This window comes from Streptomyces sp. NK08204 (assembly GCF_020400585.1).
Lineage (GTDB): Bacteria > Actinomycetota > Actinomycetes > Streptomycetales > Streptomycetaceae > Streptomyces.
Genome location: NZ_JAINVF010000001.1, coordinates 576,716 through 692,058, shown reverse-complemented (window position 1 = coordinate 692,058; position 115,343 = coordinate 576,716). Strand labels below are relative to the sequence as shown.

The window sequence follows — 115,343 nt, the reverse complement described above, 5'->3', positions numbered from 1 at the left end:
AAGAAATCGTTGTAGATCCAGATGGACAGCAGCGTGGCCAGGGCCGCCATGGCCGGTTTGCACAGTGGCAGCGTGATCTGCCAGTACAGCCGCCACACCGAGGCGCCGTCGACGAGCGCGGCCTCCGTCAGCTCGTGGGGCAGCGAGCGCATGTAGTTGCTCAGCACGAACGCGCAGAAGCCGGACTGGAACGCCACATGGATCAGGACCAGGCCGAGCGCGGAGTCGTACAGCTTCCCGCTCGTCGTGATGCCCGGGAGGTCGGTGAGCAGGTACATCCGGTACAGCGGGGTGATGATGACCTGCTGCGGCAGCAGGTTGCCCGCCGTGAAGACCAGCAGCAGCGCGAGGTTGAGGCGGAAGTCGAAACGGCTGACGTGGAAGGCGACCATCGACGACAGGAACAGCGTCAGCAGCACGGCCGGCACCGCGATCAGCAGCGTGTTGCCGAAGTAGTGCGTCATGTCCGACTGCGTGAACGCGTTCCGGAAGTTGTCCAGGCTCAGCTTGTCCGGCCAGGAGACGTACCCCTTGGTGCTGGTCTCGCTGTACGGCCGCAGCGCGGAGAAGACCGCCCACAGCAGCGGGGCCAGCCAGGCCAGGGCGGTGCCGGTGAGGAAGACGTGCAGCACGATCCGGGCGGGGCGGACCGGGGCGCGCCGTTTCAGCGGGACAGCGGAGCCGCTCATGCGCGCCGCTCCTTCCGGAAGGTGGCCACCAGGTACGGGATGATCACCGCGAGGGAGATCACCAGCAGGACGACGGCGATGGCGGAGCCGTAACCGATGCGGCTGGACTCGCCGATGATGTTGTTCGTCACCAGGATCGACAGCAACTCGGTGCCCTGGGCGCCCTTGTTGAAGACGAAGACCAGGTCGAAGGCGCGCAGCGCCTCGATGACGGTGACGACCAGGACGACCGTGTTGGTCGGACGCAGGGTCGGGAAGATGACGTTCCTGAACGTCTGCCACTCGTTCGCGCCGTCCAGCGCGGACGCCTCCCGCAGGGACGGGTCGACGCTCTTGAGGCCGGCCAGGTAGAGGATCATCATGTAACCGGTGTGCCGCCAGGACGCGGCGACGAGGACGGCCCACAGGTTGAGCTTCGGGTCGCCGATCCAGTCGATGTAGTGCCCCGGCTTGTTGGCGCCGGTGATGCTGTTGAGCAGGCCCGTGTCCGGGTTGTAGACGAGCTGCCAGACGAAACCGATGCACGCCATCGAGATGACGACCGGCAGGAAGAACGCCGTCTGGTAGACCCGGCTGAACCGGATCCGCTTGTCCAGATGGACGGCGAGGAACAGGCCGAACGGGGTCGGGACGAGGATCAGGACGACGAACCATATGACGTTGTGCTGGACGGCGGGCCAGAATTGCGGGTTGTCGCTGAACAGTTGCCGGAAGTTGTCCAGGCCCACCCATCTGATCGAGTCGAACCCGATGCCGTCCCAGGTGGTGAAGGCGAGGAGGACCGAGGCCAGGGCGGTGACCCAGACGAGGGTCACGTGCAGGACCGTCGGCACGCCCACCATCAGGGCGAGCGTGACGCGGTCGCGGCGGGTCAGCAGGCGCCGATGGCCCTGCGTGGCCCGCTTCTTCGAGGGTGTGGGGCCCGCAGGCGGCACCTCGGCCTCCTCCCGGGTCGTGTGCGTCGGCAGGTCGGTGGTCATGGCACCCGCTCACGAGGATGCGAAGATCGTCTTTTTCTGCCGCTCGATCGACGACAGCAGCCCGTCCACGCCCTTGGGGTTCTGGACGAACTTCTGCAGTGCCGGCTGCATCACCGTGGAGGTGAAGTCGGGGCGGCTGTCGCGGTCCATGAACTGGGTGAGGCTCTTGGCGCCGCCGATCATCGTGAACGCCTTCTTCTGCAGCGCGGAGTACGGGGAGGTGTCGGCCTTGTCGGAGGCGGCCACCACGCTCGGATCGGTCTTGAGGTAGAGCTGTTCGGCCTGCGGCGAGCCCAGGTACTCCAGCAGCTTCAGGACGCCGGCGTGGTTCTTCGGGGCCTTGCTGACCATGAAACCGTCGGTCGGTGCCTCCACGGTGTCCTGCCCGTAGGCGGAGTTGATCTCCGGGAAGGCGAAGAAGTCGAGGTCGTCGAGGTCGGCCTTGTTCGTGAACTGCTGGGCCACGAAGCTTCCCAGCAGATACATGCCGGCCTTCTTCGCCACCAGCGCCTGGGCGGCGTCCTCCCAGGTGCGGCCCATGGCGCCGTCCTGGTGGTAGGGCAGGATCTCGGACCAGTGGTCGAAGACGGCCTTCACCCTGGCGTCCGTCCAGGCGGCCCTGCCCGCCATCAGCTGCACGTGGAAGTCGTAGCCGTTGAGGCGGAAGTTGATCTGGTCGAAGGTGCCCATCGCGGGCCAGGCGTCCTTGTCGCCGAAGGCGAGCGGGACCAGGCCGTCCTTCTTCATCTGCCGGCACAGGGCGGTGAACTGGTCCCAGGTGGTGGGGATCTGATAGCCGTGCTGCCGGAAGACGCTCCTGCGGTAGAAGATCGCCCAGGGGTAGGTGGTGAGCGGCACGAAGTAGTACTTGCCGTCCTCGCCCTTGCTGAGTTTCTTCATCGCCTCGGGGAAGTTGTCCCCGATCTTCTGCCATACGTCGTCGATCGGCGTGGCCAGCCTCTTCGCCGCGAAGAACTGCATGCGGTACCCGGCGAACCAGTTGAACACGTCGTCGGGTGTGCCCTGGAGGTAGGAGTTGATCTGTTCCTGGAAGGTGTTGTGGTCCTTCGTGTTCACGTCGACGGTGATGCCGGACTTCTGCTTGAAAGCCGCGTAGACGCTTGCGAAGGCTTTCTTCGGCACCGCGTCCGAGGCGTTGGAGCCGAGCGTGACGGTCTTCGGGTCTGAGGAGGATCCGCTGCCGCCGCAGGCGGCCAGCAGGGGGATTCCGGCACCGGCGAGCAGGGCGGCGCCGCCGGCTCCGCGCAGCAGGGAGCGGCGGCTGGGACGCGGGACGGAGAGACCGGACGGGGACAGGCGCATGACGGCTCCCAACGAAGGTTTTCGAAACCGATCAGAAACCAACTCGACCGAACAGCGTGGGCGTAATAACAGCCCCGCGTGGGCTCCCCGTCAATAGGTGCGGTCGTTTCGGTGTGCACGGCGGATGGGAAGCGTACGAGCGGCAGCCGCGTCTATGGGTAATTTGTCCTTACATTCGGATCTCATGGTGAAATAATGTCTTGACAAAGCATTGACAGCAGGCCCCGCAGGGACTTGGATCCGGTCCCAACGCAACAGGTCCCGCTCCGCCCCGTCGCACAGTGAGGTGCAGGAAAAGATGGACTGCTCTTCCCACTCCCGCTCCCGCAGACTGGCCCCTGTCGTGGCCGTGGCCGCTGCGGCGGCCCTCGCCCTCGCCGGCTGCTCCAGCAGCTCCGGCGGCAAGAAGGCCGAGGAGGGAGCGGCGAACGCCTCCGCGGGCAAGGCCGACACCCCCCGGATGACAATCGCGCTGGTCACCCATCAGTCGCCCGGCGACACCTTCTGGGACACCGTCCGCAAGGGTGCGCAGGCGGCGGCGGCCAAGGACAACATCAAGCTCCTCTATTCCGCCGACCCGAGCGCCGGCATCCAGGCCAACCTGGTGCAGAACGCCATCGACCAGAAGGTCGACGGCATCGCGGTCACCCTCGCCAAGCCCGACGCCATGCGGAGCGTGATCGGCAAGGCGGAGCAGGCGGGCATACCGGTGGTCGGCCTGAACTCGGGACTGAGCGACTGGAAGAAGATGGGGCTGCTGGAGTTCTTCGGGCAGGACGAGAGCGTGGCGGGCGAGGCGTTCGGCGACAAGCTGAACTCCACCGGCGCCAAGAACGTCGTCTGTGTGATCCACGAGCAGGGCAACGTCGGCCTCACCCAGCGCTGCGACGGCGTCAAGAAGACGTTCAAGGGCACGACCGAGACGCTGTACGTGAACGGCGCCGACATGCCGTCGGTGAAGTCGACCATCACCGCGAAGCTGAAGCAGAACCGCTCCGTCGACACCGTCGTCACCCTCGGCGCCCCGTTCGCGCTGACCGCGGTGCAGTCGGTGGGCGACGCGGGCAGCAAGGCCGAGGTGGCCACGTTCGACCTCAACAAGGACCTGGTCAAGGCCGTGCAGAACGGCTCCATCGAGTTCGCCGTCGACCAGCAGCCCTATCTGCAGGGCTATCTGGCGGTCGACTCCCTGTGGCTCTACAAGAACAACGGCAACTACAGCGGCGGCGGCGTCCAGCCGGTGCTCACCGGCCCGGCCTTCGTCGACAAGTCCAACGTCGACAGGGTCGCCCGGTTCGCCGCGAAGGGCACCCGGTGATGAGCATGGCCCAGCACGCCGGTCCGGCGGTGGGCACACCGCCGGGCTCCGGCCCCGGCCAGCGGGACGGCCGCACCGCCCGGCGCCCGCTGGTGCTGCGGCTGCTGGCCCGGCCCGAGGTGGGCGTCTTCCTCGGCGCCGTCGCCGTACTGGTCTTCTTCCTGATCGCCGCGCCCACGGTCCGTCAGGGCAGCTCGATGGCGACGGTCCTGTACCAGTCCTCGACCATCGGCATCATGGCCCTCCCGGTGGCCCTGCTCATGATCGGCGGCGAGTTCGACCTGTCCTCCGGCGTCGCCGTGATCACCTCCGCTCTCACCGCGAGCATGCTCAGCTACCAGCTGACCGTGAACGTGTGGACCGGTGTGATCGCCGCCCTCGTCGTCTCGCTCGCCATCGGCGCCTTCAACGGCTGGATGGTGGTCAGAACCGGGCTGCCGAGCTTCCTGGTCACCCTCGGCACCTTCCTGATCCTCCAGGGCGTCAACCTCGCCGTGACCAAGCTGGTCACCGGCAACGTCGCCACCGACGACATCAGTGACATGGACGGCTTCGACCAGGCGAGGAAAGTATTCGCCTCCTCCTTCGACGTCGGGGGCGTCCAGGTGAAGATCACCGTGGTCTGGTGGCTGGTCTTCGCCGCCCTCGCCACCTGGGTGCTGCTGCGCACCAAGTACGGCAACTGGGTCTTCGCGGTCGGTGGCGACAAGGAGAGCGCCCGCGCCGTCGGTGTGCCCGTGACCTTCACCAAGATCACGCTGTTCATGCTGGTCGGCTTCGGCGCCTGGTTCCTCGGCATGCACAACCTGTTCTCCTTCAACACCGTGCAGTCCGGCGAGGGCGTCGGCCAGGAGCTGATCTACATCGCCGCGGCCGTCATCGGCGGCTGTCTGCTCACCGGCGGCTACGGCTCCGCGATCGGTCCCGTCTTCGGCGCGTTCATGTTCGGCATGGTCAACCAGGGGATCGTGTACGCCGGCTGGAACCCCGACTGGTTCAAGGCGTTCCTCGGCGTGATGCTGCTCGGCGCCGTTCTGATCAATCTGTGGGTCCAGCGCACGGCGACCCGGAGGTGACCCCATGACCAGTAAGGGAACCGGCATCCACGGCGCCGTCCTCGAGGACACCGTGCCCCCGGGCGAGGACCCGCTCGTGGAACTGCGCGGCGCAGGCAAGTCCTACGGCAACCTCCGCGCCCTGCACGGCGTCGACCTCACCGTCCACGCAGGCCGGGTGACGTGCGTCCTGGGCGACAACGGTGCCGGCAAGTCCACCCTCATCAAGATCATCTCAGGGCTGCACCGGCACACCGAGGGAGACTTCCTCGTCGACGGGCGGCCGGTGCGCTTCAGCACCCCGCGCGAGGCCCTCGACCAGGGCATCGCCACGGTCTACCAGGACCTCGCCACCATCCCCCTGATGCCGGTGTGGCGCAACTTCTTCCTCGGCTCGGAGATGACCAAGGGCACCTGGCCGCTGCGCCGCCTGGACATCGCCCGGATGAAGGAGACGGCCGACCGGGAACTGCGCCGCATGGGCATCGTCCTGGACGACCTGGAACAGCCCATCGGCACCCTCTCCGGCGGCCAGCGCCAGTGCGTGGCGATCGCCCGCGCGGTCCACTTCGGCGCCCGCGTCCTCATCCTGGACGAACCCACCGCCGCCCTCGGTGTCAAGCAGTCCGGAGTCGTCCTGAAGTACATCGCCGCCGCCCGCGACCGCGGCCTCGGCGTCATCTTCATCACCCACAACCCGCACCACGCCTACATGGTCGGCGACCACTTCACCGTGCTGCGTCTGGGCACCCTCGAACTCAGCGCCGGCCGCGGCGACATCACCCTGGAGGAGCTGACCGACCACATGGCGGGCGGCGCCGAACTCGCCGCGCTCAAGCACGAACTGGCCCAGGTCCGCGGGGCCGACGTGGAAGAACTCCCCGAGGAGAACGACCTCACCGCACCTGTGGCCCATCCTCCCGAAGGGACGTCCTGACCATGCCCCACGCCCTCGACCGCATCCGGGTCGGCTCGGCCCCCGACTCCTGGGGCGTCTGGTTCCCCGACGACCCGCGGCAGGTGCCCTGGCCACGCTTCCTGGACGAGGTCGCCGAGGCCGGCTACGACTGGATCGAACTCGGCCCCTACGGCTACCTGCCCACCGACCCGGCCCGGCTGACGGACGAGCTGGGCCGGCGGAACCTGAAGGTCTCGGCGGGCACGGTCTTCACCGGGCTGCACCGCGGTCCCTCCGTGTGGGAGGCCACCTGGGAACACGTCGGCCAGGTCGCCGCGCTCACCCAGGCCATGGGCGCCCGGCACCTCGTCGTCATCCCCTCCTTCTGGCGGGACGACAGGACCGCCGAGATCCTGGAACCGCCGGAGCTGACCGCAGAACAGTGGACCCACCTCACCGAGGGCATGGAGCGGCTCGGCCACGAGGTCAGGGAGACCTACGGCCTCGACATCGTCGTCCACCCGCACGCCGACACCCACATCGACACCGAGGAGCACGTCGAACGGTTCCTCGACTCCACCGACTCCGAGCTGGTCAACCTCTGCCTGGACACCGGGCACTACGCCTACTGCGGCGGGGACAGCGTCAAACTGATCGAGACCTACGGCGAGCGGATCGGCTACCTGCACCTCAAGCAGGTCGACCCCCAGATCCTGGCGGAGGTGCGGGCCAAGGGCACCCCGTTCGGCCCGGCCGTCGCGCAGGGCGTGATGTGCGAACCGCCGTCCGGGGTCCCGGAACTGGGGCCGGTGCTGGAGGCCGCGCAGCGGCTCGGGGCGCAGCTGTTCGCGATCGTCGAGCAGGACATGTACCCGTGCGAGCAGGACAGGCCGCTGCCGATCGCGGTGCGCACCCGCCGGTTCCTGCGCTCGTGCGGGGCCTGAGCAGGGGATCCGCCGGCCCGGGAACCATCGGTGGCTCCCGGGCGTTCTGCACGGTGCAGGAGGGTGTCCACGAAGAGGGGGAGGACGGCATGACGCACAGCGAGCAGGACGGGCAGACCACGGAAGCTGCCCACCGTCGGGCCCGCTTCGGGACGCTGCCCGAGCGCATACACCCGCAGGACACCGTGGAGACGAGGCCGGCGACGCTGCCGGACCCCGCGCGTGACACCTACGACGCGGACGAGTGGCTGGTGCGTTACTGCGGCTGAGGCGCACGGCGCCGGCGCCGGACAGCGGTCCGGCGCCGCAGCGGACTCACCCCTGCCGTACCTCCGCGATGGTCACCGGGCGGTGCTCGTGCAGGGACAGGGTGCAGGCCTGCGCGATCCAGCCGGCCTCCAGCGCGTCCTCGATCGTGCAGGGCGAGGGCCGGGTGCCGGCCACCACCTCCGTGAAGGCGGTGAGTTCGGCCCGGTAGGCATCGGCGAAGCGGTCCATGAAGAAGTCGTGCGGGGCGCCCGCGGGGAAGGCCGTCCCGGGCTCGACCGAGCGCAGCGGCAGCTTGTCGTCCAGGCCGACGGCAACGGCGTCGGCGAAGCCGTGCAGCTCCATGCGGACGTCGTACCCCCGCGCGTTGTGACGGGAGTTGGAGACCATCGCGATCGTGCCGTCGTCCAGCGTGAGGATCGCGCCGGTGGTGTCGGCGTCGCCCGCCTCCGCGATGTAGTCGGCGCCCCGGTTGCCGCCGACCGCGTACACCTCGGTGACCTCGCGGCCGGTGACCCAGCGGATGATGTCGAAGTCGTGCACGGAACAGTCCCGGAAGATGCCACCGGAGGCGGCGATGTACGCGGCCGGCGGCGGCGCCGGGTCCAAAGTGGTGCAGCGGACCGTGTGCAGCCTGCCCAGCTCGCCGCCGCGCACGGCGGCCCGCGCGGCCATGAAACCCGCGTCGAAACGGCGGTTGTAGCCGATCTGGACCGGCACGTCACTGCCCTGGACGGCCCCGAGCACCTCGATGCCCTCCACCATGGTGCGGGCGACGGGCTTCTCGCAGAACACCGGCACGCCCGCCTCGACACCGGCCCGGATCAGCGCCGGATGGGCGTCGGTGGCCGCCGCGATCACCAGCCCGTCGATCCCGGCGGCCAGCACCGCCTCCGGGGAGTCGGCGACCTCGGCCCCGAACCGCTCGGCGGCGGCCTTGGCCGCGTCCGCGAACGGGTCCGCGACGACGAGGGACTCGACGACGCCGAGTCCGAAGAGGGTCCCGGCGTGGAAGGCGCCGATACGGCCGAGGCCGAGGATTCCGATGCGCATGTGCTCCACTGCTCCTGGTGCGTGGTTCCGTCTTCACTGCGGGGCCGCGGCCCGTGGGGCGAGGTCGTGGTGCCATTCTTGTCCGTACAAACCCCTCGAACAATCAGCAACAAGCCATCAAAAACCCCTCATGAACCCGAGGAGGCCGTCCCCGTGGGCCATCCCTTCCCGATCCGGGAGATCGCACGTCAGGCGGGCCTGAGCGAGGCCACCGTGGACCGTGTGCTCAACCGCAGGGGAGGGGTGCGGGAGAGCACCGCCCAGGAGGTGCGCCGGGCCATCGCCGACCTGGACCGGCAGCGCACCCAGGTCCGGCTGGCCGGCCGTACCTTCATGGTCGACATCGTGGTGCAGGCACCCGAACGGTTCACCACCGCCGTCCGCGCCGCCCTGGAAGCCGAACTGCCCGCACTGCGCCCGGCCGTGGTCCGCTCCCGCTTCCACTTCCGCGAGACCGGTCCGACAGCCGAGCAGGTCGCCACCCTGGACCGGATCGCCCGGCGCGGCTCACAGGGGGTGATCCTCAAGGCGCCCGACGTCCCCGAGGTGACCGCCGCGGTGGGCCGCCTCACCGCTGCCGGCATCCCGGTCGTCACCCTCGTCACCGACCTGCCCGCCAGCGGCCGGCTCGGCTACGTCGGCATCGACAACCGGGCCGCGGGCGCCACCGCCGCCTACCTGCTCGGCCAGTGGCTCGGCGACCGGCCCGGCAACGTCCTGACCAGCCTCAGCAGTGGCTTCTTCCGCAATGAGGAGGAGCGCGAGATGGGCTTCCGCGCGGTGCTGCGGGCCGGACACCCCCGGCGCGCGCTGGTGGAGGTCACCGAGGGGCACGGCCTGGACGCCACGCAGTACGACCTCGTCCGCGCCGCCCTGGAACGGGACCCGCAGATCCGGGCCGTCTACTCCATCGGCGGCGGCAACAACGCCACCCTGCGGGCCTTCGCCGACCTCGGCCGCGACTGCGCGGTGTTCATCGCCCACGACCTCGACCACGACAACATCCGGCTGCTGCGCGAGCACCGCCTCTCCGCCGTCCTCCACCACGATCTGCGCCACGACCTGCGCGAGGCCTGCCACGAGATGATGCGGTTCCACGGCGCCCTGCCACCGGCCGGGCCACTGCTGCCGTCGCCGATCCAGGTCGTCACGCCGTACAACACGCCTACGCCACCGGCAGGTTGACCCATGCTCCGCTCTCGGCCGAGACCGCCATCGCCTCCAGTACGGCGGCACTGCGCACCGCATCCGCGAGCGTGGCGCCGTACGGTGTGCCCTCCGCGACGGAGCGCAGGAACCGGTACGCCTCGATGACCTTCAGGTCGTCGTAGCCCATGGCGTTGGCCGCGCCCGGCTGGAACGCGGCGAACTCGCCCGCGCCCGGACCGACGTACACCGTGCACACCGGCTGGTCCTGGTACCGCGTGCCGCGGCTGACGCCGAGTTCGTTCATCCGCCGGAAGTCCCAGAACACCGCACCCTTGGTGCCGTGCACCTCGAAGCCGTAGTTGTTCTGCTCGCCGACCGAGACCCGGCAGGCCTCCAGCACCCCACGGGCGCCGGAGGCAAAACGCAGCAGACAGTTGACGTAGTCCTCGTTCTCGACCGGTCCCGGCTCGCCGCCGGAGGCGAGCGTGTGGCCCGCGGTGGCGCCGGCCGGCCGGGCCCGCTCGGGGACGAAGACGGCGGTGTCCGCGGTCAGGGCGGCGATGTCGCCGAGCAGGAAGCGGGCCAGGTCGGCGCCGTGCGAGGCCAGGTCGCCGAGGACTCCGCTGCCGCCGCGCTTGCGCTCGTACCGCCAGGTCAGCGCGCCGTCCGGGTGGGCGGCGTAGTCGCTGAACAGGCGGATGCGGACATGGGTGACGGTGCCGATCTCACCGGTGGCGATCAACTCGCGGGCGGCCTCCACGGCGGGCGCGTTGCGGTAGTTGAAGCCGACCGTGCCCTGTACGCCCGCCTTCGTGACCGCGGCGGCCACCGCGCGGGCGTCCTCGGCGGTCAGCCCCACCGGCTTCTCGACCCAGATGTGCTTGCCGGCCTCGGCCATCGCGACCCCGATCTCCCGGTGGAGGAAGTTCGGGGCGGTGATGCTGACGGCCTGCACGCGCGGATCGGCGGCCACCTCGCGCCAGTCACGGGTCGCCGAGGCGAAACCGAACTGCTCGGCGGCCTCCTCCGCCCGGCCGGGCACCTCCTCGGCCACCGTGACCAGCCGGGGCCGCAGCAGAAGTCGCGGATAGTGGTGCGGGAGGCGGGCGTACGCCTGGGTGTGCACCCGGCCCATCCAGCCGAATCCGACGACGGCGACACCCAGCGCATCCACCATGACAGCCCTTCTTCGGACCGGTCGACCTCCTGTCCGGATCACCATGTCCGGACATGAACTCGACTGTCAAGAAGCGGCGGGCCGTGGTGTCAGAGGTTGATCGCGTAGGCCTTTCGCAGCGTCTCGTGCACGGTCCACGTCGTACGGTCACCCGCGCGCAGCACGGCCAGGTCGCCCGGCCCGACCCGCAGTGTCGGACCCCCCTCGACCTCGATCGTCGCCGAGCCGCTGATCACGACGAACAGCTCGTCCGCCTCGGTGTCGGTGACCACTCCGGGCGTGATCTGCCAGATCCCTCGGATCTGCCTGCCGTCCGCCGACTCCCAGACCACCTTGCCGGTCACCTCGGGGGTCCCGGAGACGATCTGATCCGGGTCGAGGGGCTCGGGCTCGAGGTCGGCGTCGGGGATGTGGAGAGCGAAACTCTGCGTCATGGGATCGACGCTAGCGAGCGGCCGCCCCGTGCCGCCGCCGACAGTGTGTGGGGCATCCGGCCTGGTGAGAGGACACTTCGTCGGGCGTCGGAGCCGACAGCGAACGAACGGCGGACGGACAGCGGCGGGACGGCGGACGGCCCGGCGGCGGGATGGCTCACGGCCCGGTCGGCGGCGGGACGGCTGGGGGCGGCGGACTGGCGGCCGTGCCGGGCCCGGGTGATCGTGGAGACATGGCTGATCGCACGGCGGCCCCCGGTGAACCGCACCGGGGGCACGACACGCGCGAGGCCGTCCTGTTCGGCGGGGTCTACGGTGCCGTCCTCGCCAGCTCGATGGTCGCCGCGCTCTCCCGGTACGGCCGTACCGACGCCGCCGGGCGCCGGTACGACGCCATCTGGCTGCTGGTGACCGCGTGCGCCTCCGCCCTCGCCCACGGCTACGCCCACTACATCGCCGAGCGCACCCCGCACAGCCGCTGGGACGCCCTGCGGGCCCTGCGGGACGAGTGGCCGTTGGTCACGGTCGTCCTCCCCACGGTGTTCCTGCTGGCCGGCGCGGGCTGGGGCTGGTGGCCGGCGAACGGCATCCAGTACCCGGCGTTCGGCCTCAACATCGCGCTCCTGTTCGGCCTGGGCGTGATCACCGCCCGCTGGTCGGAGCGGAGTTGGCCGGTCGCCGTCGTCATGGGCATGGGGGACGCGCTGCTCGGCGTGGGCGTGGTGGTGGCCAACGCGCTCATCAAATAGGTTCCGGCGTGCCGCTGGAGCATGGAGCCGGTGAGACCACCGAAGACATGCCCCGGTCCGGCGTCTGCACCTCTTCCCCCGCCAGACCACAACTCGTGCTGCAGCCCCGCGCAGCGGAGGTGACACGGGCACCCGCGTGGGTGCGGTAGGGTTGACCTGTGTGATCACGCGGACCGCTTCCGTGTGGAGCACATCGGGACGTGGCGCAGCTTGGTAGCGCACTTGACTGGGGGTCAAGGGGTCGCAGGTTCAAATCCTGTCGTCCCGACTTGTGAGAGTCGCAGGTCAGGGCCAGTTTCGGAGGATTCCGAAACCGGCCCTGACCGTTTTCGGGGACCAGTGGGGGACCAGCTACCTTGACCGGCCCTGGCGAGTGACGGCGATCGGGCTCGACAGGGCGTACGGGGCACGCAGCACACTCGGGTGCGCCGAGAGGGCCGCGTCGGCGGCTGTGATCTTGTGCACGTCCGCGTGCAGACAACGCCGGCTGGTGGTCGGCGATCCGTGGCCGGTGGTCCTTCGCAAGATGTGGACCGGGACTCCGGCGTCGGCGAACCAAGTCGGGCCGGTGTGCCGTCGGTCGTGACGCCGCAGGTGCTCGTACAGCCGCGCGCAACAGGGCCTCCCCGTGTGCCGCTCCGGCCGGCGGCCGACGAGACCGTGCCACCACACGTCGCGGCCCTCGGTCCATGCCGCCTCCTGGCCGGTGCGGCGGACCACCAGGACGCTGCGGTCCTGCTCGCTGCCGGGACGGCCGAGGGCCTCGCCCGACCATGGCTTCATCGCCGAGGGCTGCCACGGCTATGGCTGCCGTCCGCTGTGATGTCCGCCATTGCTTCACGGCGGCGTCACGGGTCGATGCCGATCCTGCAATCGTAGGTTCCCGGCTCCAAGCCGAGGACCTCCAGTTTGGCTGGATCGTGAGCGGGACCGCTGCGGTCCACTTTGCGGTGGTCCCCTTTGAAACAGACGATGGTGGACCGGGTCTCGTTGGGCTCCTGACTTCTTGCCTCCAGGGAAATGTCGGTGAGCGGCGGGAACCTGAACGTGACCACGCTGCTGCCTCTGGGCTGCGGCCCCTTCGTGCATTTCGTCCCGGAGACGACCACCACATCCTGTGTCCGCGGCAACGGGTCACCGTAGTTGTCAGGAGGTGTGACTTCGCGGATGCGGTACCTGCCGGGCTTGATGTCCTCCACGCACACCACGCCCGTGATCCCGTTCGTGTCGTTCGACCCGTTGTCGGACGCGACCTTCACGAAGCGTTTGTTCCTGATCACGAACGCCGCGCTGTCGTCCTTGACGAGGTGATCGCGGTGGCCCTTGGTGCTGTACAGCAGCATCTTGATCGCACCGGGCGCCGTTTCGCCGAGGCAGAACGAGATGCGGCTGAGGTCGTGGTACTTGTCGGTCTGATCGTCGACCGGCGCGTGGAGGTCCGGATCGGCGACCTCGCCGGTGGGCGAGTAGTCGTAGAAGTTGGCGGTCGGTCCGCCTTTGGCCACGACGCCGACGACGACGAAGTCACCGGTCACCGAGAAGTCGAACGCCTGCCCCTGGGTGGTGTCGTGGACATCGAGGTCGAGTTTCCCGGTCCGCCCGTCGAAAGCCAGCCCGAAGTTGTCCAGGTCCTTCGGTGAGGTGAGCTTGCTCTCGAACAGGAAGGAGTCCGAAGGCAGGAGGTCGCTGCAGGTCGGGTCGCCTCCGACGACCGTCGGCTGCACGTGTGTGGCTCTGGGGCGCGGGAGGGCCGGGAGCGACGCGGTGCCCGTGAAGGGGTCGGCCAACGCCGTCGCCAGGACGAGGCTGATGAGCGATTCCGTGAACCTCGCCGGTCTCGCCTTTACTGCTGCTCCAATTGCTCGAGCGGTTGCGCTCATGAAACTTGCTCCACCTTGTCTTCGATGGACTGGGCCTCAACCCTCGCAGACTCTCGTTCCCGCCTTTCCGCCGGAAAGGAGAGCTGTGATCCTCTGTCTCGGCCTGCACGAATCGGGTTTCCATCCGACATCCACTATCCCCGGACCGCATGACCGAGCCTGTGTCACCCTGCTTCCCGGGTGTCTTTGAATACCGGAAAAGCGCAGTGCCGACGGCTTGTTGATAATGTCGAACAAAATGATCTACTGGATGGTCGGGCGTCCTGGGGCTCATCCGGGAAATGAGTGCAGCGCCGCGGAGCGCGACCTGGGGTCCGACCATGGCGACGAAGGGGAGCACCCGTACCGGTACGGCGTTCAGGGCGCGTGAACAGAACTCCGGCAGGCCTGGGCGGCGTCGTTCTCGACCGCCTGGCCGTCAGCAGGGCGAGCGGCCACGGCGGGGAGGGTGCGAAGGAACACACGCAGAGCTTCCTGTGTGCGAACACCGCTCCCCCCGGTCCCGACTATCCTCCGGATCACGGGACATGGCACGGTGCCGGGCGTGGACGCCCGACGCCGCCGACAGGGAGGGGACGACATGCCGGGGGACGACATGCAGCGTGACGCAAGGCCGCGAACGCACTGCGAGGTGCACGTCCAAGCACCCCTGCAACGCATCTGGGAGCTCGTGACCGACATCCGCCTCCCGGCCCGGTTCAGCCCGGAGTTGCAGCGGGTGGCGTGGCTGGACGGTGTGCAGGGACCTGCCGTGGGTGCGCGCTTCGAGGGCCACAACCAGCATCCTCGGATCGGGGAGTGGCGGACCGTCAGCCACGTGGTGGAGCTGGACGAGCGAAGGGTGTTCGCCTGGGCCGTCACGGACGCCGACGGCCGGTACGGCAAGGTTGCCTCCGATGCCGACCGGCCCCTGGCAACCTGGCGGTATGAACTCCACAGCGAGGAGGAAGGCGTCCGGCTCCGTCAGGCGGTCGTCGTCGGGCCGGGGCGCAGCGGCCTGACCAAGGCGGTGGAACTCCAGCCGGACCGGGCGGAACAGATCGTCGCCTTCCGGCTGGAGGAGTTGCGGTCAGGCATGGAGACCACCCTCCGCGAGATCAAGAAGCTCGCGGAACAGCCGGCCTGACGAACGCCCCTCACGCCGCTCCGAACGCCGAGAACGCCCACCCCGTCGCCTGGTGGAGCGCGTCCCCGGGCAGCGCGGCGCGGGCGTCGCGCAGGGCCTCGGCCAGGGACAGGCCCGCACCGAGGCCCTTGTGCAGGGCGAGCATCAGCGGCACCACCGCCGCATCGTTGACCGGCGCGCTGCACGCCACCACGCCCGCCGTGCCCAGCGGCAGCAGCGCCGTGACCAGGCCGAGGAGTTCGTCGGCGCCGACCGAGGCGAGCCGGGCGGTGTCACAGCTGCCCAGGATGATCCGGTACGGACTGCGCGCGAGCCGTTCGAAGTCGTGCACGATCAGCGGGCCGTCGGCCATCCGCAACGCGGAGAACAGCGGACTGTCCGCGCGGAAGGTGCCATGGGCCGCGAGGTGGGCGAGCCCCGCGCCGTCGAGTTCCGCCAGCACCCGCGGCACCTGCGCGTCGTCGCCCTCCAGAACGGTCGCCGTGCCGTAGCGGGCCGCCAGCTCCGGCACTTCCGCGCCGCCCGTCGCCAGACCAGGGCCGCGCACCAGCACCGGCCGGCCGCCGGGCGGCGGCTCCGTCTCCCGGGCGCGCAGCCAGCTGCTCGCCGACGGCGACACGCTCAGCACCCGCTCGCGCAGCGCGGGCAGCAGCGCCCACGGCACCCGGTGCAGCGCGCCCGGCGGCACGACCACCGCCGCCCCGGATCCGAGATGCGCCGCGGCGGCGCCCAGCAGCAGCTCCTGCAACCGCCGGCCCGCCGCCTCCACCAGCGCCAGCCGCGCCTCGGCGCCCGGGTGCGCGAGCCGTCGTAGCCCGGCCTGTATGTACTCGGCCTCCGCGACCGCCTCCGTCAGCGCCCCGCCCGTGAACCGGCGCACCCTCCCCTGCCCGCACAGCAGGACGTGCACCTGACCGTCCACCACGGCCAGTTCGACCAGCCGCCCGTCACCGAGCCGTTCCAGCAGCCGGGACGTGTCGAAGCGGTCCCCGTCACCGGCGGCGGCACCCCGCATGTGACGGGTCCGGGAGCGGATCTCCCTCTCCAGGCGCCGCTGTTCGCGCTCCAGCGCCGGTACCGGGCGGCCCTCCATCCGGGCCTCCTCAGCGCGGGCGGCGATCTCCCGGTAGGCGGTCAGCCCCTGCAGCAGCGCCGGATCGGCGGGCGGTCGGGCGGGCGGCGCGGACAGTACCGTCGCCCGCCAGCGCTCGCTCCACTCCAGCAGCCGCCGCGGACTGCGCTGGTCGAGGCTCATCTCCTGGGCGAGAGCGGCCAGTTCGGCGCCCTGCGCGGTCACGTGGGCGCGCAGTTCCGAGGCGCCGAGCGTCATCCGGTGGTCGTCGAGCACAGCCAGGCCTCGCCGGCAGGCCTCCAGCACCCCCCGCCGCGAACCGGCCGCCCGCGCCCGCAGCGCCTGCGCCGCCCAGCCCGTCAGCCGGGCCGTCGGCGGCCCGCAGTGCCGGCTGCGCGCGGCCACCGCCAGGTGCCGTTCCGCGTCGGCGGTCGAGCCCAGCGCGAGCGCGATGCGGCCCGCGAGCAGCGACGCCTCGGGTGCCGCCGGTGAGCCGAAGCAGGCCAGCCGCTCGGCCACCGCCGCCGCGTCCGCGACCAGCCGCCCCGAGCGGCGCCCGGCCGCCACCCGCGCCTCGATCAGCACCAGCCGGGCGTGCGTCTCCCACCAGGGCCGCCGCTGCGCCGCGAACAGCCGTACGGCGACGGCGGCGCGCGCGATCGCGGTGTGCGGGTCCCCGGCCGACCGGGCGGCCCGCGCCGCGGCGAGCAGCAGCTCGGCCTTGCGGGTCGACTGCCCGCCGATCCGGTCCAGCAGCGCGATCGCCACATCCGCCTCGGCCAGCGCCTCCGGCGCGAGCCCCGCCGCCATCAGCACCTCGCAGCGGCGGATGGACAGCATGAAGGTCGGGGTGCCGAGCTTGGCGTACCGCTCCTCGGCCTCGTCCAGCAGCCGCAGCGCCGCCGGGATGTCCCCGGAGCGGAACGCGGCCAGCCCCCGGCTCTCGACGGCGTCCGCCTTGTCGTGCTCCTGGCCGGTGGTCTCCCACAGCCGTTCGGCCGCCGTGAAGTCGGCGACCGCCCGGTCCACCGCGCCCAGCGCCAGATGCACCGTGGCCCGCAGGGTCAGCGCCCGCGCGGTCCAGATGCCGTCACCGGCCTGCCGCAGCACCGGCAGCGCCCGCCGAACGTCCTCCAGCGCCTCCCGGTGCCGGCCCAGCACCCACCACACGTAGGCGCGCCGGAACAGCACGCGGGCCCGGGTGTGTCCGCCGCCCCGCGCGACACCCCGCTCGAACGACGCCAGCCCGTGCCGCGTACGCCCCGCGTGCACCAGTGCGACTCCCAGCGTCGCGAGCACGTCCGCCTCACGGTCGGCCGAACCGGCGCGCGCAGCCAGGTCCCTGGCCCGCCGCAGATGCCGCAGCGCGACCGCCAGGTCGCCGAAGTCCCGCTGCCAGATGCCGAGCACCTGGTGGGCGACGCTGCCGTGCAACGGCGACGCATCGGTCCGCAGCACCCGTTCGGCGCGGGCCCGCGCCTCGCCGGGATCGGCGAACACCATCGGCAGCAGTTCGAGAATCGACTCGCTTCCCGCTGTCACTCCACGCATGGTAGTGGCCTGCTGTATCAATCGGAGTCCCGCCGGCTCTCACTGTGGAACACCGTCTCCAGGGGGAGGACACACCATGGCACCACGGCGATTCCACGAACAGTTCGACCACATCCAGCGCGCCCTGCCGGACGTGCCGCTGGCCATGGGGCCGGACGACGACGCCCACTTCCTCTACGAGAAGGGTGTCGTCCTCGCCCGTGACGGTGCCGAGGCCCACCTGGTCGAGAACACCGTGCGTGACCACTTCACCGCCACCGAGGGACTGGTCCCCGACCATGTGCGCCGCGCCGGCCCGGCCCTCAGCCGCACCGGTGTCACCCGCATCCAGGTCGGCGACCCCACCCGGGGCGACGACGGCGTGCACCACGCGCTGCGCGCGCTGCGCGAGGCCGAGGACCGCGGGGGCCGCAGACTGGCCGGCCGCAACCACGTCGTGCACATCGCGGTGAACGCCTGCCCAGGCGACGAACCCGTGCCCGTCGCGCGCACCGGCGCGCCCAACCCGGCGCCCGCCCAGGGGACCCATGACCCGGGCAGCGCCGTCGGCGTCCTCGTCGTCGACACCGGCCTGGTGCACGACCACGGCTCCTACCCGCTGCTCGCCCACACCACCGGAGACCTCGAGGCGGCCGAGACCGACGGCTTCGGCGTGCTGCGGCAGTACGTCGGCCACGGCACGTTCATCGCCGGGGTGCTCGCGGCGGTCGCCCCCGACACCGACATCACCGTGCGGGGCACGCTGACCGACGCGGGTGCCGTCCTGGAGTCCGAGTTCGGCGCCAGGCTCTTCGAGGCCGTCGACCGGGGCGGCTGGCCCGACATCATCAGCCTGTCCGCCGGCACCACGAGCGACAGCACCGACGGACTGATCGGCCTCGACGCGTTCATGGACGAACTCCGCGAGCAGCGCACCCTGTTGGTGGCCGCCGCCGGCAACAACGCTAGCGACACGCCTTTCTGGCCCGCCGCCTACGCCGCCCTGCCCGAGTACGCGGACAGCGTGCTCTCGGTCGGCGCCCTGCGCGCGGACGGCGACGGCGGCGCGTGCTTCAGCAACCACGGCCCCTGGGTGCGGGTCTACGCCCCCGGCGAGCGCCTCACCAGCGCCCTCACCGGCTTCGCCACCCCCGTGCCGTACGTGTACCAGCACTCCACCTATGACACCTGCCGGTACGGCGCCGACTACGCCTGCACGTGCCAGTTCCCGCGCCACACCGGCGTGTTGAGCGAGGCGCGGGAGAGCACCGCGGCCAAGCCCGACCAGGTGGTGTTCGACGGGCTCGCGCAGTGGAGCGGCACCTCGTTCGCCACGCCGGTCGCCGCCGGGCTCGTCGCGGCGCACATGACGGTGCACAGGGAGCGCGACCCGCGTGCGGCCCGCGCGCACCTGCTGGCCGCCGTCGCCGAGCGGGTGGACGTGCGCGGGGCGCACGTACCGGTGCTGCTGCCTCCGACGTGGCGCCCGGTGCCCGTCGCGATCCCCGCCGCGTCGGCATGAGGTGCGGAACGGCCCCCTCGACGGCGTACGATGACGTGCCGTACACGAGGGGTGGAGCCGTGGACCGAACAGAGGTCGGCGCGCTGGTCCGGTCCGCCGTCGACGGCGACGCCGCGGCCTGGAAAGCGCTGGTGGAAGGGATGAGCCCGCTGGTGTGGTCGGTGGTGCGCGCACACCGGCTCTCCGACGCCGACGGACACGAGGTCTACCAGACCGTGTGGTTCCGCTTCGCCCAGCACCTCGGCCGCATCCGCGAACCCGACAAGGCGGGCTCCTGGCTGGCCAGTACGGCACGCCACGAGTGCCTGAAGGTGCTCAAGGAGCTGGCGCGGCTGACACTGACCGACGACCCCCAGGTCCTGGACCGGGCCAGCGAGGACCGGACGCCGGAACAGACGCTGATCGACTCGGAGGAGGCGGCGGCCCAGGCCGAGCGGGTCCGCCGGCTGTGGCAGGAACTGGACGCGCTCGGGGACCGCTGCCGGCAGTTACTGCGCGTGCTGATGGCCTCGCCACCGCCCAGCTATGTGGAGATCTCCGCCGCGCTCGGCATCGCGGTCGGCAGCATCGGCCCCCTGCGCCAGCGCTGCCTGCGCCGCCTGCGGGCCCGGATGACCACACGGGGGGCGGTGTGAACGCCGACGAGGGGAACGCCGAGATGGGCGAGAACGCCGGGATGGGCGAGGACGCCGAGATGCAGGACGAGGTGCACGACGCGCTGCTGGAGGAGGAACTGCGCCAGGCCGCCGCCGTCCTGGACCCCGTACCGGCCGAGCTGCGCCAACTGGCCGTCGAGGCCTATGCGTTGCACGATCTCGAGGCCCGGGTCGCCGAGCTGACCTTCGACTCGCTGGTGGACGCGCTGCCGGTCAGGGGAGTCACCGCACCGCCGCGGATGCTGACCTTCTGCGCGGGCGAGCTGTCCGTCGACGTCGAGGTCACCGAGGAGGGCCTGATCGGGCAGGTGCTGCCGCCGGGTTCGGCGAGCATCGAGGTGCTCGGCGGCCCGCGGACCGCCAGGCCGGTCCCGGTCGACACCCTGGGCCGCTTCTCCAGCGACACCCCGCCCGCCGGCCCGTTCGCGCTCAGGCTGCGCACGGGCGGGCAGGTGATCGTCACCCAGTGGCTGCGGGCGTGACCCCGCTCACCAGGTGACCGGCAGGGTCCGCGGCCCCCGGATCATCGTCCTGTGCCGCCAGCGCACCTGCTCGGCCGGCACCGCGAGCCGCAGGGCGGGCAGCCGGTCCAGCAGGGTGTCGACCAGCAGCTCGGCCTGCAGCCGGGCGAGGACGGCACCGGTGCAGTAGTGGGCGCCGTTGCCGAAGGCCAGGTGGGGGTTGGGGTCGCGGTCGGGGTGGATGGCGTCAGGGTCGGGGAAGACGTCCGGATCACGGTTGGCGGCCAGGTACGACACGTACACCGGGTCGCCCGCGGCGATCCGGTGGCCGGCCACCTCCACGTCCTCCAGCGCGATCCGGGCCAGCCCGACCGTGCTGCGGTGCGGGATGTAGCGCAGCAGTTCGTCCAGGACCGGACCGCGCGCCTCGGGGCGGGCGCGCATCCGCTCCATCAGCTCCGGCCGGGTCAGCAGCAGGAACAGCATCTGCCCGCAGTTGTGGGTGACGGCCTCGCCGCCGATCTGCAGCGGACCGGCGAGGCCCACGGCCTCCTCCTCGCTGATCTCCCCGCGCGTGACGGCCGTCGCGAGGAGTGAGTACACATCCTCGCCGGTACGGTCCGCCCGGGTCCGGACGGCCTCGGTGATCCAGCCGTACAGGCCGTTCTTGGCCTGGCCGGCGGCCTCGGCGCCGGAGGTGGAGATGATCTCCCGGGTCCAGGCGTGCACCCGCTGCCGGTCGGCGGGCGGCACCCCCATCACCTCGCTGACGACCAGGATCGGGAACGGTTCCAGCACCCGCTCGACCAGGTCCGCGGGCGGCCCGTCCCGTACGACAGCGTCCACCAGCTCGTCCAGGATCTCCTGCGCGCGGGGCCGCAGCCGCTTCATCGCGCTCACCGTGAAGGCGCCGGCGACCGCCTTGCGCAGCCGGTTGTGCTCGGGCTGGTCGGCCCAGGCCAGCGAACCGGGGCGGGGAGCGAAGTTGGGGGCGAGCCGGGTCACCTGACGCCGGATGACCTCGGCGCGGCTGAACCGGGGATCGTTGGTGACCAGCTTGACGTCCTCGTACCGGGTGGCCAGCCAGGCCCACCCGGTACCGAACGGCAGCCGGATCCGGGACAGCGGGCCCTCGCGCATCAGCTCGGTGAGGGTCGGGTCCAGGTCCGTCCCGTCCATGTCCAGCGGCGGCCAGTCCCGCAAGGGCGGCAGCGCCTGGCCGGTCGGTGAACCGCCGGCCTCCTCGGTGATCCCTGTCATGCTCCTACGCTCGTACGCATCCGGTCAGATGTCCTGCGGGAATGCTCCGGCCGGAGGGCGGTACGGAGTTCAGCCGCGCGGCATCGGCCCGTGCGGCCGGACGCCGTCCACGAGTGCGGCCAGCGCGGCGGCGAGCCGCTCGAGGCCGGGCCCGGCCGGCCCGCCCGGCTCGGTCATGTACGTGTCCCGGCGGATCTCCACCATCAGCGCGCTCACCCTCCTGTCCCGCCCGTAGTACTCCAGCGGCACGTAGGTCCCGCTGAACGGGCTGTCCAGCCCGGTCTCCCCGCACCCGGCGAACGCCGACCGGGCCGCCTCGCTCAGCTCCGGCGGCGTGTGGAAGGGGTCCGTGCCCACACACACCGGCGGGCGCGGGCCCGTCCCGTGCAGCTCGTAGGGCAGCGCCTGGCTGGGGTAGGAGTGGACGTCGATGACGACCGCCCGCCCGGTGGCGGCGAGCCGCCCGGCCACCGCCTCGGTCATCGCCCGCGCGTACGGCCGGAAATACCGCTCGACCAGCGGCCCGGGGTCCGCGTCCGCGGGCCGCAGCTCCTCCCGGTGCGTGGTCCGCGTGTACACGGCTCCCATCCCCACGGCGAGCATCTCCTCCCGCTCGTCCGGAAACCGCTCCGGATCCACCACCAGCCGCGACAGCCGGTTGACGAACCGCCAGGGAGTGATCGAGGCCAGACCGGCGGCCCGCTCCGCGATCCGTGCGGTGTGCGCGTCGGTGATGTGGTCCAGCTCCAGCCGGAGTGCCGCGTCGTCCAGCAGGATCCCCGCGCGTACGTCGTCCGGAATCGCCCGCGCGGAGTGCGGCACGTGCAGCAGTACGGGGGACTCGGCGGCGCCGGGCAGGAGGTCGAACGAGGGGGCGGGCTGGGGCACGGGCTGCTCCGGAGTGCGAGGGGGGCAGGGGCGCAGGGATACAGGGGGAGGGGCGCAGGGATACAGGGGTGCGCCCCGGCCGGGCAGTGCCGACCGGGGCGCAGTCAGGTACGCAGACGGCTCGGGAGCCGCTTGGCTCACCTCAGCGAGGCGAGCACCTCGTTCCAGGTGGCCGACGGGCGCATGACCGCGTCCGCCTTCGCCTTCTCGGGCTTGTAGTACCCGCCGATGTCGGCCGGGGAGCCCTGGACGGCGATCAGCTCGTCGACGATCTTCTGCTCGTTGGCGGTGAGCGTCTCGGCGAGCGGCGCGAAGACCTTCGACAGGTCGGCGTCCTCGGTCTGCGCCGCCAGCTCCTGCGCCCAGTACAGGGACAGGTAGAAGTGGCTGCCGCGGTTGTCGATGCCGCCGACGCGACGGGTCGGGGACTTGTCCTCGTTGAGGAAGGTCGCCGTGGCGCGGTCGAGGGTGTCGGCGAGGACCTTGGCGCGCGCGTTGCCGGTGGCCGCGGCGTACTGCTCGAAGGCCGGCACCAGGGCGAAGAACTCACCCAGCGAGTCCCAGCGCAGGTAGTTCTCCTTGACCAGCTGCTGGACGTGCTTCGGCGCGGAGCCGCCGGCGCCCGTCTCGAACAGGCCGCCGCCCGCCATCAGCGGGACGACCGACAGCATCTTGGCGCTGGTGCCCAGCTCCAGGATCGGGAAGAGGTCGGTCAGGTAGTCACGCAGCACGTTGCCGGTCACCGAGATGGTGTTCTCGCCGCGGCGGATGCGCTCCACCGACAGCTTGGTGGCCTCGACCGGGGACAGGATCCTGATGTCCAGGCCCTCGGTGTCGTGCTCCGGCAGGTACTGCTCGACCTTGGCGATCAGGTTGGCGTCGTGGGCGCGGCCCTCGTCCAGCCAGAAGACGGCCGGGTCGCCGGTGGCGCGGGCGCGGGTGACGGCCAGCTTGACCCAGTCGCGGATCGGGGCGTCCTTGGTCTGGCAGGCGCGGAAGATGTCGCCCTTGGCGACCGGCTGCTCGACGAGCACGTTGCCGGCCTGGTCGACCAGACGGACCGTGCCGGCGGCCTGGATCTCGAAGGTCTTGTCGTGGGAGCCGTACTCCTCGGCCTTCTGCGCCATCAGGCCGACGTTCGGCACCGAACCCATGGTGGACGGGTCGTAGGCGCCGTTGGCGCGGCAGTCCTCGATGACGGTCTGGTAGACACCGGCGTAGGAGGAGTCCGGGATGACGGCGAGGGTGTCGTGCTCCTGGCCGTCCGGGCCCCACATGTGGCCCGAGGTGCGGATCATCGCCGGCATGGAGGCGTCGACGATGACGTCCGAGGGGACGTGCAGGTTGGTGATGCCCTTGTCGGAGTCGACCATCGCGAGAGTGGGGCCCTCGGCCAGCTCGGCGTCGAAGGAGGCCTTGATCTCGGCGCCCTCGGGCAGGTTCTCCAGGCCCTTGAGGATGCCGCCGAGGCCGTCGTTCGGGGACAGGCCGGCCGCCTTGAGCGTCTCGCCGTACTTCGCGAACGTCTTCGGGAAGAAGGTGCGCACCACGTGACCGAAGATGATCGGGTCGGAGACCTTCATCATCGTGGCCTTCAGGTGCACGGAGAACAGGACGCCCTCCTGCTTGGCGCGGGCGACCTGGGCGCCGAGGAACGTCTCCAGCTCGGCGACGCGCATGACGGAGGCGTCGACGACCTCGTCCTTGAGGACCGGTACGGACTCGCGCAGCACGGTGGTGGTGCCGTCCTCGGCGACCAGCTCGATGCGCAGCGCGCCGTCCTCGGCGATGACGACGGACTTCTCGGTGGAGCGGAAGTCGTTCTCGCCCATGGTCGCCACGTTGGTCTTGGACTCGGCGGTCCAGGCGCCCATGCGGTGCGGGTGGGTCTTGGCGTAGTTCTTCACCGAGGCGGGGGCGCGGCGGTCGGAGTTGCCCTCACGCAGCACCGGGTTGACGGCGGAGCCCTTGACCTTGTCGTAGCGGGCGCGGATCTCGCGCTCCTCGTCGGTCTTCGGGTCGTCCGGGTAGTCCGGCAGCGCGTAGCCCTTGCCCTGCAGCTCGGCGACGGCGGCCTTCAGCTGCGGGATGGACGCCGAGATGTTCGGCAGCTTGACGATGTTGGCCTCGGGCGTCTTCGCCAGCTCGCCCAGCTCGTGCAGGGCGTCCGGGATGCGCTGGTCCTCGTCCAGGTACTCCGGGAAGACGGCGATGATGCGCCCGGCCAGCGAGATGTCACGGGTCTGCACCGACACACCGGCCTGCGTGGCGTACGCCTGGACCACCGGCAGGAACGAATGCGTCGCGAGGGCCGGGGCCTCGTCTGTGTAGGTGTAGAAGATGGTCGAGTCAGTCACCGGGTGCTCCGCTCCACGTCTGCAACATTGCTCGACATCAAGATATCTCGTGATCGCCCCCGGCTCGACAGGGGTCCGCGACTCGCCCACACGGCGAGGGGCAACGCACCGGCCGGAACCGCCGGGGCGTCGCACCCCGGCGCGGCTCCCGTCCGCTCAGCATCTCGGTGAGCATTCCGTGCCGGCGGCCGGTTCGGTGCGCCGTGTGCGCCGTAAGCGCCGGTGGGCGACGGGAACGTCGACCCGGAGGACCAGCACGGCTGTGTCGTGTCTGCGTCACGCTGTGGCAACCTCCGACGAGACGGCGTCACCCTCGCGCCGGCCGGGGCGGCGCCTGGTGTGTCGTGGCAGGCCGGGGCGGCATGGGAATGTTCGCCGCCCTGCTGCATGTGGCCGTGGTCGTGGCCGTGGCGTCCGGGCCCAGGTTCCTGTCGCTTTCCGACGACCGGCACGCGCCGGCCCGCTCCGACGCACCCGGGCTCTTCGCCCTGGCGCGACACCCTGCGGCCGCTGCCCGAGCCGTTCGCTGCCGAGATGGTCGTCCCTCCGCGCGACGCGGTGCCCGGCTGCTGGTCCAGGGCCTGCTCGTCCGGCTGACGTCACGGGCCGGCCTGCGGGCCGGGTATCTCGCCGACCGCCTGGCCGCCCGCGCCGCGTCCACACCGGCTGCGGGGGCTCATGGACCGGTTGCTGATCGCCGACCCGCTCCGGGTGCCCCTGCTCAGCGAGGCCGACAAGGGCACCCCTGGGCGCAGGCCTCGACGATTACGAGCGGCAGCGGCGCGCCGGAGCCCGGCGTGGGCACCGGGTCGACGCGACCCACCCGCCGACCCGTCCGAGGCGTGCCTGCCTGCTCGTCGGCGCGCCGCCAAAGGCGGCTGTGGTGCCGATGCGACCGGGAGCGTGCGGACCGTCGCGGAACCCGCAGCCGCACCGCACCGAGGCGGCTCGGCGGATCCTGCGCGTCCTGCGCGACGGTTTCGGTGCCTGGGTGGAGGTGGTTGACGCCTCCGCGTGGCCGCCCGGCGTGTCTACTCGGCCGGGTGGGAGCCCGGTACCGAGTCGCGGGCGGCGCGCTGCTGCGGGATCGTCACCGCTCCCGCTCCCTGTTCCAGCGCCACCGTCCGCGCGGGCACGGGAACGCGGATGCCCTCCGCGCGGTAGCGCCGGTGCAGGCGCTTGATGAACTCGTGCTTGATGCGGTACTGGTCGCTGAACTCGCCGACGCCGAGGACCACCGTGAACCCGATCCGGGTGTCGCCGAAGGTGTGGAAGCGGATGGCGGGCTCGTGGTCGGGGACGGCGCCGGCGATCTCGGTCATGGTCTCGCGGACCACCTCGGCGGTCACGCGCTCGACGTGGTCGAGGTCGGCGTCGTAGCCCACCCCGACCTGGACCAGCACGGTCAACTGCTGCTCGGGACGCGTGTAGTTGGTCATGTTGCTCTTGGCGAGCTGGCCGTTGGGGACGACCACCAGGTTGTTGGACAGCTGGCGGACGGTCGTCTGACGCCAGTTGATGTCCACGACGTAGCCCTCCTCGCCGCTGCTCAGCCGGATGTAGTCGCCCGGCTGCACGGTCTTGGAGGCGAGGATGTGGAGGCCGGCGAAGAGGTTGGCGAGCGTGTCCTGAAGAGCGAGCGCGACGGCCAGACCGCCCACGCCCAGGGCGGTCAGCAGGGGCGCTATGGAGATGCCCAGAGTCTGCAGGACCACCAGGAAGCCGATCGCCAGGACGAGGATCCGGGTGATGTTGACGAAGATCGTGGCGGAACCGGCGACACCGGAGCGGGACTGGGTGAGGGTCTGCACCAGACCGGCGATCACCCGGGCCGCCGACACGGTCACGGCGAGGATCACCAGCACCTGGAGACATTGGTTGACATGGTGCTGGACCGCCCGGGTCAGCGGCAGCACCACGCCCGCCGCCGCCGCGCCGGCCGCGATCGCCGACCAGGGGACGACGGTGCGCAGCGCGTCCACGATGACGTCGTCGCCACTCCAGCGGGTGCGCTTGGCGTGCTTGGCGAGCCAGCGCAGCACGCCCCGGGACAGGAAGGCCAGCAGCAGGCCGGCCGCGACGGCGATACCGGCGATGACGAGGTCGTCCAGGGTCGGCGTGCGGTTCACCGGTCACCTCCGGGGCACAAAGCTGCGGCGGAGAGCCTGGAGTGAAGTCTCGTCACGTTGTCACCTGCTCGAAGTGCTGGATGTGCGACCGCTCATCCTGCCGTATCCGGAACACCGGCTCGCACCCGGACCGGGCGCTCGCAGCCGTGCGCCGGGACGATGCCCTGCGCGAGTCCGGCCGGGGCCGTCGACGCGTGATTCATCGTGTCCACGGTAGCGGTGAGGACGCGGGGCAGGGCGGCCCGTCACCACGGCACTGGCCGGAAGCGGTCGCCGGCGCGCGGTCGCGGGCAGGGGGCACCGGGGAGGCGTACTCCCGGCGGTCGCGTGGTCTCCAGCGGTGCGGTACGAGGTGATGCGCCGAGGAGGCCCGGGAGTTGCCAGGCCCGACTCGCCCCGTGCCCCGCCGCGCCCAGGGCGGCCAGGATCCGGCGCCGTCCGACCCCAGGGCGTCGGCACCACCGGCTGACCCCCGAGGGCGTCACCACCGGCGACGCCGGCTCGTCCACCGGCTCACCGCGACTTCGTCCCGGAGCGCGAACTCGCCCGCCGCGGCGGCCCGACCCTGGAGCCGGGCACACACCGGCCCCGCCGTCGACGGCTGCCTGCACGCCTGACGTGCGGGCGTCCCCGCCGCCGGCCGCGTCCTGCACACGGCGGAACGGGGGTGTGCGCACGGCGGCCGACGAGGGCAGGCCGGGCGACGGCCTGCTGTTGCCGGGTGGCCCTGACGGGTGGCTGTGCTCTCGTGCGGACCCCGGCCACCCCGGCACGCCAGGGAGACCTCACCCGACCCCTCACAGATCCGCGAAGGACCCGTGCCGCCCGGCCCCCGCCGCGAAACGCGCCGCGCCCTCGGTACTCTGTGCCAACACGCCTGTTCCATAGCGGAGTTCACTGCGGATCGCGGTGTCCTCGGGCAGGCCCTCCTGGTCCAGCACCGACGCCCGGTCGGAGCGGAGGCAGGCCTGCGGGAAGCGGGCGATCTGCGCGGCCAGGGCCTCGGCCTCGGCGCGTGAGCGTCCGGTGGGGACGACGCGGTTGGCGAGTCCCATCTCGTACGCCTCGCGGGCCGGTACCGGGCGGCCGGTCAGGATCATGTCCATCGCCCGGCTCGTGCCGATCAGCCGGGGCAGCCGTACCGTGCCGCCGTCGACGAGCGGCACCCCCCAGCGGCGGCAGAACACGCCGAACACGGCGTCCTCCTCGGCGACCCGGAGGTCGCACCACAGCGCCAGTTCGAGGCCGCCCGCGACCGCGTGGCCCGCGACGGCCGCGATGACCGGCTTGGACAGCCGCATCCGGGTCGGGCCCATCGGCCCGTCCCCGTCCTCGGCGACCCGGTTGCCCCGCTCGGTGCCGATCGCCTTCAGGTCCGCCCCCGCGCAGAACGTGCCGCCCTCGCCCCACAGCACGGCCACCCGGGCGTCGTCGTCGGCCTCGAACCCGCGGAAGGCCGCCGCGAGTCCGGCGGCGGTGGGGCCGTCCACGGCGTTGCGGGCCCCGGGGCGGGAGAGGACGACCGTGGTGACGTGTTCCCTGCGTTCCACGCGGACCGGCACGGCGGGTCCCTCCCTCTCGGAGTGATCAGGTCTCTCAGGCTTCTCAGGTCCTCTTGGGCCTCCGGGCCTCTCCGGCTTCCCGAGCCGCGGCCCGCAGGGCCACTCTGCCTCAGACGACCTTCATCGGCACCAGTGCGCCCAGCGTCGGCCCCCGCACCAGCGGCACCCACACGGCGGGCACGGGGCGACGGACGGCTGTCGTATCGGCCTTCGGCTGCCCTGTCGGCCTGCGGGTGGCACATCGGCCGTCGGGTGCACATCGGCCGTCGGGTGCACATCGACCTCCGGTGTCACATCGGCCTTCGGCCGGCGGCGGGGGAGGGGTGCCGGTGGGGCCGGAGCGGCACGGACATTGACCTCAACGTTGCTTGAGGTCTTACGTTCTCTTCCATGAGCATGGAGACCACCGCATGGATGCAGCTGCACAGCGTGATGAACGCACAGCAGGAACGCCGCCCCTTCGCCCGCGCCACGCTGCGCCGTATCGCAGCCTTCGCCCGTCCGCACCGCGCGGGCATCGCCCGCTTCGTCCTGCTAGGGGTGGTGACCGCCCTGCTGGCCGTGGCGACCCCCGTGCTGGCCGGCCGCGTCGTGGACGCGATCGTGGCGGGGCACGACTCCGCCGAGGTCGTCCGGCTCTCCCTGCTCATCGCCCTCGTCGCGCTCGCGGAGGCCGGGCTCGGCATCCTCGGCCGGCGCCTGTCGTCGACGCTCGGGGAGGGGCTCATCCTCGACCTCAGAACGGCTGTGTTCGATCATGTGCAGCGCATGCCCGTCGCGTTCTTCACACGGACCCGTACGGGAGCGCTCGTCAGCCGTCTCAACAACGACGTGATCGGCGCCCAGCGGGCCTTCGCCAACACCCTCTCCGGTGTCGTGAGCAACCTGGTCACGCTGCTGCTCACCCTCGCCGTGATGCTCACCCTGTCCTGGCAGATAACGCTGCTCGCGCTGGTGCTGCTGCCGGTGTTCGTGCTGCCCGCCCGGCGCATGGGCAGTCGGATGGCCCGGATGCAGCGGGAGGCGGCGGCGCTGAACGCGGCCATGGGCACCCGGATGACGGAGCGTTTCTCCGCGCCCGGCGCCACCCTGGTCAAGCTGTTCGGACGCCCCGAGGAGGAGTCCGCGGAGTTCGCGGCCCGCGCCCGCCGGGTCCGTGACATCGGCGTGCGCACCGCGACCGCCCAGTCGGTGTTCATCACCTCCCTCACCCTGGTCTCCTCGCTCGCACTGGCCCTCGTCTACGGCCTCGGCGGCTGGTTCGCGCTGCACGGCACGCTGGAGCCGGGCGCCGTCGTGGCCCTCGCCCTGCTGCTGACCCGGCTGTACGCCCCGCTCACCTCGCTCGCCGGCGCCCGGGTCGAGGTCATGTCCGCGCTGGTCAGCTTCGAGCGGGTCTTCGAGGTGCTGGACCTCAAGCCGCTCATCGAGGACAAGCCGGACGCCCGTGAGGTCCCCGAGGGTCCGGTGTCCGTCGAGTTCGAGGACGTCCGCTTCTCCTACCCCGCCGCCGACCAGGTCTCCCTCGCCTCCCTGGAGGAGGTCGCCGCCCTCGACACGCGCGGCGGCAGCGAGGTCCTGCACGGCATCTCGTTCCGCGCCGAACCCGGCCGGACCGTCGCCCTCGTCGGCTCCTCGGGCGCCGGAAAATCCACGATCGCCCAGCTGCTGCCGCGCCTGTACGACGTGGACGCCGGCGCCGTCCGGATCGGCGGGGCCGACGTACGCGACCTCACCTCCGCCTCCCTGCGGGCCACGCTGGGCATGGTCACCCAGGACGGCCACCTCTTCCACGACACGGTCCGCGCCAACCTGCTGCTGGCCCGCCCGGACGCCACGGACGACGAACTGTGGGACGCCCTCGGCCGCGCCCGACTCGCCGAGGTCGTACGCACCCTTCCCGACGGCCTGGACACGGTGGTCGGGGAGCGCGGCTACCGGCTCTCCGGCGGCGAGCGCCAGCGGATGACGATCGCCCGGCTGCTGCTGGCCCGCCAGCGCGTGGTCATCCTGGACGAGGCCACCGCCCACCTGGACAACACCGCGGAGGCGGCCGTTCAGGAGGCCCTCGCCGAGGCCCTGGAGGGCCGCACGGCCGTGGTGATCGCCCACCGCCTGTCCACCGTCCGCGCCGCCGACCAGATCCTGGTGGTGGAGGCCGGCCGGATCGTGGAACGGGGCACGCACGAGGAACTGCTGGCGGTGGGCGGACGGTACGCGGAGCTGTACCGCACCCAGTTCGCCGAGCGGGACGGCGAGGTGACGGCCGTCTGAGACAGGCCGGGAAAGGGCGGGTGGTGCGGAGGGACACGAAGATGCGCGACGGGCACGCCTTGCTGCGGGTGCTGGCGGTGGACGACGAGGAGCCCGCGCTCGCGGAGCTGGTGTACCTCCTGGAGGAGGACGAGAGGGTCGGCAGCGTGGTCCCCGCCCCGACGTCCACCGAGGCGTTGCGCCTGCTGGGCCGGGCCAGTCAAGAGGGCCCGCACGGCGCGGCGGCCGTCGACGTCGTCTTCCTCGACATCAGCATGCCCGGCCTGAACGGCCTCGAACTGGCCGCCCTGCTGGGCAGGTTCGCGGCCCCGCCGCTCATCGTCTTCGTCACCGCCCACGAGGACCACGCGGTGCGCGCCTTCGACCTCAAGGCCGTGGACTACCTGCTCAAACCCCTGCGCAAGGAGCGGTTCGCGGAGGCCGTACGACGCGTCGCCGAAACGGTCCGGGCGCGGGTGCCGCAGCCCCCGGGCCGGCAGCCGGCGCCCGCGTTCGGTGACCAAGTGCCGGTCGAACTGGGCGGGGTGACCCGCTTCCTGCCCATCGCCGACATCGCCTACGTCGAGGCGCACGGCGACTACGCCCGCCTGCACACCGGGCACGGCAGCCACCTGGTGCGCATAGCGCTGTCCACGCTGGAGGAACACTGGCGCTCACGCGGGTTCGTCCGGATCCACCGCAGCCACCTCGTGGCCCTCGGCCGCATCGAGGAACTGCGCCTGGACGGAGGCAACCTGAGCGTGCGGATCGGTGACCGCGTCCTCGCCGTGAGCCGCCGCAACGCCCGGGAGCTGCGGGATCTGCTGGCCCGGCAGGCCAAGGGCGCGGCCGGCCGGACACCTTGACCGCCCCGGGGGCATCCGGGCGTGACATACCGGTGCCGATCCGCGTCCGGCGTCTATCTCAGGGATGCCCCGCTGCGTACACTCGCCGCAACAAGGCGATCACCGCGGCCTCGGGGGAGTGCGTCATGGGTGCGGAATCCGTCCCTCGCAGAGAAGTGGTCACCGGGCAGCCGCGCACCGCACCGGCCGGCCCTGCGGCGGTGATCAGCGCCACCGCCACGGGCGACGACACCGCCGTACGGAGGCTGATGCGCCGTCAAATGCGGGCCGCCCTGACCACGACCGCCCTGCTCACGGCCCTGCTGGGCCTGCTGCCCCTCGCCTTCCGCGCCCTGCCCCGGCCCGGTGTGCCGCTCGCCGTCTGGCTCGTGCTGGGAGTGGTGCCGTACCCGGCGCTGTGGTGCATGGGGGTCTGGTACGTCCGCCGTGCCGAGCGCAACGAGGGTGACGTGACCGTCCGTTGAACCAGACGTACGGAATCGCCGGCGCGTCGGCCGTGGTCCTCGCCACGGTGCTCGTCGGAGCGCTCGGCCTGCGCATCTCCCGTACCACCTCCGACTTCTACGTCGCCTCGCGCAGCGTCCCGCCCCGGCTCAACGCCTGCGCGGTCAGCGGCGAGTACCTGTCCGCCGCCTCCTTCCTCGGCGTCGCCGGACTCGTCCTCGCCCAGGGCGTGGACATGCTGTGGTTCCCCATCGGCTACACCGCCGGATTCCTCGTCCTGCTGGCCTTCGTCGCCGCCCCGCTGCGCCGCTCCGGCGCCTACACCCTGCCCGACTTCGCCGAGGCCCGGCTGGAGTCCCGGGCCGTGCGGCGGATCGCGAGCGTGCTGGTCGTCGGGATCGGCTGGCTGTACCTGCTGCCCCAACTGCGCGGTGCCGGGCTGACATTGCGGCTGCTCACCGGAGCGCCCGGCTGGCTCGGCGGCCTCCTCGTCGCCGCCGTCGTGACCGGCGCGGTCGCCGCGGGCGGCATGCGCAGCATCACCTTCGTCCAGGCCTTCCAGTACTGGCTGAAACTCACCGCACTGCTGGTGCCGGCGGTCTTCCTGCTGCTCGCCTGGCGCGCCGACCACGCCCCGGCGCCCTCCTGGGACGAACGGCCCGTCTTCCAGCGCTCCACCGTGATGCGCGCCGACCGGCCGCTGACCCTCAGCGTCCGCGAACCGCTCCCGGTCACCGCGACCGGCACCGTCGACGGCCGCCCCCTCGCGGGCGATGCCCTCACCCTCGCCGAGGGCACCCACCGCATCGGCGCCGGCACCACCGTGCGCTTCCCGCCCGGCGCCCGCGTGCCACTGCCCGCCGACGCCGAAGAGCACGCGTCGAGCTGGGCCAGACCGCTGTCGGCGAGCCGCGAACAGCACAGTCTGTACGCCACCTACGGGCTGATCCTCGCCACCTTCCTCGGCACCATGGGCCTGCCGCACGTCGTCGTCCGCTTCTACACCAACCCCGACGGCCGCGCCGCCCGCCGCACCACCGTCAGCGTGCTGGGCCTGCTCGGCGTGTTCTACCTGCTGGTCCCCGTCTACGGCGTCCTCGGCCGGCTCTACGCCCCCGACCTGCTGCTCACCGGCGACACCGACGCCGCCGTCCTCGTCCTGCCGCAGCGGCTGCTCGGCGGGACGGCCGGCAACCTGCTGGGCGCGCTGGTCGCGGGCGGGGCGTTCGCGGCGTTCCTGTCCACCGTCTCCGGACTCACCATGTCCGTCGCGGGCGTCCTCGCCCAGGACGTGCTGCCGACCCTCGGCATCCGGCACTTCCGGCTCGCCACCCTGCCGGCGATCGCGGTGCCCACCGCCGCCAACACCGTCGTCAGCGACCTGCCGGTGGCCGACGCCGTCGGCCTCGCCTTCGCGGTGTCCGCCTCCTCGTTCTGCCCGCTGCTCGTCCTCGGCATCTGGTGGCGCCGCCTGACCCCACCGGGCGCGATCGCCGGGCTGCTCCTCGGCGGCGGCTCGGCGCTCACCGCGGTGACCGTCACCATCGCCGGCGGCGTCCGCTCCGGCTGGCTGCACACCCTGCTGGCCTGGCCCGCGGTCTGGTCGGTGCCCGTCGGCTTCACGGCCATGGTGCTGACCTCCCTGGCCACCCGCCGCCGCGTCCCACCCGGCACGGGCGTGACGATGGCCCGCCTGCACCTGCCCGAACCGACCCTGACGGCCCGCCCCGGCCCGGGGCGACCCGCCGGACGGCTCCACCCGTGAGCGCCCTCGGTGCCGTCGTCCTCGCCCTGGCCGGGCTCGCCCTGTTCGCGCTGGGCGCCGCCCTCGGGCACACCGCCGCCCGCCGACAGCACGAGAACGCGGCCGGACCCGGCACCTGCGTCGAACGCGCCACCTTCCACACCCTGCACACGGCCTCGCTCGCCGCCCCCGCGCTGCGCGCCGGCCTCACCCCGGACACGGCCCGCAAGGCCGCACGCCGGCTGCGCCCCCTGCTCGGCACCCTCGCCCTCGCCCTCGCCGACCAGGACGGTGTCCTGGCCTGGGACGGCACCGGCGACCACCACCGGGAGCAGCTGGCGGCGCCTCTCGCCGTCGCCGTGCGCACGGGCCGTACCCAGATCTTCGCGCTGCCGTGCGCGCAGGACACCTGTCCCGTCCGCTGGGCCGTCCTGGTCCCGCTGCCGGTCGACGGCCGGGTCACCGGCGCGCTGGCCGCCTTCGGCGAGCGCGAGTCCGCCGTCCTCGTGCGGGCCGCCGAGGAGGTGGCCCGCTGGGTCCTGGTGCAGCTCGAACTGGCCGGCCTCGACCGGGCCCGCGCCGACGCGATCGAGGCTGAGGTCCGGGCCCTGCGCGCCCAGATCTCCCCGCACTTCATCTACAACTCGCTCGCGAGCATCGCCTCGTACGTCCGCACCGATCCCGAGCGTGCCCGCGAACTCCTCCTGGAGTTCGCCGACTTCACCCGCTACTCGTTCCGCCGCGACGGCGACTTCACCACCCTCGCGGAGGAACTGCGCTCCATCGAGCAGTACCTGGAACTCGCCCGTGCCCGGTTCGGCAGTCGCCTGGAGGTGACGCTTCGGATCGCCCCGGAAGTCCTGGCCGTCACACTGCCGTTCCTGTGCCTGCAGCCCCTCGTGGAGAACGCGCTCAAGCACGGCCTGGAGGAGTCCGTCGACCGTGGCCGCATCACGATCGTCGCCGAGGACGAGGGCACGCAGGCGCGGGTCGTCGTCGAGGACAACGGCGTCGGCATGGATCCGGAACGCCTGCGCGCGATCCTGCGCGGCACGGCCGACCCCACCACCGGCATCGGCCTGAGCAACGTCGACCGCAGGCTGCGCCAGGTCTACGGCGACGAGCACGGCCTCGTCATCGAGACGGGCGTCGGAGCCGGTACGAAGATCACGGTCAGCATCCCGAAGTTCCGCCCCGGCGTTCACAGAGCCGGGGACGGCTGAGGGGGATGTGGATACGCGAGGGGGCCGGCCGTGTCGTGGCGTGACGGCGCCCTGGTCGCCTCTCCGCCGCTCTCCTCCCCGGGGTCACCCTCCGTCAGCGCCGCCGCGGCGGGCCACGCCCGCACGGCGGCTTCCAGCACGGTGCCGGCCGCCTCGGCGCTCACCCCCGACAGGCCGCCGAAGAGGCCGCTCGTCCGCAGGGCGATGACGCCGACCAGGCAGGCCACCAGCAGTTCGGCACCGGCCTGCGGGTCGCCGGCACCCTCGGCCGTCAGCCGGGCCGCGAGCGGTGACACCAGGTGGGTGCGGATCTCGTCCGCCGCCCAGGCGCGTACCTGCGCGTCGCCCTGGGAGAGAAGGGCCTGCACGAGGGGGCCCGGGGCTCCTCGCAGGTCAGCCCGGCGCAGCGCGTCCACGGTGCAGGCCCGAAGGCCGAGTCCTTCTCTGGGCACAGCGGTCTCACGGCCGTCCTCGGCGACCGCCGACCGGTACAACGCGGCCTTGTTGCCGAAGTAGCGGGCGACGAGGGAGCCGTCCACGCCGGCTCGTTCGCCGATGTCCCGGAGCGTCACCGCCTCATAGCCGTGGCGGCCGAACAGCACCCGGGCGGCGTCGAGCAGCGCGGCCCGCGTGGCGTTCGAGTCGCGCTTCCTGCCACAAGCGCGTTCCTTGCGCTGTTCGCTGGGCGACCCCATGTATGGCCCCTTCCGGCCGGTCGGTGTTCAGCCCCCGGCCGCTGCCGCGGGGGCCGGGCTCCGCGGCACGACGGCGGACTCGGCGGCCGGGGAGGTGGCCCGGCGCGGGGGGAGCGCGACGGCGACGACGCCGAGGAAGCCGGCCACCGAAGTGACGGTGGCGGGCGGCACGGCGGTGAGGCCGTGTCGCGCCGACCGTACGCGGCACCCGGTGGGAGCTGCCGCTGCCGGTCCCGGACGCCGGGGCGTGACGGAAGACGAGCAGTGGCACGACCGCGTACGCCGCGCCCACGCCGGCTCCGAGCAGGAAGGCGCCGAGCACGAGGAGCGCCGCGTGCCGCGCCGACCCGCCGTTCGGCGCTGGGCGGCACGTGCTGGTCGCGCGTTGGCCGGCACCAGGACTGCGCCGAGGAGACGGTCAAGGAGGAGGTGTGCTCGAGGCCGGGCGACACGACGTGGTGCCCTCGCCGGCCTCACCGCTTCTGCCTGCCTCGCCTGCCTCGGCCGCCTGGCCACTCGGCCCGCCGGCGTTCGTCACGCCGCAGTCTCCGCCTCGGCCCGGGATGCCGGCAGGGCGCGGGTGATCTCCGAGATGATCGTGCGTGTCGCGGTGTGGAGGAAGAAGTGGCCGCCGGGCAGCATCCGCAGCTGGGACCCCCCGGAGGACTGCCGGCGCCATCCATGGAGCCGGGCCGGGGAGACCAGGGCGTCGGCATCGCCGCCGAACACCGTCAGGGGCACCGGCAGCGGGGGGCCGTCCAGGTACTCGTAGTTCTCCAGCACCGAGAAGTCGGCGCGCAGTGTGGGCAGCATCAGCTCCATCAGCTCGTCGTCCTCCAGCACCTCCTGGGGGGTGCCGCCGAGGGTGCGCAGCTCCTCCATCACCTGTGCGTCCGGCGCGTCGTGGATCCGCGGCCGGTCGCTGGGCGCATCGGGCGCGCCCCGGCCGGACACGAACAGGTGGGCGGGCAGCGGCAGGCCCCGCCGGCGCAGGGTCCGGGTCAGTTCGAAGGCGAGCAGCCCGCCCATGCTGTGGCCGAAGATCGCGAACGGCCGGTCGAGGTACGGCCCGACCGCACCGGCCAGCCCGTCCACCAGGGGCCGCAGTCTGCTGATCGGGAGTTCGCCGAAGCGGCCACCGCGCCCGGGCAGCTCCAGCGGGCATATCTGGATGTGCTCGGGCGCGAGCGCGTGCCACTCGCGGTACGCCGCGGCACTGCCGCCGGCGTACGGGAGGCAGAACAGCCGGTAGGCCGCATGCTCTTGGGGCACCCAGCGGCCGAACCACGGGTTGTCCACGTCTGCTTCTCCTTCACGGCTCGGCACCGGTGGCCGGCATGTCGGTCGGGTCGGTTCGCCGGCGGTGCGGTGAGTGCGGTCGGCCGGCGGTGCGGTGAGTGCGGTCAGCGGGCGGTGGTGGCGGTGTCCACGAGCTTCAGGGCGCGGGAGGGGCAGCGCCCCACGGCACCCCGGACGGCCGCGAGACGTTCGGCCGGCGGGGCGGGCCGCAGCACCACCACGGTGCCGTCGTCGTCGGACTGGTCGAACAGGTCGGGCGCGGTCAGCGCGCACATGCCCGAACCGATGCATACCTCGGGGTCGGCCTCGATACGCATGCTCGTCGTCGCTCCAGGATGTCGGAAGGGGCCGGCGGGCGACCGGCAGCCGGCGTCGCAGGCATTGGAAAAGGCCGCGCAGTAATGACCGGCAAGCTTTTTATTGCTTGCTTTGTTGCGCGTGCGCATGACCCCACCCTCCAAGAATGGAGCGGGAACAGTCAAGAGATCCAGGAGGTCGATTATCAATGGAAAACCGCTATCAAACGGCTCGACTCGCTCTCGGGTCGTCCGCGTCACAGGCGGAGCCGGAAGTGGAATATGTGAATCCCTTTCATGTTCGTGTTCCGTGAGGTCAAAGCCCGGGTCAAGTGGAATGACGTGTTGTTGGACCGGCCGCCGCTATCGATCCACTCGAGGATGGCTGACTCGCAACCTGTTCCGGAGACGGTGATCTGCACGTCGCTGTCCGAGTAGAACGCGCGTAGATCAAGGTTCTGCCGGCGGCCTTCCGGTTCTTGACACTGTGTCGGAAGCGGCCGATATTACGCCCCAAGGACGTTCCATGGTTGCCGGTCTTCAAGGGGGACTCCATGCGTGAGAGCGGACGGCCCGAACAGCCCGGTGACCGCCGGGGCAGCCGTTTGAGCCTGGTGTCGGTGTCCCCCGCCGGGGCTGTCGGGTGCCGACCAGCCCTCCCCCTGTGCCGTGTGCCGGGCACAGGGCACCCGCCGGTGAACTGATCATGGGCGAGTGCCGGTTGCACCACACCGTCACGGAAAACCGGAGCGTTCCCCCACCTTCGTCTCTCCGCCGCTGCGCGTTTGCGTCTGCCATTGCCTTTGGTATGCGCACAAGCCCGGTCTGAACCAGCGCCAAAGGAGTCTTGCCGGAAACCAGCGAGATGCTCGCCATGACGCCGTTCACTGAAACGCTACGGAGGAAGTGCCACGTGTCCGATTCAGCAGCCGGTGAAGAGCCGCAGCCGCTCGTCGACGAACCTGTCATTAGCCGGCAGACGCAGTTAATCCCCGTCAACTCCCTCCTGGCGGCCGACTCGCCGCGACTGGCGGGAGAGGTCGAAGAGCACGCGCGGACACTGGCCGAGTCGGAAGCAGCGCTGCCGCCCATCGTCGTCCACCGGCCCACCATGCGGGTCGTCGACGGCATGCACCGGCTGCGGGCGGCTGTGCTGCGCGGCGACGACCTCATCGAGGTCCGGTTCGTGGACGGCACCGCGGAGGACGCCTTCGTCCTCGCCGTCAGACTCAACGCCGACCACGGGATGCCGCTGTCCCGGCAGGACCGCGTGGCTGCGGCGATACGTATCGTGGAGAGTCACCCCGCCTGGTCCGACCGGAGGATCGCCGCGGTCACCGGCCTGTCCCCCGGGATGGTGGGATCGCTGCGCGCCAGGGCCGGCGGCACCGCGCAACTGGCCCTGCGCACCGGCAGGGACGGCCGCAGGCGCCCGGTCAACGGAGCCGCCGGGCGCCTCGCCGCCAGCAGGGTCATCGCCGAGACCCCGGACGCCTCGCTGCGGGAGATCGCGAGCAGGGCGGGAATCGCCGTGGCCACCGCGCGGGACGTGCGTCAGCGGATGCGGCTGGGACAGGACCCGGTGACGCCGAGACTCCGGCTGGCCGTCGGCGCGGACGACCCCGGCGAGGGAGCCGAGGAGCGGTTCGACGCGTCCGCGGCATCGGTCTCTCCGCTGGTCTGGGAGAGCATGCTGTCCAGCATCTCCAGGGATCCCTCGCTGCGGATGTCGCAGATCGGCCGTAGGCTGCTGCAACTGCTGCGCACGCACATGCTCACCGCCGAGCAGCGCAAGGACCTCATCGACGGCATTCCGGCCCACCGCACCGCCGACGTGGCGCAGATGGCCCGGATGTGCGCCTCCCGGTGGCTGCAGTTCGCCCGCGACGTCGAGGGCAGAAGCCCCGATGACGTGGGTGAGGCCGGGGAGCGGCAGGCAGAGCAACTCTCCTCCTCCGGGGCCCGAGTGGGCGGCGCCGCCTCGCGGCCCTCCGCGGGTCGGCCCACCCGCACCACCCGAGAGACCACCCACGACCATGACGCACGGCCGGTGACTTCAGCGGCACCGGCCCGGAAAGGACCCGAGATGACCAACCCGTTCGACGACCAGCAGGCTCGTTGTCTCGTGCTCGTCAACGCCGAGAACCAGCACTCGCTCTGGCCCGCCTCCGCCGCGGTGCCCGCCGGCTGGAGCGTGGCGCACGGCGAGGCGGGGCGCCAGGAGTGTTTGGAGTACATCGAGCGCACCTGGACCGACACGCGGCCCAGACCCCTGGCCGCCGCACCCGGCCAGGGCTGACCGCCACGAGCGGCGGGGGCGCCCGTCAGGCACCGAACGCCCGTTACCCGGCCGCGGTCACGGGACCGGTACGGAACCGGTTGATCGCGGCCTCGTGCCTCGCCCGCAGCTCCGGGTCACGCACCCCGAGGCCCTCGTGAGGCGCGAGGCACAGCACACCGACCTTGCCCTGGTGCCGGTTGTGGTGCACGTCGTACACGGCCTGGGCGGTCTGCTCCAGCGGAACCACCTGCGAGAGCGTGGGATGGATGCGCCCCTTGGCGATGAGCCGGTTCGCCTCCCACGCCTCCCGGTAGTTCGCGAAGTGGGTGCCGATGATCCGCTTGAGGTTCATCCAGAGATAGCGGTTGTCGTAGGTGTGCTCGTAGCCGCTGGTGGAGGCGCAGCTGACGATGGTGCCGCCGCGGCGGGCCACGAACACGCTGGCCCCGAACGTCTCCCGGCCGGGGTGCTCGAAGACGATGTCCGGGTCCTCGCCACCGGTCAGTTCCCTGATCCGGGACCCGAACCGCCGCCATTCGCGCACATCCTGGGTGTGTTCGTCGGACCAGAAGCGGTACCCCTCCTCGGACCGGTCGATCACCAGCTCCGCACCCATCCGACGGCAGGCCTCCGCCTTCTGCGGGCTGGACACCACGCACACCGGAGTGGCCCCGCCGTTGAGGGCGAGCTGGGTGGCGTACGAGCCGAGGCCGCCGGAGGCTCCCCAGATCAGGACCGTGTCGCCCTGCTTGAGGCGCGCCCCGTTCGGCGAGACCAGCTGCCGGTAGGCGGTGGAGTTCACCAGGCCGGAGGCGGCGGCCTCCTCCCAGGTGAGGTGGCCCGGCTTCGGCATCAACTGGTTCGCCTTGACCAGCGCCAGCTCGGCCAGTCCGCCGAAGTTGGTCTCGAACCCCCAGATCCGCTGCTCCGGGTCGAGCATCGTGTCGTCGTGGCCGTCCGGATGGTGCAGTTCCACCGACAGGCAGTGCGCCACCACCTCGTCGCCGGGACGCCAGGCGGTGACGCCCTCGCCGCAGCGCAGCACGACCCCGGCCAGATCGGAACCGAGCACGTGGTACGGCAGGTCGTGCCGGGCCGCCTGCGGTGACGTCCTGCCGTACCGGGACAGGAAGTGGAAGGTCGGCAGCGGCTCGAAGATCGAGGACCACACGGTGTTGTGGTTGATGCCGCTGGCCATCACGGCGATCAGCACCTCGCCGGCGGCGACCTGGGGCGCGGACACCTCGTCGAGGTGCAGGGACTTGCGGGGGTCCTTGTCCTTCCCGGCGAGTCCGTCGAACATCGTCGCCTCGTCGGCGTGCAGTGTGATGCCCCGGTAGAACTCGGGCACGGGAAGAGTCGCGACGGCCTCCGGCTCGTCGGCCAGGATCGCGTCGAGGATCTTCTGCATGGTTCGGGCCCTTTCGGTGGAGAAATAGGCATGTGAAAACACGAGAGGGCGGGCGGGAACGCAGGAGTAATGCGATCGGTCGCCGTGGCGTCTGTCCCGGGATCGCGCAGCCGGATTGTGGGGCGCGCGGGCCATTCATGCTGCACTCCGTGCGTTCACGAGTCCAGTGTGCCTACCTGCGCCCACGCGCGCCGGTGTTCAAGTGTCCAAAACAGTCAGTTGAACACCCGTGCTTCGGCTTCGGCGCCGGCGTGGGGCTCGGGCGTTCCGAACTTCCCTGAAGTTATTGGACATTTCGCGCGCCGGTGGACGGCTGTGCGCTGCTCACAGTGCTACCCCGCCATCGCGCCGCGCTACCGCGCGTCTCGGCGGAGCGCCGCTCGGCAATGCACCGCTCCCGGAGTGCGAGTTCTCCGCAGCGGTTGAACATAGGTCAATCGTTCGTTTCTTGACGAGGTGCGCGCGCTCGTGGATGCTGACTTGCCGAACGGGGTGGATCTTGAGGCGATGACACCGCCCCGGCGATTTTGAATTCGTTCAACCACTCGTTACGGACTGCTGTCCACTTTCTGTCCAGGTGATGAAAAAAAGGTGTCCCGGCAGTCGGCCGGGCCCGAGCAGACGCCGCCCGAAGGAACGCGCGGGGACTTTCCGGAGCCGGATGTCCCCGCTGCTTCCCGCGACTTCCGCGAGGGCTTTCTCGTAGGTGCCCAGTGTGAGAGGACGGTCTGATGCCGGGGCGCGATTCCGAATCGCTTGTTGATCATTTCCGGGTGGCATTCGGTGAGCAGCCACAGGACCGGACCTTCCGATTCCTCGTGAACGGTGAGGGCGAGCCGCAGTGCCTGACCAACGCCGAGGTCGACCTGCGGGCGCGCACCGTCGCCGCCGTGCTCAGGGAGCGGTTCCCCGCGGGGGAGCGGGCGCTGATCATCTGCCCGCCCGGGCTGGACTACATGGTGGCCTTTTTCGCCTGCCTGTACGCCGGCATCATCGCCGTACCCGCCTATCCGCCGGACCCGGCATTCCTCAAGCGGACCCTGCCGCGGCTGGTCGGCGTCATCGAGGACGCCGAGGCGGCGGTGATCCTGGCCCCGGCGGCCACGGTCGCCCTGGCCGACTCCTTCTACGAACACGCACCGGCGCTGCGTGACATCGCCTGGCTCGCCGTGGACGACCTGGACACCGCAGCCGCCGACGGGTGGCGCCACCCCGGGGTCGGCCGGGACGACATCGCCTTCCTGCAGTACACGTCCGGTTCCACCAGCCGCCCCAAGGGCGTGATGGTCAGTCACGGCAACCTGCTGCACAACATCGACTCCATGCTGGGCAAGTTCTTCTTCCACGACCCCGCCCAGCACGTGGTGAGCTGGCTGCCGCCCTTCCACGACATGGGGCTGATCTTCAGCCTGCTCACCCCGGCCTACGCGGGGTTCCCCGTCACGTTCATGGCGCCGTACTCCTTCCTCAAGCGGCCCTACCGCTGGCTGAAGGCGATATCCGACACCGGGGCGACCGCCTGCGCCGCCCCCAACTTCGCCTACGACCTCGCGGTGGCCAAGGTGACCCCGCAGGAGCGCGAGACCCTGGACCTGAGCCGGTGGCGGATAGCGGCGAACGGCGCGGAACCGGTGCGGCTGGAGACCCTGGAGCGTTTCAGCGCCACCTTCGCCGAGTGCGGGTTCCGGGCCACCGCGCACGCGCCCTCCTACGGGCTGGCCGAGGGCACCCTGATGGTCTCCACCGGCCACCCCGACCGTGACCCGGTCTGGCGCCACCTGACGCCGGACGCCCTGGAGGCGGGCACGACCGAGGACGCGGCACCCGGCGAACCGTCCCGGACGCTGCTGAGCTGCGGCACCACCCTGCCCGAACAGCGGGTGGTGATCGTCGACCCGCAGACCCGGACCGCCCTGCCCGACGGCCGGGTCGGCGAGATCTGGGTGGCCGGGCCGAGCGTCGCCCACGGGTACTGGCGCCGCATCCCGGAGACCGAGGAGATCTTCCAGGCCCGCCTGGCCGACACCGGTGAGGGCCCCTTCCTGCGCACCGGCGACCTCGGCTTCGCCGACGGCCCGGAGCTGTATGTCACCGGCCGCCGCAAGGACGTCGTCATCATCGCGGGCCGCAACCACTACCCGCAGGACATCGAACGCACCGTGGAGACGGTGGACCGCGGCCTGCGGCAGGGCTGCGGAGTGGCGGGCTCCCGCGAGATCGACGGCGAGGAACGCCTGATCGTCATCCAGGAGTACCGCGGCAGCAAGGAACCCGCGGAACACCGGCGGATCATCGGCGCGATCCGGGCGGAAATCGCCCAGGAACACGGCCTGCAGGCCTTCGCGGTCGCCCTCGTACGGACCGGCACCGTGCCCAAGACCTCCAGCGGCAAACTCCAGCGCGCCGCCTGCCTGGACAGCTTCATGAACGACAGCCTGAACGCGGTGGCCCTCTGGCGGCACGACCGGGACGGCGCCGTGCCCGCCGCTCCCGCCGCGGGCGAACACACCACGGGCGAAGCCGCCCCGGAGCCGTCCGTCGCGGCGACCGCCGCCGACATCGAGGGGTGGCTGAGGGAGGCCCTGGCCGAGGCGACCGGCAGCCGGCCCGAAGCCGTCGACCCCGCCCTGCCGTTCGCCGCGTACGGCCTGCAGTCGGTGCACATGGTCACGCTCGCCGGTGACCTCGAACGCCGCCTCGGCCGCCCGGTGGACGCCACCGTGGCGTGGGCGCACCCCACCGTGGAGAAGCTCGCCCGGCACCTGGCGGGCGAGCCGGCCACCGACGCCGTGCCCATCGGCGCCGCCGTCACCACCGTGGCCCCCGGCGCCGCGGCGACCACCGGCACCGCCGACACCACCGTGTCCGTCCAGCCGGCACCCGCCGGACCCGGCCGGGGCGCGGCCGAGCCCGTGGCCGTCGTCGGCATCGGCTGCCGCTTCCCCGGCGGCGCCGACAGCCCGGAGAGCTTCTGGCGGCTGCTGTGCGAGGGATTCGACGCGGTCACCGAAGTGCCCGCCGAACGCTGGAAGATCGAGGACTTCACCGCCGAGGACCCCAAGGTCCCCGGCCGGACCAACAGCCGCTGGGGCGGCTTCCTGAAGGGCGTCGCCCAGTTCGACCGGGGCTTCTTCGGCATCGCGCGGCAGGAGGCCGCGCGCATGGACCCGCAACAGCGGCTGCTCGCCGAAGTCGCCTTCGAGGCACTGGAGGACGCGGGACTGCCCGCCGACCGGCTGGCCGGCTCGTCGACCGGCGTCTTCATCGGCATCTCCGCCTTCGACTACGCCGCACGCCAACTGCGTGACCTGGACGCCATCGACGCCTACACCGGCACCGGCAGCGCGCTCAGCATCGCCGCGAACCGCCTGTCGTACCTGCTGGACCTGCACGGCCCCAGCATGGCCGTCGACACCGCGTGCTCCTCCTCCCTGGTCACGGTCCTCCAGGCCGCCGCGAGCCTGGACCGCGGCGACTGCGACCTGGCGCTGGCCGGCGGCGTGAACCTGGTGCTGTCCCCGGCGCTGGCCATCAACTTCAGCAAGGCGGGCGTGATGTCCGGCGACGGCCGGTGCAAGCCCTTCGACGCCAGTGCCGACGGATACGTCCGCTCCGAGGGCGCCGGGGTCGTCGTGCTCAAGCCGCTCAGCCGGGCGCTGGCGGACGGCGACCGGGTGTACGCCGTGATCCGCGGCGGCGCGGTCAACTCCGACGGCGCCAGCAACGGCCTCATGGCCCCCAACCCGCAGGCCCAGGAAGCGGTCCTGCGTGCCGCCTACGCCCGCGCCGGGGTCCGTCCGGCGGACGTGCGCTACGTCGAGGCGCACGGCACCGGCACCATCCTCGGCGACCCGATCGAGGCCAAGGCGCTCGGCGCCGTGCTCGGCGAGGGACGCGACCCGCACCGGCCGTGCCTCATCGGCTCGGTGAAGTCCAACGTCGGCCACATGGAGTCGGCGGCCGGCATCGGCGGGCTGATCAAGACGGCCCTGGTCCTGCACCACCGCGCCGTGCCGGCGACCGTGCACTACCGGGAGCCCAACCCGCACATCCCCTTCGACGAACTGCCGCTGCAGGTTGCGGACACCCTCCAGCCGTGGCCCGACGACGACGGCCCCGCCCTGGCGGGCGTCAGCTCGTTCGGCTTCGGCGGCACCAACGCCCACCTGGTACTCCAGGCGCCGCCGCCCGTCCCCGCCGCCCGGCCCGCGCCCGACGGTGCGGTGCTGCTACCCGTATCGGCACGCGACGAGCAGGCGCTGCGCGAGCTGGCCGCCCGCTACGAGTCCCTCCTGGGCGCAGCCGGACCCGACCTCACCCCGGGTGCCCTCGCCTCGGCAGCCGCGCTGCGCCGCACCCACCACGAGCACCGGCTGGCCTGCGCCGGCACCACCCTGGAGGAACTGCGCACCGCGCTGGCCGCGTTCGGCCGCGGCGAGCAGGCCCCCGGTCTCACCTCCGGTGTCAGGCGCGTCGGCCGACGCCACCGCCCGGTGTTCGTCTTCTCCGGTCAGGGCCCCCGCTGGTGGCCGGTGGCCGCGGACCTGATCGCCGGCGAACCCGTGTTCCGGGCCGTCATCGACCGTGCCGACGCACTGCTGCGCCGGCACACCGACTGGTCACTGCTGGACCAGCTCACCGCCGACCCCGACCGGTCCCGGCTGCTGGACACAGCGGTCGGCCAGCCCGCGCTCGTCGCCGTCCAGGTCGCGCTGGCCGCGCTGTGGCGGTCCTGGGGCGTGGAACCGGCCGCCGTGGTCGGGCACAGCGTCGGCGAGATCGCCGCGGCCCACGTCTCGGGCGCGCTGTCCCTGGAGGACGCCCTCCTCGTCGCGCTGCACCGCGGCACCGTCCTGCACCAGGCCGCCGGCAAGGGCCGCATGGCGGTGGTCGGCCTGTCGCTGGAGGAGACGGAACGGCTGCTCGCCGAGCGCCGGCCGGGCCCGGTGTGGGTGGCCGCGGGCAACAGCCCCGGCTCCACCGTCCTGTCCGGCGAGGCCGCCGCCCTGACGGAACTGGCCCGCACCCTGGAGGCCGAGGGTGTCTACTGCCGGCTCCTGGAGTCCGTCGAGTTCGCCTCCCACTGCCCCCTGATGGAACCCGTCGCCGGTGAGCTGTGGCGGCTGCTGTCGGGCGTGACGCCGCGCGCCGCGGCGGTCCCGATGCTCTCCACGGTCACCGGGGAGCCGGTCACCGGCGATTCTCTCGACGCCGAGTACTGGGCCGCCAACCTCACCCGGCCGGTGCTGTTCGACCGCGCCGTCACCGCGCTCGCCGAGTCCGGGCACGACGTGTTCGTCGAACTCTCGCCGCACCCGATGCTCACCGACGCCATGAACGACCGGCTGTCCGCCTACGACGACACGGTCGTGGTGTCCTCGCTGCGCCGTGACGAGCCGGGGCGGGCCGCCGCACTGACCGGGCTCGGCCGGCTCTACAGCGCCGGGTTCCAGGTCGACTGGACCCGCGTGTACGCCCCGTCCGGTGCGCTGCCCGCCCTGCCCACCTACCCGTGGCAGCGCACCCGGTGCTGGTTCGAGGAGGACACCGCCGTCCGCCGTACCGTGTGGGACGGCCACCCCGTGCTGCGCTCCTTCGTGCGCTCCGCGGTCGCACCGCACGCCGACCACTGGTCCGCACCGGTGGACCTGGACGGCTTCGGCTACCTCAAGGACCACCAGGTGTCCGGCACCGCGGTCCTCCCGGCGAGCATGGTGCTGGACGCCGCGCTCGCCGCGGCCCGCACCCGGCTCGGCCCGGCCGCCGCCGTGACCGACCTCCACCTGACCCGGCTGACCGCGGTACCGGACCGGTGCGCCGACGACACCGTGCAACTGGTCCTCCTTCCGGAGACCGCCGAGACCGGATCGCTGCGCCTGTTCACCCGCGGCGGCGAGGACGAGGACTGGGCCCAGGCCGCCCACGGCTCCTACCGGCGCACCGCCGCACAGCCCGCCGCCGAACCGCTGGACGTGCTGCGCGCCCGCTGCACCGACGCAGTCGAGGCCGGCGACCACTACGCCGCGATGCACCGCTCCGGACTGATGTACGGACCGGCGTTCCAGGGAGTCGGGGAACTGTGGCGCGGATCCGGCGAGGCCCTCGCCCGGCTGCGCGACCAGGCGGAACTCACCGACGCCCGCGGCGCCCACCTCGTCCACCCGGCCGTCCTGGACAGCGCCCTGCAGGCACTGGGCGCGGCGCTCGGCGGTGCAGACCAGCCGTCCCCGGACCGTACGTACCTGCCGGTACGGGTGGGTGGCTTCACCCTCTTCACCGACCGTGCCGCCCCCCGGTGGGCCCACGCCTCGGTGGCCGCGTCGCAGCCGGACGCCGACGAGATCGCCGACGCCACGGTCGTGCTGTACGACGAGTCCGGCGCTGTCGTCGGTGAACTCACCGGGGTCGCCCTGCGCCGGGTGAACCGCACGGACGCCGGTGACCCGGCGGCCAGGGACCTGTACCGGATCAGCTGGCACGAGGCCCCGGCCGAGCCCGCCACCGGGGGCCGGCCCGGCCGGTGGCTGCTGTTCGCGGACCGCGGCGGCGTCGGCGCCGGCCTGGAGGCCGCGCTGACCTCCCGCGGCGGCACCTGTGTGACCGTCACCGCCGGGCCCGGCTACCGCGCGACCGGACCCGGCCGCTACGAGATCGACCCCGGCAGCCCGGACGACCTCGCCGCCCTGCTGTCCGACCTGTACGCGCCCGGCACCCCCGAGGGCGGCATCGACGGCATCGCCGACGCCCGAGCCCTGGACCTCGACCTCAGCGAGGACGCCACCCCCGAACAGCTCCTCGCCGCACAGGACGCCGCCTGCCTCCCCGTCCTGCGGCTGGTCCAGGCACTGGCCTCGGCCCAGCCGGAGCCGGCACCCCGCCTGGTGCTGCTCACCCGGGGCGCCCAGCAGGCCGGCGACCACGACCGGCCCGCCGTCGCCCAGTCACCGCTGTGGGGCCTGGCCCGGGTCATCGGGCTGGAGCACGGTGAACTGCGCCCGGTGATCGTCGACCTCGACCCGGCCCGCCCTCAGGACGAGGCCGGCCGGATCGTGGACGAGATGCTGCTTCCCGGCGACGACGACCAAGTCGCCCTGCGCGACGGAGTGCGCCGCACCCCGGCACTGCGGCCCTGGACGGACGGCGGCACCGACGGCCGGCCGGCACGGCAGTGGCCCTTCGACCCCGCCCGCGACGGCAACCACCGCCTCCTGGCGGCGCGTCCGGGCGTGCTGTCGAGCCTTCGTTCCACCGCGTGGCACCGGACTCCGCCCGGCCCCGGCCAGGTGGAGATCGAGGTGACCGCGGCCGGCGTCAACTTCAGCGACGTCCTCAAGGCGATGAACGCCTACCCGGGCGCCGAGGGGATCGTGCCGCTGGGCGCCGAGTGCGCGGGCCGGATCAGCGCCGTGGGCGAGGGCGTCACCCATCACCGGGTCGGTGACCCGGTGATGGCGGTCGGCGGGAACAGCCTGGCGGCCTTCACCACCGTCGACGGCGGCCTCGTCGCTCCGCTGCCGGAGGGCCTGGCCTTCGAACAGGCCGCCGCGGTGCCCATCGCGTTCCTCACCGCCGTCCACGCGCTGGAACACCTCGCCCGCCTCCGCAAGGGCGAAAAGGTGCTCATCCACTCCGCCACCGGCGGTGTCGGCCAGGCCGCCCTGCAGGTCGCCCGGCGCAACGGAGCCCAGGTCTTCGCCACCGCCGGCACCGAGGAGAAGCGGGACCTGCTGCGCAAGCTCGGTGTCGAGCATGTGATGGACTCCCGCTCCCTGGACTTCGCCGACGAGGTGATGCGGGCCACCGACGGACGCGGCGTCGACGTGGTGCTCAACTCGACCACCGGGGAGGCCCTCGTCCGCAGCATGCGGCTGCTGGCACCCGGCGGCCGGTTCGTGGAGATCGGCAAGCGGGACATCCACGACAACAGCCACATCGGCCTGGGCTTCTTCAAGGACAACCGGGCCTTCTTCGCCGTCGACCTCGAACGCAGCATCCGCGAGCAGGAAGACCTGATCAGCGACATCTTCCGCGACGTCAACGAGGGCTTCGAACGCGGGGAGTTCACCGCGCTGCCGGTGACCGTCCGCCCGTACGCCGAAGCCGCCACCGTCTTCACCACGATGGCCAGGGCCCAGCACACCGGCAAGCTCGTACTGCGCCCCGACGCACACGAACTGATCACCACGGGCCCGCAGCAGGCCCCCGTCCGGCCGGACGCCACCTACCTGATCACCGGTGGCCTCGGCGCCCTCGGCCTGGAGACGGCCCGCTACCTGACCGCGCAGGGTGCCCGGCACCTGGTGCTGGCCGGCCGCAGCGCCCCCTCGCCCGAGGCCGAAGGGGCCCTGGCCGAGCTGCGTGCCACGGCGGAGGTCAGCACCGTCCGCGCCGACCTGGCCCAGCGCGACGCCGTCGACGGGATACTGGCCCGGATCGACGCCACGATGCCGCCGCTCGCCGGTGTCGTGCACGCCGCCGGCATCCTGGACGACGGATTGCTGACCGGACTCGACCCGGACCGGTTCCGCGCCGTCGCCGGCCCGAAGGCGGTCGCCGCCTGGCATCTGCACTGCGCCACCGCCGGACGCGACCTGGACTTCTTCGTCCTGTACTCCTCGGCCGCCGCGGTGCTCGGCTCCCCCGGTCAGGGCAACTACGCCGCCGCGAGCGCCTTCGTCGACACCCTCGCCCACCACCGCAGGTCCCGTGGCCTGCCCGCGCTCAGCATCGACTGGGGCCCGTGGTCCCGGATCGGCCTGGCGGCCCGGCCCGACCGTGGCGGCGCCCTGTCCGCCCGCGGTGTCGAGAGCATCAGCCCCGAACAGGGCATCGCCACCCTGGACCTGCTGCTGCGCGGCTCCGCGACCCAGGTCTGTGTTCTGCCGTTGGACCGCGACAAGCTGAACGGCCACGTCGGCGGGGGCCTGCTGCGCACCCTGGCCGGCCGGCCGGCCGAGGCCGAGGCGGGCCCCCAGGGAGCGGACGAGGTGCGAAGCAGGATGCTCGCGGTCCAACCCGGCCGCCGCCGCAGGGCGGTACTGCTCGACCACTGCCGGGCCGTGGCGGCCCGTGTCGTGGGCAGCGAACCGGCCGCGATCGACACCAGCGCGCCGTTCCCCGCGATGGGCTTCGACTCACTGCTCTCGCTGGAACTGCGGACGGGCCTCGAGTCCTCGCTCGGTGTGACGCTGCCGTCCACCGTCACCTGGCGCTTCCCGACCATCGACAGGCTCGTGCCCTTCCTGGCCGAACGCATGGAGATCGAGCTGGAGGCCACCCAGGCCGCGGCGCCCGAGCCGCCGCGGGAGCGGGTGCCCGTACCCGCCGCCCGGTCCGTCATGCCGACATCCGCCGAGAACGACGGGCCGCCGGACCTGGACGCGATGTCGGCGGCAGAACTCGAAGCCCTGCTGCTGGCCAAGACGAAGCAGCTCGACGAAGGGGGTCAGTGATGACGGGACCGGGACAGCAGGGCGTGTCGGCCGACACGCTCAGGCGCGCCTATCTGACCATGGAGCGGCTGCAGCGCCAGGTCGAGGAGTACGAGCGGGCCAGGAGCGAACCGATCGCCATCGTGGGCGTCGGCTGCCGCTTCCCCGGCGGCGTGACCGACACCGACACCTACTGGCGGCTGCTCACCAGCGGCGTCGACGCCATCCGGGACATCCCGGCGGACCGGTGGGACAACGACGCCTTCTTCGACGAGGAGCGCGGCAAGCCGGGCACGATCAACACCCGTTCCGGCGGATTCCTGGACCGCATCGACCAGTTCGACCACGACTTCTTCGGCATCTCCCGGCGTGAGGCGCTGGCCATGGACCCCCACCAGCGCCTCACCCTGGAAGTGGCCTGGGAGGCGCTGGAGAACGCCGGGCAGGCCCCCTCCGGTCTGGCCGGCAGCCGCACCGGCGTGTTCATGGGCGTGGCCACCTCGGACTACGTCACCGCGCAGATCCGCCGGGCCGAGGACGTCAGCGCCTACACCAGTTCGGGCGCCGCCCTCAGTTTCGTGCCCGGACGCATCGCCTACCTGCTCGACCTGCGCGGACCCAACATCACGATCGACACCGCCTGTTCGTCCTCCCTCGTCGCGGTGCACCAGGCGTGCCAGAGCCTGCGCACCGGGGAGTCGGACATGGCGCTGGCCGGCGGCGTCAACGTGGTCATGTCCCCGGTGCTGCTGCTGTCCCAGTCGGCGTTCGGCTCGGTGTCCCGGCAGGGGCGCGCGATGACCTTCTCCGACAGCGCGGACGGCTATGTGCGCGGCGAGGGGTGCGGTGTCGTCGTCCTCAAGCGGCTCTCCGACGCGCTGCGCGACGGCGACCGCGTCCTGGCCCTGGTCCGCGGCGGCGCGGTCAACCAGGACGGCCGCAGCTCCGGCATCACCGCCCCCAACGGAGCCGCCCAGCGCGAGGTGTACCGGACCGCGCTCGCCGCCAGCGGCGTCGAGGCGCACCAGGTCGGCCTCATCGAGACGCACGGCACCGGCACCCGGCTCGGCGACCCGATCGAGGCCGAGTCGCTCGCCGACGTCTACGGGCGCCCCGAGGGCCACCCCGTCTACCTCGGTGCCGTCAAGACCAATCTCGGCCATCTGGAGGCCGCGGCCGGCGCCGCCGGACTGATCAAGGCCGCGCTGTGCCTGGCGCACGGCGAGATCCCGCCCAACCTGCACTTCACCCGGCTGAACTCGAACATCTCCTTCGAGGGCACCACCTTCGAGGTGCCGACCCGGGTCACCCCCTGGCCCGAGTCGGACGGACCGCGCTTCGCGGCCGTGAGCAGCTTCGGACTCAGCGGCACCAACGCCCACCTGATCCTCGAGCAGGCCCCGCCGGCCCCTGGGGCCACCCCCGACGAGCGCCGCCCCGCCTCGATCCTGCCGCTGTCGGCCAGGAGCGAGACCGCCCTGGAGAACCTCGCACGCCGCTACCGGGACCGGCTCACCGCCGAGGACGACGCCTCCCTGGCCGACCTGTGCCACAGCGCCGGCACCGGCCGCTCGCACTTCCGGCACCGGCTCGCGGTCGTCGGCACCACCCGCAAGGAGATCGCCGACCGGCTGGACACGTTCCTGCGCGGCGAGAGCGACCCCGGCCTCGCCCACGACGAGGCCGAGAACACCGAGATCGTCTTCCTCTTCACCGGCCAGGGCGCCCAGCGTCCGGGCATGACGGCCCGCCTCTACCAGACACAGCCGACGTTCCGCCGGGCCGTCGACACCTGCGCGGAGATCCTCCAGCCGCTGCTGGAACAGCCGCTGCTGTCCGTGCTGTTCCCGGCCGACCCCGCCGACCGCCGGATCAACGACACCGCCTACGCCCAGCCGGCCACCTTCGCCGTGGAGTACGCCATGGCGCAGCTGTGGCGGTCCTGGGGCCTGGAGCCGGCCGCCGTCCTCGGCCACAGCTTCGGCGAGTGCGTGGCCGCCTGCGTCGCGGGCGCCATGTCGCTGGAGGACGGCCTGGCGTTCACCGTGGAACGGGCCCGCATCATCCAGGAGTTCTCCAAGCCCGGCACCATGGCCGCGGTGTTCGCCCCCGAGGCCGAGGTGGCCGCCCGGATCGCCGACGACCTCGACCGGATCTCCATCGCCGCCGTCAACGGCCCCGCCAACACCACCATCTCCGGGGAGCGGGAGCTGGTCGAGGAGGTCTGCGCCGAGTTCGCCGCCCGCGGTGTCACCGCCAAGCCGCTGCACATCGCCTCCGCGGGCCACTCACCGCTCATGGACCCGGTCCGCGACCCGCTGCGCGCCGCCGCGCGGAAGATCGCCTTCACCGCCCCGGCCATCCCGCTGGTCTCCAACGTGACCGGCGACCTGTGGCCGTGGGACCGGGCGCCGGAGGCCGACTACTGGTGCCGGCACGTCCGGGAGACCGTGCGGTTCGCCGACGGCGTGCGGACCCTGCACGACATGGGATACCGCACCTTCCTGGAGGTCGGTCCCGCCCCCACGCTGCTCGGCCTGGTCAGCGACGCCCTGCCGCCCGACCACGACGACCTGCTGCTGCCCAGCCTGCGTCCGAAGAACGACGACTGGGAGGTCCTGCTGCCGACCGTCGCGGCCCTGTACGCGCGTGGCGCCACCATCGACTGGGCCGGCTTCGACCAGGACTACACGCGTACCAGGGCGGCGCTGCCCACCTACCCGTTCGACCCCACCGAGTGCTGGCAGCCGCCCCGGCCGTGGCACGGCACCGAGCCCGCCTCCGCCGACGCGCCCCCCGCCGCCGACGGCGAGGACGAGGCCGCACCCGCAGCGCCGCGCCAGGAGACCGCGGCCCCGGCCCGGCGCCGCGGCAGGCGCCGGCAGAGCCCGATCCCCACGGCCGAGGAGCTGCTCAGCCTGCCCGAGGAGCAGCGGCTCGCCACGCTCACCGACCAGTTCGTGATCGGGGTCAGGGGCGTGCTCGGCTCGGTGTCCTCCTCGGTCGGTCTGGACGAGCCGCTGACCGGCCTCGGCCTGGACTCGCTGATGGCCGTGGAACTGCGCAACGACATCCAGAGCCGGCTGCAGGTCACCCTGCAGGTCACCGACTTCCTCGGCGGCGCCACCATCCGCTCCGTCGGGGAACGCGTCATCGCCCAGCTCGCCACCGGCGACGACGCGGCACCAGCCCAGGACAGCACGCCTGCCCGGGGAACCACCGACGCGCGATCCGCGCCGATCCGCCGCCGGAGGCGCACCGACGACAGCGTCGCCGCCGATGTGCTGGCGCAGCTGAGCGATCCCGCGGCCGGCGAGGAACCGCCTGCCGCGAGCAGAGAGGACCAGCCGTGACCGACGACCTCGAGGCGCGGCTGGCCGCCCTGTCCCCGGAGCAACGGGCCCGGTTCGACGAGCTGATGGCCGAGCGGAGCGCGGCCGAGGACATCTTCCCCCTGTCCGTCCTGCAACGCGGAACCTGGTTCCTGGAGCAGCTCCGGCCGAACAACCCCGGCTACATCGTGCCCGGCGCCGCCCGTGTCCTCGGCCCGCTGGACGCCGCCGTGCTGCGCGCCGCCGTCGCCGAGATCGTGCGGCGCCACGAGGCGCTGCGCACCACCTTCCGCGTCGAGGACGGCGTGCCGGTCCAGGTCGTGCACCACGAGATGACCGTGGACGTCCCCGAGATCGATCTGCGCGACGAGAGCCTCTCCGACGCCGACCGCCAGCGGTGGATCGACGAGGCACTGGCCGAGCCGCTCGACATCGCCACCGGCCCGCTGCTGCGGGTGCGGCTGCTGCGCACCGGCGCCGACGAGTCGGTGCTCGTGACCGCCATGCACCACCTGGTCTCCGACCGCTGGTCCACCGCGGTGTTCCTGTCCGAACTGTCCGAGCTGTACGAGGCGTTCGCCGCCGGCCGGCCCTCGCCGCTGCCCGAACTGGAGATCCAGTACGGCGACTTCTCCGACTGGCAGCACCAGCAACTGGCAGCAGGCGCCTGGGACGAGGACCTGGCGTACTGGCGACAGCGCCTCCAGGGCGCCCCCTCGGCACTCGACCTGCCCACCGACCGGCCCCGCCCGGCCGTACAGGGCTTCAACGGCCGCTCCGTTCCCGTCGAGCTGCCCGAGCCGCTGATGCGCGCCCTGAGCACGCTAGCCGGCCGGCACGGTGCGACCCCGTACATGGCGCTGCTCGCCGTGCTGCAGATCCTGCTGCACCGCCACAGCGGACAGGACGACGTCGTCGTCGGCGTGCCCATCGCACAGCGGGACCGCGCCGAGATCGAGCCGCTGATCGGCTACTTCGTCAACACCATGGCGATCAGGACGGACCTGAGCGGCAACCCGTCGTTCACCACCGTCCTGGAACGGGTCCGGGACGCCTGCATGGGCGCGTACGCCCACCAGGAGGTGCCCTTCGAACTCGTGGTGGCCGACCTGAAGCCGGCCCGCGACCTCAGCCGCCCCCCGCTCGCCCAGATCAGCTTCAGCTACGGCCGCGAGCCCGTGCCGCCCCGGGCGCTGGGCGGAGCCCACCTGAGCCGGCTGCCGGTCCGCAGCGAAGGCGCCCGCTTCGACCTGGAACTGCAGGCGTTCGACAGCGGTGGCGCGCTCACCGGCTGGTTCGAGTACGACCGGGACCTGTTCGACGATGCCACCGTCGTCCGCCTGGCCGCCCGCTTCGGCCGGCTGGCCGAACAGGCCGCCGCCCGCCCGGACACCCTGGTGGACGACTTCGAGCTGCTGGACGACGCCGAACGGCAGCTGGTCCTCACCGACTGGAACGCCACGGAGCAGGACTGGGGCGCGGCCGGCCTGGTGCACCAGCGCATCGAGGAACGGGTGCGCCGTCACCCGGACGCCGAAGCGGTCCGCCACGCCGGCCGGTCCCTGACCTACGACGCGCTCAACCGCCGCGCCAACCGGCTCGCGCACCGGCTGCGCCGCCACGGCGTCGGCCCGAACGTCGTCGTCGGCGTGGCCATGGAACGCTCCCTCGACCTGGTCGTGAGCCTGCTGGCGGTCCTCAAGGCCGGCGGCGCGTACACGCCGCTCGACCTCGACCTGCCGGCCGCGCGCCTGGCGGCCATCGCCGAGGACGCCCGGCCGCCGGTGGTCCTCACCCACGGCCCGGCGGCCGACCGGCTGCCCCCGCTCGACTGCCCGGTGCTCGACGTCGACGACCTCGCCGCCGAACTCGCCGCGGAAGCCGACGACGACCCCGGCGTCACCGTGGACGGCGAGGACCTGGCCTACGTCATCTTCACCTCCGGTTCGACCGGCCGCCCCAAGGGTGTGATGAACGTCCACGCGGCCCTGCGCAACCGGCTGCTGTGGATGCAGGACGCCTACCGACTGGACGCCTCCGACCGGGTGCTGCAGAAGACCCCGTTCTCCTTCGACGTCTCGGTGTGGGAGTTCTTCTGGCCGCTGATGGCCGGCGCCACCCTCGTCGTCGCCCGCCCCGGCGGCCACCGCGACAGCGGCTACCTGGCCCGTACCATCCAGGACGAGGCCGTCACCACCCTGCACTTCGTCCCCTCCATGCTGCAGGTCTTCCTGACCGAACAGGTGGAGAAGTGCACCAGCCTCAGACGGGTCATCTGCAGCGGTGAGGAACTCACCCGCGACCTGCACGACCGGTTCCTGGCCCGCTCCCGGGCCGAGCTGCACAACCTCTACGGCCCCACCGAGGCCGCCATCGACGTCACCTCCTGGCACTGCCGCCACGACGACGCCGACCGGCGGCCCGTCCCCATCGGCCGCCCCATCGCCAACACCCGGCTGTACGTGCTCGACCAGCGGCTGCGCCCCGTGCCCGTCGGCGTGCCCGGCGAACTCCACATCGGCGGGCGGGGACTGGCCCGCGGCTACCTGAACCGCCCCGACCTGACCGCCGAGCGGTTCATCGACGACCCCTTCGTGCCAGGCGGGCGCCTCTACCGCACCGGCGACCTGGTACGCCACCGTCCCGACGGCGCCCTGGAGTTCCTCGGCCGCCTCGACCACCAGATCAAGCTGCGCGGACTGCGCATCGAACTCGGTGAGATCGAAGCCGTGCTCATCACGCACGAGGCGGTCCGGGAGGCCGTGGTGGTCGCCCACGAGCACGCGCCCGGCGACGTCCGGCTCGCGGCGTACGTCACCTGTGCCGCCGGCACCGCGCCGTCGGCCGGTGACCTCGCCGCCCATCTGCGGCGGCGGCTGCCCGACTACATGGTGCCGGCCACCTTCACCGTCCTGGAGCGCCTTCCGCTGACCCCCAGCGGCAAGACCGACCGCAAGGCCCTGCCGGCGCCCCAGACCGCCCGCGCCGACCTCGAGACCCGGTTCGTCGCGCCGCGCGACAGGACGGAGCACGCCCTCGCCGAGATCTGGCGCGACCTGCTCGGCGTGGAACGGGTGGGCACCCGCGACAACTTCTTCGACCTCGGCGGGCACTCGCTGCTCATGGCCGAGTTCCGGACCGTCCTCGCCGCCTCCCTCGGCCACGAGCTGACCATGGTCGAGCTCTTCCAGCACCCCACGATCGGATCGCTGGCCGAGTACCTCGGCAGGACCCAGGCCACGGAGGCCGGATCCCCCAGCGGCGCCCGCGAGCGCGCCGAGAACCGTCGTCAGTCCCGAAACCGGCGGCAGCAGGCGGCCGAACGTCGGGCTCTTTCCCGCGAGGACAGGTGAGCACGTGTCAGAGCCAGGCATCGACCAGGAACCAGAGCAGGAGCGGGGCGGGGACCGGGACCTCGACCGCATAGCCGTCATCGGCATGGCCGGCCGCTTCCCCGGCTCCCCCGACATCGAGACGTTCTGGTCCCACCTCGAACAGGGCCGGGAGGGCATCACCACCTTCACCGACGGCGAACTCGTCGCCGACGGCGTGGACCCGACGCTGCTGGAGCGCGACGACTACGTCAAGGCCAAGGGGGTCCTGCAGGACGCCGACCTGTTCGACGAGGGCTTCTTCGGCTACAGCCCCCGCGAGGCGGAGATCATGGACCCGCAGCACCGGGTCTTCCTCGAATGCGCCTGGCAGGCCCTGGAGTCGGCCGGCGTCGACCCCCACCGCTTCGACGGCCGCATCGGTGTCTTCGCCGGGGCCGGATTCAACTCGTACCTGCTGTTCAACCTGATGAACAACCAGCCGGTCCTGGACAAGGCCGGCATGTACCAGGTCCTGCTCAGCGGCGACAAGGACTTCCTGGCCACCCGGACCTCGTACAAGCTCGACCTCAAGGGTCCCAGCGTCACCGTCCAGACCGCCTGCTCCACCTCGCTGACCGCCGTGCACCTGGCCTGCCAGAGCCTGCTCAACGGCGAGTGCGACATCGCCCTGGCCGGCGGCGTGTCGGTCTCCGCGCCGCTGCGCAGCGGCTACGTGCACGAGCCCGGCGGCATCCTGTCGCCCGACGGGCACTGCCGCGCCTTCGACGCCGACGCGTCCGGAACCGTCGCCGGCAACGGCGTCGGCGTGGTGGTGCTGCGCCGCCTCGCCGACGCCCGAGACGGCAGCGACAGCATCGACGCCGTCATCCTGGCCACCGCCGTCAACAACGACGGCTCGCTGAAGGCCGGTTACACCGCGCCCAGCGTCGACGGCCAGACCGAGGTCATCGCCGAGGCGCTGGCCCTGGCCGACATCGACCCGGCCACCGTCGGCTACGTCGAGACCCACGGCACGGGCACCCCGCTCGGCGACCCCATCGAGATCGCCGCCCTCACCCGGGCCTTCCGGGACGGCACCGACGACCAGGGCTACTGCGCGATCGGCTCGGTGAAGAGCAACGTCGGCCACCTGGACGCCGCGGCCGGCGTCACCGGCCTGATCAAGGCCGCCCTCGCCCTCAAGCACCAGGCCATCCCGCCGACCCTGCACTGCGACCGGCCGAACCCCGACCTCGCCCTGGACACCAGCCCGTTCTACGTCAACACCGAACTGCGCCCGTGGCCCCGCACGGACGAACCGCGCCGGGCCGGAGTCAGCTCCTTCGGCATCGGCGGCACCAACGTGCACGTCCTGCTGGAAGAGGCACCGGCCCCCACCACGGACGTCCCGGAACCTGGCCGTGCGCTGCGGCTGCTGACGCTGTCGGGGAAGACCCCCCAGGCGCTGGCCGACAACGCGCGGAGCCTGGCCGAGCACCTCCAGCGCCACCCGGACACCGACCTCGACGCCGCCGCCTACACCCTGGCCTGCCGCCGGCATGCCTTCGACCACCGCGCCACCGTGGTCTGCCGGGGCGTCGAGGACGCCGTGACGGCGCTGCGCGACCTCGCCCAGGCCGCCCCCGCGCAGGCCTGCGCCGAGCGGGCCCCGGTCGCCTTCCTGTTCCCCGGCCAGGGCGCCCAGTACGTCGGCATGGGCCGCGAACTGTACGCCCACGAGACGGTGTTCGCCGTGGAGTTCGACCGGTGCGCCGAGCTGTTCGCCGAGCACCTGGGCCACGACCTGCGCGACCTGGTCTTCGCCCCCGACGGCGACGCCGAGGCCACTGCCCGGCTCACCCGCACCGAGTTCGCCCAGGCGGCGCTCTTCAGCGTCGAGTACGCCCTCGCCCGGCTGTGGTCCTCCTGGGGCGTGGCCCCGCAGGCCATGGCGGGGCACAGCATCGGCGAGTTCGTCGCCGCCACCGTGGCCGGGGTGTTCTCCCTGCCGGACGCGGCACGCCTGGTCGCCGCCCGCGGCCGTCTGGTGCAGGAGATGCCGGAGGGCGCCATGCTCACCGTCTTCCTGCCCGAGGCGGAGACCGCCGGGTGGCTGGAGGAGGGACTGTCGGTCGCGGCCGTCAACTCCACCGCCCTGACCGTGGTCTCCGGCAGCGAGCAGGCGATCGACGGTCTGGAGGCACGGCTGCAGGCCGCCTCCGTCGCCTGTCGCCGGCTGCACACCTCGCACGCCTTCCACTCTCCCGACATGGCCGGCGCCGTCGAGCCCTTCGTCGACGAGGTACGCAAGGCCACCCTGCGAGCCCCCGAGATCCCGTTCCTGTCCAACGTCACCGGCACCTGGATCACCGACGAGCAGGCCACCAGCCCCGAGTACTGGGGCGCCCAGCTGCGCGAGCCGGTCCGGTTCCGCGACGCCCTCGACGTCCTGTTCGCCGACCCGGCCCTGGTGCCCCTGGAGGTCGGCCCCGGACAGACCCTCGCCAACTTCGTCCGCGCCCACCGCTCCTGGACATCCGGCCGGACCGTCGCCGGGTCGCTGCCGCACCCCGGCGACCGCACCGGCGAGAGCAGGCTGCTGCTGGCCGGCCTGGGCGCCATGTGGAGTGCGGGGGCCGCGGTGGACTGGGCGGCCTTCCACGCCGGCGAGCACCACCACCCGGTGCGACTGCCCGGCTACGCCTTCCAGCGGCGCCGCTTCTGGGTGGAGCCCGACCGCCGGACCACGGACCGCGCGAAGGCACCCGCGGCGGCCTCCCCGGCCGACTGGTTCTCCAGCCCCGGCTGGAAACGCCTGCCGTTCACACCGCAGCCGGACGCCGCCGCCCCCTCGGCCGTCTGGGTGCTGCTCGGTGCCGAACTGCCCCTCGGGCGCGCACTGGCCGCCCGGCTGACAGCCGCGGGCGAGCACGTCGTCCGGGTCACCGCCGGCGACACGCCCGGCGAGGACACCGACGGCGGGTGGACCGCCGACCCGGCCGACCGCGAGCACCTCGCCGCGGTCCTGCGCTCCCCGGCCGTACAGGAGGCCGGGCAGGAGCGGCGGATCCACCTGGTGCACCTGTGGAGCGCCGCGATCGCACCGCACGACGGCCCGCCGACCGAAGAGCGGCTGGAGGACGCACGGCGGCTCGGCTTCGACAGCCTGCTCGCTCTCGCCCAGGCCCTCGCCGACACCCGCCCCGAGGGCCGGGTGACCCTCGACGTCCTGTGCCGCGGCGTGTTCGCCGTCACCGGGGACGAACCGCTGCAGCCGGAGAACGCCACCGTGCTGGGTGCCTGCACGGTGATCCCGCAGGAGACCCCCGGCACCGCCTGCCGCGCCCTGGACATCACCGGCGCCGACCCCCACGCCCCGCACGACGGCCTGGTCGAGGCCCTGCACACCGCGCTGACCTCGTCCTCGGACGAACCCGAACTCGCGCTGCGCGGCCGGCACTGGTGGCGCCGCGACTTCGACGCCGTGACGCTGGACGGTGCCGACCGCACCGGCCTGCGCGACGGCGGCGGCTACCTGATCACCGGCGGCCTGGGCGGCATCGGACTGGCGATGGCCGAACACATCGCGCGTACCGTGGACCGGCCGGTGCTCGGCCTGCTCGGCCGCTCGCCGTTCCCCGCCGAGGACACCTGGGACGACTGGCTCGCCGGCCACGACCGGCAGGACCCGGTCAGCGTCCGCATCCGCCGGCTGCGGCACCTGGCCGAACGCGGCGCCCGCGTCCTCGTCCTGCAGGCCGACGTCACCGACGAGGAGCAGACCGCCCGGGCCGCCCAGCGGGTACGCGACCTGGCAGGCGCCCTGCACGGCGTCGTCCACGCCGCCGGCCGGCCCTCTCAGGGCATGATCCTCACCAAGTCCCGCGCCGAGGCCGACGACGTGCTCGCCGCCAAGACCCGCGGCACCCTCGTACTGGACCGGGTCTGCCGCGAGGACCGGCTGGACTTCCTGCTGCTGTGCTCCTCCGTCACCGCTCTGCTGGGCGGCCCCGGCCAGAGCGACTACGCCGCGGCCAACGCCTTCCTGGACGCGTTCGCCCAGTGGAAGCGGCAGGTGAGCGGCACCGCCGTCACGGCCGTGGGCTGGGACACCTGGCGCGAGGTCGGCATGGCGGCCGGGCTGACCGACCGGTTCGGCGCCGGCTCCACCGGCACCCCGACCGGGCACCCGCTGCTGCAGCGCCTGGTGCACACCGGCCCCGGCTCGCGCACCTACGCCACCACGCTCAGCACCGAAGACCACTGGATCGTGGGCGACCACCGCATCATGGGCCACGGACTCGTGCCCGGCACCGCCTACCTGGAACTGGTGCGGGCCGCCGTCGCCGAACAGGCCGCCGGCCGCACCATCGAGATCGGCGACGTGCAGTACCTCACCCCGGTCGTGGTCCCCGACGGGCAGACCCGTGAGGTCTTCACCACCGTCGAGGAACGCGACGGCCAGTGGCGGTTCGCGGTGCGCAGCCGCACCGGCGCCCCGGGGGCGGCGGCCTGGACCGACCACGCCCTCGGCTCCCTGGCCTTCCACGACAGCGGTCCCGACACCGTCCGGGACCTGACCGCGCTCGCCGCCGACTGCGGCGTCACCCACGTCCTGGACACCCCGGAGACGATCCAGGAGGGCCTGCGGCTGGACCGGTTCCAGCGCGGCGGACCGATCGAGTTCTCCTTCGGCCCCCGCTGGGACTGCATGCACCGGATCGAGGTCGGACCGAACCGGCTGTTCGCCACCCTCGGACTCGGTCCCGAGCACGCAGCCGACCTCGACGACTACCTGCTGCACCCCGCGCTGCTGGACGCCGTCGGCGGAACCGCCCGGGTCTACGCCACCGACACGTACTACCTGCCGTTCAGCTACCGAAGCCTGCGCGTCCACCACGGCCTGACCCCCACCATCCACTGCCTCGCACGGCTGAAGGAGTCCACCGACGCCACGGGCGAGACCATGACCTGCGACCTGGAGGTCCTCGACCCCGAGGGCCGGGTGCTCGTCGAGATCACGGACTTCACGATCAAGCGGATCAACGACCTCGAAGGCCTGCGCGACCAGATCGCCCGCTCTGCCGCGCCGCCCGCCGAGACCGGTTCCGGCACCCCCGACGCCGCCGGCGGAGTGCTGAGCGCCCTCGGCGAGGGCATCAGCGAGGAGCAGGGCCAGGACGCCTTCGCCCGCATCCTGGCCGCCTCGGACCTGCCCGGTCACCTGCTGGTCTGCCACCGCGACATGGCCGAACTGCGCGACCTGGCCCGCTCGCTGACGCCCGAGCTGCTGGCCCGGGAGATGGAGCAGTTCGCCGCACCCGGCGGCGTCCACCCGCGCCCCGACCTGGCCACCCCCTTCGTCGCGCCGCGCACCGAGCGGGAACAGGCCGTCGCCGGCATCTGGTGCGACATCCTCGGCCTGGAACGGGTCGGCGTCGACGACGACTTCTTCGCCCTGGGTGGCCACTCGCTGGCCGCGGTCCAGATCGGCACCCGGATCAAGAGCCTGCTCGGCGTCGAACTGGAGCTGCGGGCCTTCTTCGACAACCCCACCGTCGCGCACACCGTCACCCTGCTGACCGCCGGACCGCGCGCACAGGATCCCGAGGACGTCATCGAGGTCCTCGCCCGCGACGAGCAGGGCCCGGACCCGGACTCCGCCGACGACCTGTCCGGCCCGTCCGACCTGTCCGAGCTGTCCGACCTGTCGGACGAGGAAGTGGAAGCCCAGCTGCGCGCCCTGCTGGCCGCCGAGGGAGAGCAGTCATGAACCGAACGCAGGCCCCGGTGGCGCTGGTCTCCGGCGGCACCCGGGGCATCGGCCGGGCGATCGCCCTGCGGCTGGCGCAGGACGGCTTCGACATCGCGATGTGCTACGCGTCCTCCGAGGACGCCGCCCGGGAGCTGGACAAGGAGATCGCCGGGCTCGGCCGCCGCACCTGCGTCCGCCGCGCCGACGTCAGCGACCCGGCCGCCGTGGACTCGTTCGTCGAGGAGGCCGAGGACACGCTCGGCCCGCTCGACGTGGTGGTCGCCTCGGCCGCGGTGCTGCGGGACAACCCGCTGATCGCGATGGAGGACGAGGACTGGCACGACGTGCTGCGCACCAACCTCGACGGTGTCTACCACGTCTGCCGCTCCGTCATCGAAGGCATGGTCCGACGCCGCCGTGGCGCGATCGTCACCCTGTCCTCGGTCGCCGGTATCCACGGCAACGCCGGACAGACCAACTACGCCGCATCCAAGGCCGGGATCATCGGCTTCACCACCTCGCTGGCGCGCGAGGTGGGCAGGTACGGGATCCGAGCGAACGTGGTGGCGCCCGGCTTCATCACCACCGATCCGGTGCTCAGCCTTCCGAAGGACCTGCAGGACGACTTCGCCCGGCGTATCGCGCTCGGCCGGTTCGGCCGCCCGGAGGAGGTCGCCGACCTCGTCTCCTTCCTGGTGTCCGACCGCGCCGGCTACATCACCGGCAGCACCTTCCGGATCGACGGCGGCATGGCCGGCTGACCGCCCCGTCCGGGGTTCTTCGACCACCCGCCGCCCCACCGCGGCCCCGTCCGACGCGCACAAGCACAACTGCGGGAACTCCTCGCCGCGGAGTCCGCCGCCGAGACCAACGATCAGGAGACTGGCGCATGACCGATATCGACCTGACCAGCCTCACACCGGAGCAGAAGCGCGCTCTTCTGGCCGAGCGGTTGCGGCGCAAGGGCGGAGACCGGCCCCCGGCGCGCAAGCGGCGGTTCATCGCATCGTTCCCCCAGCAGCGCATGTGGTTCCTGGACCAGCTCAACCCGGGCAGCGCCGCCTACAACATCCCGGCGGCGGTGCGCGTGCACGGCCCGCTCGACGTGGAGGTCTGGCGCCGCAGCCTCGCCGAGATCGTCCGCAGGCACGAGTCGCTGCGCACCACGTTCGACGAGGCCGACGGCGAGCCGGTGCAGGTCGTGCACGACTCCGGTGAGCTGGAGCTGACCGTCGTGGAGTGCGGGCACCTGCGCGGCCCCGACGGCGAGGCGGGCATCCGGGAGCTGGCGCGCGAGGAGTTCGCCCGACCCTTCGACCTGGGCACCGGGCCGCTGATGCGGATGCGGTTCCTGCGCCTGGCCGCCGACGAGCACGTCCTGCTGCTCACCATGCACCACATCGTCGCCGACCTGTGGTCCACGTCGGTGCTCTTCGGCGAGCTGGCCGCCCTGTACCAGGCCTACCTCACCGGAACCGAGCCCGCACTGCCCGAACTGCCCGTCCAGTACGCCGACTACGCGGCCTGGCAGCGCAAGAAGCTGGCGGGCCCGGGCTTCGCCGACGAGGTCGAGCACTGGAAGAAGACGCTCGAGGGCGCCGCGCCGATCCTCGAACTGCCGACCGACCGGCCGCGGCCCGCCGTGCTGGGCACGGCAGGCGGTTCGCGCCCCTTCCACCTGCCCGCCTCCGTGATGAACGGCGTGCGCGAACTGGGCCGGCGCACCGGCGCCACCCCGTTCATGACCCTGCTCGCCGCCTACGTCGTCCTGTTGCACCGCTACAGCAGACAGGAGGACATCGTCGTCGGCGTGCCGGTGGCCAACCGCGGTCAGTCCCAGGTCGAGCGGCTCATCGGCTACTTCGTCAACACGCTCGCGATCCGCAACGACGTCACCGGCAACCCGACGTTCACCGAGCTGCTCGGCCGGGTGCGCCAGGCCGCCCTCGACGCCTTCGCCCACCAGGAGGTGCCCTTCGAGCGGCTGGTGGAGGAGCTGGCCCCGGAGCGGGACCTGTCGCGGTCGCCGGTCTTCCAGGTGTCGTTCGTCTTCCAGAACATCCCGGTGCCCGAGTTCGACGTCGGCGGGCTGCGCTTCGAGCTGATGGAGGTGGCCAGCTCCACTGCGCGGTTCGACCTCGAACTGCAGGTGTTCGAGCAGGGCGACGCGCTCAGCGGCTGGTTCGAGTACAACACCGAGCTGTTCGACGCGGCCACGGTCGACCGCATGGGCGGCCACCTGAAGGTGCTCCTGGACAACCTGCTCGCCGACCCGGAGCAGCCGGTCCTGGACGTCGCACTGCTGACCGAGGCCGAGGAAGGCGAACAGCGCAGGGAGCGGGAGGACACCCGCAACGAGTGGCCCGACCAGCTGCTCACCCACCAGCGCATCGAGCAGCAGGCGGCGCTGCGGCCGGACGCCGAGGCGGTGTACTGCCAGGGGGAGACGCTCACCTACGCCCGGCTCGACGCGTCCGCGAACCAACTGGCCCGCAGGCTCAAGAGCCTCGGCGTCGGGCGCGACGTGATGGTCGGGGTCTGCCTCGAGCGCTCGCTCGACATGGTCGTCGCCGTGCTGGCCGTGCTGAAGGCGGGCGGCGCCTACGTACCCATCGACCCGAAGCTGCCCCGGGACCGGGTGGCGTTCATGATCGAGGACGCCGGGCTGCCCGTCCTGATCACCCAGAGTTCGGTGGCGCCCGGCCTGCCGGAGTCCGAGGCCACGACCCTGTGCGTGGACGCACTGCGCGAGGAGATCGCCGCCGAGTCCGCGGAGGTCCTCGGCGAGCCGGTCGGCGGCGAGGACCTCGCCTACGTGATCTACACATCGGGCTCGACCGGGCGCCCGAAGGGCGTCCAGCTGCCGCACCGCGCGTTGCGCAACCTCTTCTGGGCCATGAAGCAGTGGCCGGGCATCGACGCCGACGACAGCCTGCTCGCGGTCACCACCCTGTCGTTCGACATCGCGACGCTGGAACTGCTGCTGCCGCTCGTCGAGGGCGCCCGCGTGGTGCTCGCCACCCGCGAGGTCGCCACCGACGGCAAGCTGCTGGCCGAGGAGATGGCCGCCACCGGCGCGACCATGATGCAGGCGACCCCCTCCACGTGGCGGATGCTGCTCGACGCCGGCTGGCCCGGCGTCCCGGGTCTGCGCGGGCTGATCTGCGGCGAGGCGCTGCCCCCCGACCTGGCACGACGCCTGCTGGCCAAGGGCGTCGACCTGTGGAACATGTACGGCCCGAGCGAGACCACGATCTACTCGCTGGGCACCCGGATCGTGGACGACACGATCACCATCGGCCGGCCCATCGCCAACACCGAGGTGCACATCCTCGACCCCGAGGGCCGTCCGGTGCCGCCGGGCGTTCCCGGCGAGCTGTGCATCGGCGGCGCCGGTCTGGCGCGCGGCTACATCAACCGGCCGGAGCTGACGGCCAGACAGTTCATCGCCAGCCCCTTCGAGTCCGACCTGGCCGACCGCCTGTACCGCACCGGCGACCTCGTGCGGCGCCGGGTGGACGGCACCGTCGACTACCTCGGCAGGATCGACCACCAGGTCAAGCTGCGCGGCTACCGGATCGAGCTGGGCGAGATCGAGTCGGTGCTGATGTGGCAGGAGTACGTGCTGGACTCGGTCGTCGTGGTCCGCGAGGACCAGCCGGGCGACAAACGTCTGGTCGCCTACCTGGTGACGGACCCGGCGGCCGGGCCGGCCGACGAACTGCGCCGCCGGCTGCGGGCCGCGCTGGCCGAGAAGCTCCCCGACTACATGGTCCCGTCCGCGTTCGTCTTCCTCGACGCGCTGCCGCGCACCCCGAGCGGCAAGACCGACCGGGGCGCGCTGCCCGCGCCCGAGCCGGGCCAGGAGACCCGCGCGGCGGCGGCGTACGTCGCACCCCGCGACGCCGAGGAGAAGGCCCTGTGCGACCTGTTCGCCCAGGTGCTGAACGTGCCCAGGGTGGGCATCGACGACAGCTTCTTCGCCCTCGGCGGGCACTCGCTGCTCGCCACCCGGCTGGTGGCGAGGATCCGCGCCACGCTCGGCGCCGAGGTACCGGTGCGCGCCCTGTTCGAGAAGCAGACCGTGGCCGGGCTGGCCGAGCTGCTGCGGCAGGGCGGCGGCGACGCGCGGCCCGCGCTGACCCCGATGACCCGCCCCGACGCGCTGCCACTGTCCTTCGCCCAGCGGCGGCTGTGGTTCCTGCACCAGATGGAGGGCCCTTCGCCCACCTACAACCTCCCGGTGGTGCTGCGCCTCACCGGCGCGCTGGACGTGGACTGCCTGCGAGCCGCCCTCGCCGACGTCGTCGCCCGCCACGAGGCGCTGCGGACCGTCTTCCCGGACACCGGCACCGTGGCGTGCCAGCACGTCCTCGACCCCGCACAGGCGCGCCCCGCGCTGCCGGTGACCGAGATCGACGACGCCGGCCTCAACGACGCGGTGGCCGCCGCGGTCCGGCACTCGTTCGACCTGACCCGCGAGATCCCGCTGCACGCGGAGCTGTTCACGGTCGGTGCCGACACGCACGTGCTGGCCGTCGTCGTCCACCACATCGCGGCGGACGGCTGGTCGCTCGCCCCGCTGCGGCACGATCTGGCGACCGCCTACCGGGCGCGGCTGGCCGGCCACGCACCCGACTGGGCTCCGCTGCCCGTGCAGTACGCCGACTACACCTTGTGGCAGCGCCGGTACCTCGGCGCACAGGACGATCCCGAGAGCACCTGGTCGCGCCAACTGGACTACTGGCGCGACGCGTTGGACGGCCTGCCCGAGCGGATCGCCCTCCCGGTCGACCGGCCGTACCCGGCCGAGGCGTCCCACGACGGGGACACCCTCACCTTCCGGTGGGACGCCGACCTGCACGAGGGGCTGGCCCGCCTGGCGCGCGGCTGCGACGTCAGCATGTTCATGGTGCTCGACGCGGCGCTGGCGGTGCTGCTCGGCCGTCTCGGCGCCGGTGCGGACATCCCCATCGGCGTGGCCACCGCGGGCCGCGACGACCAGGCCACCGAGAACCTGATCGGCTTCTTCGCCAACACCCTCGTGCTGCGCACCCGGACCTCCGACCGGCAGACGTTCCGCGAACTGCTCGGCGCGGTGCGCGAACGCACCCTCGACGCCCTGGCGCACCGGGACATCCCGTTCGAGGCCCTCGTGGACAGCCTGCGGCCGGCCCGCTCGATGTCGCACCACCCGCTGGTCCAGGTCCTGCTGTCCTGGCAGAGCGTGAGCGACGAGACCCTGGACCTGCCCGGCGTCGAGGCTGCGCCCATGGTGATGGGCACCGGCACGGCCAGGATGGACCTGACCTTCCTGCTCCACGAGCGCCTGACGGGCGACGGCACACCCGCCGGCATCGAGGGCGGCATCGAGTACAACGCCGACGTCTTCGACCCGGACACCGTACGCGCGATGGTGCGCAGACTGCGCCAGGTGCTGCTGGCGATGATCACCGACCCCGACCAGCCGATCGGTGACGTCGACGTGCTCACCCCGGCCGAGCGGCACCGCGTACTCAAGGAGTGGAACGGCGCGGACGGCGAGGTGCCCACGGCCGGGCTCGCCGAACTGTTCGACGCGCAGGCGGCCCGCACCCCGCACGCCCTCGCGGTCAGCTGTGGTGACGAGCGGCTGACCTACGGCGAACTCGCCGTGGCCGCGGACCGGCTCGCCGTGCGGCTGCGCGAGCTGGGGATCGGCGCCGAAGGCGGCGAGGACGCGGTGTGCCTGATGATGGAGCGCTCCGCGCGGCTGCCCGTGGCGATCCTGGCCGTGATCAAGGCCGGCGGCGTGTACGTGCCGCTGGACCCCCGCTACCCCGAGTCCCGGATGAGGCTGATCATGGCCGACACCGGCGCGAGCGTGCTCCTCGTGGACGGGGAGGGACCGCAACACCCCACCGTCGACGGGATGCGCGTGCTCGACGTGGCCGCCGAACCGGCCGCCGCGGGCGGTGCGGTGGACGGCGCCCGCACGCTCGCGCCGGCGGGCGGACCGGACCGGGCGGCCTACATCATGTACACCTCCGGCTCCACCGGTCGGCCCAAGGGCGTGGTGGTCACCCACCGGAACGTGGCGAGCCTCGCCGCCGACCGCCAGTGGCGCGGCGGCAACCACACCCGCGTACTGATGCACTCCCCGTCCGCGTTCGACGCCTCCACCTACGAGCTGTGGGTGCCGCTGCTGTCCGGCGGCGAGGTGGTCGTCGCACCGGCCGGCGAACTCGACCCGGACACGCTGGTGCGCACCGTCCGCGAGCGCGGCGTCACCGCCGCGTTCTTCACGACCGCGCTGTTCAACCTGCTCGTCGAGCGCGACGCCACGGCGCTGGCAGGGCTGCGCGAGGTGATGGCCGGCGGCGAGGCCCATGCGCCCCTGGTGTTCGACAAGGCGCGGGCCGCGTGTCCCGACACCGAGTTCTTCAACATCTACGGGCCGACCGAGACGACGACGTTCGCCGTGCTGCAGAACATCCGCGAGGCGGCCGGCGGCACCGTGCCCATCGGCTCGCCGATGGACGACACCCGCGCCTATGTGCTCGACGAGTCGCTGCGGCCGGTGCCGGCCGGCGTCCCCGGCGAGCTGTACCTCGCCGGCTCGGGCCTGGCCCGCGGCTACCTCGGGCAGCCGGGACTGACCGCGCAGCGGTTCGTCGCCTGCCCGTACGGCGCGCCGGGCGAACGGATGTACCGCACCGGTGACCTGGTCCGCTGGAACGCCGACGGACAGATCGTCTACCTCGGCCGGACCGACGACCAGGTCAAGATCCGCGGCTTCCGGATCGAACCGGACGAGATCAAGAGCACGCTGGGGGCGCACCCGGCCGTGGCGGACGCCGCCGTGGTGGTGCGTCAGAAGCCCGCCGGCGGCAAGGACCTCGTCGGCTACGTCGTGCTCGCCGACGGCGCGTACGCCGATCCCGCCGAGCTGCGCGCGTTCGTGGCAGAGCGGCTGCCGCAGTACATGGTGCCGGTCGTGGTGATGGTGCTCGACGCGTTCCCGATGACCGGCAACGGCAAGATCGACCGCCGCGCGCTGCCCGCGCCGGACCTCGGCGGCGGTATCCGGTCCAGGGCGGCGCAGACGCCGGCCGAGCAGATCCTGTGCGCCGTGTTCGCCGAGGTGCTCGGGGTGCCCGAGGTGGGTGCCGAGGCCGGCTTCTTCGACCTCGGCGGGGACAGCATCCAGGCCACCCAGCTGGTCGCCCGGGCCCGCACGGCAGGGCTGGTGTTCACCGTCCGGGACGTGTTCACCCAGCAGACGGTGGAGGGCATCGCCCAGGTGGCGAGGCCGGTCGGCGAAGACACCGGGGAGAGCGTCACGGACGTCGGCACCGGCGAGATCCCGCTGCTGCCGGTCGTGGAACGCCAGCGGCAGCAGGGCGGCTCGGTGGTCGGCTTCGACCTGTCCGCGACCGTCGGCCTGCCGCCGGACGTGGACGAGGAGCGGCTGACCGCGGCGCTGCAGGCGGTGGTCGACCGGCACGACGCGCTGCGCATGCGGCTGGTGGTCGCACCCGACGGGCAGTGGTCGCTGCACGCGGACGAACCCGGCACGGTACGGGTCGCGGACATCCTGCGCCGCGTGGACACCGGCGGGTCGGCCGAAGCGGACGCGCGGGCGATCGTCGCCGAGGAGACGGCCGCCGCCAAGCGGCGGCTCGACCCGGAGCGTGGAGCGATGCTCCAGCCGGTGTGGTTCGACGCCGGGGCCGGGCGCGCAGGCAGGCTGCTGCTCGCCGTGCACCACTTCGCCGTCGACGGCGTGTCCTGGCGGATCCTGCTGGCCGACCTCGCCGCCGCGTGGGACGCGGTGGCCGCGGGCCGCGACCCGGTCCTCGCGCCGGTGGCGACGTCGCTGCGCGGCTGGGCGGCCAGAGTGGCCTCCGCCGAGGGCATCGAGCGGCACCGCGCCGAACTGCCGGTGTGGCAGGGCGTCCTGCGCGACGCCGTCCCGCTGGTGGCCGGCGAGCTGGACGCGGAACGTGACGTCACCGGCTCCGAGGGACGGCTGTCGGTCACCCTGCCGGCCGCGGACACCACGCCGCTGGTCGGACAGGTGCCCGCGGTGTTCCGCAGCGGCATCCAGGACGTGCTGCTGACCGCCTTCGGGCTCGCCGTCGGACGGTGGCGCGCCCGCCGGTCCGGCGCGGACGGCGCCGACGGCACGCCGGTGGTGCTGGACGTGGAGAGCCACGGCAGGCACGAGCACCTGGTCGACGGCGTCGACCTGTCCCGCACGGTGGGCTGGTTCACCAGCGTCCACCCGGTCCGCCTCGACCCGGGCGCGCTGTCCTGGGACGAGGTGACCGGCGCGGGCAGCGAGCTGGCGGACGCGGTCGCGCGCACCGGCAGGCAGCTGCGGGCGATTCCGGAGCGCGGCCTCGGCTACGGGCTGCTGCGCCACCTCGACCCGGAGACCGCGCCGCTGCTCGCCGCGCTGCCCGCACCGCAGGTGCTGTTCAACTACCTCGGCCGGGTGCCCGTCACCGACGAGGAGACGCCGTGGCTGCCGCTGCGGGACGACACCGCGCCCGGCACCACCGGCGCCCGGCCGCTGCCGTATCCGCTCGAGGTCAACGCCGTCACCCAGGACGGCCCGGACGGCCCGCAGCTGGTGGCCAACTGGAGCTGGGCCGCCTCCCTGCTCACCGAGGAGGAGGTCGGCGAACTCGCGGAGGCCTGGTTCGAGGCGCTGCGCGCCCTCGCCCGGTGCGCCCGCGCGGTCGAGGACGGCCAGGTCGTGCTGGCCCGCGACGACGACGGGCACGCCGCGGCCGTCAGCGCCGCCGACCTGCTGCACGCGCCGATCCCCAAGGCCGACCGCAGCGACGGCGCCGGACTGTCCTTCGGGCAGCTGGAGTTCCTGCTCCAGCCGGTGGGCCCCAACCACGCCCACCACGGCGTCATCACCGCCTGGCGGGTGCGCGGCGGACTCGACGTCGCCGCACTGCGCCGCGGCCTGGACGACCTGATGCAGCGGCACGACATCCTGCGCACCCGCTACGTCCAGCGGGGCTCGGCGACCCTGCAGTTCGCCGACGGCAGGCCCGTGTGGCCGGTCGACACCGCCGACCTGAGCGCGTACCAGGGGCAGGACCAGCACGAGCGGCTGCGCGAGCTGCTCATCGCGGAGACCGAGCGGCCCTGGCGCATCGAGGACGGGAACCTGGTCCGCTGCCTGCTCGTGCGGCTCTCCGACGAGGAGCACGCCCTGCTCCTGACGGCCCATCACATCCTCGTGGACCACTGGGGCTTCCTCGCGCTCGTCAACGAACTGTCGGAGCTGTACGCCGCCCACCGGGCGGGACGGCAGCCGAAGCTGGCCGATGTGATGGTCCAGCACCTGGACTACGCGGCCTGGGAACAGGGTCTGCTGGCCGCCGGCGCACTCGACGAGCACATCGAGCACTGGCGCGGGGAACTGGACGGCGCGGCGCGCTCGCTCGACTTCGACGCGCCGGCGCACCAGCTGGACGACTTCGTCCAGGGCTACAGCCACAGCATCGTGGTCGACGCACAGACCATGTCGGCGGTCCGGGACACCGCCCGCCGCGAGGGCGTCACCCTGTTCATGATGCTGATGGCGGCGTTCCACGTGCTGCTGCACAGCTACTCGGGCGCGACGGACATCGCGGTGAGCCACCCGCTGGCAGGCCGCGAACGACCGGAGACCAAGTGGATGGTCGGCCCGTTCATCAACGTCATCCTGAACCGCTCGCGGATGGCGGACGACCCGACCTTCCACGAACTGCTCCAGCAAGTGCTGCAGAACGAGCTGGACGCGTACTCGCACCAGAACGTCCCGATGCGCGCGCTGGTGAACGACGGCGTCATCGGGGACGGCAACCAGCTGCCCCTGCGCGTGATGCTCAACCTGCTCGGCGTGCCCAGCAACAGCCTGGCCCTGGACGGGCTCGAGGTGGCGCCGCTGGACGTGCAGGTCGGCGACGAGAGCCCGCTCCCGGGGCTGATCACCGCCATCGAGCCGCACAACCTCGACCTCTACCTGGTGGCCCGCGAGGTCGAGGGCGAGCTGCGCGGCCTGTGGGTGTACTCGCCGGACTGCATCGAGCCGCCGGTCATGGGCGCCCTGGTGCGCCAGTGGCCGCGGGTGCTGGAACTCGCCGCCCGCCACCCGGAGCTGACGGTCTCGCAGCTGCGCGACCGCGTACGGGCCGAACACGCCGAAGGAGCCGCCGAGGAGACCGACCGATAGACAGCCCCGACCCGAACCGTCCGCATCCATCACCGGAGCCGTCGTCCACGACGACGGCGGAATGTAAGGAAGACATGACTGAGAACACCTGCCCCATCACCAATGGCCTGCCGACGCTCCGGGAGCGGCCGTTCGACCCGCCGGAGGTGCTGCGCGCCCAGGGGCCGATCTCCCGGATGACCTTCCCCGACGGGTACGAGGGCTGGCTCGTCACCGACTACCAGCTGGGCCGCGACATCCTCGCCGACAAGCGGTTCAGCTCGGCCGCGACCAACAAGCACCTGGCGTTCCCGTCCGACCGCGACGCGGACCTCGGGGCGGACATCCCGGGCCTGTTCGAGCACATGGACCCGCCGGAGCACACCCGGTTCCGCAAGCGGCTGGCCGGCCAGTTCACGCTGCGCCGGATGCGGCAGCTCACGCCGCGGATCGAGGAGATCACCGCGCAGTACGCCGAGGCGATGCTCCACAAGGGACCGCCGGCCGACCTGGTCGCGGACTACTCGGTGCCGGTGTCCTCGCAGGTGATCTGCGAGCTGCTCGGGGTGCCGTTCAGCGACCGGGACCGCTTCGAGGCGGGCTCGGAGAAGCTGCTGCGCCTGGACATCGACCCGCAGGAGGCGCAGGCGGCGCTGATGGACCTGGTCGACCTCACCGGCCAGCTGCTCATGCGCAAGCAGGCCGAACCGGCCGACGACGTACTGAGCGTGCTGGTGGAGGGCGAGGACATCAGCCTCCCGGAGGCGATCGGCGCCACCCTGCTGCTGCTCGTCGCCGGGCACGAGACCACGGCGAACATGCTCTCGCTCGGCACGTACGCGCTGCTGAGCAACCCGGACCAGATGGCTCTGCTGCGCGCGGACGAGTCGCTCGTCGAGGGCGCGGTCGAGGAGCTGCTGCGCTACCTCACCGTCGTGCACGTGGGCGTGCAGCGCACCGCCACCGAGGACATCGAGATCGGCGGGGTGACCCTGAGCAAGGGGGACACGGTGCTGATCCACCTGCCCAGCGCCAACCGGGACCCCAAGCAGTTCGCCGCCGCAGACCGGCTCGACGTCACCCAGGGCCAGCTCGGCCACCTCACCTTCAGCCACGGCATCCACCAGTGCCTCGGCCAGCAGCTGGCCCGCCTGGAGCTGCGCATCGGCTACAGCACGTTGCTGCGGCGCTTCCCGGACCTGCGCCTGGCCGCGGCGGCGGAGGAGATCCCGATGCGCTCCAACATGACCGTCTACGGCGTGCACCGGCTCCCGGTGGCGTGGTGACCTGTCGGTGACAACGGCGACGGTTCAAGGTTCACCCCTGCGGAGCTGGCGGTTCCGCAGGGTCATCGCCGCGGAGTTCGTCTCCTCGGTCGGCACCCAGATGACCACGCTGGCGCTGCCGTGGTTCGTCCTGATGACCAGCGGCTCACCGGCGCGGATGGGTCTGGTGTTCGTCATCCAGATCCTGCCGGTGCCGCTGCTGGCCATGCCTGCCGGGCTGCTGGTGGCCCGGTGGGGCGCGCGCCGCGTCACGATCGTCGGAGACGTCGTCGACGCGGTGCTGGTCGCGGCCGTGCCCCTGCTGTACCGGGCGGGCATGCTGCCGTTCTGGGCGCTGCTGGTGATCGTGGCCCTCCTCGGCTGCGTCGCGTCGGCCTACCTGTCCGCGCAGCGCATGCTGCTGACCGAGGCCATCGGCCCGGACGAGGGCGCTGCCACCGCGGGCAACGCCCTGTTCGAGACCGCCACCACGACGGCGCGGCTGGTCGGCCCCGCGGTCGCCGGCTTCCTGATCAGCCAGTTCGGCGCGCTCAACGTGCTGTGGGCCGACGCGGTGTCGTTCGCGGTGTCGGCCGCGCTGCTGACCGGGCTGCCACGCCGCGAGGCGGCGCCGGAGCCGCTGTCGGCGAACCGGATGGCGGAGGGCGTGCGCTACCTGCTGCGGGACCCGGTGCTGCGAACGATGGCGCTCGCCGCGCTCGGGTACGGCACGCTCATGCCCGTCGTGCTGCTCGCGCTGCCGGTCATGGCCAGGAGCCGCTACGACGCCGACCCCCATGTGGCCGGCCTGCTGCTGGCCGCGTGGGGCGGTGGTTCCGCGCTGGGCACCGTGGTGGTCGCGCGGCTCGCGCGCCGGATCTCACCGACCCGTTTCGCGGCGTGCGGGGGAGCGGGCGCGGCGGTCGTCCTGTGGCTGCTGCCATGGGACCAGCCGGCCGGCACGGTGGCGGTGACGGTTGCGGCGGCCTGCATGTTCCTGCCCGGGGTGACCGCGCCCGCCGTCGCGTTGCTGACGCTGCGCCCACCGGAGCACCTGCGCCCGCATGTGCTTCCGGTGTTCGGCGCCGCCGTGTTCGTGGCGAGCCCGGTCGCCTACGCGGTGGCGGGCTTGCTGTTCGAGCAACTGAGCGTGCGCACGGTGCTCGTGGCGGTCGCCGTGGGGGCGAGTCTGTGCGCGCTGTTGCTGCTGAACCTGGCCGGCCGCCGGACGGAGTGATCCGCTAGTGGCTGGTCAGGGCCCCGACCAGGCTGGCCACCGTCACGGTGTTGAAGACGAACGCGATGACCGCGTTGGTCGCCACGGTCCGTCGCATCTTCCGCGAGGTGACGTTCACGTCGGTCGTGCCGAACGTCGCCATGACCGACACCGCGAAGTAGACGTAGTCGGCCCAGAGTGCCGAGCCCCCGCCGGGGAACTCCAGGGCCTTCTCGTTCTCCAGGAGGTTGTCGGCGTGGAAGGCGACGGCGAAGGACACCAGCACGCAGGCCCAGGCGCTGGCGACGAGAGCGAGCGCCACCACCACCCGGGGAGCCCAGGGCAGGGCCGAGCCCATGTGCCCTGGGCGCCACACCACCGCCACCACGAGCGCGGCTGCCGCGATGAAGATGGACACCCCTGGTCCGGGTGCGGTCCCGAGGAAGTACCGCTGCATCACGGTGCCACGGTCCTCGCGCTCGGCCCAGGTGCGGATCTGCTGCGCGGAGGCCGTCGAGAAGGCGACCACGGTGAAGGCGAGATAGGACAGGAGATAGGCGAACAGGTCGAACACGCCCATGTCCGCCACCGAGATCAGCGCCGGGCCCCCGGGGCGCGCGCGGACGAGGAGGAGAACCACCGCCGTGCAGGCCGCGACGAGAGTGCTCACTGCCTCTCGTTTGCGCCCGGAGAGCCAGGAATGCATCAGTGAGCACCTCTGTCCCGAATGTTGCTCCTTCGGCCGGTTCCGGCGAGGGATCAGTGTAATCGTGGTCAGCCGCGCAGCGCGGACGCGAAGATCCTCGGCAGTGCGGACCAGCGGGGTGCGGAGGCGAAGCCGGTGAGGAGACGGCCCGTGGTGGCGGCCGTACGGTTGCTGACGAACCACGGGGGCTTGGGGGACATGACCATCTCCCCGTGCAGGACCGCCCGCGGCGCAGGCCTGAACGGGCCCCGTACGACCGTGCGTTCCGGCCCGTCCAGGAGCAGCGCGTTGTGCACGACACCGATCCCGCTCTGCACGTCGTCGAGGGTGTGCCCGGGGAAGGCGCCCCAGGTGGCGGTCGCGGTCAGGTAGCCGACTCCGGTCCACGCGTTCAACGCGACCGTGCCGTAGCGGAGTTCCGCGATCGCCTCGTCGAGCGCGGGACCGAGGGAGGCGATGGTGCGCGGGTGCGCGACGAGGTTCACGCCTAGGGTGCCGGTGAACTTCTCGTTCGCGGTACGGACCGCCTCGCCCAGGAACTGGCGTGCATCGCCCGGAAGTTCGAGAACGGCGAGGACCGGGGCGAAGTACTCGGTGCTCAGCGCCGGACCCGGCTCCGCGGGGTCGAGCTTCTGGATCAGTACCCGGCCCCCGCCGACGCGTTCGGCGCCGCTGTACGACGCGAGGGCCTGCGCCACCCGGTCGTCGCTGCCCGGGTAGTAGGCGGGACGCGCCGGGGCGGCGGACAGCGCCGCCCGCAGACGGGCCAGGAAGCGGTCCTTCTGCGCCCATCCGGAGGAGACGACGACCACCTGGCCCGCCACGCAGTTGTAGCCGCCGTTGTGCAGCCGCTGGGTGGCGATGTGCTCGGCCTGGAAGCGCAGGTCCGCCTCGGACCAGTCGCCCGGTATCACGATCGTCGGGGACACGCCGCCCAGTTCACTGGTGACGGGCTTGTCCAGCAGCGGCGTACCGGCCTTCTTGCGGGCAGCGCCCTCCTCGCCCGTACCGAAGACGATCGCGTCATGCGTGGCCGCGCTGCCCGTCATGTGGACGTGTCGGACCTTCGGGTGGTGCACGAGGTGGGTGCCGACGTCGGCACCGCCGGTGAGGATGCGGACCGCGCCGACCTCGACCAGCGGCGCCAGCACACGACGGAAGACGTCGAAGAGGCCGTCGGTGACCGGGTTGAGCTTCAGGGCCACCACCCGGTTGTGCGCGTACAGCTCGTACAGCACGTCCAGGATCGGGATCGAGGTGATGTTCCCGGCGCCCAGTACGACGCCCACGCCCGCGGTGTCGGCCGGGCGGCGCAGGGCGAGGCCCGCGTCGCTCCGCACCCTGTCCTGCGTGATGCCCGGCCGCATCCACACCTCGGCGCTGTAACCGTTCAGCAGCAGCCGGTCCCAGACGCTGTGCGGCAGGACGCGGACCGCGACGCGCCCGCCGGGCGCCCGGCGCACGGAGAACCCGTCGACGGGACTGCGGCCTTCCTCCAGGGACTTGACGGTCTCGGCGAGCGCGCCCGCCGAGGTCAGCACCGGATACGGGCCGGTGAGCCACTCCTCGCCGACCAGCGGGCTGTCCTCCGGCAGCCGCTTGTAGGCGACGGCCGCGCGCACCCACGCCTGAGCCTGCTCGGCCGTGGCCGCGTGCACCTGCTCGAGGAGTTCACGTCGCTTCGCCAGGCCGCAGGCGGCCCAGCGGGCCTCTGCACGGACCAGGTCGTCGACGGCCCGGTCGATCAGCCGCACCTGGTCGGCGGCGGGCGGGTGTGTCGTCATCGCGTGGCTCCCTCGGCACCGTTGGCCGCAGTGATGAGGTCTGCGGCCTTCTCCGCGGCCATGATCGTGGGTGCGTTGGTGTTGCCGCGAGGCACCGCCGGGAACACCGAGGCGTCGACGACCCGCAGGCCCGCGACGTCGAACACGCGCAGCTCGGGGTCGACCACCGAGCCGATGGCACAGGTCGACGTCGGGTGGTACAGGGTCTGCCCGGCGCGCTTCGCCCAGTCGAGGACGTCCGCGTCGGAGTCCGAGGCCGGCACGTCGAACGATCCGGTGACGAGGTCGGCGACCGCCTGCTGCTTCGCGATCTCCAGGGCGATCCGGACACCGGCGACGATGGAGTCGCGGTCCTCGGCCGTCGTCAGGTAGTTGTGCACGATCCGGGGCGCTGTGTCCGGGCGCGGGGCGCGCAGCGTGACCGCGCCGCGGCTCGTGGGGGAGACCACGCACGGGCCGAAGGCGAGGCCGTGCTCGGTGGCCGGGCCGAGCCCCTCCTGGTGGAAGAGCACCGGGGCGGCATGGAACTGCACGTCCGGGCCGGCCAGGCCGTCACGGGTCTGGAAGAAGCCCCCGGACTCGCCGATGTTGGACGTCAGCCAGCCGCGTCCCTCGCTCTGCAGCAACGCGGCGTTCTCCGGGCTCGCCGCGCCGAGCAGCGACTCGCCCTTGGCGCGGAAGTTCAGCAGCGCCATGTAGTGGTCCTGCAGGCCCTGTCCGACCGGCAGATCGCGCACCACGTCGATGCCGAAGGCGGACAGCGCGCCGGCGGGCCCGATGCCGGACAGCATCAGCAGCTTCGGGGACTCGTAGGCACCCGCGGACAGGATCACCTCCCGCTCGGCGCGGACCACCTCGACGGTGCCGTCCCGCTCCACCTCCACGCCGGTCGCACGGCCGCCGTCGATCACCACGCGGTGCGCGCGGGCCGGGGCGAGCACGGTGAGGTTCGGCCGCTCCAGGGCGGGGTGCAGATAGGCGACGGCCGTGCTGCACCGCATGCCGCCGCGCTGGGTGAGCTGGTAGCGCCCGACGCCGAGCTGCGTGGCGCCGTTGAAGTCGTCGTTGCGCGGGTGCCCGGCCTGCGCGGCGGCCTCGACGAAGGCGGTGGTGTACGGGTGCTCCGACCTGCCCTCGCTCACCGTCAGCGGGCCGCCCACGCCGTGGAACTCGTCCTCGCCGCGCTCGTTGTCCTCCGAACGCCGGAAATACGGCAGCACCTCGTCGTACGACCAGCCGGTGGCCCCGGCCGCGGCCCAGCCGTCGTAGTCGGCACGGCTGCCGCGGATGTAGATCATCGCGTTGATCGAGCTGCAGCCGCCGAACACCTTGCCGCGGGGAAGGTAGCTCCGCCGGCCGTTGATCCCCGGCTCCGGATCGCTGTCGAGGTCCCAGTCGAGGCCGGACTTGAACAACTGGGGGAAGGCGGCCGGGACGTGGATCTCCTGCGCGGTGTCGGGGCCGCCCGCCTCGATCAGGGCCACCCGGGCCTCCGGGTCCTCCGACAGCCGTGCGGCCAGGACACAGCCCGCGGATCCGGCCCCGACGATGACGTAGTCGTACGTGCTCATTTCCATCTCCTCGGACAGGCAAGGGTTCTGGGTGCTTTCACGGATGAACGGACGCGCCGCGGGGCCGTTACGGCCGGGGAGCCCGGTGCCGACCCTGCTGACGGGGGGTGGATGTGCGAGGGATCGATTGCGGGGTGAGGAAGGGGAGCCGGCCGGCATCTGCCGCTGCCACGGTCCCGCGTGGACGTCCAGACGGTCAACGGGGTACTCGCCCAACTGCGCTCGCTGACGGGCCTTCTCGGCCGCCCGGCGCGCCGTACCGGCCGGTGTGATGAGGTCGTTCGTGCCGGCCTGTACCAGGATCGCGCACGACAGGCGTCGCGCGACGGCGGTGGACCGGTTGAGCCCGGCCTTCATCGCGGCGCGTGCGCACACCTCGTCGCCGAAGGCCGGGCGGGCGAACAAGCACAGATCTTCCGGGTGTCGGGCACGCTCCCATCGCCGTCGGTCCGGGCTCCGCGACGACCGGCACATGGTGTGGCGCCCGGCCGGCGAGGGCGCGGCGGCGTCACGCAGCCCGCGCCCGGCGAAGCTCACCGGGCGACCGCACCCCGCCTGGCGCACGACCTGCGCGCATGACTTTCTCCCACCGGGCTCCAGGGGCGTCGCGTACGCACGCGGCGAATCGTTGTCGCGATCGGCTGGGCAGGTCCGGGGGCCGCGAGACTGCACCGGCCGCATCCTGCCAAGGTTCAGTCACCGATGGAGTCAACTCGAGTCAACTCGAGTCAACTCGAGTCCCACTGTGTGACTGCCGCTCTCACAGGCTGCGCAGCAGCCCTCACGCGCAGGGGAGGGCCTGCTCGGCCCAGATGACCTTCCCCTCGCGGACGTGCCGCGTACCCCAGCGCTCGGCGAGCTGGGCGACCAGCAGCAGGCCGCGTCCACCCTCGTCGAAGACGCGGGCGCGGCGCAGGTGCGGAGCGGTGCTGCTGGCGTCGCAGACCTCGCAGATGAGCGTGGACTGGAGGATCAGCCGCAGCTGGACGGGGCTCTTGCCGTAGCGGATCGCGTTCGTCACCAGTTCGCTGACCATGAGTTCCGTGGTGAAGGACAGCTCCTGCAGCCCCCAGGAGGCCAGCGTGTCGGAGGCGAATCGGCGAGCCCCGGTGACGGCTGCCGGGTCGGACGGCAGGTCCAGCGTGGCGACCTGGCCGGGGTCGAGTGCCAGGGTGCGCGCCACCAGGAGGGCGACGTCGTCGGAAGGCCGGCTCGGCAACAAGGCGGCCAGCAGCCGGTCGCAGATCTCGTCCGGCGCGCTGGGCGCCTGGGCGAGGACGTCGCGCAGGATGGTGCGCGCGGTGTCCACGTCACGGGTGCGGCTCTGGATGAGGCCGTCGGTGTACAGGGTCAGCAGGCTGCCTTCCGGCAGTTCGAACTGGGCCGTCTCGAAGGGGAGTCCGCCCAGACCCAGGGGCGGGCCGATCGGCACCTCGGGGAATTCGACCGGCCTGGGGACAGAGGCGTCGGCGTGGGCGGACGGCGGAGTCGCCACGGCCGGCAGCACGTGGCCGGCGCTGGCCAGCGCGCACACCCGGGACACGGAGTCGTAGACGGCGTACAGGCAGGTGGCGCTCAGCTCGCCGTCGTCCTGCGTCTCCTCGCGCTGGAGGCGGATCACCACGTCGTCCAGATGGGTGAGGAGTTCATCGGGCATCAGATCGATGTCCGCGAAGGCGCGGACGGCCGTGCGCAGCCGGCCCATGGTGGCGGAGGCGTGGAGGCCGCGGCCGACGACGTCGCCCACGACGAGGGCGACACGGGCTCCGGACAGCGGGATGACGTCGTACCAGTCACCGCCCACTCCCGCGCGGGAGCCGCTGGGCAGGTAGCGGGAGGCCGTCTCGACGGCGGACTGTTCCACCCCGCCCTGCGGCAGCAGACTGCGCTGGAGGGTGAGTGCGATGGTGCGCTCCTGGGTGTACCGGCGGGCGTTGTCGATGTACACCGCCGCTCTGGCGGCGATCTCCTGGGCCAGGAGGAGATCGTCGTTGTCGAAGGCGACCGTGGTGCGGTGGCGGAAGAACTGGACGAGCCCGAGGGTGTTTCCGCGAGCCCGCAAGGGCAGCCGCAGGACCGAGTGGTGGCCGGGGGTGGGCACGCAGTGCAGGATCGGCTGTCCCGTGGCCAGTGCACGAGCCGGTTCCGACTGCGCCGGGTAGGTGTGCGTCCGCCCCGTGGCGATCGGGGTCTCCGGGATGTCCGGGCTGTCGCCCAGGATGGATCGCTGAGCGATACGACGTAGCGCCGGCGTGCTCGTCGGCGGACAGGTGCCGTCGTCGTGCAGCAGGCAGTCGAGGAGGTCGACGGTGACGAGTTCGGCGAAATCGTCGGTCCCGACGTCCGCCAGCTCCTGGGCGGTGCGCGCGGTGTCGAGCGTCGTCCCGATCCGCCTGCTCGCCTCGTTGGTCAGCAGGAGCCGCCGCTGCAGCCGGCGGTCGCGCTCCTCCTGGTAGGCGGCGACGACCTGTTCCGAGGCACGGTCCACGTACTCGAAGCCCGCGTCGACCAGCACCATCACCGCGGCGTTGATCAGCTGCCAGTCGTCGGTGAGGCGGGCGGCCTCCTGCTGCACCAGTTGCAGGAGGCTGACGTGGCCGAGACGGTAGGCGCGCAGGAGCTGGCTGATCGGTAGCCCGTTCCGGGCGAACCTGCGGCTGAGCTCCAGGGCGTCGGCAGGTGTCTCGACCTCCGTCACGTCGAGGCCGTGTTCCATCACGTCCAGAATCGTGAGGACGTGGCCGGCCGTCTCCTCCGGCGCCAGGGCGGCGATGTCCTCGTACCGCCACAGGTCGGGAAGCCCGCTGCGTATGCGCTGCAACATCACGTCGGCCGACTGGTTCGCCCGTGGTCTGAGATCCTGAGCCAGACGACGGAGGAATGCGTCGACATCGGTCCCCATACCGGAAACGTACCGAAGGTCCCGGACGTGCGCCCTCCGGGGCGGCGGGAGGCGGCGTCGGGCGGTGATCTCCGCGCCGCACGCATACCTGAGCCCGGGACGCTGGGCGCGCACCGCGAGCACCGGACCACTGAACATGCTCAGCGACCACATCGGCTGATCCTCGGTACGGGCACGCTGCCTCACCTGGTCCGCATTGCCGGTGCCGCTGACCGGTGCCTTCTTCCTCGTCCTGAGCCCGGGTCCTGCCGGTCGCCGACGTCCTGCAGCGCGGCGCTCACCACGCGTGCCGCGTTGATCACCGTCATGGCGTACGTCGCCTTCCTCGTCGTGCTCACGACCATGACGAGCGAGGTTGTGGACGGTGACCTCCCTGTCCAGAGGCCCCCTGGCACGGCGGCACACGCATGCGGGGCGCAGTCGAAGCCCCGGACGCCACCGGCCCCCGGCCCGGCCGACGTGCACTCCCGCGCCGAGCACGAGGACGCCGAGCACGGGGACGCCGAGCACGGGGACGCCGAGCACGGGGACGTCGGGCACGGGAACGCCGGGCACGAGGACGCCGACCCCTGGGCCCGGCACGCCACCGGCCTGCTGGACGCGTGTCCGGCACTCTCGCCGCACTGCCTGCCGACGGCTGCCGCAGGACACGGTCCCCGTCCCGCTGGGCGGCTGCTGCACCGCGCTCACCCGCCCCGGACACTCCTCGGACCCGGACCGGGCGTAGGCGGTCATACCGGCGAAAACGTGAGGAGGGCGGCGCCGTGCTCGGACGGTTCGTAGACGCCCGGTGCCGTCCGTCTGACCTTCGCCGGGGCCGATCCGACGACGACGAGGCTGTCCTGGCGGGGATCGCGAACTTCCGCGCCCGGCCGCAGCTACTGGTAGGAGTAGCCCAGCACCGTGATGTCCTTCACGGCGTCGGCCGTCAGCCCGCCGGCCGCCTGCGTCCACCAGGGGTCCAGTCCGGCGTCGGCGCCGGTGACGTTGGGACCGCCGCTGTGTGTCAGCTGCCACTGGTCCCAGATCCGGTCCACATTGGTGTGCAGCAGGAAGAAGATCGGGTCCTCCGCCGACGTCATCGGGTTGCCCAGGGTCCCCTGGCACCAGTCGTGCACGTTGTTGTGGGCGGTCATTTCCAGGCCGTCGATCCTGATGCTGCCGCCCATCACCCTTCCGTAGGTGAAAGCCGTGAAGGTGGGGCGCTGCAGGAGGCCGTCGATGGTCGACTGGGTCGGAAGGGCCGCTGTCGGAACTCCGTTCGGCCTGGTACCAGGCGTGGGGCGGTTCACGCCGGAGGGGTGCCACACCCAGTCCGGACGGGCGTGGTCATTGGCGTAGTCCCAGTAGGGAATCGTGACGTTCGGTTTGACGGCGCGCAGCACATTCTCGAACTCCAGGCAGTAGGCGCGGTGCCAGGGCAGGAAGCGCTGTGTGGCGACCGGTGGCATCCCGGCCATCGTTCCGTGGTGCCGATGACGCATGTCCTTGTGGGCGTCCACGAGGTCCTTGTAAGCCTGAGTGCCGTGGGCCTGTCGCAGTGCCTCGTTGAACAGGTCGCGCTCGGCATTGGTCAACTGCCGGTGGTCCTTGCGGACCCGCTGCGATGCCCGCACGAGCCGGGTGACCAGGGCGCGGAGCTGCTCCAACGGCATCGTCGCCGGCATGGACGGCGTGCCTGCGGCCATGGCCAGTGCGGCCTCTCCGACACCCGCCGGCCCGGAAGGCACGACAGAGTGGGGTGGGGACGCCATGGGGAAGAACCCGGCCGGTCCGACGGGCAGTTCGGCCGCCATCATCCGGCTCAGGCGCAGACCGACCTCCTCGCTGTCGATGATCTGGGCAGGCGCCCAGCTCGAGGCGGCGGTCTGGGCCTCTTCGGTGGTGGGGAAGTGGTCCGCCATTACGTCCTGGGTTGTCATCCGCTGCCCACTCCTCGCTCTCGGCAGCCCGCACTCCTCCGGTCGGGCCGCACCCTTCCTCACTGTGCGCGGTACGTCGGCGGACAGCGACCGCGGCGGGCTGAAAGGAGGACCATCGACCGTTCGGCGGTTGGGCCGGGGGGCCGGGGCCGGGGGCGGCGCAGGAAGGGGGCGCGCAGTACCCGGAAGGTAATCACCCCCGGGAGGTACACGGGCAGCCGACGCCGACGGGCGACGACGGCACTGCCAGAGCCCCGGTATACCGAAAACCGTCCGGCTGGACGCGTCAGGGCTTCAGAACCGGCTCATCACCCCTTCGGCCCGTACTTCGGCCGTACCACTCCCAGGTTCGTCGAACCGGATCGCGAAGCCGCACCGGAGTGCTAAGACTCGGTAGCCAGACGTACCCCCAGCCCGACCAGGAGCACCCCGGAGACCTGTTCCATCCGGCGCCGGACGGACTGCCGCTGAAGCACTCCTCCGGCACGTCCTGCCAGCCAGACCAACGGGAGGTACCAGATCAGGTCGACCACGGCCCAGATCACCGAGAAGGCGAGCAGCGTCGGAAGAACAGGGGCTCCATGGGGCACGAACTGCGGCAGGAAGGACACGGCGAACACGCCGGCCTTTGGATTGGCGAAGTTGGTGACGAGGCCCTGCCAGTACGCCCGCCGCAGTGACACCGCGGCTGTTTCCGCTGGTCCCTGATCCGGCTGTCCAGCTCGCCTCGCCTGCCACAGGGCACGCGCTCCCATCCACACCAGCATCGCGGCGCCGGCGATCCGGGTGACGTCGTAGGCGACCTGCGACGCCAGCAGCACGGCGGAGAGACCGAAGGCCGCGGCGAGGCCCCACAGCAGCACTCCGCACTCGTTGCCCAGGACTGTGGCCATGCCGGTTCTCCGGCCGTTCACCACCGCTCGGCGCAGGATCACCACCGTGCTCGGCCCTGGGGCCATGGCGATCAGGAAGGCGGCACCGACGAACGCAACGACGGAAGTCATCATCGAGGCAGCATCGCCAAGCGTGCTGATGCGCCACAAGGCTCTTGCCGGACCAGCTGCGGACCGGTCTTGCAGATCGTCCGTCGAGGAGAAGACCACGGTCGGGTCCGCACCGCGGAAAAGACCGGCACGGGATGGACACGGCTCGGTACGGTGGCCGATGATCTCCGGCATGATCCGGGCCGCCACTGTGGACGACATCGCGGAGATCCGCGCGATGATCCGTGAACTCGCCGAGTACGAACGAGCCGCTGAGCAGGCCCGAGCGACCGAGGAGCAGCTCCGTGAGGCGCTGTTCGCGGAAGTTCCCGCTGCTTTCGTGCTGATGGCTGAGGACGACGAGACGGGGCAGGCCGTGGGCTATGCCCTGTGGTTCCCCCGCTTCTCGACCTGGACCGGCAGGCGCGGCATGCACCTGGAGGACCTCTATGTACGGTCGTACGCCCGAGGTGGAGGACACGGCAAGGCTCTGCTCGCCTCCCTGGCAGCGGTCTGTCAGCAGAACGGCTACGAGCGCTTCGAGTGGTGGGTCCTGGCCTGGAACGAACCGGCGATCGGCTTCTACAAGTCGCTCGGCGTGGAGCTGCTGGACGAGTGGACCGTGTGCCGGTTGAGCGGTGAACCACTTGAGCAACTCGCTGCCCAGGCTCCGGCAGTCATCAACCGGACCTCGGGGAAAGACTCGTGCCCGCACTGAGCGACCAGCATGCCGCCGAGGCATCTTCCGCCTTTCCGGGCCGGTCACGCGGCCACGTCCTGGCGTATCTCACCGACAACGCGAGCATGTCCGCCGGTCTCGCGGACATGCCCTGCGCGGTGAACGCGTAGCGGGCTACGACGGCGGCGTCGACGAGCACATGGTGGACTTGCCGCAGCCGGAGGTTCACAGGAGGGTGACGCAATTCGCCCGGTCCGGCATCGAGCATGATGTCGTGGACGTGGGCCCACGGCCGTCACCTCCTGTGAACTCGGCGGCCCCGCCTGGCTACTTGGTGCCGAGACCGGCGTCGTCGACCTCGTCCTCGCCCTCGGCCTTGAGGACCTTGTTCAGCAGTGTGAGGTCGTAGATGCCCTTCAGGTCGGGCTTGTCCAGCAGACCGGCCGTCACCGCGTGCTCCGCCTCGGTGTCGAGGGTCGAGGCCAGAGGGTCGTCGAGGAAGGTGATGGACTTCCAGGCCGGTTCGACGACGTCCGCAGGCAGCGCCTTGCCCGACAGCCTCTCCAGCGCCGCGTTGGCGGACGCCTTCGCCCTCTCGGGGTTGGCGTTGATCCACTTATTGGTCTTCACCGAGCCACGCAGCACGGCCTCGACGACGTCCGGGTGCCCCTTCAGGAACTTCTGCGACACGACGATGTTCGTGATCACGAACTTCTTGTCGGGCCACAGTGACGACTCGTCGAGCAGTACCTTCGCGCCCTCGGCGACCAGCTTGGAGGCGGTCGGCTCGGGCACCCAGGCGCCGTCGACGGAGCCGGACCTGTAGGCATCCGGAGTGATCTTGTTGTCGGTGCGGACCACGGAGACGTCGCCCCTGCCGCTCTGGGCGTCGACCTTCCAGCCCTGGTCGGCGATCCAGTTGAGGAACGCGACGTCCTGGGTGTTGCCGAGCTGCGGCGTGGCGATCTTCTTGCCCTTGACGTCCTTCAGGGACTTGATCTTCTTCGGGTTCACGACCAGCTTCACGCCGCCGGAGGCGGAACCGCCGATGATCCGCAGGTTCTTGCCGCCGGACTTGGTGTAGCCGTTGATGGCAGGGGAGGGGCCGATCCAGCCGATGTCGATGGATCCGGCGTTCAGCGCCTCGATCTCGGAGGGGCCGGCGTTGAAGGTGGCGGTCTTGATCGCGGTGCCGCCGAGTTCCTTCTGGAACAGGCCCTCCTGGACACCCACGAGAGCGGTGGCGTGCGTGAGGTTGGGGAAGTAGCCGATCCTCACCTCGTCGGCGGACAGCTTCTTGGCACCCGCCGCGACCGGGGTCTTCTTCGCGTCGTCAGTGGAATCGGAACCGTACCCGCAGGCGGTCAGCAGGACGGGGAGCGCCGCTACGACGGCGATGGTACGCAGGGTGGTGAGCGGTCTTGCGGCAGACACGGCAGTGTCCTCCCAGAGGCATGGATGATCAGGGACGTACGGGAAAGGGCGGCGGGGGCCATGGGCGCGCGCCGGTGCTCCGCTCGCCGACCCCGGCAGCAGACATGCCGTCTCGGGCCGAGGTGCGGATCGTGGGGGAAGTGGCTGTGGCGCCGCCGTCACAGCCGTACCGCGCCTCGAGCAGGCGTGCGGGGAATGCGGGCGACGTCAGCGAAAGTGTTCCGCCCGCCGAGGCCTGAGCGACGGTGGGAGGAGCACAGCGGTTTTCTGTGGGGTGCCGGAGTCGGCGGACGGCTCAGACAGGCCGACAGATGGCACTGGACGTGCGGCTGAGGTCGATGTGGCGGCGCGAGGTCAGCGTGGGCAGCAACAGGCCTGTGCGGTCGTGTGATCTCATGACGCCACCCCGCATTCCTAGTTTTCCTACCTGAGTGCTAGGGATCTTGCCAGAAGGTGGCGCCCATCCCAAGAGAGGGTTCACATGCTGGACGACCCTGTCTCATTCACTGGGAGGAGGGCTGACATGGACCGTGTCAGGGGTTGAGCCACGCTCCTGGGGCATCGCTCAACGCCGACACCTCGGCAGGCAGTCGGGCGGATGCGACGTCAGCGAGCGACACCCCGTCGAGGATCTCGCGCACATTGGACCGCAGTGCGATCCACAAGGGCAGTAGTGACTCGGCGGGGCCGGTGTAGGACAGCTCCGGAGGGCGGACCCCGCGTACCGAGACGAGCGGTCCGTCCACGACGCGGATGACGTCGGCGATGCTGATGGACTCGGCCGGCCTGGCCAGCCGGTAGCCGCCGTTGCCGCCGCGCTGGCTGAGGACGAGACCGCCGCGGCGCATGTCGTTCAGGATGCTTTCCAGGAACTTGTGCGGGATGTCCTGGGCGTCGGCGATGGCCTCGGCCTTCATCGGCCCGTCATCCCGTGACGCGGCGAGCTGCAGCGCGGCACGTACCGCGTAGTCCGCCCTGGCTGAGATCCGCATACGCCCATTATCCCGTACGGCTTCGGTCGTCATCCGCTGCGGGCAGGCCGCCGGGGGCGTATGTCCCCGCTCGGCGCCGGAGAGGTTCAGGCCGTGGCCGGGCGGCACGATGGTGAGGCCGTCGGCGGCGCCCTGGGGACGAACCACTCCTTGAGCTCTGCCGCCGATGCGGCGGCCCCGCCCGGCCGGTGCGGTCAGACGGGCAGAACGAACGGCGGATGCGCGCCGGTGAGGAAGTAGTCCCCCACATCGCGGAGGCGGGGGGCGACGGGCTCGTACAAGGTGTGGGTCCGGGCGTTGCGCCAGAAGCGGTCCAGGCCAAGACGCGAGGCCGCGGAGCGGGCGCCGACGATGTCGAGGGCACGGGCGGTGCACTCCTGCGCGGCCCTGGAGGAGGCGGCTTCGGCCATGGCGACGAGGACGGAGATGTCCGCGTACTCGTCGTAGGTGAGGTCTTCGCCGCGTGCCAGCCCGCCGTGCACGGCTTCCAGGGCCTGATCGGTGAGTGCGGACGCGGAGCGGGTGAGGACGGTGAGTTCCCCGTAGACGGCCAGCATCTGCGGGTCCTGGCAAGGGCCGGCCTGCCGGGCGGGGTACCAGGGCGAGTGACCCGCCCGGCTGTACTCCCGGGCTTCGGCGAGCACTCCTTCGGCCATGCCGAGACGGAGCTGGACGCTGAGCAGACGCCCGACCGGAGACAGCAGGGCAGTTGGGGGCGACAGGACGTCCTCGTCCGCGGACAGGGAACCCAGTACGTCGTCGGCAGCAACCGGTACGGCGTCGAACTCCACGTTCCCGCCGCCCGCGAGGCGCTGGCCGAACGTGTCGCCGTCGCCGTCGACGCCGACGCCGTGGTGGGCGGGATCGACGACGACGGCGAGTGGTTCGCCGGTGTCGGTACGCACGGCACGCACGACGAGGCGGTCGGCGACCAGGACCCCGGTGGAGTAGTTCTGCCGGCCGTCGAGCACATGGCCGCCGCGAGCCTTGGTCAACGTCAGGGGTGACTCCTGACGGGCCAGACCGCCGCCCCAGCACCACTGCTCCGCCGCGTGCCGTCGCCCGAGCCGGGCGGCCCGGGAGGGCTCGGTGAGGAACCGGGCGCTCCACGACAGGAAGCAGTGACAGCCGAGCAGTTGGCCGATCGCGCCGTCGGCCGCGGCGATCTCCCGTACCACGGCGTAGGCGGTGGGCCAGTCCGCGCCGCCTCCCCCCGACTCCGCCGGTACGAGGAGCGTCAGCAATCCCGCCTCGCGCAACCGGGACACCTCGTCGAGCGGGGCCTTGCCTGCCTGCTCCCGGGCCACCGCGTCCGTGGCCAGGTCGTCCGCCGTCTCACGGGCCACACGCAGCCAGTGCCGACGGCCGGGCCCGGTCCGGCCGGACTCTGAAGGGGAGTCGGCCGACGCAGTGACAACGCCCATGGTGGAGATCTCCTCAAGGTCGACGGCAACGGGGGGTGTCGGGGCTCTGCTGCTCGTCGGGTACGTACTTGTACCCCACGCGCCGCACCGTGACGATCCGGTGCCGGTGAGCCGTACCCAGCTTGCGGCGCAGTCGCGCGATGTGGACATCCACGGTGCGGCCGTCGCCGATGTGGTCGTAACCCCATATGCGGACCATCAGTTGCTCGCGCGTGTGCACCCGGTGCGGATGCGTCACGAGATGCGCCAGCAGGCCGAACTCCAGGTAGGTAAGGTCGATTTCGCGGCCGTCCACTTCCGCGACGTGTCGCATGCTGTCGATGCGGACGGCGTCGCCTCCCGTCTGCCGCACGGGAGGTGAGTCCCTGTAGGCGACCGGCCGGGTCTCCGGCCGTGTCACGTCCTTGGCGAACAGCTCGTCGGGATCGGTCCCTTCGGGGACGAGTACGAGGTAGCCGACGAGGGGAGCGGGACCGTGTCCCTCGTCGCCGTCCTGTGTGTTGTCTCCGACGAGGCGGAGACGGCGCACGTCGGGCAGTGGCGAACCCGACGGGGTGGTGGTCTGGTCCGGAAGTGCCGTGGTCATGGCGGTCGTCCTTCGGAAGTATGTCGGGACATCGGGCGCGGCGGAAAGGGGCTCGCCCGATCGCCCGGGATGAGAGGGAAGGAGCGGAGCGGCACGCGCTGTGTGTCAGCCGGGTGCCTTACGCGCGACAGCAGGCGGCGCTGACGACGTGACCAAAGTCGACGTGCCGACGACGAACGAGTCGTTGCTGCGCGGGGGACATACGTTCATCCTGCGCACCCCGCCGGGGAGTCGTCAACATTTTCCTAGTAAGTCGGTAGGGAATGTAGGGAAGGCCACACCGATGCTGCTCGACGCCAGTCCGGTGCCGGGGCCGTAGTTGACGGGGCGCCAGACGTACCTGCACAACTGAGCACATGAATGCCGCGCAGTGTCTGGTCACCCGTGGCCACATCGACTTCGGTCGGGTGTGGTCCGCCGCGTGTTCGGCCTGAAGCGGCAGCGGGCCGTCTGACCGGCCCTTCCTTCCCCCGAATCACCCCGTCGCGGGCGAGATCCTCCCCTCGTGGCACCGCCACACGCTGCGCTGACACGCGCTGAACCCGAGTGGGGACGGTCCCGCGGGACCGGACACGCACTGGGCACGGCCCCGCCGCGCCTCGCCGAGATCCATGCTCCGGCGTCGTCACACGTTCGTCGGCTCTCCCGGGCGCGTCGCCGACCAACTCGAGCAACTCCACGAAGCCACCGGAGCGGACGAGCTGATCATCACCGCGACAAAGGGCATGGCATGCCGGCCGGTACCGGAGTCGGCCCGGTGCTCGGCGACGTCCGCGTGCGTGCGCCCTGCGCCGCTGGGCCGGCCAGTCAGGCGCATGCCCGGCGGTCGTACCCCGGCGCTGTCCGAGCCACGTCTTCGTCAGGCCGGGCTTTCGGGGTGGTCGAGGTCCAGGCGGTCGGCGGCCGCCAGCAGAAGTTCGGTGGTGTGCCGCACGTGCGCGCACAGGGCAGCCGCCGAGGCATCCGGGTCCCGGGCCAGCGCGGCTTCGAGCAGGGCGCGGTGCTCCCCGGCCAGATTGCGGCCCGGCTCGTCGCCGAGCGGCTGCGACCACCGGCGGTAGAGCTCCGCCTCGTCCCGCAGGCCGAGGGCGATGCGGAGCAGTCGCTGATTGCTGCAGCCGGCCAGAAGCGCTTCGTGGAAGGCCGCGTGGGCGTTGGCCCAGCTGTCGTCGACGAGCTGATCGTCGTCCTCGGTGGTGTAGGGGATGCGCTCCAGGGTGTGGTGCGCCGCGACGAGGCGGGACTCCCAGGCCAGGTCACCCTCGACCACCGAGCGGCGCAGGACGAGGGTCTCCAGCTCGACGCGCGCCTCGGTCAGCTCCCAGAGCTGCTCCCGGGACAGCGGCGTCACCACGAACCCCTGGTGGGGCTCCGATCGCACGAGTCCCTGTTCGGTCAGGCGCACCAGTGCCTCGCGCAGGACGCTCACGCTCGCCTCGTAGCGCGTGCTGAGCACCGGGAACTTCAGCCGGCAGCCGGGCAGCAACCGGCCGCTGAGGATATCGGCGCGCAGACGCGTCCGTACGTCGTCACTCAGTGTCTGCTTCCCACCCTTGGCCACCATGAGCGTCACTCTAGAGCCGGATCGAATGCGCCACAAACTTTCGAAAGTTCATTGACTCCTCGAATTTCCGGGCTTACAACAGTGCCCATCCCTTCGGTGATGACGCCGAGGACGACAGGCGCCTGGAGCGTGCACGATGCGTATTGCGAATACGGCCGGCCGGCTGATGTTGCTGACCGACGACGGCTGGACCGATGTGGAACGGGCGAGCGGGGGGCTGTTCTCGGCCGATCCGCAGGAGATCTACGAACGCTGGGAGGAGTTCCGCCACTGGGCGGCCCAGGCCCGGCCGACCGGTGACGACACCCTCGACGAGTCCGGGCTGGGCTCTCCTGCCCCGCGACCGCGCCAGATCCTCGCGATCGGCCTCAACTACCGCGATCACGCGGACGAGTCCGGGTTCAGCGTCCCGGAGCACCCTCCGGTCTTCACCAAGTTCGTCTCGTCGATCACCGGCCCCTACGGGGACATCCCCCTGCCCGAGGGCAGCGTGGACTGGGAGGTGGAACTGGTCGCGGTCGTCGGACGCCGTGCCTGGCAGGTGAGCGAGGAGCGAGCCTGGGAGCACGTGGCGGGCCTGACCGTGGGGCAGGACATCTCCGAGCGTGACAAGCAGCTTTCCGGGCCCGTGCCGCAGTTCAGCCTGGGCAAGTCGCACCCCGGCTTCGGCCCGATGGGCCCCTGTCTGGTCACCCCCGACGAGTTCGACGACCCGGACGACCTGGAGCTGGGCTGTTCGATCAATGGCGAGAGCGTGCAGAAGGGACGTACCTCCGACCTGATCTTCTCCGTTCCGCGGCTGATCGCCGGGCTGTCCGCCGTGCTGCCGCTGCTGCCCGGGGACGTGATCTTCACGGGTACGCCGGCCGGTGTGGGTCTGGGGCGCAACCCGAAGCGCTACCTCGCCGACGGAGACGAGCTCGTCTCCTACGTCAAGGGCATCGGCGAGCTGCGCCACCGCCTGGTCCGGGCCTGACAGGACAGGAGGAGCGCCATGGGACTGCACCGCCTCACCTCGATCACCATCGGGGTGCCCAACGTGGAAGAGACCTCCCGGTACTACGCGGACTTCGGCCTCCAGCCGACCGGCGACCACTCATTCGCCACTGTCGACGGCGGACAGCAGCTGAGACTCGTCCGTACGCCCACGAGGCGGCTGGTCGAGATCGGTATCGGCGTGGACGACCCCGACGACCTGGATCGTGTGGCCGCCTCGCTCGCGCGTCTGGAACTGGCCGGCGAGCGGACCGGGAACAGGCTGGTGACCGAGGAGCCCATCGGCGGCGTACGAGCGGTGCTCGACGTCTCCGAGCGGCTGGAGCAGCCGACGATCGAGGCCACCCCCTACAACGGGCCCGGACGGATCGACCGGCCGGGGACGCGGGCTCCCGGAGTCCTGCGCGAGGAGTCCGTGCGGCCCCGCAAGCTGGGGCACGTCGTCATCGGGTCCACCGATCAGGGGGCCACGCAGCGGTTCTTCGCCGACGGACTCGGCTTCAAGATCAGCGACTCCGTCCCCGGTATGGCCGCCTTCATGCGCTGTTCCACGGACCACCACAACGTGCTCGTGACGTCCGCGCCGCTGAACTTCCTGCACCACACGGCCTGGCAGGTCGAGGACATCGACGAGATCGGACGCGGGGCGACCGCGATGCTCCAGGAGCACCCCGAGCGGCACGTGTGGGGACTGGGCCGCCACCACATCGGCTCCAACTTCTTCTGGTACCTGAAGGACCCGGCCGGCAACTTCACCGAGTACTACTCGGACCTCGACTGCATCGTCGACGACGTGCTGTGGAAGCCGGAGGTATTCGAAGGCGCCAGGGGGCTCTTCAACTGGGGACCGCCTCCGCCGCCCTCCTTCCTGGAGCCGGAAGACCTGGCCGCTCTGATGACCGGTGCGCACGCGCCTCGGTGACCCACCCCGATCGCCTGGAGAAGAAAGAGCCGCATTCCATGCGCACCATCGAAACGTCTGTACTCGTCGTCGGGGCCGGCCCCGCCGGTCTCACCGCGTCCGCTCTCCTGGCCCGTGACGGCATCGACACCATCACGGTGACGAAATACCGGGGCACCGCCAACTCGCCCCGGGCCCACATCATCAACCAGCGCTCCGTGGAGGTCTTCCGCGACCTGGGCATCGAGGACCGCGTCCGGGCGCTCGCCACCCCTCACCACCTGATGGGCAACAACGTCTGGGCCACCAGCTTCGCCGGCCAGGAGTTCGCGCGGCTGATGACCTGGGGCACGGGCACCGCCCGCAAGGCCGACTACGAGGCGGCCAGCCCCTCCGAGATGTGCAACGCCCCCCAGCACATCCTCGAGCCGGTCATCCTGGAGGCGGCGCAGGAGGCGGGCGCCGACATCCGCTTCTCCACCGAGCTGGTGGAGATCAGCCAGGGCGAGGACGGAGTCCTCGCCAAGGTACGGGAACGCACCACCGGAGCCGAATACGCCATCCGGACCCGGTACGTGATCGGCGCCGACGGCGGACGCTCCACCGTCGGCCGGCAGCTCGGGTTCACCTTCGACGGCGAGGCGGGGCTCGGCGCCGCCGTGAACGTCTGGCTGGAGGCGGACCTCACGAAGTACACCGCCCACCGCCCGGGCGCGCTGTACTGGATGTGCCGGCCCGGCAACGACTACTGGGTCGGCAGCGGCACCTTCATCTGTGTCAAGCCATGGACCGAGTGGGTCATGCTGTTCATGTACGACCCCGCCGACGGCGATCCCGACCTCAGCGAGGAAGCACTGCTGGCCCGCGCCCACACCACCATCGGCGACCCCGACGTCGACGTGAGGATCAAGGCCGTCAGCCGCTGGGAGATCAACCACATAGTCGCCGCGGAGTACCGCAAGGGCCGGGCGTTCCTCGTCGGTGACGCCGCTCACCGTCACCCGCCCGCCAACGGTCTGGGCTCCAACACCTCGGTCCAGGACTCCTACAACCTGGCATGGAAGCTCTCCGCGGTCATCCGCGGCCAGGCCGGGCCTGAGCTCCTCGACAGCTACCACCAGGAGCGCCAACCCGTGGGCCGCCAAGTCGTCGACCGCGCCCTGAAGAGCGTGCAGGACATGCTGCCGATCTCCCAGGCCCTCGGGTTCCGTCCGGGCCAGGGTTCACAGGAAGGCTGGGCCGGCCTCGAAGAACTCCTCAGCGACAGCGACGCCGGCCGGAGGCGCCGCAGTGAGCTGCGGGAAGCGGTCGAACTCCAGAACTACCAGTTCAACTGCCACGGTGTGGAACTCGGCCAGCGCTACACGTCCGGCGCCGTGATCGACGACGGTACCCCGTATCCGCCGTTCGAACGTGATCCCGAGCTGTACTACCACCCCACCACCCACCCCGGTGCCTGTCTGCCGCACGCCTGGCTCCAGCACGGAACCAAGCGCGTCTCCACGCTCGACCTCGCAGGCGGCGGGAGGTTCTCCCTGCTCACGGGGATCGGCGGCGAGCAGTGGCTCGAGGCGGCGAAGAAGGTCGCCGAGGAACTGGGCATCGACCTGGCCGCCCACGGCATCGGCCAGGGCCGCACCTACGAGGACGCGCTCGGGGACTGGGCCCGGGTGCGGGAGATAACGGACCGGGGATGCCTCCTGGTCCGGCCGGACCGGCACATCGCATGGCGCAGCCACGACCTTCCGGCAGACCCGGAACAAGAGTTGAGCCGGGCCCTGAACGTGATCCTCGCGCGCGGCTGACGGCTCCGCCGGCCCGTTGTGCTCTTCCCTCGTTCCCGACCGCCGTTCCCGACCGCCGTTTCCAACGCTGTTTTCGACCGTGTACGTGGCCTCGTGGTCGGGGAAGGCGCACGCGATCCCACCCCAAGGAGGAAACATGACACCCTCGTCGTCCTTCGCACCTTCGGCCGAGGACCACAAGGCCGTCGCCGTCGACTACTTCAAACGCCTGGACACCGGCCGGGACCTGCTGGACCTGTTCGACGAAGAAGCCTACGTCTGCTTTCCCAAGCACGTGCCCGCGCGCGGCATCGAGGAGGTGCGCCGGCTGTTCACCGACATCGGCGCGTTGTTCACCTCGATCGTCCACGAGATCCCGTACCTCAACTACATCACCGAGGGCGAGTTCCTGGTGGTCGAAGGGTTCACCCATGGCGTGCTCGCCGATGGCACGGCCTGGCACGCGGGGCAGAGCCTCGGCGGACGCTTCTGCAACGTCTTCCAGATCCGTGACGGGAAGATCCACCGACTGTTCATCTACCTCGACCCCGACTACGGCGACGCCGACACCGAGCGCTTCCCCTGGCTGAGGTCCTGACGGCCGGCCGGGTCGCGGCGCGCTGACGCGCCGTCAAGCACGGAACTCCAGCAGGATCGGTCTGCTGGAGTTCCGTGCTTTCGGGGCGCCGAAGGAAACGGCGCGCCGACCGGTGCTGCCGCATGGTGGCGGCATCACCCGCACAAGGGGCGCGCCGCCCCTCCTGTGCGGAGGAGGGGCGGCGCTGAAGGCACATCCACGTGGCAGGGCAGGAGGGGTCGTGAACGTGCCGCCCTGTCGGCTCACCGTCGCAGACTCAGGCGGCGAGGCCGTTCTTGAGGGCTTCGGCGATCTGCACGACGCGCTCGGCCTGGTGGCGGGCGGCGTTGCGGGTCTGGTCGCCGATGGGGTTGTTGCCCTGGGCGTCGACGTGGGAGGTGCCGTAGGGGTTGCCGTCGACGAACTTGACGGGGTCGGTGTAGCCGGGGCTGACGATCAGGCCGCCGAAGTGGTGGATGGAGTTGTAGAGCGCGAGAAGGGTGGATTCCTGACCGCCGTGGGTGGTGGCGGTGGTGACGAAGCCGCTGTACACCTTGTTGGCCAGCTTGCCCTGGGCCCAGAGGCCGCCGAGGGTGTCGATGAACTGCTTGAGCTGGGAAGAGATGTTGCCGAAGCGGGTGGGGGTACCGAAGATCACCGCGTCGGCCCACTCGACGTCGTCGGGGGTGGCGACCGGTATGCCGGCGCTGGCGGCGGCGTGGGCGGCCCAGGCCTCGTTGGAGGCGACGGCGGCCTCGGGGGCGAGCTCGGCGGCCTTGCGCAGGCGCACCTCCGCCCCGGCCTTCTCCGCGGCCTGGGAGATCTCCTTGGCGATCTCGGCGCTGAAACCGGTCGAGGAGTAGTAGACGATCGCCAGCTTGACAGGGGAGGGCACAGTTGATCTCCGTTCGCTGCTGAGTGCATGTGCGATGGCGCTCCGTGGCAGACGTGGCCACGACCGCCAATCTGGTTGAATCGTAAACCATGTCGGTGTCGGAATGTCATCGTTGTGACGCACGCCTCGAACTTTCGAATAAACTCAGGACTTTCGAAAATTCCTTGACCTGTCGAGTCCAGGCCATGAGACTGGGCCTGTGTTTCGGATGTCGGATGTCGGCCGAACAAGGTCGTAGCCGCGGACTCCGGAGAGCTCGGCGCCGTCTCAGAGCCGGGCGCGGCACAGCCGACGTGTTCGCGAGGCCCCTGGGGCCGCGGCCCGAGGACGGCCCTGCCGCCGTAGCCCGACCATCCCGACCGCCATGCCATGAAGGGAAAGTGCCCGTGGACAAAGTCCGGGAGACCGCCGCAGACGCGGTCCGTGAGATCAGTGACGGGGCATCGCTCGCTGTCGGCGGTTTCGGGCTGAGCGGCGTACCGGACGTCCTGATCAGGGCCGTCCACGAACAGGGCGCCACAGCTTTGAGCGTCGTCTCCAACAACTGCGGTGTCGACGGCAGGGGCCTGGGCATCCTGCTCGCGGCCGGCCGGGTCGCCCGCGTCACCGGCTCGTACGTCGGGGAGAACAAGGAGTTCGCCCGTCAGTACCTCTCCGGCGAACTCGAGGTCGAGCTCGTGCCCCAGGGGACCCTCGCCGAGCGGCTGAGGGCCGGAGGCTGCGGCATACCGGCGTTCTTCACGCCCGCCGGTGTGGGTACCCAGGTCTCCGACGGCGGCCTGCCCTGGCGCTATGCCGCCGACGGGACCGTCGCCGTCGCCTCCCCGCCGAAGGAGGTCCGGGAGTTCGACGGCCGCGCCTATGTCATGGAGCGTGGGATCAGCACCGACTTCGCGCTCGTACGGGCCGCGAAGGGGGACCGGCACGGCAACCTCGTCTTCCACCGGTCCGCGCGGAACTTCAACCCGCTGGCCGCGATGGCCGGTCGCGTCACGATCGCCGAGGTCGAGGAACTGGTGGGACCGGGCGTCCTGGACCCGGACGAGGTGCACCTGCCCGGAGTCTTCGTCCAGCGGGTCGTACCGCTGACACCTCAACAGGCGGCCGACAAGCGGATCGAGAAGAGGACGGTGCGGCACTGATGGCCTGGAACAGGGACGAGATGGCCGCCCGTGCGGCGGCCGAGGTGACCAGCGGGTCCTACGTCAACCTCGGCATCGGACTGCCCACGCTGGTGCCGAACTTCCTGCCGGCCAGAGCCGACGTGGTGCTCCAGTCGGAGAACGGCATCCTCGGTGTCGGCCCCTACCCGGACGAGGTCCGGGTCGACCCGGACCTGATCAACGCCGGCAAGGAAACGGTGACAGTCCGGCCGGGTGCCTCCTTCTTCGACTCCGCGCTGTCCTTCGGCATGATCCGCGGCGGCCACATCGACGCGGCCGTCCTGGGCGCCATGCAGGTCTCCGCGGGCGGCGACCTGGCCAACTGGATGATCCCCGGCAAGATGGTCAAGGGCATGGGGGGAGCGATGGATCTGGTCCACGGCGCCCGCCGGGTCATCGTGCTGATGGAGCACACCGCCAAGGACGGCTCCCCGAAGATCGTTCCCGAGTGCACCCTGCCGCTGACCGGCAAGGCATGCGTGCACCGCATCATCACCGACCTCGGCGTCCTGGACGTCACCGACCGCGGACTCGTCCTGGTCGAGACCGCTCCCGGTGTCACGGCGGACGAGGTGGTGAGCCGGACCGCCGCTGCGGTGCACACCGACGCGGCGGTGGCGGCCCTCTGACGGCTCACCGGCCCGTCATCCCGGACAGCGCCGGGCCGGTGAGCCCATACTCGAACTCCCTGAGGCTCGCCCACTTCCCTCCCCCTCCGGGCGGAGTGGGCGGTCCCCGGAGCCGGTGACGCCGATGCGGAGCATGGGCTCGTCGAGAGCCGGCAATCACGTCATCTCGAGAGGCCGAACCGGACGGCATCGGCAGTCGGCCCGTCGGCGACCGTACGGCGGAGTCCCGCTGCTCGTCGTCGGTCTCCCGGTGGCGAAGCAGGTCCGCGGTGAAACGGCGGAACGCCGTTACCAGGACCCCCGTGGGACGGCGTCGGCGAAAACTGCTCCCTCGGCGCAGGCGATGGGAACGCTCCTGCACGGCGTGGGTGCCGGTCTGCACCACCGGCGACTTGCCGCCGCACATGTCAGCGGCTGCCCCGGCGCGAGGGAGGGTGCGCCGGCCCGTGCCCTCATGGCCGATGTGCAGCGGATTGTGGCGCGCAGGGCCGAACGGCGAGCGCAGGTGGCGGTGTTGGGCGCAAAGCTGGGCGGTGCGCTCGTCCAACGCCTCACTTTCCCGTCGACGGGCACCTGCGACGGGTACGACAGAGTCACTGCCTCAACGGTGCCGGCACGATGGTCAGGTACGTGGATCCGCCCGTAGAGGACAGAACGAGGCGGAGCGGTGCCGGTTCGCCGGCGCCGGTCGACCGGACGCGCACGTTCCCGTCCCCGCGCGTGTCACCAGGCCGTCGGTGGGCTGTTCATGCACGAACACCACCGCACCGGTCCGGACGGGGATTGCCGAAACGGAACGGCACGGCCAGTGGTTCCTCGGCCCGGTAGCGCGGTCGGGCCGGCACAGCCGCGCGGATGCCCTCGGGGACCATCGGCTCCATGCCGAGGACGTCGTCCAGGCAGTTGTTCATCGTCGGCTCGATGTGTCTCGGGGACCGGGCGCCGGACCCGGACGGTGGTGACCGTCCGGGTCCGGCGCCGTCGCGGTCCGGCGTATCAGTGCAGAAGGCCCTTGTCGAACCCGTACGCGTCACCGATCACGACGATCCAGACGCCGTCGTGCCACCGGTAGAAGCGGTGACCGTCGTAGCGGTAGGAGCGACCGTAGTCGTAGCTGTACCAGTCGCGTCCCTCCCGCTGCCAGATGCGGTGACCGTCCCAGCGGTGCTCACCGCGGAACTCCCGGCGGCCGCCCAGGTTGTGGTGGTGGTGCCAACCTCGGCTGTCCCAGTCGTGCTCGACCCGGTAGGTGTGCCGGTCGCCGCGGTACCAGCGGCCGTTGTCCCGGTCGTCACGGTCGCCGCGGTACCAGCGGTCGTTGTCCCGGTCGCCACGGACGTTGCCATGGAAGGCGGAGTGCTGCTCGTGAGAGACGGCCACGGCTGTGTGGCCGGCTGCCTGAGCGGGAGCGGCGGACGCCATGCCGCCCGCGGTGAGCAGGGTGCCGACGGCGGCGACGAGGGTGACGGCCGCAGCGGTGGCTCGCCGTCCAAAGGTGAGACTCATGATCTTCCTCCTGTACGGACACCGGTGCCGTTGGGGTTATTGGCACCGAAATCGTCCCGTTTGGGCGGGACAGGAGTGAACAGTACTCCTGATTAAGTTGAATATTGAACCGTATTGGGGGTGATCTAGACGACATGGTCGAAACGGGTGCGGATCGGGCAATCCCTGGCCGCCCTACTGGCTGGGGGTGTTGGCCGAAGCTGTCGCGGGACGGACTTCCTCCGCGCTCACCGACGCGCGTTCGCGTCCGATCCGGTCTCCGGCAGGAACCTGACCGCGCGCAGGGCGGCCACGAGTTCGGCAGTGTCGCCGGGGGTCTGGAGTGAACGACCGGTCAGGTCTTCCAGTTTCCGGAGCCTGTAGCGGACGGTGTTGGGATGGCAGTGCAGGGCCTGCGCCGTCGCGGAGGCGTTTCCGGCCGCCTCGATCCAGGACTGGAAGGTGTCGAGCAACACGGCCCGCGAGTCCGTGCCGAGGGCCAGCACCGGACCCATGACAGTGCGGGCGAGGTCGACGGCGGCCTCCGGAGCGGCGGCCATGACGAGCGTGAGCGGGTCGTCCTGGAAGCGCACGACAGCTCCCGCCCCTCCGGGGGGCCGGCTGTTCATGGCCAGGCGGGCGTGGCGCAGTGCCTGGCCGGTGCCGTCGAGGGAGGCGAAGGCCGGACTCACCCCTACTCGGGCGGTGGCGAGACGTCGTAGCACCGCCATGGTGAGGTCGACGGCGTCCGGGCGGAGCAGGGACGCGATACCGATGCGCAGGTCGGGGCGCAGAGCCCAGGCCGAGGGGATGCCGTGTGCGGCCAGCTGGGCCTCGACGTCACCGAGTGGCTCCTGGCCGAGTGCTGAGGCCTCGGCGGCGACCGCGACGAAGGGGCCCTTCCTGGGCAGGCCCAGCGTTTGGGCCACCTCCCACAGCGTCCGCCCGTCGGTGATCCGGCCGGTGAGCAGGGCCTCCGTCAGTGCGGAGCGTTCGCGCTCCTGGGTGCGGACGAGTTCGGCGGCCGCCCGGCGGTAGGCGGAGGTCAGGGAGTCGCTGTACGCGTCCGCCAGCTGCCACGCGGTGGCCGCCGCCGGCACCAGAACGGACGGATCGATGTCGAGGCGGGTGGCTTCCTCGGCCAGGACCGCCCACACCTCGGCGAAACCGAGCCGGTAGGCGCGCAGGACGTCCGGCAACGGACCGCCCTGGACCGCCCGCAGCCGCCCGGTCTCGCTGGGCTCGCTCACATCCGGTTCGCTGCCCCGGGCGAACTGGGCGAGGATGCTCTCGATGTTCCGCCGCAGCGACGCCCGCAGCTCCTCTTCCGACACGGTGCCGGAAGGGCCGTAGATGTCGATCTCCTCGCGGATACGACGGGCAGCCCGCTCGACCAGTTCCGGCAGCCGCGGGCGCAGGGACTGCGTCACGGCGGCGATCTCTGGTACGGGCAGACGACTCTGCACGAGGGCCAGCCTACGGGAAACGGGATTGTCACCGCTCACAAGGGATCGCCCGGAGACGCAGATCACACCGGGGTGCGTTTGTCACGGGCGACAACACCTTGCCGTCACTTCTTGTCCGCCGGTCCATTGGTGCGGGGTGCTGCGGGCGTCAGTCTGTACCCGGCATCGGGCAGTTACGGGGCTGTAATCAGGAGGACACATGCCGAACATCGCGGAAAATCTGTCGGAGACGGCACGGCGTCACCCCGATCGCCCCGCCCTGCGCTTCCTGGACACCGTGGTGACGTACGCGCAGCTGGACACGGTCGCCTCACGCGTCGCCGGGATGCTCCGCGCCGAGGGGCTGACGGCCGGCGAACGGGTGGGTGTGATGCTGCCCAACGTCCCGGCGTTCGTCGCGCTCTACTACGGCATCCTGCGCGCCGGGGGAGTCGTGGTCCCGATGAACCCGCTGCTCAAGGCCCGCGAGATCGAACACTGCCTGGCCGACTCGGGGGCGTCTCGCCTGTTCGTGCATGAGGGCGCCGAACAGGAGGCGGCGAGGGGAGCCAGTGCGACGGGCGCCTCGGTGACCCCCGTCGACCCGGCCCTGACCCAGGTGGACGAACACACGCCGGCCGGTGTGCAGACGCCGCGTGGTGACGACGACCTCGCCGTGATCCTCTACACCTCCGGCACGACCGGCAGGCCGAAGGGCGCCGCCCTGACCCACGGCAATCTCCGCCGGAACACGGAGTGCGTGGCAGACCGGGTGGTCCAGGTCGGACCCGAGGACGTGGTGATGGGCTGCCTGCCGCTCTTCCACGCCTTCGGCCAGACCTGCGGCATGAACGCTTCGGTCCGCCAGGGCGCCTGCCTGGCGCTCGTGCCCCGCTTCGACCCGGCCCAGGTGCTGGCCCAGCTCGACGAGCTGGGGGTGACGGTCTTCCAGGGCGTGCCCACGATGTACAACGCGCTGCTGCACCAGCCCCCGTCCGCCACCGCCCCCGAGGCCGGTGCCCTGCGGGTGTGCGTCTCCGGCGGGGCCGCCCTGCCGACGGAGGTCCTGCACGCCTTCGAGAGCCGCTTCGGCTGCGCGGTGGCCGAGGGCTACGGACTGTCGGAGACCTCCCCGGTGGTCACCTTCAACCACCTCGACCGCCCCCGCAAGCCCGGCTCGATCGGCACCCCGATCGACGGTGTCGAAGTACGCCTGGTGGACGGCGACGGCCGGGACGTCCCGGCCGGTGAAATCGGTGAGATCGCCATTCGGGGTCACAACGTCATGGCGGGCTACTGGAACCGGCCCGACGCGACGGCCGAGGCGATACCGGACGGGTGGTTCCGCACCGGAGACCTGGCCCGCCAGGACGCCGACGGCTACCTGTTCGTCGTCGACCGCAAGAAGGACCTGATCCTGCGAGGCGGGTACAACGTCTACCCGCGGGAGATCGAGGAGGTGCTCTACGAGCACCCGGACGTCGTCGAGGCAGCCGTGGTCGGCGTGCCGCACGACTCGCTCGGCGAGGAGGTCTCCGCAGCCGTCGTCCTCACCCCGGGGGCTTCGGCCACCGCCGAAGACCTGCGGGCCTTTGTGAAGGAACGTGTGGCTCCGTACAAGTACCCGAGGAACCTCTGGCTCGTGCCCGCACTGCCCAAGGGCCCCACGGGAAAGATCCTCAAGCGGGAGATCCGGCTCCCTCGGTGATCTGCGCACCGTGCGGCGGTGACGTCTCAGGAAGGCGCGCCGGCATGCCCGTCGAGCAGACCGCCGGACGGCTGGGCCACGTGGAGGTCTCCAGCGACGGGCACGATCAGTAGGCGGGCTTCGCCACACTGCCATAGGACCACGTGCACCCCTTGGACATCTCGAAGTGCAGGTGCGGTCCGGTGGAGTTGCCCGTGGTGCCGACCCGGCCGAGCTGTTGCCCGGCGCTGACCTTCTGGCCGGCCTTCACCTGCCGCTGCGAGAGGTGGCAGTAGGTGTAGACGTGACCGTTGTCCGCCGCCAGACCGATCCACTGGCCGTACGCCCCGCCGTCGCCGTTGGACCACTCGACGGTGCCGTTGCGTACGGCGACCACGGGGGTGCCGCTCTGGGCGGCGAAGTCCTGCCCGGTGTGCCGGCCGACACCGTCGGGCTTCCAGGCGTAGGGGCCGCGCTCGTAGAACTCGAAGGTGACCTTGTGCCCCGGCACCGGCGACGGCACACGTGCTGCGCCGCCGGTGGTCACGCCCGCACAGTCGACGGGGAAGCCGGCGCTGTGGCCGAGGGCGGTCAGGGAGGTGCAGCCGGGTATGCCGTCGGCGTCGGCTCCTTTGAATCCCTGGGCGATCTGTTCGGCCTGGTAGGCGGCCTTGGTCTGTTCGCCGAAGTATCCGGTGGGGCCGTCCGCGATCGTGTGGCCGCGGGCGATGAGGGCCTTCTGTACGATGCGTACGTCCTCGTTCTCCTTGCCGAACTGGACATTGGCCAGGGCGACCATGGGGGCTCCTAGTATCCGTGGGGTTCGCGGTTCGGATCCGCCTGCTGGACGCGAGCGGCGAAGTTGGAGCCGGACTGGTTCACGTGGTAGCGGTCACGGACGTAGTTGATCGTCGCGGCCATGCACGCGACCACGTCGTAGGGCGTGGTGGCCGTGCCCGCCTGGTGGTAGGCGGCGAACGTGGTCGGGATGCACTGGGTGGCGCCGCGGGAGCAGTTCAGTGGGTGGCCGTCGGGAGCGGTCTTGCCGTGTGCGTTGACGTCCCACGTGTTGATCCGCTGCCCGGGGGCGTTCCAGGCGGACTCGCGCCGGGCGATGGTGGTGAGCGCCAGGACGCCGAACCCGGGATCCATGCCGGTCAGTTCGCAGGCCTTGCGCGCATAGCGCTGCATGGCCGCCTCCCCGGAGTCGTCGCCGGGATCCCGGTAGGTGACCTGGGCGAGGCTGAGCCGCCCCACGCCGCCGGTGGTCACGCCCGCACAGTCGACGGGGAAGCCGGCGCTGTGGCCGAGGGCGGTCAGGGAGGTGCAGCCGGGTATGCCGTCGGCGTCGGCTCCTTTGAATCCCTGGGCGATCTGTTCGGCCTGGTAGGCGGCCTTGGTCTGTTCGCCGAAGTATCCGGTGGGGCCGTCCGCGATCGTGTGGCCGCGGGCGATGAGGGCCTTCTGTACGATGCGTACGTCCTCGTTCTCCTTGCCGAACTGGACGTTGGCCAGGGCGACCATGACGTTTCGCTTCCCTTCTTCAGTTCCAGTCGGTCACGCTGAGCCGGATCCGCGCCTCCTCACCGAGGATCGTCCTGGTGGAGTCGGGCAGGGGGATGTCGCTGACCCACCTGCCGCTTGCGGGGTCCTCGTCAGCCAGGGACGGACCGGCCGGCTCGTAGTCGCTGATGGGACCGACGATGGCGGAGTTCCAGACGGCCCGGACCGCGGGTACGCCGGCTTCGCTGCTGACGTCGACGACGAGGATGTCGTCGAAGTCGGCGGTCTGCTCGATGTGGTCCCTGAAATCCAGGAAACCGTTGTCGCGTTCGCGCAGGGACAGGATCCGCAGGTGCAGCGCGTACCGCAGGGTGCCGGTGCCGCTCGGACTGGCCAGGTTCTCGCACAGGAAGGTGCTCACCAGCGGCACGGCTCCGTCGCCGTCCGCGCCGGACCGGCTGTCGCTGCGGAGTTGGACCGGACACCAGTGGGCGGCCGTCCGCTCGTGCATCACGATCTGCAGGCCGCGGATCGACAGGCCGATCTCCCCCTGCCAGACGGTGTTCTTCTCCTCCGGCAACCGGTGGTGGACGAGGGCGGAATCCACCTTGAGATCGCCGAACAGGAACCGCCGCAGGTTCTGGTAGCCCTCCTCGGAGTTGACGAGCCCGTAGCGCCCGCTGTGACTGCGGTGCACATAGGCGCGGAAGGCTCCCGGCACGTACGCGTTGTCGATCTGCACCAGGCCGTCGCTGCGGGGCCCGACCACCGCGGACGACAGGCCGTGCGCCACGTCGTAGTCGCCCGGGTCGGTGCCCACCAGGCAGAAGACCTGTCGGTGAGGGAAGGCGAACCGCTCCCCGTCGGCGGGCATCGCCCGGGGATCCCAGTCATCGGGCGGCTCGTCGCCGGCGGTGGCGCCCGGGGTCAGGTACTGGTACATCCGTTCACGCCCGAAGATCTCGGCACCGTTGATGCCGGTTGCGTCCCGCAGACGCTCCAGCATGCCGAATCCCAGGTCGAAGGTGATGCCCCCGTGCGGGGTGCCGTAGGTGAACAGCTTGGCGACGCAGTCGGCCGGTTCGATGTTCCGCTCCGGAAGAACCTTTTGGATCAGGCTTCGGCAGATGAGTCCGCCCATGGAGTGGGCGACCAGGTGCACACGGTCGACGTGGGCCTTTGCCCGAATCTCATCGATCAGTTCGAGCAGGTCCTGTGCGGCGTCCTCGATACGGAACTCCTTGGGCGTGCCACCCCATGTGCTCGCCGACGGATCGTAGAACCGGTGGATCCAGGTGCTGTCGGCCGGGATCTCCGTGTGGGTGTCCAGGTAGGTCTCCTGGCTGCCCTGGACGAGGATCTGATAGCCCTCGTCCATCATCAGCCGCAGCAGCGGGCTTTCGAACTGGTAGAAGCTCGGTTTGTTGTCCGGTCCGATCCGCATGTGCGTGGAACCCGCGTTGAATCCGCAGAACGGGTCCATCACCGCGTTGTCGATGCCGGACTGGCCGCCGGCGAAGCCCCGGACGTAGATGACGGGGAGTTTCTGGGCTGGGGACATACGAGCCGCCTAGCAGGTCAGAATTCATCGACACCCGGGAGCCAGGCGGCCGGATCGTCGATGAAGGCGTCGAAAGGGACATCCGCCGAGTGCCGGGAGGAACTCCCAGGTGTCGTCGGCACGGCCCGTGGTGCTGACCCTGTCGCCTCTCGTCCGGCACGCCACCGAACGTGGGTGCAGTCGTGCGCGGTGGCGATGTCGGGCCCGTAGCACGGGTTGAGGTCGTCGTTGTCGCTGCCGCGCGCCGGGTGGGCCGCGTCGCCGACGCCGCCGTCGGCGGTGACGCTGCGTCCCGGGCAAGGCGCGTCGAGCTGATGCCGCAGGGTTTCCAGGCTGTTCGCGACGCGCCAGGACACCGCGGCCTGCTAGTCGATCGGGACCGCAGCCTGGGCATCCGCGACATGGGGAAGGACGAAGTTGTAGCCGACGGCGGCATGCCCGCCGCCGTTGGGGCACACGCCCTTGTCGGCGTAGCCGTCGTAGAACATGGCCTGGCAGTTGGCGCAGTAGCGCCAGTCCGTCTGCGCGGTCGGGGTGCCCGCGACGTCGTGCGGCGGCACGTAGTGCTTACCGTCGGCGATGTGGCCCCCGCCGCCGGGGCAACGGCCCTTCTGGGGGTAGCCGTCGTAGAACATGAGTTGGCAACGCCCGCAGCGGCGCCAGTCGGTCTGGGCGGTGGGCGTCCCGGGAACGTCGTCGGGGATGACGAAGGTGTAGCCGACGGCCTCGTGCCCGCCGCCGGTGGGGCAGCTGCCCTTCTGCGGGTTGCCGTCGTAGAACATCGCGTGGCATTTGCCGCAGTAGCGCCAGTTGGTGACCGACATGGGACTGCCTCCTTCGCGTGTTCTTCCTCGGCGTGGGTCTGAGCAGCCGTTACCGAACCTAGGCAACCGCCGTCAGCCCGGCGTCACTGCGCCGTCATCGCGGCCGCTTCGGCGGCGCGCGGCGCAGGGTGGAGACCACCCCGGTGACCAGCGGTACGTCATCCCCGCAGTGCCGTCGAGCGGTGGGTTGCAGAGCAGGAAGGAGGGGCTGAAACTGGAGGGGACGGACCTCCTCGCAGGCCGCGGACCCCCGAAGCCGGTATCCACGGGATCGAGCTGTGAGGCAAGCGCCGGCGAGGCAGTACGGCTTCCGGCAGGCGCTCATGCGACACCACGGTGAGCGAGGCGATCGTGAACGTGTCTCCCTCCGCCCAGTTGTGGTTGCTCGGGCAGTTCCGACTGCAGTTCGGAACCGAGACGGTGGCGCTGTGCCGCAACGGCCAGAGACTCCTCGCCTTCCTGAGCCTGCGCGAGCGGGTGGCCCGCACTGTCCTCGCCGGCACGCTGTGGCCCGAGGTCACCGAGGAGCACGCCAGGGGCAGCCTGCGCACCACCTTGTGGAAGCTTCCGCGCGGTGAGCCCCCGCTCGTTCGCTGCTGCGGAGACGTACTCATGGTCACCCCGGACCTGCGCGTGGACGTCCACGCCCTCACCCGCACGGCACTCAGCGTCGTGGCGGGCTGCGGTCCACCGTCCTGCTGCCACCCCCCGCTCGGACTCCTCACCGGAGACGACCTCCTGCCGGGCTGGGACGAGGAATGGGTGCTCCTGGAGCGCGAGCGCCTGCGGCAACTGCGGCTGCACGCCCTCGACACGCTGGCGGACACCCTGATCCAGCAGGGCAGACCCGCCCTGGCGATGGAGGCGGCGTGGGCCGGCGTACGCGCCGAGCCGCTGCGCGAGAGCGCGCACCGGGCCGTGGTCTCGGCTCATCTCGCGGAGGGCAATGTGTGCGAAGCGCTGCGTCATTACGCCGCGTTCCGCAGGTTGTTGAACGACGAACTGGGCGTCGAGCCCTCTCCCCGGTTCACCCGCCTGCTCGCCGAGTGGCTGCCGCCGCGGGCGGCGGCAGGGCACCCGGAGTGCGTTCCCGGACCGACCGCGTGAGACGGAGGTCGAACGGTGAAGCCGCATCAGGAGCTGTGGACGACGACCATGTGCTGGGCCAGTGTGGCGTCGACGGCCCACGCACCCCGGGGCACGGTCAAGGAAACGGTCACGATGCCGGGCGTCCCGCGGTCACGCGCGAACCCGGCCGCCGGTTTTCCCGTGGGATCCGGCGCCCGGGTCCCGATCGCGTTCTTCCGCCGGAGGCATCAGCCCCGGCCGTACCTCCTCGGTTCGGGAGCGGGCGCTTCCTCCGGTGCGACGCTCTCGGCAGAGGCCTTCCCGGGTGATTGACTTTCCTGCTGCTTGCTCGACGCGTCCCGCTTGCGCTGCTTCTGCGTGTCCTTCGCGGACTGTGCGGCGCGCAGGGCTGCCTCGTCCTTGGAATCGGCCACGACGACCACTACTTTCGCAACGATGGTGTCCGTCTGCGGGATCCCGCCCTCCGCCATTCTAGTTGCCGGGGCGCCCGATGCCCTGTCGAGCCACTGCACCGGACAGGTGACAAACCATGTCCCGGGCAAGCCACTCTTCGTGTCGGCCGCAGGAGTCCGGTGAACTGCTGTCTGTGAATCTGGACGACGTCGTGCGGTGTGAAATCCATCCGTCCCTCGGGATCGCCCGGGTGGGGAACAGTCCGACGGAATTCTTCATCGGCCCTGAGGTGCCCGGCCTTCCCCCGCAGCCGGCCGGCGGCTTCAAGGAGGGCGAGGGCCGCGTCAAGCGGCAGGCGGCACGCTTCCGTGTCTATGGTTACGGAGCGGACGGCACTGTGCTGGGCGAACTGACCGCGCAGCACGCGGAGATCTGCTGGACGGTCGAGCTCGCCAACACCAAGGCCGCCTGGTTCAGATTCGTCGGACGGCACCATGACGGGACGGAAGGCGGGGGAGCCCGGGACCCGCGGGCTCGCCGCAACCAGGCCATCGACGTCGACGACCCAGAGGCTCGGTCCCGGCTCGCCATCAGACCCGGTCCCCGTTCCGTCACCGGGCCGAACCAGTCGGGTTCCGGGGCACGATTCGACACCGGCACGTTCCTGGGCAGACCGGTGCCCCTCGGTGAACTGCGCACCGACGGCGACGGCCGGCTGCTCGTCCTCGGGGGTCTCGGCCACTCCGGCACCACCCTCCAGGACAACCCCGTCGTCCATTTCGCCAATAACGACTTCTGGTACGACGACGTGTCCGACGGCCCCGTACACGCCACCGTCACCTTGCGGAACGGAACCGGGCCGCTGCGGGCACAGCTGGCCTGGGTACTGGTCGCACCGCCCGACTTCTCCCCCCACACGGAGAACCTCGTCACGCTCTACGACGTGATCGCCGAGGCCCAGCAGTACGAGCAGCCCGACTCCGTCTCCTTCACACGGGACATCCATCCGATCCTGCGTCGCGTCAGCGACTACCCATGGGTCAACGCCGCCGCGCTGCGCGGCCACGGCGAGGGGGAGCCCGGCCACTTTCTGGCCCCCGCTCTCCTCGGGCAGCTTGCGTCGAACGGCCCCGGGACCGCCGACCTGCGGCAGTCGGTCTTCCGACGGCTGCGCGGGCCCGGCGCGGGGACCGCCGAGGCCACGTCCGTGTACATGCCTCAGCTCGCCGGTGACGACGGAGAGCCCCTGGACGGCAAGCCGGGCAGATGGATGTCCCTGCTGCCCGGCCAGTACGAGAGAATGCGCCGCTGGGCGGAGGGCGACTTCATCGCGGACTGGACGGGACAGCCGCCCGCCCCGGCCGAGCCCGCCCTGCAGGACGAGCCGCATGCCCTGGTGCGCGCTGCCCTGGAAGCTTGCAGCGGGGGCCCCTTCTACCCGGGCATCGAGATGACGTACAACGTCCAGGACCCGGACATGTGGGTCGGCCCCTTCCGGCTCCGGGAGGACCTCGAGCCCGGCGACCTGACCAAACACCTGGCCCTGCCGTGGCAGGCCGACTTCTACGAGTGCCACACCCACTGGTGGCCCGCCCAGCGGCCCGACGACGTCTATCCCGAGACACACTTTCTCTCCCTGGTCCGCTCGGCAGGCGAGCAGGCCACCCGGAGCATCGGCCCTACGCCGTTCCGCCGGCCGTGGGCGCGGGGCGTCGGGCAGCAGATCGTCCGCAAGCCGAAACCGGCCCGCAGGTCCGGGGAGAGCGACACCGCCTACGACAAGAGAGTGGACGACCAGTGGAGCCGGATGCGCGCGCACGCGGGCGCCCAGGACATGGTCGGGCAGTGGAGCCGGCTCGGCTTCGTCGTGGCCCGGCAGGCCCCTGACGGCAGCCGGGTCCTCGTCGAGACGGAACGCGCCGACCAGGTCGGCCTCAGCCACCGCGACTGGTTCTACGCGCTGCAGCATCCCGACCGCTTCCCCGACCAGGTCAAGGCCTCCCGGGCGTTCGCCCAGTCGCTGCTCGCCGAGGCGGTGGCCGTCCAGCACGATCCGGCCGCACCCCAGACGCTGCGGCCGTTCCGCTACACCCGGGAGGGCCTTCAGGAGCGGCTCGACCTGATCTACACCCAGCTGGCACAGGACGCCGAGGCGTACGACCCGGCCGACCCGGACATCGAGCAGGTGTTCCGTACTCGGGACTCGGTGGTTGAACGCCTCACACAGATGGCGCCCTTCAACCTCCTGGACGGGGTGTGGCTACGGCACCTCACCGAGGCCAAACCCATGGACGACGTCCACGGCCTGCTGTTCTCGATCTGGAAGGAGGAGGTCGGCGACGGCAACCCGGCACTGAACCACTCGAACCTATACCAGACGCTGTTGCAGCAACTCGGCGTCCACCTGCCGCCCGTCGACTCCTACGCCTTCGCCACACGCACCGACCTGCTCGACTCCGCGTTCACCGTCCCGGCGTTCGAGCTGGCGATCTCCTGCCATCCCGAAGCGTTCTTCCCGGAGCTGCTCGGCATGACGCTGTTCCTGGAGTGGGAGGTGCTGGGGGTCGTTCCCCTGGCGAAACTGATGGACCACCACGGCATCGACTCCCGCTTCTTCCGGATGCACGTCGGCATCGACAACGCCGCGGACGGACACGGCGCCCGCGCCCGCGACGCCGTCATGCGCTACCTCGACCAGCTGCACACACTCGGCGGGGAGGAGGCAGTGCAGCGTCAGTGGGAACGCATCTGGAACGGCTACGTGGCCTTCGCGGTCACGGGCAACCTCGGCGAGGAACTGGTCGCCCACCTGAAGTCACCGCCCACGCCCGAGGAGAGGCTGTTGGGCATGATCAGGAACAAGGCTCCACGGGCTACCCTCAACCACGGGAGGAAGATGCTCGCGGGCAGCTACCTCAACGACTGGTTCGCCGACCCCGAAGGCCTCCTCGCCGCGCTGACCGCTTCGGACTGGGTCGTCCCCGGCGATCCCGCCGGTAGCCCCCTCCTGCGTCTCTTCCGCTGGAACGGCCCCATGTACAAGGTGTTCGACGAGGAGGAGACCGAGGTGTGGCGGGAGTGGATCCGATCGCTCACCGAGGAGCCGGGTGAGCGGCGCGCGTACTCGCCGCTCGAAACCATCCTCCTCCTGGCCGACGCCGTACGGGCACGACCGGACGGCTTCCTCTCCGACAGCAGAACACTGGTCGGCCCCCAGCCGGGCAACCCGGACCGGATCGTGCAGCGACCGGTCGCCTGGTGGTGTCTCCAGCCGGCTCCCGCGCTGCTCGCCGCGCTGACGCATCCCGCGAACACGGCGGACGGCACGGGCGGCGACGACCGTCCGACGGACCGGGAGGCCGCCACGGACTTCCTCTGTGAGTTCTTCACTCCGGCGGACGCCACCCGACTCGCGCGTGACCTGCCGGTCTCCAGGACCGTGCGGCAGATCGTGCACGACTGGGTCCAGGCCGGCTGTCCGCTCCCCGACATGGGGGCACCGGCCACGCGCGTGAGCCTGTCGACGACCCAGCCCGTGCCCGAGCCCGACAGCCCGCTGCGGCTGCGCATCCAAGGCATGGGCAGCATCCATTGACCTGCACAGGGCGCCCTGCGAGGACCGGGGGAACGCCATGACCCGGCCGCGGAACCGCCCGGACGTGCTGGTCGCCGGAGGCGGCCCCGCAGGGGTGGCCGCGGCACTCACTCTCGCGTCGCAGGGTGCCGACGTGGTCCTCCTCCATCCCGGCCCTCCGGCAAGATGGCGTGTCGTGGAGAGCCTGGCACCCGTGACCCGGCTCCTGCTGCAGGGACTTGGCGTGCTGGACCGGCTTCCTCCGGAATGCTGCGCGCCTTGCTACGGCAACCAGTCGTCCTGGGGCGGGCCGGACCTGACGGCCACCGACTTCCTGCGCGGGCCCTACGGAGCCGGCTGGCACGTGGACCGCGGGCCGTTCGACGCGGCGCTGCGCCGGGCGGCCCGTGCGGCGGGCGTGCGGCTGCACACCGGCAGTGTCCGATCGGTGGCCCGGAAGGACGGCCGCTGGCAGGTGACCGTGTCCGACACGGCGATGACTGCTCCCTACCTCGTGGACGCCACGGGGGCACGGGCCCGGCTCGCGCGCCGGCTCGGCGCGCAGGTGGTGCATCACGACCACCTCGTGGCCGTGGCGGCCGAGGTGGTCGGCCCCGGCCCGCGACATGACGGCCCGTACGGCGCGGAGGCAGGCCCCGAACGCACGTCACTCGTCGAGTCCGCTGCCTTCGGCTGGTGGTACACGGCGCCCCTGCCGTTCGGACGGCACGTCGTCATGGCCGTCACGGACGCGGACCTGGTCGCCGGCGCGGGCCTGCGGACCCCGCAAGGCTGGTGGGCCGCACTGGCAGTCACCCGGCATGTGCGCGCTCGGGTGCCCGCTCATCGCCCCACCGCACCGCGCCGTCTGTGTGTCCTGTCCGCCGGCACCTCCCGCACGGTGCCCGCTGCCGGTCCGGGCTGGGTGGCGGCCGGAGACGCGGCAGCCGTGACCGACCCCATCGCTGCACGCGGCATCACTCACGCACTGGCCACAGGGATCGCGGCCGCCACCGCACTGACCGAGGAGGCCGGCGGCGATCAGCGGGCCCTGGGCCGTTACGCGGCGCGCGTGGGCGCCGTGCATGACGAGTTCCTCTGTGCCAGAGCCGCCTGCTATGGAGCGGAAGCGCGGTGGGACACCCCTTTCTGGAGACGGCGCCGCACCGCAGCGGACGTCACGTCACCGGGACCAGACGCCACGCCTGGTTCTTCCCGTTGAGACACTTCCACTGCTCCAGGTACGCGCCGGGAGCGGGCGCCGTGAACAGCGTGTTGTGCGCTGTCAGGCACTTGTCGCTGTGCCGCGCATGCAGCTCCCAGTAGCCGTCCTTCCGAGTCCACAAGGACCACACCCGGCCGTCCGACCAGTCGCAGTCACCCATGACGACCCGGTCGCCGTTGCTCTTCCCGGCGTCCGCCACGGCCAGGCACTTGCCCGACGCCCGGTCCCGGATCTGGAAGGCGTTCTCGTGTGCCTTCAAGTCTCCCCGCCGCAGGAACTGGAACCGCTGGCTGTCCGTGCCGTTGTCGCGGGCGACCTCGGTGCCCGTCCCCGCCCCGACCGGCGCGCCCTGGGCGTCGACCACCAGCCCGCCCCCGCTCTCGCCCGCACTCGGTGACGGACTCCCGGCAGCCGGCCGGCCGGCGATGGTGTACGTCGTGTCGGGGTAGAGGAACGGGTGGGCGTTGCTGCCGTCCGACCGCGCCGTGGCGGCCCAGCGGTTGGGTGCCTCGGCGTTGTCCTGCCAGGCCTGCGAGCGGACATCGGGGTCGACGCACGTGAGGTCGTCCGGGGTGCCCTCGCGCCAGACCCAGCCCTGCAGACAGGTCGCGGGGCCGTAGGGACCGCCGTTGGGACTGCGCCGCTCGTCGGCGTGGCTGTTGTCCTTGACCACCTGGTCATGGATCTCCGGCGCGACACAGACGTGATCCGTGGGCGTCGCCAGACGCCACACATACCCCTTCACGCAGGTGTCCGGTCCCTGGGACTGCGACGCCGACGCTCCCTGCGCGGTGCCGAGGCCGGCCGCCGCCAGGACGAGTGCGGCGACGACTGTGACACGGTGCCTGGTCACGGGGTACCTCCTTGGTCCGGGCGTGCCGTCACCGTCACGCTTCCGTCATTCCGGTATCGGGCCACATCAGGGCGAGGTGGTCCGCGTAGAACTCGTCGTCGTTCTTGCGGCAGGCGGTCACCCATATCTCGTTGAGGGTGCGGTGCGGGTCGCTGCCCAGGTAGGCGGTGCGCAGGAGGACCCGGTTGCGCAGGGCCGAGCCGGAGGTCCCGTCGGCGAGCTGCGCGGCCGCGGTACGGACGCCTTCGGCGTAGCGTGTCTGCTTCTCCTGGACCGTCTCCGGGGAGTCGAGCGAGTACGGTCCCTGGGGATAGGCGGGCTCTCCCATGTCGAGGGCGCCGTACATGAGCCCGTAGCAGTAGCCCATGGTGCCGTAGGCGCGGGGCGCGGAGTCCAGCGCGTGCCAGACCTCCAGGGCCATGCTGATCGGGGCGAACATGGCGTTGATCGGCTCGATGAGAGCCAGCGCGCCCTCCGCGTCGGCCAGGACGAGCAACGCCTCCGCGACGCCGCTGATGACGTGGACCCCGCTCTCGACATCCCCGGCGGTCACCACGGGCTGCGCGGTCACGGGCGGGGCGGGCAGCGGGTTGCCGGTGCCGGGATCCAGTGGTGTGCCGTACTGGTCGTTGAAGGTACGGGTTCCGTCCGGGTAGGTGTTCAGCACCCTGCCGTCTGGGAACGTGCGCATGGTGGAGCCGTCGGCGTAG

General features: G+C 71.6%; 78 protein-coding genes, 1 tRNA gene and 1 pseudogene (2 of these 80 running past the window's edge). 38 read left to right on the top strand and 42 right to left on the bottom strand.

Annotation, left to right across the window (positions count from 1 at the left end; translation table 11 throughout):
- The 3 genes in view from K7G59_RS02830 to K7G59_RS02820 are tightly spaced (at most 9 nt apart) and all read right to left on the bottom strand, a layout consistent with a single transcriptional unit that may run on beyond the window.
- A protein-coding gene (locus tag K7G59_RS02830; RefSeq protein ID WP_225830163.1) for a carbohydrate ABC transporter permease crosses the window boundary here: on the bottom strand, positions 1–689 show its 5' portion. Its footprint begins 199 nt before the window's first position; 689 of the gene's 888 nt are visible here — the first part of the coding sequence; its start codon is at positions 687–689; its stop codon lies beyond the left edge, outside the window.
- The gene (locus K7G59_RS02825) at positions 686–1,669 is read right to left on the bottom strand and encodes a carbohydrate ABC transporter permease (protein WP_225830162.1); all 984 of its coding nucleotides are present in this window, start codon (positions 1,667–1,669) and stop codon (positions 686–688) included. The genes K7G59_RS02830 and K7G59_RS02825 overlap by 4 nt, the downstream gene beginning before the upstream one ends.
- 9 nt (positions 1,670–1,678) lie before the next feature.
- Complete coding sequence (locus K7G59_RS02820) at positions 1,679–2,992, bottom strand: ABC transporter substrate-binding protein (protein WP_225830161.1); 1,314 nt, start codon at positions 2,990–2,992, stop codon at positions 1,679–1,681.
- 298 nt (positions 2,993–3,290) lie between these two features.
- Between K7G59_RS02820 and K7G59_RS02815 the strand changes: the two genes are divergently transcribed.
- The 5 genes from K7G59_RS02815 to K7G59_RS02795 all read left to right on the top strand — a co-directional run bounded on the left by K7G59_RS02815 (position 3,291) and on the right by K7G59_RS02795 (position 7,476).
- Positions 3,291–4,310, top strand: a complete 1,020-nt coding sequence (locus K7G59_RS02815; RefSeq protein WP_225830160.1) for a sugar ABC transporter substrate-binding protein — start codon at positions 3,291–3,293, stop codon at positions 4,308–4,310.
- Positions 4,310–5,386, top strand: coding sequence for an ABC transporter permease (locus K7G59_RS02810; protein WP_225830159.1), 1,077 nt, complete (start codon positions 4,310–4,312; stop codon positions 5,384–5,386). The genes K7G59_RS02815 and K7G59_RS02810 overlap by 1 nt, the downstream gene beginning before the upstream one ends.
- 4 nt (positions 5,387–5,390) lie before the next feature.
- A complete protein-coding gene (locus tag K7G59_RS02805; protein WP_225830158.1) occupies positions 5,391–6,302 on the top strand; it encodes an ATP-binding cassette domain-containing protein in 912 nt (303 codons plus the stop codon).
- A gap of 2 nt (positions 6,303–6,304) precedes the next feature.
- A complete protein-coding gene (locus K7G59_RS02800; protein ID WP_225830157.1) occupies positions 6,305–7,207 on the top strand; it encodes a sugar phosphate isomerase/epimerase in 903 nt (300 codons plus the stop codon).
- A gap of 89 nt (positions 7,208–7,296) precedes the next feature.
- Positions 7,297–7,476, top strand: a complete 180-nt coding sequence (locus K7G59_RS02795) for a hypothetical protein (RefSeq protein ID WP_225830156.1) — start codon at positions 7,297–7,299, stop codon at positions 7,474–7,476.
- Between the two features lie 46 nt (positions 7,477–7,522).
- Here the strand turns inward: K7G59_RS02795 and K7G59_RS02790 are convergent, their stop codons facing one another.
- A complete protein-coding gene (locus K7G59_RS02790; RefSeq protein ID WP_225830155.1) occupies positions 7,523–8,527 on the bottom strand; it encodes a Gfo/Idh/MocA family oxidoreductase in 1,005 nt (334 codons plus the stop codon).
- Between the two features lie 153 nt (positions 8,528–8,680).
- Here K7G59_RS02790 and K7G59_RS02785 point away from each other — a divergent pair, with 153 nt between their 5' ends.
- On the top strand, positions 8,681–9,712 hold the full coding sequence (locus K7G59_RS02785; RefSeq protein ID WP_225830154.1) for a LacI family DNA-binding transcriptional regulator: 1,032 nt from the start codon (positions 8,681–8,683) through the stop codon (positions 9,710–9,712).
- Here the strand turns inward: K7G59_RS02785 and K7G59_RS02780 are convergent.
- Together K7G59_RS02780 and K7G59_RS02775 are read right to left on the bottom strand one after the other, a co-directional pair.
- Positions 9,693–10,853 carry a Gfo/Idh/MocA family protein gene (locus K7G59_RS02780; RefSeq protein WP_225830153.1) on the bottom strand — a complete coding sequence of 387 codons (1,161 nt, stop codon included), beginning with the start codon at positions 10,851–10,853 and terminating at the stop codon, positions 9,693–9,695. The genes K7G59_RS02785 and K7G59_RS02780 overlap by 20 nt on opposite strands.
- An 89-nt stretch (positions 10,854–10,942) precedes the next feature.
- Positions 10,943–11,287, bottom strand: a complete 345-nt coding sequence (locus K7G59_RS02775; RefSeq protein WP_225830152.1) for a cupin domain-containing protein — start codon at positions 11,285–11,287, stop codon at positions 10,943–10,945.
- Positions 11,288–11,520: 233 nt separating this feature from the next.
- On the opposite strand from K7G59_RS02775, the gene K7G59_RS02770 reads away from it, so the two are divergent.
- On the top strand, positions 11,521–12,036 hold the full coding sequence (locus K7G59_RS02770; protein WP_225830151.1) for a hypothetical protein: 516 nt from the start codon (positions 11,521–11,523) through the stop codon (positions 12,034–12,036).
- Between the two features lie 194 nt (positions 12,037–12,230).
- Positions 12,231–12,304, top strand: a tRNA-Pro gene (locus K7G59_RS02765).
- Between the two features lie 359 nt (positions 12,305–12,663).
- Here the strand turns inward: K7G59_RS02765 and K7G59_RS35230 are convergent.
- Positions 12,664–12,875 (bottom strand): annotated as a pseudogene (locus K7G59_RS35230) (acetyl-coenzyme A synthetase); the annotation flags it as partial.
- A gap of 9 nt (positions 12,876–12,884) precedes the next feature.
- Positions 12,885–13,916 carry a hypothetical protein gene (locus tag K7G59_RS02755; RefSeq protein WP_225830149.1) on the bottom strand — a complete coding sequence of 344 codons (1,032 nt, stop codon included), beginning with the start codon at positions 13,914–13,916 and terminating at the stop codon, positions 12,885–12,887.
- 580 nt (positions 13,917–14,496) lie between these two features.
- Here K7G59_RS02755 and K7G59_RS02750 point away from each other — a divergent pair.
- Positions 14,497–15,042 carry an SRPBCC family protein gene (locus tag K7G59_RS02750; RefSeq protein ID WP_308294981.1) on the top strand — a complete coding sequence of 182 codons (546 nt, stop codon included), beginning with the start codon at positions 14,497–14,499 and terminating at the stop codon, positions 15,040–15,042.
- A gap of 10 nt (positions 15,043–15,052) precedes the next feature.
- Here K7G59_RS02750 and K7G59_RS02745 read toward each other — a convergent pair whose 3' ends face one another.
- Complete coding sequence (locus K7G59_RS02745) at positions 15,053–17,665, bottom strand: CHAT domain-containing protein (RefSeq protein ID WP_225830148.1); 2,613 nt, start codon at positions 17,663–17,665, stop codon at positions 15,053–15,055.
- A gap of 76 nt (positions 17,666–17,741) precedes the next feature.
- On the opposite strand from K7G59_RS02745, the gene K7G59_RS02740 reads away from it, so the two are divergent.
- The 3 genes from K7G59_RS02740 to K7G59_RS02730 are packed head-to-tail and all read left to right on the top strand — an operon-like array spanning position 17,742 to position 20,304.
- Positions 17,742–19,166, top strand: coding sequence for a S8/S53 family peptidase (locus K7G59_RS02740; protein WP_225830147.1), 1,425 nt, complete (start codon positions 17,742–17,744; stop codon positions 19,164–19,166).
- The gene (locus K7G59_RS02735) at positions 19,163–19,801 is read left to right on the top strand and encodes a sigma-70 family RNA polymerase sigma factor (RefSeq protein WP_263975759.1); all 639 of its coding nucleotides are present in this window, start codon (positions 19,163–19,165) and stop codon (positions 19,799–19,801) included. Before K7G59_RS02740 ends, K7G59_RS02735 begins: the two co-directional genes overlap by 4 nt.
- Positions 19,802–19,824: 23 nt before the next feature.
- The gene (locus K7G59_RS02730) at positions 19,825–20,304 is read left to right on the top strand and encodes a hypothetical protein (RefSeq protein WP_374114185.1); all 480 of its coding nucleotides are present in this window, start codon (positions 19,825–19,827) and stop codon (positions 20,302–20,304) included.
- Between the two features lie 6 nt (positions 20,305–20,310).
- Here K7G59_RS02730 and K7G59_RS02725 read toward each other — a convergent pair whose 3' ends face one another.
- The 5 genes from K7G59_RS02725 to K7G59_RS02705 all read right to left on the bottom strand — a co-directional run bounded on the left by K7G59_RS02725 (position 20,311) and on the right by K7G59_RS02705 (position 28,479).
- Positions 20,311–21,543 (bottom strand): cytochrome P450, encoded by a 1,233-nt coding sequence (locus K7G59_RS02725; protein ID WP_263975758.1) that lies wholly within the window; start codon positions 21,541–21,543, stop codon positions 20,311–20,313.
- A gap of 69 nt (positions 21,544–21,612) precedes the next feature.
- The gene (locus K7G59_RS02720; RefSeq protein ID WP_225830145.1) at positions 21,613–22,431 is read right to left on the bottom strand and encodes an N-formylglutamate amidohydrolase; all 819 of its coding nucleotides are present in this window, start codon (positions 22,429–22,431) and stop codon (positions 21,613–21,615) included.
- 137 nt (positions 22,432–22,568) lie between these two features.
- A complete protein-coding gene (locus tag K7G59_RS02715; protein WP_225830144.1) occupies positions 22,569–24,788 on the bottom strand; it encodes an NADP-dependent isocitrate dehydrogenase in 2,220 nt (739 codons plus the stop codon).
- Between the two features lie 1,031 nt (positions 24,789–25,819).
- Positions 25,820–26,917, bottom strand: coding sequence for a mechanosensitive ion channel family protein (locus tag K7G59_RS02710; protein ID WP_225830143.1), 1,098 nt, complete (start codon positions 26,915–26,917; stop codon positions 25,820–25,822).
- Between the two features lie 797 nt (positions 26,918–27,714).
- Positions 27,715–28,479 (bottom strand): crotonase/enoyl-CoA hydratase family protein, encoded by a 765-nt coding sequence (locus K7G59_RS02705; RefSeq protein WP_225830142.1) that lies wholly within the window; start codon positions 28,477–28,479, stop codon positions 27,715–27,717.
- A gap of 396 nt (positions 28,480–28,875) precedes the next feature.
- On the opposite strand from K7G59_RS02705, the gene K7G59_RS02700 reads away from it, so the two are divergent.
- The 5 genes from K7G59_RS02700 (at position 28,876) to K7G59_RS02680 (ending at position 35,009) form a co-directional block, all read left to right on the top strand.
- Positions 28,876–30,753 carry an ABC transporter ATP-binding protein gene (locus K7G59_RS02700; protein ID WP_225830261.1) on the top strand — a complete coding sequence of 626 codons (1,878 nt, stop codon included), beginning with the start codon at positions 28,876–28,878 and terminating at the stop codon, positions 30,751–30,753.
- A 59-nt stretch (positions 30,754–30,812) separates the two neighbouring features.
- Positions 30,813–31,598 carry a LytTR family DNA-binding domain-containing protein gene (locus tag K7G59_RS02695; RefSeq protein WP_225830260.1) on the top strand — a complete coding sequence of 262 codons (786 nt, stop codon included), beginning with the start codon at positions 30,813–30,815 and terminating at the stop codon, positions 31,596–31,598.
- 125 nt (positions 31,599–31,723) lie between these two features.
- Complete coding sequence (locus tag K7G59_RS02690; RefSeq protein WP_225830141.1) at positions 31,724–32,062, top strand: hypothetical protein; 339 nt, start codon at positions 31,724–31,726, stop codon at positions 32,060–32,062.
- Positions 32,059–33,807 (top strand): cation acetate symporter, encoded by a 1,749-nt coding sequence (locus tag K7G59_RS02685; protein ID WP_225830140.1) that lies wholly within the window; start codon positions 32,059–32,061, stop codon positions 33,805–33,807. Before K7G59_RS02690 ends, K7G59_RS02685 begins: the two co-directional genes overlap by 4 nt.
- The gene (locus K7G59_RS02680; RefSeq protein WP_374114178.1) at positions 33,804–35,009 is read left to right on the top strand and encodes a sensor histidine kinase; all 1,206 of its coding nucleotides are present in this window, start codon (positions 33,804–33,806) and stop codon (positions 35,007–35,009) included. The genes K7G59_RS02685 and K7G59_RS02680 overlap by 4 nt, the downstream gene beginning before the upstream one ends.
- Here K7G59_RS02680 and K7G59_RS02675 read toward each other — a convergent pair.
- The 3 genes from K7G59_RS02675 to K7G59_RS02665 form a co-directional block, all read right to left on the bottom strand.
- The gene (locus K7G59_RS02675; RefSeq protein WP_225830139.1) at positions 34,988–35,704 is read right to left on the bottom strand and encodes a TetR/AcrR family transcriptional regulator; all 717 of its coding nucleotides are present in this window, start codon (positions 35,702–35,704) and stop codon (positions 34,988–34,990) included. The two genes, K7G59_RS02680 and K7G59_RS02675, sit on opposite strands and share 22 nt — an antisense overlap.
- A gap of 534 nt (positions 35,705–36,238) precedes the next feature.
- A complete protein-coding gene (locus K7G59_RS02670) occupies positions 36,239–37,003 on the bottom strand; it encodes a thioesterase II family protein (protein ID WP_225830138.1) in 765 nt (254 codons plus the stop codon).
- A gap of 104 nt (positions 37,004–37,107) precedes the next feature.
- The gene (locus tag K7G59_RS02665) at positions 37,108–37,320 is read right to left on the bottom strand and encodes a ferredoxin (protein ID WP_225830137.1); all 213 of its coding nucleotides are present in this window, start codon (positions 37,318–37,320) and stop codon (positions 37,108–37,110) included.
- An 892-nt stretch (positions 37,321–38,212) separates the two neighbouring features.
- On the opposite strand from K7G59_RS02665, the gene K7G59_RS34915 reads away from it, so the two are divergent.
- Positions 38,213–39,598: an MbtH family NRPS accessory protein gene (locus tag K7G59_RS34915; protein ID WP_308294980.1), complete on the top strand. Its 1,386-nt coding sequence runs from the start codon at positions 38,213–38,215 to the stop codon at positions 39,596–39,598.
- Between the two features lie 43 nt (positions 39,599–39,641).
- Here K7G59_RS34915 and ccrA read toward each other — a convergent pair whose 3' ends face one another.
- Positions 39,642–40,991 (bottom strand): crotonyl-CoA carboxylase/reductase, encoded by a 1,350-nt coding sequence (gene ccrA / locus K7G59_RS02650; RefSeq protein WP_225830136.1) that lies wholly within the window; start codon positions 40,989–40,991, stop codon positions 39,642–39,644.
- Between the two features lie 773 nt (positions 40,992–41,764).
- Here ccrA and K7G59_RS02645 point away from each other — a divergent pair.
- From K7G59_RS02645 to K7G59_RS02610, 8 genes are all read left to right on the top strand, one after another.
- The gene (locus K7G59_RS02645; protein ID WP_225830135.1) at positions 41,765–50,443 is read left to right on the top strand and encodes a type I polyketide synthase; all 8,679 of its coding nucleotides are present in this window, start codon (positions 41,765–41,767) and stop codon (positions 50,441–50,443) included.
- On the top strand, positions 50,443–53,775 hold the full coding sequence (locus K7G59_RS02640) for a type I polyketide synthase (protein WP_225830134.1): 3,333 nt from the start codon (positions 50,443–50,445) through the stop codon (positions 53,773–53,775). The genes K7G59_RS02645 and K7G59_RS02640 overlap by 1 nt, the downstream gene beginning before the upstream one ends.
- Positions 53,772–57,107, top strand: coding sequence for a non-ribosomal peptide synthetase (locus tag K7G59_RS02635; protein WP_225830133.1), 3,336 nt, complete (start codon positions 53,772–53,774; stop codon positions 57,105–57,107). Before K7G59_RS02640 ends, K7G59_RS02635 begins: the two co-directional genes overlap by 4 nt.
- A gap of 4 nt (positions 57,108–57,111) precedes the next feature.
- Positions 57,112–62,841 (top strand): type I polyketide synthase, encoded by a 5,730-nt coding sequence (locus tag K7G59_RS34910; RefSeq protein ID WP_225830132.1) that lies wholly within the window; start codon positions 57,112–57,114, stop codon positions 62,839–62,841.
- A complete protein-coding gene (fabG, locus tag K7G59_RS02625; protein WP_225830131.1) occupies positions 62,838–63,584 on the top strand; it encodes a 3-oxoacyl-ACP reductase FabG in 747 nt (248 codons plus the stop codon). The genes K7G59_RS34910 and fabG overlap by 4 nt, the downstream gene beginning before the upstream one ends.
- Before the next feature lie 128 nt (positions 63,585–63,712).
- A complete protein-coding gene (locus K7G59_RS02620; RefSeq protein ID WP_225830130.1) occupies positions 63,713–73,042 on the top strand; it encodes a non-ribosomal peptide synthetase in 9,330 nt (3,109 codons plus the stop codon).
- A gap of 74 nt (positions 73,043–73,116) precedes the next feature.
- Positions 73,117–74,307 (top strand): cytochrome P450, encoded by a 1,191-nt coding sequence (locus K7G59_RS02615; protein ID WP_225830129.1) that lies wholly within the window; start codon positions 73,117–73,119, stop codon positions 74,305–74,307.
- 7 nt (positions 74,308–74,314) lie between these two features.
- Positions 74,315–75,523 (top strand): MFS transporter, encoded by a 1,209-nt coding sequence (locus tag K7G59_RS02610; protein ID WP_225830128.1) that lies wholly within the window; start codon positions 74,315–74,317, stop codon positions 75,521–75,523.
- 4 nt (positions 75,524–75,527) lie between these two features.
- Here K7G59_RS02610 and K7G59_RS02605 read toward each other — a convergent pair whose 3' ends face one another.
- The 6 genes from K7G59_RS02605 to K7G59_RS02580 all read right to left on the bottom strand — a co-directional run bounded on the left by K7G59_RS02605 (position 75,528) and on the right by K7G59_RS02580 (position 85,565).
- A complete protein-coding gene (locus K7G59_RS02605) occupies positions 75,528–76,208 on the bottom strand; it encodes a DUF1345 domain-containing protein (RefSeq protein ID WP_225830127.1) in 681 nt (226 codons plus the stop codon).
- Positions 76,209–76,276: 68 nt separating this feature from the next.
- Positions 76,277–77,992 (bottom strand): aldehyde dehydrogenase family protein, encoded by a 1,716-nt coding sequence (locus K7G59_RS02600; RefSeq protein ID WP_225830126.1) that lies wholly within the window; start codon positions 77,990–77,992, stop codon positions 76,277–76,279.
- The gene (locus tag K7G59_RS02595; RefSeq protein WP_308294977.1) at positions 77,989–79,968 is read right to left on the bottom strand and encodes a GMC family oxidoreductase N-terminal domain-containing protein; all 1,980 of its coding nucleotides are present in this window, start codon (positions 79,966–79,968) and stop codon (positions 77,989–77,991) included. The genes K7G59_RS02600 and K7G59_RS02595 overlap by 4 nt, the downstream gene beginning before the upstream one ends.
- A 376-nt stretch (positions 79,969–80,344) precedes the next feature.
- Positions 80,345–82,465 carry a SpoIIE family protein phosphatase gene (locus tag K7G59_RS02590; RefSeq protein WP_225830125.1) on the bottom strand — a complete coding sequence of 707 codons (2,121 nt, stop codon included), beginning with the start codon at positions 82,463–82,465 and terminating at the stop codon, positions 80,345–80,347.
- Positions 82,466–83,343: 878 nt separating this feature from the next.
- On the bottom strand, positions 83,344–84,387 hold the full coding sequence (locus K7G59_RS02585) for a tyrosinase family protein (protein WP_225830124.1): 1,044 nt from the start codon (positions 84,385–84,387) through the stop codon (positions 83,344–83,346).
- 383 nt (positions 84,388–84,770) lie between these two features.
- Positions 84,771–85,565 (bottom strand): LysE family translocator, encoded by a 795-nt coding sequence (locus tag K7G59_RS02580; RefSeq protein WP_374114177.1) that lies wholly within the window; start codon positions 85,563–85,565, stop codon positions 84,771–84,773.
- Here K7G59_RS02580 and K7G59_RS02575 point away from each other — a divergent pair.
- Positions 85,564–86,088, top strand: coding sequence for a GNAT family N-acetyltransferase (locus K7G59_RS02575; protein ID WP_225830123.1), 525 nt, complete (start codon positions 85,564–85,566; stop codon positions 86,086–86,088). The two genes, K7G59_RS02580 and K7G59_RS02575, sit on opposite strands and share 2 nt — an antisense overlap.
- A complete protein-coding gene (locus K7G59_RS02570) occupies positions 86,076–86,219 on the top strand; it encodes a hypothetical protein (RefSeq protein ID WP_225830122.1) in 144 nt (47 codons plus the stop codon). Before K7G59_RS02575 ends, K7G59_RS02570 begins: the two co-directional genes overlap by 13 nt.
- Before the next feature lie 157 nt (positions 86,220–86,376).
- On the opposite strand, the gene K7G59_RS02565 is transcribed toward K7G59_RS02570, so the two are convergent.
- The 6 genes from K7G59_RS02565 to K7G59_RS02545 form a co-directional block, all read right to left on the bottom strand.
- Positions 86,377–87,483, bottom strand: coding sequence for an aliphatic sulfonate ABC transporter substrate-binding protein (locus K7G59_RS02565; RefSeq protein ID WP_225830121.1), 1,107 nt, complete (start codon positions 87,481–87,483; stop codon positions 86,377–86,379).
- Positions 87,484–87,778: 295 nt separating this feature from the next.
- Positions 87,779–87,880: a putative leader peptide gene (locus K7G59_RS35225; RefSeq protein ID WP_374114176.1), complete on the bottom strand. Its 102-nt coding sequence runs from the start codon at positions 87,878–87,880 to the stop codon at positions 87,779–87,781.
- Between the two features lie 136 nt (positions 87,881–88,016).
- Positions 88,017–88,475, bottom strand: a complete 459-nt coding sequence (locus K7G59_RS02560; RefSeq protein ID WP_225830255.1) for an Rrf2 family transcriptional regulator — start codon at positions 88,473–88,475, stop codon at positions 88,017–88,019.
- Positions 88,476–88,669: 194 nt separating this feature from the next.
- Positions 88,670–89,899 (bottom strand): acyl-CoA dehydrogenase family protein, encoded by a 1,230-nt coding sequence (locus K7G59_RS02555; protein ID WP_225830120.1) that lies wholly within the window; start codon positions 89,897–89,899, stop codon positions 88,670–88,672.
- 13 nt (positions 89,900–89,912) lie between these two features.
- Positions 89,913–90,485, bottom strand: a complete 573-nt coding sequence (locus tag K7G59_RS02550; RefSeq protein ID WP_225830119.1) for a winged helix-turn-helix domain-containing protein — start codon at positions 90,483–90,485, stop codon at positions 89,913–89,915.
- 859 nt (positions 90,486–91,344) lie between these two features.
- Entirely contained in the window at positions 91,345–92,049 is a 705-nt protein-coding gene (locus tag K7G59_RS02545; RefSeq protein ID WP_225830118.1) for a GntR family transcriptional regulator, read from the bottom strand.
- A gap of 136 nt (positions 92,050–92,185) precedes the next feature.
- Between K7G59_RS02545 and K7G59_RS02540 the strand changes: the two genes are divergently transcribed.
- The 4 genes from K7G59_RS02540 to K7G59_RS02525 all read left to right on the top strand — a co-directional run bounded on the left by K7G59_RS02540 (position 92,186) and on the right by K7G59_RS02525 (position 96,328).
- A complete protein-coding gene (locus K7G59_RS02540; protein WP_225830117.1) occupies positions 92,186–93,025 on the top strand; it encodes a fumarylacetoacetate hydrolase family protein in 840 nt (279 codons plus the stop codon).
- Between the two features lie 18 nt (positions 93,026–93,043).
- Positions 93,044–93,967: a VOC family protein gene (locus tag K7G59_RS02535; RefSeq protein ID WP_225830116.1), complete on the top strand. Its 924-nt coding sequence runs from the start codon at positions 93,044–93,046 to the stop codon at positions 93,965–93,967.
- Between the two features lie 38 nt (positions 93,968–94,005).
- The gene (locus K7G59_RS02530; RefSeq protein ID WP_225830115.1) at positions 94,006–95,751 is read left to right on the top strand and encodes an FAD-dependent monooxygenase; all 1,746 of its coding nucleotides are present in this window, start codon (positions 94,006–94,008) and stop codon (positions 95,749–95,751) included.
- A gap of 136 nt (positions 95,752–95,887) precedes the next feature.
- Positions 95,888–96,328, top strand: coding sequence for a nuclear transport factor 2 family protein (locus tag K7G59_RS02525; protein ID WP_225830114.1), 441 nt, complete (start codon positions 95,888–95,890; stop codon positions 96,326–96,328).
- Positions 96,329–96,584: 256 nt separating this feature from the next.
- Here the strand turns inward: K7G59_RS02525 and wrbA are convergent, their stop codons facing one another.
- Positions 96,585–97,202 (bottom strand): NAD(P)H:quinone oxidoreductase, encoded by a 618-nt coding sequence (wrbA, locus tag K7G59_RS02520; protein ID WP_225830113.1) that lies wholly within the window; start codon positions 97,200–97,202, stop codon positions 96,585–96,587.
- A 386-nt stretch (positions 97,203–97,588) separates the two neighbouring features.
- Between wrbA and K7G59_RS02515 the strand changes: the two genes are divergently transcribed.
- Both K7G59_RS02515 and K7G59_RS02510 read left to right on the top strand, forming a co-directional pair.
- Positions 97,589–98,344: a CoA transferase subunit A gene (locus K7G59_RS02515; protein WP_225830112.1), complete on the top strand. Its 756-nt coding sequence runs from the start codon at positions 97,589–97,591 to the stop codon at positions 98,342–98,344.
- Positions 98,344–98,994 carry a CoA transferase subunit B gene (locus K7G59_RS02510; RefSeq protein WP_225830111.1) on the top strand — a complete coding sequence of 217 codons (651 nt, stop codon included), beginning with the start codon at positions 98,344–98,346 and terminating at the stop codon, positions 98,992–98,994. The genes K7G59_RS02515 and K7G59_RS02510 overlap by 1 nt, the downstream gene beginning before the upstream one ends.
- A gap of 746 nt (positions 98,995–99,740) precedes the next feature.
- Here the strand turns inward: K7G59_RS02510 and K7G59_RS02505 are convergent.
- The 3 genes from K7G59_RS02505 to K7G59_RS02495 all read right to left on the bottom strand — a co-directional run bounded on the left by K7G59_RS02505 (position 99,741) and on the right by K7G59_RS02495 (position 101,945).
- Positions 99,741–99,905: a hypothetical protein gene (locus K7G59_RS02505; protein WP_225830110.1), complete on the bottom strand. Its 165-nt coding sequence runs from the start codon at positions 99,903–99,905 to the stop codon at positions 99,741–99,743.
- An 85-nt stretch (positions 99,906–99,990) separates the two neighbouring features.
- Positions 99,991–100,500 carry a hypothetical protein gene (locus K7G59_RS02500; RefSeq protein WP_225830109.1) on the bottom strand — a complete coding sequence of 170 codons (510 nt, stop codon included), beginning with the start codon at positions 100,498–100,500 and terminating at the stop codon, positions 99,991–99,993.
- A 227-nt stretch (positions 100,501–100,727) separates the two neighbouring features.
- A complete protein-coding gene (locus K7G59_RS02495) occupies positions 100,728–101,945 on the bottom strand; it encodes a helix-turn-helix domain-containing protein (RefSeq protein ID WP_225830108.1) in 1,218 nt (405 codons plus the stop codon).
- A 199-nt stretch (positions 101,946–102,144) separates the two neighbouring features.
- On the opposite strand from K7G59_RS02495, the gene K7G59_RS02490 reads away from it, so the two are divergent.
- Positions 102,145–103,632, top strand: coding sequence for a long-chain fatty acid--CoA ligase (locus K7G59_RS02490; protein WP_225830107.1), 1,488 nt, complete (start codon positions 102,145–102,147; stop codon positions 103,630–103,632).
- Between the two features lie 106 nt (positions 103,633–103,738).
- Here K7G59_RS02490 and K7G59_RS02485 read toward each other — a convergent pair whose 3' ends face one another.
- From K7G59_RS02485 to K7G59_RS02465, 5 genes are read right to left on the bottom strand one after another with little or no spacing between them, the layout of a single operon-like run.
- A complete protein-coding gene (locus K7G59_RS02485) occupies positions 103,739–104,410 on the bottom strand; it encodes a peptidoglycan DD-metalloendopeptidase family protein (protein WP_225830106.1) in 672 nt (223 codons plus the stop codon).
- A gap of 8 nt (positions 104,411–104,418) precedes the next feature.
- Positions 104,419–105,135 (bottom strand): peptidoglycan-binding protein, encoded by a 717-nt coding sequence (locus K7G59_RS02480; protein ID WP_225830105.1) that lies wholly within the window; start codon positions 105,133–105,135, stop codon positions 104,419–104,421.
- A gap of 19 nt (positions 105,136–105,154) precedes the next feature.
- Complete coding sequence (locus K7G59_RS02475; protein WP_225830104.1) at positions 105,155–106,675, bottom strand: triacylglycerol lipase; 1,521 nt, start codon at positions 106,673–106,675, stop codon at positions 105,155–105,157.
- A gap of 17 nt (positions 106,676–106,692) precedes the next feature.
- A complete protein-coding gene (locus K7G59_RS02470; RefSeq protein WP_225830103.1) occupies positions 106,693–107,031 on the bottom strand; it encodes a hypothetical protein in 339 nt (112 codons plus the stop codon).
- A 9-nt stretch (positions 107,032–107,040) separates the two neighbouring features.
- A complete protein-coding gene (locus tag K7G59_RS02465; RefSeq protein ID WP_225830102.1) occupies positions 107,041–107,499 on the bottom strand; it encodes a hypothetical protein in 459 nt (152 codons plus the stop codon).
- A 336-nt stretch (positions 107,500–107,835) separates the two neighbouring features.
- Between K7G59_RS02465 and K7G59_RS02460 the strand changes: the two genes are divergently transcribed.
- Positions 107,836–108,606, top strand: coding sequence for a bacterial transcriptional activator domain-containing protein (locus tag K7G59_RS02460; RefSeq protein ID WP_225830101.1), 771 nt, complete (start codon positions 107,836–107,838; stop codon positions 108,604–108,606).
- 209 nt (positions 108,607–108,815) lie between these two features.
- On the opposite strand, the gene K7G59_RS02455 is transcribed toward K7G59_RS02460, so the two are convergent.
- Positions 108,816–109,001, bottom strand: a complete 186-nt coding sequence (locus tag K7G59_RS02455) for a hypothetical protein (RefSeq protein WP_225830100.1) — start codon at positions 108,999–109,001, stop codon at positions 108,816–108,818.
- Positions 109,002–109,117: 116 nt separating this feature from the next.
- On the opposite strand from K7G59_RS02455, the gene K7G59_RS02450 reads away from it, so the two are divergent.
- Positions 109,118–112,576, top strand: coding sequence for a LodA/GoxA family CTQ-dependent oxidase (locus K7G59_RS02450; protein ID WP_225830099.1), 3,459 nt, complete (start codon positions 109,118–109,120; stop codon positions 112,574–112,576).
- Between the two features lie 37 nt (positions 112,577–112,613).
- Positions 112,614–113,777: an NAD(P)/FAD-dependent oxidoreductase gene (locus K7G59_RS02445; RefSeq protein ID WP_225830098.1), complete on the top strand. Its 1,164-nt coding sequence runs from the start codon at positions 112,614–112,616 to the stop codon at positions 113,775–113,777.
- Here K7G59_RS02445 and K7G59_RS34905 read toward each other — a convergent pair.
- On the bottom strand, positions 113,734–114,633 hold the full coding sequence (locus K7G59_RS34905; RefSeq protein WP_225830097.1) for an RICIN domain-containing protein: 900 nt from the start codon (positions 114,631–114,633) through the stop codon (positions 113,734–113,736). The two genes, K7G59_RS02445 and K7G59_RS34905, sit on opposite strands and share 44 nt — an antisense overlap.
- A 34-nt stretch (positions 114,634–114,667) precedes the next feature.
- Positions 114,668–115,343: the 3' portion of a T-complex 10 C-terminal domain-containing protein gene (locus K7G59_RS02435; RefSeq protein WP_225830096.1), read on the bottom strand. 92 nt of this gene lie beyond the right edge of the window; only the last 676 of its 768 coding nucleotides appear in the window; the start codon falls outside the window, past its right edge — the gene reads right to left on this strand; the stop codon is at positions 114,668–114,670.

What these genes read in the sequence shown, in the direction of transcription:
- K7G59_RS02535 (WP_225830116.1), top strand. Translation starts at nt 93,044, where the DNA reads ATGGGACTGCACCGCCTCACCTCGATCACCATCGGGGTGCCCAACGTG.
- K7G59_RS02815 (WP_225830160.1), top strand. Translation starts at nt 3,291, where the DNA reads ATGGACTGCTCTTCCCACTCCCGCTCCCGCAGACTGGCCCCTGTCGTG.
- K7G59_RS02615 (WP_225830129.1), top strand. Translation starts at nt 73,117, where the DNA reads ATGACTGAGAACACCTGCCCCATCACCAATGGCCTGCCGACGCTCCGG.
- K7G59_RS02555 (WP_225830120.1), bottom strand. Translation starts at nt 89,899, where the DNA reads ATGGGCGTTGTCACTGCGTCGGCCGACTCCCCTTCAGAGTCCGGCCGG.
- K7G59_RS02500 (WP_225830109.1), bottom strand. Translation starts at nt 100,500, where the DNA reads ATGAGTCTCACCTTTGGACGGCGAGCCACCGCTGCGGCCGTCACCCTC.
- K7G59_RS02560 (WP_225830255.1), bottom strand. Translation starts at nt 88,475, where the DNA reads ATGCGGATCTCAGCCAGGGCGGACTACGCGGTACGTGCCGCGCTGCAG.
- K7G59_RS02810 (WP_225830159.1), top strand. Translation starts at nt 4,310, where the DNA reads ATGAGCATGGCCCAGCACGCCGGTCCGGCGGTGGGCACACCGCCGGGC.
- K7G59_RS02805 (WP_225830158.1), top strand. Translation starts at nt 5,391, where the DNA reads ATGACCAGTAAGGGAACCGGCATCCACGGCGCCGTCCTCGAGGACACC.
- K7G59_RS02825 (WP_225830162.1), bottom strand. Translation starts at nt 1,669, where the DNA reads ATGACCACCGACCTGCCGACGCACACGACCCGGGAGGAGGCCGAGGTG.
- K7G59_RS02790 (WP_225830155.1), bottom strand. Translation starts at nt 8,527, where the DNA reads ATGCGCATCGGAATCCTCGGCCTCGGCCGTATCGGCGCCTTCCACGCC.
- K7G59_RS02800 (WP_225830157.1), top strand. Translation starts at nt 6,305, where the DNA reads ATGCCCCACGCCCTCGACCGCATCCGGGTCGGCTCGGCCCCCGACTCC.
- K7G59_RS02480 (WP_225830105.1), bottom strand. Translation starts at nt 105,135, where the DNA reads ATGGTCGCCCTGGCCAACGTCCAGTTCGGCAAGGAGAACGAGGACGTA.
- K7G59_RS02505 (WP_225830110.1), bottom strand. Translation starts at nt 99,905, where the DNA reads ATGAACAACTGCCTGGACGACGTCCTCGGCATGGAGCCGATGGTCCCC.
- K7G59_RS02490 (WP_225830107.1), top strand. Translation starts at nt 102,145, where the DNA reads ATGCCGAACATCGCGGAAAATCTGTCGGAGACGGCACGGCGTCACCCC.
- K7G59_RS02590 (WP_225830125.1), bottom strand. Translation starts at nt 82,465, where the DNA reads ATGGGGACCGATGTCGACGCATTCCTCCGTCGTCTGGCTCAGGATCTC.
- K7G59_RS02750 (WP_308294981.1), top strand. Translation starts at nt 14,497, where the DNA reads ATGCCGGGGGACGACATGCAGCGTGACGCAAGGCCGCGAACGCACTGC.
- K7G59_RS02550 (WP_225830119.1), bottom strand. Translation starts at nt 90,485, where the DNA reads ATGACCACGGCACTTCCGGACCAGACCACCACCCCGTCGGGTTCGCCA.
- K7G59_RS02665 (WP_225830137.1), bottom strand. Translation starts at nt 37,320, where the DNA reads ATGCGTATCGAGGCCGACCCCGAGGTATGCATCGGTTCGGGCATGTGC.
- K7G59_RS02770 (WP_225830151.1), top strand. Translation starts at nt 11,521, where the DNA reads ATGGCTGATCGCACGGCGGCCCCCGGTGAACCGCACCGGGGGCACGAC.
- K7G59_RS02525 (WP_225830114.1), top strand. Translation starts at nt 95,888, where the DNA reads ATGACACCCTCGTCGTCCTTCGCACCTTCGGCCGAGGACCACAAGGCC.
- K7G59_RS02580 (WP_374114177.1), bottom strand. Translation starts at nt 85,565, where the DNA reads ATGCCGGAGATCATCGGCCACCGTACCGAGCCGTGTCCATCCCGTGCC.
- K7G59_RS02510 (WP_225830111.1), top strand. Translation starts at nt 98,344, where the DNA reads ATGGCCTGGAACAGGGACGAGATGGCCGCCCGTGCGGCGGCCGAGGTG.
- K7G59_RS02445 (WP_225830098.1), top strand. Translation starts at nt 112,614, where the DNA reads ATGACCCGGCCGCGGAACCGCCCGGACGTGCTGGTCGCCGGAGGCGGC.
- K7G59_RS02740 (WP_225830147.1), top strand. Translation starts at nt 17,742, where the DNA reads ATGGCACCACGGCGATTCCACGAACAGTTCGACCACATCCAGCGCGCC.
- K7G59_RS02530 (WP_225830115.1), top strand. Translation starts at nt 94,006, where the DNA reads ATGCGCACCATCGAAACGTCTGTACTCGTCGTCGGGGCCGGCCCCGCC.
- K7G59_RS02725 (WP_263975758.1), bottom strand. Translation starts at nt 21,543, where the DNA reads ATGACAGGGATCACCGAGGAGGCCGGCGGTTCACCGACCGGCCAGGCG.
- K7G59_RS02605 (WP_225830127.1), bottom strand. Translation starts at nt 76,208, where the DNA reads ATGCATTCCTGGCTCTCCGGGCGCAAACGAGAGGCAGTGAGCACTCTC.
- K7G59_RS02575 (WP_225830123.1), top strand. Translation starts at nt 85,564, where the DNA reads ATGATCCGGGCCGCCACTGTGGACGACATCGCGGAGATCCGCGCGATG.
- K7G59_RS02540 (WP_225830117.1), top strand. Translation starts at nt 92,186, where the DNA reads ATGCGTATTGCGAATACGGCCGGCCGGCTGATGTTGCTGACCGACGAC.
- K7G59_RS02745 (WP_225830148.1), bottom strand. Translation starts at nt 17,665, where the DNA reads ATGCGTGGAGTGACAGCGGGAAGCGAGTCGATTCTCGAACTGCTGCCG.
- K7G59_RS02450 (WP_225830099.1), top strand. Translation starts at nt 109,118, where the DNA reads ATGTCCCGGGCAAGCCACTCTTCGTGTCGGCCGCAGGAGTCCGGTGAA.
- K7G59_RS02690 (WP_225830141.1), top strand. Translation starts at nt 31,724, where the DNA reads ATGGGTGCGGAATCCGTCCCTCGCAGAGAAGTGGTCACCGGGCAGCCG.
- K7G59_RS02775 (WP_225830152.1), bottom strand. Translation starts at nt 11,287, where the DNA reads ATGACGCAGAGTTTCGCTCTCCACATCCCCGACGCCGACCTCGAGCCC.
- K7G59_RS02640 (WP_225830134.1), top strand. Translation starts at nt 50,443, where the DNA reads ATGACGGGACCGGGACAGCAGGGCGTGTCGGCCGACACGCTCAGGCGC.
- K7G59_RS02485 (WP_225830106.1), bottom strand. Translation starts at nt 104,410, where the DNA reads ATGGTCGCCCTGGCCAATGTCCAGTTCGGCAAGGAGAACGAGGACGTA.
- K7G59_RS02780 (WP_225830153.1), bottom strand. Translation starts at nt 10,853, where the DNA reads ATGGTGGATGCGCTGGGTGTCGCCGTCGTCGGATTCGGCTGGATGGGC.
- K7G59_RS02700 (WP_225830261.1), top strand. Translation starts at nt 28,876, where the DNA reads ATGGAGACCACCGCATGGATGCAGCTGCACAGCGTGATGAACGCACAG.
- K7G59_RS02755 (WP_225830149.1), bottom strand. Translation starts at nt 13,916, where the DNA reads ATGAGCGCAACCGCTCGAGCAATTGGAGCAGCAGTAAAGGCGAGACCG.
- ccrA (WP_225830136.1), bottom strand. Translation starts at nt 40,991, where the DNA reads ATGCAGAAGATCCTCGACGCGATCCTGGCCGACGAGCCGGAGGCCGTC.
- K7G59_RS02465 (WP_225830102.1), bottom strand. Translation starts at nt 107,499, where the DNA reads ATGTCGGTCACCAACTGGCGCTACTGCGGCAAATGCCACGCGATGTTC.
- fabG (WP_225830131.1), top strand. Translation starts at nt 62,838, where the DNA reads ATGAACCGAACGCAGGCCCCGGTGGCGCTGGTCTCCGGCGGCACCCGG.
- K7G59_RS02735 (WP_263975759.1), top strand. Translation starts at nt 19,163, where the DNA reads ATGAGGTGCGGAACGGCCCCCTCGACGGCGTACGATGACGTGCCGTAC.
- K7G59_RS02795 (WP_225830156.1), top strand. Translation starts at nt 7,297, where the DNA reads ATGACGCACAGCGAGCAGGACGGGCAGACCACGGAAGCTGCCCACCGT.
- K7G59_RS02820 (WP_225830161.1), bottom strand. Translation starts at nt 2,992, where the DNA reads ATGCGCCTGTCCCCGTCCGGTCTCTCCGTCCCGCGTCCCAGCCGCCGC.
- K7G59_RS02600 (WP_225830126.1), bottom strand. Translation starts at nt 77,992, where the DNA reads ATGACGACACACCCGCCCGCCGCCGACCAGGTGCGGCTGATCGACCGG.
- K7G59_RS02675 (WP_225830139.1), bottom strand. Translation starts at nt 35,704, where the DNA reads ATGGGGTCGCCCAGCGAACAGCGCAAGGAACGCGCTTGTGGCAGGAAG.
- K7G59_RS02585 (WP_225830124.1), bottom strand. Translation starts at nt 84,387, where the DNA reads ATGACAACCCAGGACGTAATGGCGGACCACTTCCCCACCACCGAAGAG.
- K7G59_RS02475 (WP_225830104.1), bottom strand. Translation starts at nt 106,675, where the DNA reads ATGTCCCCAGCCCAGAAACTCCCCGTCATCTACGTCCGGGGCTTCGCC.
- K7G59_RS02545 (WP_225830118.1), bottom strand. Translation starts at nt 92,049, where the DNA reads ATGGTGGCCAAGGGTGGGAAGCAGACACTGAGTGACGACGTACGGACG.
- K7G59_RS35225 (WP_374114176.1), bottom strand. Translation starts at nt 87,880, where the DNA reads ATGAGATCACACGACCGCACAGGCCTGTTGCTGCCCACGCTGACCTCG.
- K7G59_RS02620 (WP_225830130.1), top strand. Translation starts at nt 63,713, where the DNA reads ATGACCGATATCGACCTGACCAGCCTCACACCGGAGCAGAAGCGCGCT.
- K7G59_RS02730 (WP_374114185.1), top strand. Translation starts at nt 19,825, where the DNA reads ATGGGCGAGAACGCCGGGATGGGCGAGGACGCCGAGATGCAGGACGAG.